This is a genomic window from Pseudomonas sp. 05N432 (assembly GCF_056396945.1).
Map to the genome: position 1 here is coordinate 1 of NZ_JBFTMM010000006.1, position 112829 is coordinate 112829.

Sequence of the window (112829 nt, forward strand, 5' to 3'; positions counted from 1 at the left end):
ACCGAAGAAGCTATGGGATCGACTCGGGCTGGTCTCAATACTGGATACGATAAACCGGCTTAATCGCATAACCTGAACCGCCGTATACGGAACCGTACGTACGGTGGTGTGAGAGGACGGCGGTTGTGAAGCCGCCTCCTACTCGATTGCGCCCAGTTGTGTCTTGCAGTGGGTGTTGTGTTAGAGCGCGTTGCGAGGCGGTCAATGGGACGGTGCCCGCAAAACTTTCATCTTGCTCCGTAGCGCCTATGATTTGTGTGGGTGGTCGAGCCCTCTGGTATCAGTCATTTTTCAACGTTTCATCAGTGGAAAACGGTCCCATGAAAACGATGTTTGGTAGCCTGATACGCAACATTGGCCTGATTTCCCTGGGCAGCGTGCTGATCGCCACTGCTGCTCTGGCCGAGGAGGCACCGGGTATGCGTATCGGCGTGCGCGGTGAAATCACCGGGGTGTCCGAAGAGGTCTTGAAGGTGCACGCCAACACGGGCGAGAACGTGGTCATCCAGTTGACCAAGGATACCCAGGTTCGCGCCGTAACCCCGGCCAACATCGAAGACATCAAGCCCGGCAGCTATATTGGCTCAGCGGCAATACCGCAAGACGATGGCACGCTCAAGGCACTGGAAGTGCATGTGTTTCCACCTGAAATGGCCGGAACCGGCGACGGCCACCGTCCGTTCGATCTGGTCAAGGGCAGTAGCATGACTAATGGCATCGTCGCGGATCTGGTGGTCAGCAATGGCCGAGTCCTGACTGTCAATTACAAGGGCGGCCGGCAGACCATCCTTGTGCCGGAAGATGTGCCGATCGTCAACCTGACACCGGCTGACCGCAGCCTGCTCAAAGTCGGGGTCAAGGTCGTGTTGTTCGCTACCCAAAGCGCTGACGGTACCCTGACGGCGCAATCGATTTCGGCCGGCAAGGATGGCGTGGCGCCGCCGATGTGAGTTACCGGCGGGTATGAAAAAGGCGACTACTGAGGTCGCCTTTTTCATTGCTGGTCCAGCGCTTACTGCCCGTTGTAAATCTGATCGAAAACCCCGCCATCGTTGAAGTGGGTTTTCTGCACACTGCGCCAGTCGCCGAAGGTTTTTTCTACCGACAGGAAGTCGACTTTCGGGAAACGGTCGGTGTACTTGGCCAAAACGGCCGGGTCACGCGGACGCAGGTAGTTGGCGGCGGCGATTTCCTGGCCTTCCGGGGACCACAGGTACTTCAGATATTCCTCGGCGGCAGCGCGGGTGCCTTTCTTGTCGACGACCTTGTCGACCACGCTCACCGGCGGCTCGGCTTCGGCGGAGACGCTTGGGTAGATGACTTCGAACTGGTCGCGGCCGAATTCACGGGCGATCATTTCCGCTTCGTTCTCGAAGGTCACCAGCACGTCGCCGATCTGGTTGGTCATGAAGGTGGTGGTGGCGGCGCGGCCGCCGGTGTCGAGTACCGGGGCTTGTTTGAACAGCTTGCCGACGAAGGCCTTGGCCTTGTTCTCGTCACCACCGTTTTTCAGCACGTAACCCCAGGCCGACAAATAGGTGTAGCGGCCGTTGCCCGAGGTTTTCGGGTTCGGCACGATCACTTGCACGCCGTCCTTGAGCAGGTCGGGCCAGTCTTTCAGGGCTTTCGGGTTGCCCTTGCGTACGATAAACACGGTGGCGGAAGTGAACGGCGCGCTGTGGTCCGGCAGGCGAGTTACCCAGTTGTCCGGGACCAGTTTGCCGTTGTCGACCAGGGCGTTGATATCGGTCGCCATGTTCATGGTAATGACGTCAGCCGGCAGGCCATCGATCACGGAACGGGCCTGTTTGCTGGAGCCGCCGAAGGACATCTGCAAGGTGATGTTTTCGTTGTGCTCGGCTTGCCAGTGTTTCTGGAAGGCAGTGTTGTAGTCCTTGTAGAAATCACGCATCACGTCATAGGACACGTTGAGCAGGGTCGGTGCGGCCTGGGCCACGTTGGCGAGGGTCAGGCCAGCGGCCAGAAGTGAGGCGGCAAAGATCTTTTTCACTGCACATTCCTTTTGTTCGAGATGAAGGCGATTTGCCGTCGACTATAGCCGGGGCCACATATCCCTTTAAAGATTAAAAAGCACTGTGCTTATTCTATTTTCTTGAACAGTGCGTTACCGCAGCGTGAGCAAAATGCCGCGCTGTGTTCATGCTGATTTTTGCGGCACACCGGGCAGTCATGTTGCAACTGTTCGCCGCGCATGGCGTTGGCCAGTTCGGCGGTAAAAATCCCGGTGGGGACAGCGATGATCGAGTAACCGGTGATCATCACCATCGCCGAGATAACCTGCCCAAGCGCAGTCCTGGGCACGATGTCGCCGTAGCCGACGGTGGTCAGGGTGACGATCGCCCAATAGATCCCTTTGGGAATGCTGGTAAAGCCATGCTCCGGGCCTTCGACTACATACATCAGTGTGCCGAACACCGTTACCAGCGTGCAGACGCTGAGCAGGAATACGATGATTTTCTGTTTGCTGCCCCGCAGGGCGTCGAGCAGGTAATGGGCCTGCTTCAGGTAGGGGAGCAGTTTGAGCACGCGAAAGATCCGCAGCATACGGATGATCCGGATGATCAGCAGGTACTGCGCGTCGCTGTAATACAGCGCAAGGATGCCTGGAACAATCGCCAGCAAATCCACCAGCCCGTAAAAACTGAAGGCGTAACGCAGCGGCCTGGGCGAGCAGTACAAGCGCAACATGTACTCGACCAGGAAGATCAGGGTAAAGCCCCACTCGATGTACGCCAGGGTGTTGGCGAAGTTCTGATGAACGTCATCAATGCTGTCAAGGATCACCACCACCAGGCTGGCAAGGATGATCAGCAGCAGCGTTTTATCGAAGCGCCGCCCGGCCACCGTGTCGGTATGGAAAATCATCACGTACAGGCGCTTGCGCCACGTGTCGTTGCTGTCCATTCAAATCGCCTTGGCCATAAATCAGCGCAGCCTAGGTTGATTCTCCGAGGTTTGGCAAGGCGCACCGTCTGTGGCTGCTTGGCGCAGCAGGCGAATACCCGAGCGCAGCAACCAGCAGGCGAGAATGAACGGCGCGGTCAAGGTCGCCAACCCCATGGCAGCGAACGCCGGTGTGAGGAGGATCGCCAGTGCGATGCCCAGCAGCGGCAGCCAGGGTTGGCGGGATTGTTGACTGAGGGCGAGGGCGGCCAGTGCCGGGTTGTAGCCATGCAGGCCGAGCAATGCGCCGGGAGTCTCGTTCAGCCACAAGGCGCAGAGCAGACCCGCGGCGGAACCCGTCAGTGCCCAGAGCGCGGCGCGGCGATTGGCAAGCAGCAACCCGGCGGCGATCAACACACCCGCCAGGGGATGGTCGAGGAAGATGACTTGGCCCAGGCCTTTGAACTCGGCGCCGAACAGGCTCAGGGCGTCGAGTTCCGGCAGTGGCGCAGGTGCCGAATGAGGCGCGGCAGCAACGCTCAGCAGTATCCAGCCCAACCCCACGAAAGGTGCGGTGTAGGCGGGCAGAAAATGCTGGTCGCGAGTGCGCTTGAGCCATTGCTGGGTGACGATCGCACTCAGTCCACCGCTGGCGAGGATCAGTGGCGGCAGCATGGCCGACCAACGAAATTGCAGGCTCAACAAGAGGCCGAGCAAGACGCCGTTGTAGCTGAAGAGCCCGGCTTGGCGATCAGCCTTGGCGTAGCCGCGACGTTGCGCGGTGAGCAAGCCGGCCACGCCACCCAGGAGGGCACCGCCGAATAACGTTGGAGCAGTAAACAGGATGGCCAACAGGCACAGCAGACCGCACAGCGGATGGCGCTGGAGGAAAATCTGACTGAAGCCGTTGAGCAGGGCAGTGGCCCAGTCGGGGCAGTGGGTGTTGAAGTGGTTGGCAGGCATGATGGGGGTCTGTGGTGTATCTGGGGAAACGTGTCGCCTGCATCGCGAGCAGGCTCGCTCCCACCCTGAATCTGCGTTCAGTCATTGGATCTGTGGCAACACAAAACCCATGTGGGAGCGAGCTTGCTCGCGATGAGGCCGGAACAGGCGCTAAATCAACGTCTCGATACGCAGGGAGTTAGTGGATCCCGGCTGACCGAAAGGCACGCCCGCAGTGATCAGCAACGTGTCGCCACGCTTGGCCATGCCTTGCGCCTGGGCGATTTCCAGCGCGGTGGAGCACACCTCGTCGACCTGCCGCAAACGGTCGTTGACCACCGAGTGGACGCCCCACGCTACGCTCAAGCGCCGCGCGGTTGAAAGGTTCGGCGTCAGGTTGAGGATCGGCACTGCTGGCCGCTCCCGCGCCGCACGCAAACTCGAACTGCCGGACTCGCTGTAGTTCACCAGCACCGCTACCGGCAGGATGTTGCTGATCCGGCGGATCGCGCAGCTGATGGCGTCCGAGGTCGTGGCTTCGGCTTTTGGCCGGCTGACATCCAGTTGCGCCTGGTAATCCGGACCGCTTTCAACCTGGCGGATGATCTTGCTCATCATCTGCACCGCTTCGAGCGGGTAATCGCCAGAAGCGGTTTCCGCCGACAGCATCACCGCGTCAGCCCCTTCGGCCACGGCGTTGGCGACGTCGGTGACTTCGGCACGGGTCGGCGCCGGGGAGAAGCGCATCGACTCAAGCATCTGGGTCGCCACCACCACCGGTTTGCCGAGCTGACGGCAGGTGCTGATGATGTCTTTCTGGATCTGCGGCACGCTCTCGGCCGGCACTTCCACACCCAGATCGCCACGGGCAACCATGATCGCGTCGCTCAGTTCGGCGATTTCGCGTAGTTGTTCAACGGCCGACGGCTTCTCGATTTTCGCCATCAAGAAGGCTTTGTTGCCGATCAGCGCGCGCGCTTCACGAATGTCTTCAGGGCGCTGCACAAATGACAGCGCGACCCAATCGACACCCAGCTCCAGACCGAAACTCAGGTCGCGACGATCCTTGGCGGTCAGCGGGCTGAGGTCGAGCACCGCTTGCGGCACGTTGACGCCTTTGCGGTCCGACAGCTCGCCGCCATTGAGCACCGTGGTGTCGATGGCATCGGCGTACTTGGTCACCACCCGCAAACGCAGTTTGCCGTCGTCCAGCAACAGGTCCATGCCGGGTTCCAGCGCGGCGATGATTTCCGGGTGCGGCAGGTTGACCCGACGCTCGTCACCCGGCGTGGTGTCGAGATCCAGGCGCAGGGCCTGACCGCGCACCAATTGCACCTTGCCCTCGGCAAATTGGCCGACCCGCAGCTTCGGACCTTGCAGGTCCATCAGAATGCCCAGCGGGTAATTGAGCTGGCGCTCGACTTCACGAATCCACTGGTAACGCTTGGCGTGGTCGGCGTGATCGCCGTGGCTGAAGTTCAGGCGAAAGATGTTTACGCCGGCTTCGACCAGCTCGCGGATGTCATCAATGCCGTCGGTCGCGGGGCCGAGGGTGGCGAGGATTTTGACCTTTTTGTCAGGCGTCATGTTCAGGGCTCTCGAGGATCAGGATGGCGCGGAAGTCGTTGACGTTGGTACGTGTCGGCTCGGTGACGATCAGCCCGTCGAGCGCGGCGAAATAGCCATAGCCATTGTTGTTGTCCAACTCGTCGCTGGCGCTCAAGCCCAGGGCGGCAGCGCGGGCGTAGCTGTCCGGGGTCATGATCGCGCCAGCGTTGTCTTCGGAGCCGTCGATGCCATCGGTATCACCGGCCAGCGCGTAGACGCCGGGCAGGCCTTTGAGGCTGTCGGTCAGGCTCAGCAGGAACTCGGCGTTGCGTCCGCCTCGACCATTGCCGCGGACGGTGACGGTGGTTTCGCCGCCGGAGAGAATCACGCAGGGCGCCGCCAACGGCTGACCGTGCAGCACCACTTGGCGCGCGATGCCGGCATGGACTTTCGCCACTTCGCGGGATTCGCCTTCCAGATCACCGAGGATCAACGGGCTGAAACCGGCCTGGCGGGCTTTCACCGCTGCCGCTTCCAGGGATTGCTGGGGGCGGGCGATCAACTGGAAATGGCTGCGAGCAAGGCTCGGATCATCCGGTTTTACGGTTTCCGATTCAGGGCTTTGCAACCAGCTGCGTACCGACGGCGGAACCTCGATGGCGTAGCGCTTGAGGATCGCCAGGGCTTCGGCCGAAGTGCTCGGATCGGCCACTGTCGGGCCGGAAGCGATCACGGTGGCGAGGTCGCCCGGGACATCGGAAATCGCGTAGGTGTAAACCGTCGCTGGCCAGCAGGCTTTACCGAGACGGCCGCCCTTGATCGCCGAGAGGTGCTTGCGCACGCAGTTCATCTCGCTGATGGTTGCGCCGGATTTGAGCAGGGCTTTGTTGATTGCCTGTTTGTCGGCCAGAGTGATGCCGGCTGCGGGCAAGGCCAGCAAAGCCGAACCACCGCCCGAGAGCAGGAAGATTACCCGGTCGTCTGCGCTCAGGTTACTGACCAGCTCCAGCACCCGTTTGGCCACGGCCAGACCGGCTGCATCAGGCACCGGGTGGGCGGCTTCGACCACTTCGATTTTTTCGCAAGGGGCGCCGTGACCATAGCGGGTGACCACCAGGCCAGACACTTCGCCCTGCCAGCAGCGCTCGACCACCTGGGCCATGGCTGCGGCGGCTTTGCCGGCACCAATGACGATCACCCGACCGCTGCGATCTTTCGGTAAATGGGCTTCGAGGACATGCTGCGGATGGGCCGCGTCGATGGCTGTGGCAAACAGCTCGCGCAGGAATTGTTGCGGATCGACCGACATGGCGGGCTCCCGGAATTCTTGTTATTTGGAGGGCAACTCGGTTCCCTGTGGGAGCGAGCCTGCTCGCGATTCAGGCACCACGGTGTTTCAGGCGTATCCGCGGTGACTTCATCGCGAGCAGGCTCGCTCCCACAGGTTTTGTGCTGGGTTTATTTATCGCGAATCGAGAAGTTCGCCATGTGTTCCAGACCCTTGATCAGCGCCGAGTGGTCCCAGTTGCTGCCGCCGAGGGCCGCGCAGGTGCTGAACACTTGCTGGGTGCCTGCGGTATTGGGCAGGTTGATGCCCAGCTCGCGCGCACCGGCCAGTGCCAGGTTGAGGTCCTTCTGATGCAGGCTGATGCGGAAGCCTGGATCGAAGGTGCCTTTGATCATGCGCTCGCCGTGTACTTCAAGGATCTTCGAGGAGGCGAAACCGCCCATCAACGCTTCACGGACCTTGGCGGGATCGGCACCGTTCTTCGAGGCGAACAGCAGCGCTTCGGCCACGGCCTGGATGTTCAGCGCCACGATGATCTGGTTCGCCACTTTGGCGGTTTGACCGTCGCCATTGCCGCCGACCAGGGTGATGTTCTTGCCCATGCTCTGGAACAGTGGCAGCGCACGTTCGAACGCATCGCTGTCGCCACCGACCATGATGCTCAGGGTCGCGGCCTTGGCGCCGACTTCACCACCGGACACCGGAGCGTCGAGGTATTGCGCGCCTTTGTCGTTGATCTTCGCCGCGAAGGCTTTGGTCGCGGTCGGCGAGATCGAACTCATGTCGATGACCACTTTACCTTTGCCAACACCGGCGGCGACGCCGTCGGCACGGAACAGCACGTCATCGACCTGCGGGGTATCCGGCACCATGATGATGATGAATTCGGCTTCCTGAGCGACTTCTTTCGGGCTCGCCAGGGCGACCGCCCCAGCGGCGACCAGGTCAGCCGGAGCAGGGTCGTGGTGCGCCGACAGGAACAGGCTGTGACCGGCTTTCTGCAGGTTCAACGCCATTGGGTGGCCCATGATGCCGGTGCCGATAAATCCGATTTTAGCCATGAGAAAATCCTCTTGTTTTTATTGCTGCTTCAAGCAAATTGGGGAGCGCTGCTTTATGTGGGAGCGAGCCTGCTCGCGATGTGGCCATAACATTCGACATCTCTGTAGCCTGTTACGCCGCTACTGCGAGCAGGCTCGCTCCCACAGGTTTCGCTTTAGATTGCGTTGTGGGTTTTCAACCAGCCAAGGCCCGCTTCCGTGGTGGTCAGCGGCTTGTATTCACAACCGATCCAGCCCTGGTAACCGATGCGGTCCAGGTGTTCGAACAGGAAGCGGTAGTTGATTTCACCGGTACCCGGCTCGTTGCGGCCCGGATTGTCGGCCAGTTGAATGTGGTTGATCTCTTCCAGGTGCGTGGCCATGGTGCGGGCCAGGTCACCCTCCATGATTTGCATGTGGTAGATGTCGTACTGCAGGAACAGGTTGGCACTGCCCACTTGTTCGCGAATCGACAGTGCCTGGGCGGTGTTGTTCAGGTAGAAGCCCGGGATGTCGCGGGTATTGATGGCTTCCATCACCAGTTTGATGCCCACCGCTTGCAGCTTGTCGGCGGCATATTTGAGGTTGGCGACAAAGGTCTTTTCCACGGTGGCGTCGTCGACGCCTTGTGGGCGGATACCGGCCAGGCAGTTGACTTGGGTGTTACCCAGGACCTGTGCATAAGCGATCGCCAGATCGACACCGGCACGGAACTCTTCCACGCGATCCGGATGGCAGGCGATCCCGCGTTCACCTTTGGCCCAGTCACCGGCCGGCAGGTTGAACAGCACTTGGGTCAGACCGTTGGCATCCAGTTGAGCCTTGATATCGGCGGAGCTGAAATCGTAAGGGAACAGGTATTCGACACCGCTGAAGCCGGCTTTGGCGGCCGCTTCGAAGCGGGCAAGAAAATCCTGCTCGGTAAACAGCATGGACAGGTTGGCTGCGAAACGCGGCATGGTGGTCTCCTGTAAAAAATATGTGCCTGTAGCAGCTGCCGAGGCACGAGGCTGCGTTGGGCTGCGAAGCGGCCCCCGACGGCGGTCCTGCGGACACGCAACGCAGCCTCGTGCCTCGGCAGCTGCTACAGGTGACAAGTCATTCTTAATCCAGCAACGAAATCGCCGTCGGTGCGTCGCTGCCGACCAGCGCCAGGTCTTCGAATTCGTTGACGGCGTTGATCTCGGTGCCCATGGAAATGTTGGTCACGCGCTCCAGGATAATCTCGACGATCACCGGAACCTTGAACTCCTCGATCAGCTCCTCGGCCTTGCGCAGGGCAGGGGCGATGCCCGCCGGTTCGAACACTCGCAACGCCTTGCAACCCAGGCCTTCGGCAACGGCTACGTGGTCCACCCCGTAACCATTGAGCTCCGGTGCGTTGAGATTGTCGAAGGACAATTGCACACAGTAGTCCATGTCGAAACCGCGCTGCGCCTGACGGATCAGACCCAGGTACGAGTTGTTCACCACAACGTGGATGTACGGCAGTTTGAACTGCGCGCCCACCGCCAGTTCTTCGATCATGAACTGGAAGTCATAGTCGCCCGAGAGTGCCACGACCTTGCGGCTCGGATCGGCCTTGACCACGCCCAGCGCTGCCGGAATGGTCCAGCCCAGAGGGCCGGCCTGACCGCAGTTGATCCAGTGACGCGGTTTGTAGACGTGCAGGAACTGCGCGCCGGCAATCTGCGACAGACCGATGGTGCTGACGTAGCAGGTGTCTTTGCCGAACACCTGGTTCATCTCTTCGTACACGCGCTGCGGTTTGACCGGCACGTTGTCGAAGTGAGTCTTGCGGTGCAGGCTGGCCTTGCGCTGCTGGCAGTCTTGCAGCCAGGCGCTGCGGTCCTTCAGTTTGCCGGCGGCTTTCCACTCGCGGGCCACTTCGATGAACATTTTCAGTGCCAGGCCGGCGTCGGAAACGATGCCCTGGTCCGGGGTGAACACGCGGCCGATCTGGGTCGGCTCGATGTCGACGTGGATGAATTTGCGGCCTTCGGTGTAGACGTCGACCGAACCGGTGTGACGGTTGGCCCAACGGTTACCCACACCCAGCACCACGTCGGACTTGAGCATCGTCGCGTTGCCGTAACGGTGCGAAGTCTGCAGGCCAACCATACCGACCATCAGCGGGTGATCGTCCGGGATCGTGCCCCAGCCCATCAGGGTCGGGATAACCGGAATACCGGTCAGCTCGGCGAATTCCACCAGCAGGTCGCTGGCATCGGCGTTGATGATGCCGCCGCCGGCTACCAGCAATGGACGTTCAGCCTGATCGAGCATGGCCAGGGCTTTCTCGACTTGCCTGCGGGTTGCCGCTGGCTTGGCCAGTGGCAGTGGTTCGTAGGCGTCGATGTCGAATTCGATYTCGGCCATCTGCACGTCGAACGGCAGGTCGATCAGTACCGGGCCTGGACGGCCGGAGCGCATTTCATAGAAGGCTTTCTGGAACGCGTAAGGCACCTGGCCCGGCTCCAGAACCGTGGTCGCCCACTTGGTCACCGGCTTGACGATGCTGGTGATGTCGACGGCCTGGAAGTCTTCCTTGTGCATACGGGCGCGGGGTGCCTGGCCGGTGATGCAAAGAATCGGGATCGAGTCGGCCGAGGCGCTGTAGAGCCCTGTGACCATGTCGGTACCGGCCGGGCCGGAGGTGCCGATGCACACGCCGATGTTGCCGGCCTTGGTGCGGGTGTAACCCTCAGCCATGTGCGAGGCGCCTTCAACGTGGCGAGCGAGGACGTGATCAATGCCGCCGACCTTTTGCAGAGCGGAGTACAGCGGGTTGATTGCAGCGCCCGGAATGCCAAAAGCGGTATCAACCCCTTCACGGCGCATCACCAGAACGGCGGCTTCGATTGCTCTCATTTTGCTCATGGTTTTGTGCCTCTTTACGTTTTGTAATTGTATACAAGTGGCTTTGCGCAGAGTGTATTCACGGCGGACGGCGCAGGTCAATCCATTTTCTCAAGCGGCTGTTTCATTCGTCGGAGGGCCATAAACACTGTGGCGTTTCGTCGCATGAGCCGAATTATGAGAATTATTGTATACAAAAAAATAATTCATTGTGTTCTATTTGTTGCATCGGGCTTCTCAACAAACAGAACCCCAAAGGCTTTCCCATAACAAGATAAGGACGGCACCATGAGCGCTTTAACCTTGAAAGTCGCAGTCAGCCTGACCAATCGGGCCATCGTTGCGGGGCGCAAGATCGCCGCGGCACCGCTGACCATTGCAGTACTCGATGCGGGTGGGCATTTGTTGAGCTTGCAACGCGAAGACGGCGCCAGCCTGCTTCGTCCGCAAATCGCTATCGGTAAAGCCTGGGGCGCGATCGCGCTGGGCAAGGGCTCGCGGCTATTGGCACTGGACGCGCAACAGCGCCCGGCGTTTATCGCGGCATTGAACAGCCTGGGGCAGGGCAGCGTGGTACCCGCACCGGGTGGGGTGCTGATTCGTGATCAGGACGGGGCTGTGCTGGGGGCCATCGGCATCAGTGGCGACACCTCGGACATCGACGAGCAATGTGCGATCAGCGCCATCGAAGACCAGGGGTTGCGGGCGGATGCGGGGGTGACGGCTTGATCTTCAGCGCCTGAACCATCGCCTTCGCGAGCAAGCCCGCTCTCACATTGGATCTCCTGTGTTGACAAATCCCCTGTGGGAGCGAGCCTGCTCGCGATGACTATCTACCAGACACATCCAGCTAAAGGTCTACCCTACCATCCGGCATTCACAGGTCTAGCCTTCTTCATGACTTGATCATGAAAGGGGCAAGGAAATGCCTGATTTACCCGCTTCACATCGCTTGCGCATTGGCCGGTATGCCGAGCCCAACCGAATTTACCTTCTGACTGCCAACACGCTTGGTAGAGAGCCTGTTTTCAACGACTTTGTCTTGGGTAGATTAGTTGTCGCACAGTTTCGCGCCGCGCAAGACCAAAGCTGTGCTAACTCATTGGCCTGGGTTGTCATGCCGGATCACTTTCATTGGTTGATCGAGTTGCAGCAGGGGTCGCTGAGTGGACTGATGCAAAGGACCAAATCATTGAGTACTAAAGCGGTGAACCTGTCCACCGGTCGTAAGGTCAGCCTTTGGCAGAAAGGCTTTCATGATCGTGCGCTGCGCCGCGAGGACGATCTCGTAAAGCTGGCTCGGTACATTGTGGCAAACCCACTGCGGGCAGGGTTGGTCGAGCGACTGGGCGATTATCCGCTGTGGGATGCTATCTGGGGTTGACCGAATATCGAGTTGCCCCCATCGCGAGCAGGCTCGCTCCCACAGGGGGCTTGTGAACACTACAGATCCAATGTGGGAGCGAGCCTGCTCGCGATGGGCGCGCTGCGGTCTACCTGTCCGGCTCGCAGCCCTTGAGCACCAACCGAATAATGGTCTGCGCCGCGGCTTCGTAGTCGCTTTCATCCAGCTTGGCCTTGCCGGTGACGGCGGAGATCTGCCAGTCGAAGTCGGCGTAGGTCTGGGTCGCGGCCCAGATGCTGAACATCAGGTGGTTGGGCTCGATCGGGGCGATCTGGCCGCGATCGATCCAGGTCTGGATGCAGTCGATGTTGTGCTTGGCTTGGGCGTTGAGCTGTTCGACCAGGTCGGCGCTCAGGTGCGGCGCACCGTGCATGATCTCGCTGGCAAACACCTTGGACGCGAACGGCAGGTCGCGGGAGATGCGAATCTTCGAACGAATGTAGCCGCTGAGTACTTCGCTCGGCACGCCGTCGGCGTTGAACGGCGTCGAGGCCTGGAGAATCGGCTCGATGATGCTTTCCAGGACCTCACGGTAGAGGTTTTCCTTGGATTTGAAGTAGTAATAGACGTTGGGCTTGGGCAACCCCGCCTTGGCCGCGATGTCACTGGTTTTGGTCGCAGCGAAGCCTTTGTCGGCAAACTCTTCACTGGCGGCACGCAGGATCAGTTCTTTGTTGCGCTCGCGGATAGTGCTCATAAACCAGGTGATTCCTTGCCGATACTGGCGGTTGCGCATGGTAGCACCGGCCTCGCGCAGCGCTCAAGAATGCCGCCTGCTGCGCCTCATCGTTTGCGCCTGTCTCAGGGCTGAACAAACGGCTGGATGGGCGAGTGAATGGCAGGCGCACCCCGCTAGAGTTCAAAGGAGCGATCAGGCCTTTTGGCCATTTCTTGTGTAAACGGCCCGGCATTCACTTCGCATCGTTGCGTTTGGTGTTTAGCTCGTTTGAGTGGGAGGTTGTGGGAAGGGGCAGGCGAGACAAATGTGCTTTGGTGATGGGGGCGGTGCTGCGCATGCGGTAACTTGAGGCGTCTCGCTTCTCACGCACCGAGCGCGTTATGCTCCGCGCACTTTTTTTGTGTAGGGAAGCCTGACCCATGGCTGGAAGCAGTTTGCTGGTGTTGATCGACGATATCGCCGCCGTACTCGACGACGTCGCGCTGATGACCAAGATGGCCGCGAAGAAAACCGCCGGCGTGCTCGGCGACGACTTGGCGCTCAACGCCCAGCAGGTATCCGGTGTCCGCGCCGAGCGGGAAATTCCGGTGGTCTGGGCCGTGGCCAAGGGCTCGTTTCGCAACAAACTGATCCTGGTGCCATCGGCGCTGGCGATCAGTGCATTCACTCCGTGGCTGGTCACGCCGTTGTTGATGGTCGGTGGGGCCTACTTGTGTTTCGAGGGCTTTGAAAAGCTTGCCCACTCGTTTTTGCACAGCAAGGCTGAAGATCAGGCGGAACACGCGCAGTTGGTCGAAGCTGTCGCTGATCCGGCGACAGATCTGGTGGCGTACGAACAGGACAAGATCAAAGGTGCGGTGCGCACCGACTTTATCCTTTCGGCTGAAATCATCGCCATCACCCTCGGCACCGTGGCCGGTGCAACGCTGATGCAGCAAGTGATCGTGGTGTCAGGCATTGCGATCGTCATGACCGCCGGCGTTTATGGCCTGGTGGCGGGTATCGTCAAACTCGATGACCTTGGCCTGTGGCTGACCCGCAAGCCCGGGCAAATGGCCAAAAGCATCGGCGGCGCGATCCTGCGCGCCGCGCCGTACATGATGAAAAGCCTCTCGGTGATCGGTACGGCGGCGATGTTCCTGGTCGGCGGCGGGATCCTGACCCATGGTGTACCGGTGGTGCATCACGCGATTGAAGGCGTCAGTCAGAGTGTCGGCGGTTTCTCATGGATTGTCCCGAGTTTGCTCAACGCGGCAGCAGGGATTATTGCGGGGGCGGTGGTGTTGGCGGGTGTGATGGCAGTGAGCAAAACCTGGAAAACGGTGAAAGGCTGAAGCCAGGACACATTCCAAAGGCAACAAATATCAAATGTGGGAGCGAGCCTGCTCGCGATAGCGATCTAACCGTCAACATCAATGTTGAGCGTACTGGCCTCATCGCGAGCAGGCTCGCTCCCACAGTGGATTTGTGGTGTTTGAGATACCTATGAAAAAGGCCATTCGATCCGCTCGAATGGCCTTTTTTGTTACCCGCTGAATGCCTTACTCGGCGATCTGCAACTTGCGCGCTTCGGTGTACACGTAACGCACCTTCTCGTACTCGAACGGCGAGTTCAGCTGGCCATAGCGGAAGTTGGTCTGATAGCGCTTGTCGATGCTGCGCAGAACCCAGATTTCCGGATGGTTTTCGCTGACTTTCGACACGTTCAGGTAGTTGATCGCCGACTCCGCCGTATAGTCGACCGCGAGGCCTGCGGTATCACGCAGGTTCGAGGGGCCGAGGATTGGCAGTACGAAGTAAGCGCCGCCCGGAACCCCGTAGAAGCCCAGCGTCTGGCCGAAGTCTTCGACCTGGCGCGGCAGGCCCATGGCGGTGGCCGGGTCCCACAGGCCGCCGATGCCGAGGGTCGTGTTGAGCAGCAGTCGCCCGGTGATGTCCAGCGAACGCTGGCCCTTGAACTGCAGCAGGCTGTTCACCAGATTGGGTACGTCACCCAGGTTGTTGAAGAAGTTGCTGACGCCCGTGCGCAGGAAGCTTGGGGTGATGTAGCGATAACCGTCGACCACCGGCAGGAACACCCATTGGTCGAACCGGTAGTTGAAGTGGTAGACCCGACGGTTCCACGACTCCAGCGGGTCATAGACACTCAGCGCATTCAGGGTCGAGCGTTCGAACTCACGCTGGTCCAGCCCCGGGTTGAACTTTAGTTTGGTCATCGGCTCGGTGAAGCCGTCCTGATCAACCACCGTCGTGGAGTTGGCCTTGCTGTTGTCGGCATGGGCATAGCCGACTGCGCTAAGCAGTGCAGCGAGCAGAAGGAGGTGTTTAGCCACGGAAGAACTCCAGCATGGCGTCGGCATTGACGCGGTAGTTGAGGTTGCCGCAATGGCCGCCGTGAGGATAAACCGTCAGGCGATTGCCGAAGGTTTTACGCAAGAAACCGAGGTCGCCCGGGCCGAGGATCACATCGTCAGCATTGTGCATCACGGCAATTTTCGGGCTGTCGTGCAGGTAGTCCTTGAGCGCGTAGAGGCTGACCTGGTCAATCAACTGCAAGATGCTGCCGCCATCGGTACGGGCACGCCACATCGGGATCACCTGCTCGGTGAGATAGCAGTCGAAATCACATTGCAGTGCACGCTTGAGGAATGGCTCGAGGCTGGTGCCTTCGGTGATCGGAAACTTGGGCGGGGTGATCAGGCCGCGTCGGTTGATCAGGTCCGAGGTGAAGGTGATGTCGGCGGCCGAAAAGCGGAACGAGGTGCCGATCAGCATGGCCATCTGTTCGTTGCTCAAGTGCTGTTTCGATTGCTGGAAGTCATAGACCAGCGCGTCGTTGAGGTCGATGTAGCCTTTTTGCTGGAAGTAGCGCGTCAGCTTGTTGAGCATCAGTTCATAGAACGTGGTGCTGTTGTTGATGCCCTTGACCTCGGTTTGTACCAGTTTGTCGAGGTTGGTGACAGAGGTGTAGAGGTTGACCGGAGGATTGAGCAGCAAGACTTTCTTGAAGTTGAAGCTGCGTCGGGTTTCATCCAGCTTGCTGACAAACGCCGCATCCAGTCCACCCAGGCTGTAGCCGGTGAGGTAGTAGTCGGTGATCGGCAGCTTCGGGTTTTGCGCACGAACCGCTTGCATCACGCGGTACATGTCCTCGGCGTCTTCCTTGGACACGCCCGGGGTGGCGAAGCGGGAAGCGGCGCTCATGAAGTCGAAACTGGTCGGTGAGGACAGCTGTACGACGTGATAACCGGCTTTGTAATAGAGCTTTTTCAGGTATTCGTTAATGCTGCTGTCGAAGCGTGCACCAGTGCCGGCAATCAGGAAAATCAACGGTGCGGCGTGATCCTGTGTGGCCATGCGATAGGTGAGCTTTTTCACTGGCCAGAAATTGTCTGGCAGGTCGAATTCGCGTTCCGGGCGCAGCTTCAGGGTGTGATCGGATTGATGGATCGCGTCATCGGACGGCAACTCGGGACGCAACTCCGGCGGGGTCGTGGCGATGGTCGCCTCGAACGGGTTGGTCAAGGGGTAGCCATAACTGACGGCGTCGATGTCTGCCGCCAGTGCGGACGCACTCAAAATAACGCCGCCTATCAAGGCAGCAAAGCGCAAGGAACGGAGCATGACTAAATCCCTTAGAGGAAGGTGCCTAGGGTCTGTACGAAAACTCGTCGAGCGGCGATCAGGCAAGGCAAAAACAGGCGAGGAAGCGGAGTTTAGGCCCCTAAATGAGCATTCCGAGCCTGTTTTTAACGCAGCCTGGTCGACGCGCAGACAGTTTCCGTACAGAGCCTAATGAGGTTCGCAGGCTATGACCACCGGTGTTGCGCCAAAGTGCCATGCGGCGGCACCAAAGAGGCTGAATTCGGATCAATAGCGGCTGAACGATACACTCTGCAGCGATTGTCTGAACAGATTTCTCATGGTCTCGCTTGCTTACGGCTGGCGGGCGATTAAGCTGGGCGCCGTTTTCGTTTATCGGAGTGCTTCATGTCCCGCCGTCTGCCCGTCATTATTTTGCTTATCGCCTTGCCGCTGTGGCTGGCCGCCAGTTATGGATTGCGTTATGTCCTGATGGAGGACGCCCAGTGGGTTGGTCTCTGTGTTGATGAGGCAAGCCGTTGGGAATGCCAGGCGCGCTCCACCCTTGGCCTGATGATTCACTTCAAGGTGATGGGCGGGGCTGCATTGGTGGCAGCAGTGTTGGGCTTTGTGGTGCCGGGACGGGCCGGCTGGTGGCTGGCGGTACTGGCGCTGGTGTTCGGGTTTCCGGCATTGGCGCTGTACAACACCAGCATTGCGGTATTTGCCGTAGTGATCGCGGGGCTGCGGTTGGTTCGGGCGCCACGCGCAGCCTGATAGACCGTCATCGCGAGCAGGCTCGCTCCCACATGGATTGCACAAAACCTGTGGGAGCGAGCCTGCTCGCGATAGCACCGATAGGTGCTCTATACAAATTAAATGTTGCGAACCCGCAAGCTGCGCCACAGCGCGGCAACCATCAGCAGACAAACCAGCGCCCAGCCCCAGGCTTGCTGGTTGAACAGGCCTTCACGGTACAGCTGCGGGGCAATGCTGGCGCCGATGATGAAGGTCAGCAGCGCGATTTCCCGGCGTGGTGCATTGACCGGACGAATCAGATAGACCAGCGCTGGCAGCAGCAGGGCGGCGCTTGGGAAGCTGCGATAGCGCGGTTCGAACACCAGCCCCAGCATCATCACAGCACATGCGAATCCGGCGGCAGCGAGCAGCCAGCCAGCGCGACGTTCCAGTGCATTGAAAGCGCGTTCACGCCAACCGGTTCTGGCGCTGAGGAACAACGCCGCATGGGCCAGCACCAGGAAGTTCAGGCCGGTCAGCAACGCAGCCCAGATCCACTCATCGGCAAAGCGGCTGGTGACGCGCGCCAGTTCACCCCAGGTGCCAATGGAGCACGCAGCGACTGCACCGAGCAGTGGCAGCATCAACGCTGCGCGAGTGCTGCGTACACGGCCGCCCAGCATCAGCGTACCGAGGAAGATCAGGCTGCCGACTGCCAGCCATTGCGACCAGAACGGCAGGTTGGTGACGGGGCCTGCCAGCACGCCCTTGTCCTGGCGGTTTGCATCGAACAGCCCCCAATAACCACCGACCGCACCTTCGCTGGCGCGTTTCCACGGTTGGTCAAAGGCTTCGATCAGGTTGTAGTGCCAGCCTTGTTGCTCGGCCATCGCCACAAAACCACGAATGAACTTGGCTTCATTGACTCGGCTCGGTACAGCGGTTTCCCGTTGACGGCCTTCACTCGGCCAGCCGGTTTCGCCGATCAGCACGTCCTTGGGCGCGAAGCGACTGCCGAAGATCTGCCGAACCTCGGCGACGTGCTGGAGGGCTGCGTCGATGTTGGACGGCTCATCTTCCCAGTACGGCAGCAAGTGGATGGTCAGGAAGTCCACCGCCGGGGCGACTTCAGGATGCTTGAGCCAGAACTCCCAGACGTCGGCGTAGGTCACCGGCTGTTTGACGTGGCTCTTGACGTGGTTGATCAGCTTGGCCAATTGCGCGCCGGTGACTTCCTTGCGCAGCAGGGTTTCGTTGCCTACGATCACTGAACTGACCACGTCCGGGTTGGCGTTGGCCTCGGCGATCAGCAGTTCGATTTCCTTGGCAGTGTCCACCGGGTTGCTGTTGACCCAGGCGCCGATCATCAGTTTCAGGCCATGTTTGCGCGCCAGGTCCGGCAGCGCTTCGAGACCGGTCATCGAATAGGTGCGAATGCACTCGAAGCGGGTTGCCAGCAGCGCGAGGTCGGCGTCCATGCGTTCAGGGCGCAGTTTGAACGGCTGATCGAATGGCGATTGGTCCTTGTCGAACGGTGTGTACGAGGCGCACTGCAATTTGTGCGTGGCGCTGGCCACGTCCGGCAGCACCACCGGTTGACCGAGCCCGTACCAGTAACCACCGAGGGCAAACAGGCCAAGCAGGCAGGCGAATAGATAAGCGAAGAAGGGGAAGCGCGAGGTGGCGGGCATGGTCAGGCCGTCTGGGAACAAAGCCGCGCATCTTACCTGCATTTGTCCCGTGCTTGGTGACCTGCATGGTTTTGACATGCAAAGTTCAGGCGGGATTCGCAGGGGCATTTTTGCAGGGTGCGATTACTGGCGTTCTGATGTCGTTTCTCGATGCCTTGAGGTCGCAGGCAGAGCAGGTCGCCGCAGGCGCGAGGTTGATTATCGACTCGTCAGTACTCCGCTGATGTTCGAACGGGTTTGCGGTGAGGCGTGATGGGGGCGCTGGGCACCATAACAATACATTGACGCTGCTCGGCATCCGTCGGGCGCAGCACTTTCGGGGAAGTAACGATGAAGATGCGACGACTCTTGGGCGCAGGTGCGGCTTTGGTGCTGGCGATCAGTTCTACTGTGGCCAGCGCCGAAGGCAAGGCAGTGACGATCGGTTATGTCGATGGCTGGTCGGACAGCGTCGCCACAACCAACGTGGCTGCGGAAGTGATCAAGCAAAAGCTCGGCTATGACGTGAAACTGCAAGCCGTGGCCACCGGGATCATGTGGCAGGGTGTGGCCACCGGCAAACTCGATGCAATGCTGTCAGCCTGGCTGCCAGTGACCCATGGCGAATACTGGGCGAAGAACAAGGATCAGGTCGTCKATTACGGCCCGAACTTCAAGGATGCGAAAATCGGTCTGATCGTGCCGGAGTACGTCAAGGCCAAGACCATCGAGGATCTTAAAACCGACGATAGCTTCAAAGGTCGTATCGTCGGCATTGACGCCGGTTCAGGCGTGATGCTCAAGACTGATCAGGCGATCAAGGATTACGGCCTGAGCAACTACACCCTCAAGGCCAGTTCCGGTGCCGGCATGATTGCCGAGCTGACCCGTGCCGAGAAGAAAAACGAATCCATCGCAGTCACCGGTTGGGTACCGCACTGGATGTTCGCCAAGTGGAAACTGCGCTTCCTGGAAGACCCAAAAGGCGTTTATGGCGCAGCTGAAACCGTAAACAGCATCGGTAGCAAGGAACTGGCAACCAAAGCGCCGGAAGTTGCGAAGTTCCTGAAGAACTTCCAGTGGGCGTCGAAAGACGAAATCGGCGAAGTCATGCTGGCTATCCAGGATGGTGCCAAACCTGAAGTGGCAGCGAAGGACTGGGTAGCCAAACACCCTGCGCGCGTCGCCGAATGGACTAAATAAACCCGGATAACGCTTCATCCCTGTGGGAGCGAGCTTGCTCGCGATGGCGGTGTAACAGTTGACAGATAGGTTGACTGATACGGCGCCATCGCGAGCAGGCTCGCTCCCACATTTATTTATATGCTGAAAATTGGCGAAATGGTCATGTCGTTCTAATACTAAGGTCGTCTGGAACCAGTTCCGCAGCCGCATAGAGTGGATACGTTCCAACTAAAATCTGTGCTGCGAGGATAAAAACAATGAACGACAGCATTTACCTCTCGATTCAAAACAGCCCGCGCTTCAAGGAGCTGGTTCGTAAACGAGAGCGGTTCGCCTGGATTCTCTCGGCGATCATGCTTGGGCTTTACTCGGGCTTCATCTTATTGATTGCTTATGGGCCGCATGTACTGGGGGCGAAAATCAGCCCTGAGTCATCGATTACCTGGGGCATACCGATTGGTGTAGGGCTGATTGTTTCGGCCTTCGTCCTGACGGCCATCTACGTACGACGCGCCAATGGCGAATTCGACGACCTGAACAATGCGATTCTCAAGGAGGCTCAGCAATGATCCGGCGTCTATTGGCAGCTTTAGGCATTACCGCCTTCGCACCGGCCGTTTGGGCGGCCGAGGCGCTTACCGGCGAAGTGCACAAACAACCGCTCAACGTGTCGGCGATCCTGATGTTCGTGGTGTTCGTCGGCGCAACGCTGTGCATCACCTACTGGGCTTCCCGGCGCACCAAGTCGGCAGCCGACTACTACGCGGCGGGCGGCCGGATCACCGGTTTGCAGAACGGCCTGGCGATTGCCGGTGACTACATGTCGGCGGCGTCCTTCCTGGGGATTTCCGCGCTGGTATTCGCGTCTGGCTACGATGGCCTGATCTACTCGATCGGCTTCCTGGTGGGCTGGCCGATCATTCTGTTCCTGATCGCCGAGCGCTTGCGTAACCTGGGTAAGTACACGTTTGCCGATGTGGCGTCCTACCGCCTGGGGCAAACCCAGATTCGCACCTTGTCAGCCTGTGGTTCGCTGGTGGTGGTGGCGTTCTACCTGATCGCGCAAATGGTCGGTGCCGGCAAGTTGATCCAGTTGCTGTTCGGGCTCGACTACTATGTCGCGGTGATTCTGGTGGGGATCCTGATGTGCCTTTATGTGTTGTTCGGCGGCATGCTGGCGACCACCTGGGTGCAGATCATCAAGGCCGTGCTGTTGTTGTCCGGCGCCTCGTTCATGGCGCTGATGGTGATGAAGTACGTCCACTTCGACTTCAATACGCTGTTCTCCGAGGCGGTCAAGGTTCACCCTAAAGGTGAAGCGATCATGAGCCCGGGCGGTCTGGTGAAAGACCCGATCTCGGCATTCTCCCTTGGCCTGGCGTTGATGTTCGGTACCGCTGGCCTGCCGCATATCCTGATGCGTTTCTTCACCGTGAGTGACGCTAAAGAAGCGCGCAAAAGCGTGCTGTATGCCACCGGCTTCATTGGTTACTTCTACATCCTGACGTTCATTATCGGCTTCGGTGCAATCCTGCTGGTCAGCACCAACCCAGCCTTCAAGGACGCTACGGGCGCGCTGGTGGGTGGCAACAACATGGCGGCGGTGCACCTGGCCAATGCGGTGGGCGGCAGTATCTTCCTCGGCTTCATCTCGGCAGTAGCCTTCGCCACCATTCTGGCGGTGGTTGCCGGTCTGACCCTGGCTGGAGCCACGGCGGTGTCGCACGACCTGTACGCCAGTGTGATCAAGAAGGGCAAGGCCAACGAGAAGGATGAGATCCGGGTTTCGAAAATCACCACCATCGCCTTGGGCGTGTTGGCGATTGTTCTGGGCATCCTGTTCGAAAGCCAGAACATCGCGTTCATGGTGGGCCTGGCGTTCTCGATCGCTGCCAGTTGCAACTTCCCGGTGCTTCTGCTTTCCATGTACTGGAAGAAGCTGACCACGCGCGGTGCAATGGTCGGCGGCTGGCTGGGGCTGGTCAGTGCGGTGGGCCTGATGGTGCTGGGTCCAACCATTTGGGTGCAGATCATGGGGCACGAGAAGGCGATCTTCCCGTATGAGTACCCGGCGCTGTTCTCGATGGCCATTGCCTTTGTCGGTATCTGGTTCTTCTCCATCACTGACAAGTCTGCGGCGGCTGACAATGAGCGGGCGCTGTTCTTCCCGCAATTCGTCCGTTCGCAGACCGGGTTGGGGGCGAGTGGGGCGGTGTCGCACTAACGTATAGGGCTGTATAAGCGTCTATATATAAGCAGCGTTAAACAGAAATGCCCCGGTCGAGAGATCGGGGCATTTTTTATGAGGAGTACGCTCTCCGTAGCAGCTGCCGAGCCCGCGAGGCTGCGTTCGGCTGCGTAGCGGCCGTAATCCCTACATGCACGATGCCCCTGAAGAAACGATGCGCCTGATTTGCGACTGCTACGCAGTCGAACGCAGCCTCGCGGGCTCGGCAGCTGCTACAGGGGGGGGGGGGGCGGCGGGGTAAACAAAAACGGCCTCTGCTCTTGTATCAGAGGCAGAGGCCGTTTCCGGTGCAGCTAAGACGTTATCGCAAGACAGGTCTTACTTGCGGTCTTCAAGCCGGGGGATGTCACGCGACTCGTAGCCGGTGTACAGCTGGCGCGGGCGGCCAATCTTGTACGGGCTGGAGAGCATTTCTTTCCAGTGGGAGATCCAGCCGACGGTCCGCGCCAGGGCGAAGATCACGGTGAACATGCTGGTTGGAATGCCGATCGCCTTGAGGATGATCCCCGAGTAGAAGTCGACGTTCGGGTATAGCGAGCGTTCGATGAAGTACGGGTCGGTCAGGGCGATCTCTTCCAGGCGCATGGCCAGTTCGAGTTGCGGATCGTTCTGGATACCCAATTCCTTGAGCACTTCGTCGCAGGTCTTTTTCATGACGGTGGCGCGTGGGTCGCGGTTTTTGTAAACCCGGTGACCGAAGCCCATCAGTTTGAACGGATCGTTCTTGTCCTTGGCCTTGGCGATGAACTTGTCGATGTTCGAGACATCGCCAATTTCGTCGAGCATGGTCAGCACTGCTTCGTTGGCGCCGCCGTGAGCCGGGCCCCAGAGTGCAGCGATACCGGCAGCGATACAGGCGAACGGGTTGGCACCCGACGAGCCTGCCAGGCGTACGGTGGAGGTCGATGCGTTCTGCTCGTGGTCGGCGTGGAGGATGAAGATCCGGTCCATGGCCTTGGCGAGTACCGGGCTGATCGGTTTGATCTCGCACGGGGTGTTGAACATCATGTGCAGGAAGTTTTCCGCGTACGACAGGTCGTTGCGCGGGTACATCATGGGTTGACCCATGGAGTACTTGTAAACCATCGCTGCCAGGGTTGGCATCTTGGCAACCAGGCGGATCGCGGAGATTTCGCGATGCTGCGGGTTATTGATGTCCAGGGAGTCGTGGTAGAACGCCGAAAGGGCGCCGACTACACCGCACATGACGGCCATTGGGTGGGCGTCGCGGCGGAAGCCGTTGAAGAAGGTCTTCAGTTGCTCATGAACCATGGTGTGGTTCTTGACGGTGCTGACGAACTGGGCCTTCTGTTCTGCGGTCGGCAATTCGCCGTTGAGCAGCAGGTAGCAGGTTTCCAGATAGTCCGACTTCTCGGCGAGTTGCTCGATCGGGTAGCCGCGGTGCAACAAAATGCCGTTGTCGCCGTCGATATAGGTAATTTTCGACTCGCAAGAGGCGGTCGACATGAAACCTGGGTCAAAAGTGAAACGGCCCGTGGCCGTCAGGCCCCGAACGTCGATTACATCGGGACCAACGGTGCCGGTTAAAATGGGCAGCTCGACGGGGGCTGCGCCCTCGATGATCAACTGCGCTTTTTTGTCAGCCATGTGGCCTCCTATTTATGCTTGAAATCATCAGACAGACCCCCCACGCAGGGCCCGCACCACTATAGTGAGATAAATTCGAATGTCAATTTGCCTAAAGTCTTGCTCCAGAAGGCTTTAACCGGACTTTTTCCTCGAAAATACCTGCCGTTTACGCCTTTTATCCCGCTTGCGCAATGAGCTATTAGGGGAAGGTGAACGCGTTGTCATTAGTAGCCTAACTGTCTATACTCGGCCACCGACCGCCAGGGGCTTTTGGGCCTGCTTTATTGGGGGTCGCATCCCTGGGTGGTGGTTACCTGACCAGTGCACTCCCCAACAACTTTGCCCTGATTGTTAGGGGCTCTTCAGTGTGAAAAAAAAGCCGTGAAAAGCCAACGACCTGTAAACCTAGACCTAAGGACCATCAAACTCCCCATCACCGGCGTTACGTCGTTTCTTCACCGTGTTTCCGGCATCATCCTCTTCCTGGGCCTTGGCATCATGCTGTATGCATTGAGCAAATCCCTGGGTTCCGAGGAAGGTTTTGCCGAGGTGAAGGCATGCTTGACCAGTCCGCTGGCCAAGTTCGTAGCATGGGGTCTTCTGTCCGCCTTGCTGTATCACATGGTGGCCGGTGTACGCCATCTGATCATGGACATGGGCATCGGTGAGACGCTGGAAGGCGGCAAGCTGGGCTCGAAAATTATCATCGCCGTTTCCGTGGTGTTGATCGTTCTGGCGGGAGTTTGGATATGGTAACCAGCGTTACGAACCTATCGCGTTCGGGCCTCTATGACTGGATGGCGCAGCGTGTGTCTGCGGTCGTTCTCGCGGCTTATTTCATTTTCCTGATCGGATACCTTGTTGCGCACCCTGGCCTTGGCTACGCCCAATGGCACTTGCTGTTCGCAAACAACTGGATGCGCATCTTCAGTCTACTGGCCCTGGTTGCCCTTGGCGCTCACGCCTGGGTCGGCATGTGGACCATCGCGACCGACTATCTGACGCCAATGGCGCTGGGCAAGTCCGCGACTGCAGTACGTTTCCTTTTCCAGGCAGTATGCGGCGTTGCGATGTTCGCTTACTTCGTCTGGGGTGTGCAGATTCTCTGGGGTATCTGATTCATGTCTAACTCAGTAAATACGCTTTCGTTCGACGCCATCATCATTGGCGGCGGCGGTGCCGGCATGCGCGCTGCGCTGCAGCTGGCACAAGGTGGTCACAAGACTGCCGTAGTTACCAAGGTTTTCCCGACTCGTTCGCACACCGTATCCGCGCAGGGTGGCATCACCTGCGCCATCGCGTCCGCGGATCCGAACGATGACTGGCGCTGGCACATGTACGATACCGTCAAGGGTTCCGACTACATCGGTGACCAGGACGCTATCGAATACATGTGTTCCGTAGGCCCGGAAGCGGTCTTCGAGCTCGAGCACATGGGCTTGCCGTTCTCCCGTACCGAACAGGGTCGCATCTATCAGCGTCCGTTCGGCGGTCAGTCGAAAGACTTCGGTAAAGGTGGCCAGGCTGCCCGTACGTGCGCCGCTGCCGACCGTACCGGTCACGCTCTGCTGCACACCCTGTACCAGGCCAACCTGAAGGCCGGCACTGTATTCCTCAACGAATACTACGGCGTCGACCTGGTGAAGAACGAAGACGGTGCCTTTGTCGGCATGATCGTCATCTGCATCGAGACCGGCGAAACCTCCTACGTCCGCGCTAATGCCACCGTTCTGGCGACTGGCGGTGCAGGTCGTATCTACTCGTCCACCACCAACGCCCTGATCAACACCGGTGACGGCGTCGGCATGGCTCTGCGTGCTGGCGTGCCGGTACAAGACATCGAAATGTGGCAGTTCCACCCGACCGGCATCGCCGGCGCCGGTGTACTGGTTACCGAAGGTTGCCGCGGTGAAGGCGGTTACCTGATCAACAAGCACGGCGAGCGTTTCATGGAGCGTTATGCTCCGAACGCCAAAGACCTTGCTGGTCGTGACGTGGTTGCTCGCTCGATGGTTAAAGAAATCATCGCCGGCAACGGTTGCGGTCCGGATGGCGACCACGTGATGCTGAAACTCGATCACCTCGGTGAAGAAGTTCTGCACAGCCGTCTGCCAGGCATCATGGAACTGTCCAAGACCTTCGCTCACGTCGATCCAGCCGTAGCGCCGATCCCGGTTGTTCCAACCTGCCACTATATGATGGGCGGCGTTGCCACCAACATTCATGGCCAGGCAATCACTCAGGACGCCGACGGCAAGGACCAGATCATTCCTGGCCTGTTCGCGGTAGGCGAAGTGGCGTGCGTATCGGTTCACGGTGCCAACCGTCTGGGCGGCAACTCGCTGCTCGACCTGGTGGTATTCGGCCGTGCCGCCGGCCTGTTCCTGGAGCAGACCCTGAAAGAAGGCGTCGACTACGCTCGCCCTCGCCAGTCCGACATCGACGCAGCCCTGGCGCGTCTCGATGGCCTGAACTCGCGTACCGAAGGCGAAGACGTCGCTACCCTGCGTAAAGAGCTGCAAAGCTGCATGCAGAACTACTTCGGTGTATTCCGTACCGGCGAATACATGCAGAAGGGTATTGCTCAGCTGGCTGATCTGCGTGGCCGTATCGCCAACGTCAAGATCAACGATAAGAGCCAGGCGTTCAACACTGCTCGTATCGAAGCGCTGGAACTGCAAAACCTGCTGGAAGTGGCCGAAGCTACTGCCATCGCAGCAGAAATCCGCAAAGAGTCCCGCGGCGCTCACGCCCGTGAAGACTACGAAGATCGCGACGACGAAAACTGGCTGTGCCACACCCTGTACTTCCCGGGTGAAAAGCGCGTTACCAAGCGTGCCGTGAACTTCTCGCCGAAGACTGTTCCGACTTTTGAACCTAAGATTCGGACTTATTAAGGGTGGCCGCCATGTTGCAAGTCAGTGTTTATCGCTACAACCCTGATCAGGACGCCGCGCCGTTCATGCAGGAATTCCAGGTCGACACCGGTGGTAAAGACCTGATGGTGCTGGACGTGCTGGCCCTGATCAAAGAGCAGGACGAAGGTTTCTCCTATCGTCGCTCTTGCCGTGAAGGTGTTTGCGGTTCCGACGGCATGAACATCAACGGCAAAAACGGTCTGGCCTGCGTCACGCCGCTGTCTGCCGTCGTCAAAGGTAACAAGTTGATCGTTCGTCCTCTGCCAGGTTTGCCGGTTATCCGTGACCTGGTCGTCGATATGAGCATCTTCTACAAGCAATACGAAAAGGTTAAGCCTTTCCTGCAGAACGACACGCCGGCTCCGGCCATCGAGCGTCTGCAGACTCCTGAAGAGCGTGAAAAGCTCGACGGTCTGTACGAGTGCATCCTGTGCGCTTGCTGCTCGACCTCTTGCCCGTCCTTCTGGTGGAACCCGGACAAGTTCCTGGGTCCAGCTGCTCTGCTGCAAGCTTATCGCTTCCTGGCAGACAGCCGTGATACCAAGACTTCCGAGCGTCTGGCTTCGCTGGATGACCCGTTCAGCGTATTCCGCTGCCGCGGGATCATGAACTGCGTCAACGTATGTCCGAAAGGCCTGAACCCGACTAAGGCCATCGGTCACATACGTAACATGCTGCTGCAAAGCGGCGTGTGATTCAGCTGTTGTACCCGTAGAACTGCTGTACCCGTAGAGGCTAAGGCGCGGGCTTCAACCCGCGTCTTGGCTATAACCAGAGTGGCAGCCCACAAGGCTGCGGCTCTTATTTTGAAGAAATGAGACAAGCAGGGGCATCCGGGCTGGTACCCGGACTATCAGCGTGATCCTAAGTGGCTTGTTTTGGTCGCTGCATTCGGACTTCTGCAAGCTTGCTCGGTGTCTTCGCCGATGGTGTTCCCCTAACCGAGGGTGACCAAGCATGCAAGAAAGCGTGATGCAGCGCATGTGGAACAGCGGCTATCTTTCAGGTGGTAACGCTGCCTATGTGGAAGAGCTTTATGAGCTCTACCTGCACGACCCTAACGCTGTGCCAGAAGAGTGGCGCACCAAATTTCAGACGTTGCCCGCTGACGGCAACGCTGCCACCGATGTATCGCACTCGACGATTCGCGATCATTTCGTGCTGCTGGCAAAGAACCAGCGCCGCGCCCAACCGGTTTCCGCCGGCAGCGTGAGCAGTGAGCACGAGAAGAAGCAAGTTGAAGTACTGCGACTGATCCAGGCCTACCGGATGCGTGGCCACCAGGCAGCCCAGCTTGACCCGCTGGGGCTGTGGCAGCGTCCTGCACCTGCAGACCTGTCGATCAATCATTACGGCTTGACCAATGCCGATCTTGATACGACCTTCCGTGCCGGCGACCTGTTCATCGGCAAAGAGGAAGCGAGCCTACGCGAAATTCACGAAGCGTTGCAGCAGACATATTGCCGCACCATCGGCGCTGAATTTACCCACATCGTCGATTCCGAGCAGCGCCAGTGGTTCCAGCAGCGTCTGGAAGGTGTGCGCGGTCGTCCGGTGTATTCGGCCGACATCAAGAGCCACCTGCTCGAGCGCGTCACCGCAGGCGAAGGTCTGGAAAAATACCTGGGTACCAAATACCCGGGCACCAAGCGTTTCGGCCTGGAAGGCGGCGAAAGCCTGATTCCGATGCTTGACGAGCTGATCCAGCGCTCCGGTTCCTACGGCACCAAGGAAATCGTTATCGGCATGGCCCACCGTGGCCGTCTGAACGTGCTGGTCAACACCTTCGGCAAGAACCCGCGAGAGCTGTTCGACGAGTTCGAAGGCAAGAAGAAGGTCGAGCTGGGTTCCGGTGACGTTAAATATCACCAGGGCTTCTCCTCCAACGTAATGACCACAGGCGGCGAAGTCCACCTGGCCATGGCGTTCAACCCGTCCCACCTGGAAATCGTTTCGCCAGTGGTCGAGGGTTCGGTCCGTGCCCGTCAGGATCGTCGTAACGATCCGACCGGTGAGAAAGTCCTGCCGATTTCCATCCACGGTGACGCGGCATTCGCCGGTCAGGGCGTGGTCATGGAAACCTTCCAGATGTCGCAGACTCGCGGCTTCCGGACGGGCGGTACTGTTCACATCGTGATCAACAACCAGGTTGGCTTCACCATCAGCAACCCGGAAGACTCGCGTTCCACCGAGTACGCCACCGACGTTGCGAAAATGATCCAGGCGCCGATCCTCCATGTGAATGGTGATGATCCGGAAGCCGTATTGTTCGTGACCCAGCTGGCTATCGACTACCGCATGCAGTTCAAGCGTGACGTGGTGATCGACCTGGTCTGCTACCGTCGTCGCGGCCACAACGAAGCGGACGAGCCAAGCGGCACCCAGCCTCTGATGTATCAGCAGATCACCAAGCAGCGCACCACGCGTGAGCTGTATGCCGATCGTCTGACCCAGAGCGGTGTGCTTGACGTTGCACGTGTTCAGGCGAAAGTCGACGAATACCGCAACGCGCTGGACAACGGCCTGCACGTAGTGAAAAGCCTGGTCAAGGAACCGAACAAAGAGCTGTTCGTCGACTGGCGTCCGTACCTGGGCCACGCCTGGACTGCGCGTCACGACACCACGTTCGATCTGAAGACCCTGCAAGAGCTGTCTGCCAAGCTGCTGGAAATCCCGGAAGGTTTCGTGGTTCAGCGCCAGGTTGCGAAGATCTACGAAGACCGTCAGAAAATGCAAGCCGGCGGCCTGCCGATCAACTGGGGTTACGCCGAAACCATGGCGTACGCGACCCTGGCGTTCGAAGGTCACCCGATTCGCATGACCGGCCAGGACATCGGCCGCGGTACGTTCTCGCACCGCCATGCGGTATTGCACAACCAGAAAGACGCGGGCACCTACATCCCGTTGCAACACCTGTACGAAGGCCAGCCACGTTTCGACCTGTACGATTCGTTCCTGTCCGAAGAAGCCGTACTGGCGTTCGAATACGGCTACTCCACCACCACGCCTGACGCGCTGGTGATCTGGGAAGCCCAGTTCGGCGACTTTGCCAACGGTGCCCAGGTGGTTATCGACCAGTTCATCACTAGCGGTGAGCACAAGTGGGGCCGTCTGTGCGGTCTGACCATGTTGCTGCCACACGGTTATGAAGGTCAGGGTCCGGAGCACTCTTCGGCTCGTCTGGAGCGTTACCTGCAGCTGTGCGCCGAGCACAACATTCAGGTGTGCATGCCGACTACGCCGGCCCAGATCTACCACTTGCTGCGTCGCCAGGTGATTCGTCCCCTGCGCAAACCACTGGTAGTGCTGACTCCGAAGTCGCTGCTGCGTCACAAGCTGGCCATCTCGACCCTGGAAGATCTGGCCGAAGGTTCGTTCCAGACCGTTATCCCGGAAATCGATGCGCATGATCCGAAAAAGGTCACTCGTCTCGTGCTGTGTAGCGGCAAGGTCTACTACGACCTGCTGGAAAAACGCCGTGCCGAAGGTCGTGATGACATCGCCATCGTGCGTCTTGAGCAGTTGTACCCATTCCCTGAGGACGACTTGATTGAAGTCCTGGCTCCTTATTCCAACCTCAAACACATCGTTTGGTGCCAGGAAGAGCCGATGAACCAGGGTGCCTGGTACTGCAGTCAGCATCACATGCGTCGCATCGTTGGCGGTCACAACAAGTCTCTCGTACTCGAGTACGCGGGCCGTGACGCTTCTGCTGCACCTGCATGTGGTTATGCATCGATGCACGCCGAACAGCAGGAAAAACTGCTGCAAGACGCCTTTACTGTTTAACGCCTTCGCGCACCTGAAACCGAATTTAAGGAACCACAGACAATGGCTATCGAGATCAAAGCCCCCACTTTCCCGGAATCGGTTGCCGATGGCACCGTTGCCACCTGGCACAAAAAACCGGGCGACGCGGTCAAGCGCGACGAACTGATCGTCGACATCGAAACCGATAAAGTCGTACTGGAAGTGTTGGCTACCGCTGATGGCGTTCTGGGCGCTATCGTCAAGAACGAAGGCGACACCGTTCTGTCCGACGAAGTCCTGGGCTCCATCGGAGAGGGCAGTGCTGTTGCCGCCGCTCCAGCCGCTGCTGCTGCTGCGCCTGCACAGGCTGCTGCTTTGTCCGTTGTTGGCGAAGATGATCCTGTTGCTGCACCAGCTGCTCGCAAGCTGGCTGAAGAAAGCGGCATCAACATCGCTTCCGTTGCCGGTACTGGCAAAGGCGGTCGTGTGACCAAGGAAGACGTGGTTGCAGCCGTTGCTGCCAAGAAAGCCGCTCCGGCTGCCGCGCCTGCCAAGGCCGCTGCCCCGGCTGCCGCTGCTCCTGTGTTCGCTGCTGGCGACCGCACCGAGAAGCGCGTGCCGATGACCCGCGTGCGTGCAACCGTGGCCAAGCGCCTGGTTGAAGCACAGTCGAACATGGCGATGCTGACGACCTTCAACGAAGTCGACATGACTGAAGTCATGGCCCTGCGTTCGAAGTACAAGGACCTGTTCGAGAAGTCCCACAACGGCGTGCGCCTGGGCTTCATGTCGTTCTTCGTGAAAGCGGCCACCGAAGCGCTGAAACGCTTCCCGGCTGTCAACGCTTCCATCGACGGCGGCGACATCGTCTACCACGGCTACGCTGACGTCGGCGTTGCTGTGTCCAGCGACCGTGGCCTGGTGGTGCCGGTTCTGCGTAACGCCGAACTGATGAGCCTGGCTGAAATCGAAGGCGGCATTGCCAACTTCGGCAAGAAGGCTCGCGACGGCAAGCTGACCATCGACGAAATGACTGGTGGCACGTTCACCATCACCAACGGTGGTACATTCGGCTCGATGATGTCGACCCCGATCGTCAACCCGCCGCAAGCGGCTATCCTGGGCATGCACAACATTCTGCAGCGTCCAATGGCGATCAACGGTCAGGTTGTTATCCGTCCGATGATGTACCTGGCTCTGTCCTACGATCACCGCTTGATCGACGGCAAAGAAGCTGTGACCTTCCTGGTTACCATCAAGAACCTGCTGGAAGACCCGGCTCGTCTGCTGCTGGATATCTGATTTCGTTGCACGGGCCGCTCAGCGATGAACGGCCCATCTGTAATGACCAGCTTCGTCCCACGACGGTCCCCTGAACGGGATCGTCCGGTTTGATTCGAGAAGGAATGACACATGACTCAGAAATTCGACGTGGTAGTGATTGGTGCGGGCCCTGGCGGCTACGTAGCTGCCATTAAAGCGGCGCAACTTGGCCTTTCGACTGCCTGCATCGAGAAATACACCGATAAAGAGGGCAAGCTGGCCCTCGGCGGTACTTGCCTGAACGTCGGCTGCATTCCGTCCAAGGCGCTGCTGGACAGCTCCTGGAAGTTTCACGAAGCTCAAGACGGCTTCGCGATCCACGGCATCAACCACGCTGGCGTGACCATGGACGTGCCAGCAATGGTCGGCCGCAAGGCTAACATCGTCAAAGGCCTGACCTCTGGCGTTGCCACCCTGTTCAAAGCCAACGGCGTGACCTCCCTGCAAGGCCACGGCAAACTGCTGGCCGGCAAGAAAGTCGAACTGACCAAGCCTGACGGCAGCGTCGAAATCATCGAAGCCGAGAACGTGATTCTCGCTTCGGGCTCGCGTCCGATCGACATTCCACCGGCTCCGGTTGACCAGAAAGTCATCGTCGATTCGACGGGCGCACTGGAATTCCAATCGGTTCCAAAACGTCTGGGCGTGATCGGCGCTGGCGTGATCGGCCTGGAACTGGGTTCGGTATGGTCCCGTCTGGGCGCTCAAGTGACTGTCCTGGAAGCCCTGGACACGTTCCTGATGGCTGCTGACACCGCCGTTTCCAAAGAAGCGCTGAAAACCCTGACCAAACAAGGTCTGGACATCAAGCTGGGCGCGCGCGTTACCGGTTCCAAAGTCAACGGCGAAGAAGTCGTGGTGACCTACACCGACGCCAACGGCGAACAGACCATCACCTTCGACAAGCTGATCGTAGCCGTTGGTCGCCGTCCAGTGACCACCGATCTGCTGGCTGCCGATAGCGGCGTGACCATCGACGAGCGTGGCTTCATCTTCGTTGACGACCAGTGCGCGACCAGCGTTCCGGGCGTTTATGCGATCGGTGACGTGGTTCGCGGCATGATGCTGGCGCACAAGGCCTCGGAAGAGGGCATCATGGTTGTCGAGCGCATCAAGGGCCATAAAGCCCAGATGAACTATGACCTGATCCCTTCGGTTATTTATACTCACCCGGAAATTGCATGGGTGGGTAAAACCGAGCAGGCCTTGAAAGCTGAAGGCGTTGAAGTTAACGTCGGCACTTTCCCGTTCGCAGCCTCTGGCCGTGCCATGGCAGCCAACGATACCGGCGGTTTCGTCAAAGTGATCGCCGATGCCAAGACTGACCGCGTATTGGGCGTCCACGTGATTGGCCCGAGCGCAGCAGAACTGGTACAGCAGGGCGCAATCGGCATGGAATTCGGCACTAGCGCCGAAGACCTGGGCATGATGGTTTTCTCCCATCCGACCCTGTCCGAAGCCTTGCACGAAGCAGCTCTGGCAGTGAATGGCGGCGCCATTCACATCGCCAACCGCAAGAAGCGTTAAGACAATAAGAAACCACGGCGGAATGGCCCGTCGTGAGCCTTGCCTGCAAGACTCACCGCGGAAAATCCGCTGGACGCAGTCTTGCGTAGCTGTACCGGGTATCCGGAAAGGCTACGCAAGCAGCAGTCACAGGTGGTGCGGCACTTGAATGAGTGCAGCACCGAATGCGCAGTACCTAACGAAGACGGTAATAAGCATGAATCTTCACGAGTATCAGGGTAAGCAGCTGTTCGCTGAGTACGGCCTGCCAGTATCGACCGGTTACGCGGTAGACACCCCGGAAGCAGCAGCAGAAGCTTGCGACAAAATCGGCGGCAGCGAGTGGGTTGTCAAAGCCCAGGTTCACGCAGGTGGTCGCGGTAAAGCGGGCGGCGTCAAGCTGGTTCGCAGCAAAGAAGACGCTAAAGCATTCGCTCAACAGTGGTTGGGCAAGCGTCTGGTGACTTACCAGACTGATGCCAATGGTCAGCCAGTCACCAAGATCCTGGTTGAATCGTGCACTGATATCGCTAAAGAGCTGTACCTGGGCGCTGTCGTTGACCGTTCGAGCCGTCGCATCGTGTTCATGGCTTCCACCGAAGGTGGCGTGGACATCGAGAAAATCGCTCACGACACCCCTGAGAAAATCCTCAAGGCCACTATCGATCCACTGGTTGGCGCTCAGCCATTCCAGGGTCGCGAGCTGGCATTCCAGCTGGGTCTGGAAGGCAAGCAAGTTGCTCAGTTCGCCAAGATCTTCGTAGGTCTGGCCAAGCTGTTCAAGGATCACGACCTGGCTCTGCTGGAAGTGAACCCGCTGGTGATCAAGGCTGACGGCGATCTGCACTGCCTGGACGCGAAGATCAACATCGACGCCAACGCCATGTACCGTCAGCCTAAGCTGAAGACTTTCCACGATCCGTCGCAAGACGATCCGCGCGAAGCGCACGCTGCCAAGTTCGAACTGAACTACGTAGCCCTGGAAGGCAACATCGGTTGCATGGTCAACGGTGCTGGCCTGGCCATGGGTACCATGGACATCGTCAACCTGCATGGCGGCAAACCAGCCAACTTCCTCGACGTGGGCGGTGGTGCTACCAAAGAACGCGTTACCGAAGCGTTCAAGATCATCCTGTCCGACACTAACGTCGCTGCAGTATTGGTCAACATCTTCGGCGGCATCGTTCGCTGCGACATGATTGCCGAAGGCATCATCGGCGCTGTGAAAGAAGTCGGCGTGAAAATCCCGGTTGTTGTTCGCCTTGAAGGCAACAACGCTGAGCTGGGCGCTAAAGTACTGGCAGAAAGCGGTTTGAACATCATCGCTGCTACCAGCCTGACCGACGCTGCTCAACAAGTCGTTAAAGCTGCGGAGGGCAAATAATGAGCGTCCTGATCAATAAAGACACCAAAGTTATCTGCCAGGGTATTACCGGTTCGCAAGGTAGTTTCCACACCCAGCAAGCCATCGAATACGGCACCAAGATGGTTGGCGGCGTAACTCCAGGCAAAGGCGGCACCGAACACCTGGGCCTGCCAGTGTTCAACACCGTGAAAGATGCTGTAGCTGCCACTGGCGCCACCGCCAGCGTGATCTACGTTCCAGCTCCTTTCTGCAAGGACTCGATCCTGGAAGCAGCATTCGGCGGCATCAAGCTGATCGTTTGCATCACTGAAGGCATTCCTACCCTGGACATGCTGGATGCCAAGGTCAAGTGCGACGAACTGGGCGTGATCCTGATCGGCCCTAACTGCCCAGGCGTGATCACTCCAGGCGAATGCAAGATCGGCATCATGCCAGGTCACATTCACTTGCCAGGCAAGGTCGGTATCGTTTCGCGTTCCGGCACCCTGACCTACGAAGCTGTCAAGCAGACTACTGACGCCGGTTTCGGTCAGTCGACTTGCGTCGGCATCGGTGGTGACCCGATCCCGGGTTCGAACTTCATCGACATCCTGAAGCTGTTCCAGGAAGACCCGAAGACCGAAGCGATCGTCATGATCGGTGAGATCGGCGGTTCGGCTGAAGAAGAAGCGGCTGCCTACATCAAGGCACACGTGACCAAGCCGGTTGTTTCCTACATCGCTGGTGTGACTGCTCCTCCGGGCAAGCGCATGGGCCATGCTGGCGCAATCATCTCTGGCGGCAAAGGCACTGCAGACGAGAAATTCGCTGCTCTGCAAGACGCAGGCGTTAAAACCGTGCGTTCGCTGGCAGACATCGGCAAGGCCCTGGCCGAGCTGACTGGCTGGGCAGTCAAGTAAGCCTCGCGCTTAGCTGACGCTCCACCAGACAAAGGCCACCTTCGGGTGGCCTTTGTCGTTTCTGACGTTTATGTGGGGGAGCGGTGAGGGCCTCATCGCGAGCAGGCTCACTCCCACAGGTTTTATGAGCACTGAGATTCAATGTGGGAGCGAGCCTGCTCGCGATGGCTTACTTACTGTCGACAACCATTTAGATGCAAAAACACGACATGGATATGTCGCGCATCGGATAGTTCGCCCTGTAATAGTGCGTTTGTCAGACAAATTCGTTACGCTAGCCGCCATTTTGCGTTTGCTGCCCACAAGGACGCTGCGCGCTAAACGGGTCAGTCCTATACGGACCGACAGCATTTCCCTCACCCATAAGGGAAATCCCTCTCTAAATTCCGATTCAGTAGTGTGGTATTTCCTTAATGAAAGTGTTGAAAGGCCAGGACATCCTGGCACTCGGCTTTATGACGTTTGCCCTGTTCGTCGGGGCGGGCAACATCATCTTCCCGCCTATCGTCGGTTTGCAGTCCGGGCCTAATGTCTGGATGGCGGCGCTGGGCTTTCTGATCACCGCCGTCGGTTTGCCGGTGATCACCGTCGTCGCACTGGCCAAGGTCGGTGGCGCCATGGACACCTTGAGCAGTCCGATCGGCAAAATCGCCGGTGGCGTGCTGGCGGCCGCGTGCTACCTCGCTGTGGGCCCGCTGTTCGCCACCCCGCGGACCGCGACCGTGTCCTTCGAAGTGGGCCTGGCGCCGCTGACCGGCGAAAGCCCGCTGGCGCTGCTGCTCTACAGCTCGGTTTACTTCCTGTTGGTATTTTTCATCTCGCTGTACCCGGGCCGTCTGCTGGACACCGTGGGCCGTTTCCTCGCGCCACTGAAGATCATCGCCCTGGCCGTGCTCGGCATCGCCGCGTTCGCCTTGCCGGCGGGTGACATCGGCACCGCCACACCTGAGTACGTTGCGGCACCGTTCTCCCAGGGGTTCATCAATGGTTACCTGACCATGGATACCCTTGGTGCTTTGGTGTTCGGCATCGTGATCGTCAACGCCATTCGTTCTCGCGGCGTCGAGTCGCCAGCCCTGATCACGCGTTACGCGATCATCGCCGGGCTGATTGCCGGTGTCGGTCTGGCGCTGGTGTACGTGAGTCTGTTCCGCCTGGGTTCGGGCAGCCATGAAGTGGCCGTCGGCGCTACCAACGGCGCAGCGGTATTGCACGCGTATGTGCAACACACTTTCGGTTCCCTGGGCAGCGGCTTCCTGGCGGTGCTGATTTCCCTGGCCTGCCTGGTGACGGCAGTCGGCCTGACCTGTGCTTGCGCCGAATACTTCAGTCGCGTGCTGCCACTGTCCTACAAGACACTGGTGATCATCCTGGCGGCGTTCTCGCTGCTGGTGTCCAACCTGGGCCTGACCAAGCTGATCGCGTTCTCGATCCCGGTACTGACTGCAATTTATCCACCTTGCATCGTTCTGGTGGCGCTGAGCTTCTGCAAGGATTTCTGGCTGGAGCAGGGGCGCATCGTTGGCCCGGTAATGCTGGTGTCGTTCCTGTTCGGCATGATTGACGCGCTCAAGGGCGCGGGTCTGGCGGACTGGATGCCAACTCAACTGGCACACTTGCCGCTGGCCGAGCAAGGTCTGGCATGGCTGGTGCCTTGCTTCTTTACCCTGGTGGTTGCATTTGCGTGCGACCGTTTGCTGGGCAAGCGCAGCGAAGCCCTGGCCTGACGCTTCAAGGCCCGCCACAAGCGGGCGTTGAGCAACAACAGAAATGCCCCGTATCAATCGATACGGGGCATTTTTATGGGCGAGTGAAAATCTAATGTGGGAGCGAGCTTGCTCGCGAAGAGGGCATAACATTCAATAGGCGTGCTGACTGAAAGTCCGCTATCGCGAGCAGGCTCGCTCCCACAGGTTTTTGGTATACCGCTCACACACCACAGGGATACGCATGTCGTTCATCCACACCAATCTGATCCACATTATTGCCGCGCTCTGGTTTGTCATCTGCTGGGGCGGTTACACCCGTTACGCTATCTGGAAGGGCCGCGATACCGCGTGCCTGGCCAGTGTGCTGCACCTTTACCGCGAAGACTGGATGCGCCGCATGCTGCTGCGTGACAACCGCATCGCTGACGCCAGTGTGGTGGGCAACCTGGAGCGTAACGCCTCGTTCTTTGCCTCGAGCACTTTGATCATCCTCGCGGGTATTCTCACGGTGCTGGGCTCCTCCGAGCGGGCGCTGTCGTTGCTGGCCGACATTCCGATGGTTCAACAGGCTTCCCAAGGCATGTCGGAAATCAAGCTGCTGTGCCTGGCGCTGGTGTTCGTCTACGCCTTCTTCACCTTCAGTTGGTGCATGCGCCAATACAACTTCGCGGCGATCCTGATCGGCTCGGCGCCGATGATCGGTGAGCGCCACGTGTCCGAGCAGGAGCGCAAGGCCTTCGCTTCGCGTGCCGCGCGGGTGATCTCGATGGCGGCCAACCAGTTCAACTTTGGCCTGCGTTCTTATTACTTCGGCATGACCATGCTCGCCTGGTTCGTCAGTCCGTGGCTGTTCATGTTGATGAGCGCGGGCGTGGTGCTGGTGTTGTATCGCCGGGAGTTTCATTCCGACGTGCTCGACGTAATGGTCTATACCCCTACAGAGGCGCCATTGCCTGAGGCGATCAAAGAGGTAGCCTGATGAGTATCCCGTTCTGGTGCGTGTTTATCAGTGCCTTGCTGATTTTTATCGCCCGCATACCGGTGGCCAAGGCCATGAAAGAGCAGGGTGGTTACAACAATCACCTGCCGCGCGCGCAACAAGTACAGCTCACAGGCTTCGGCGCTCGCGCACTGGCCGCGCATCAGAACAGTTTCGAGGCCTTCATGCTGTTTGCGGTCGGGGTGTTGATGGCGCACACCACGCAAACGGCGGGGTGGCTGGTTGACGTTCTGGCAGTCATCTTCGTGATTGCCCGGGTGATCTACTTGTTGTGCTACTGGGCAGACTTGGCCTGGCAACGAAGTCTGGTGTGGTTTGTCGGCCTGGTCTGTTCGTTTTTGCTGATGCTTAGTCCGACCCTGCGCACGGTGTTGCTCTAACACTTTAGCGGCGAACACAATAAAGCCCGCACTTGGCGGGCTTTATTTTTGCTGCACTAAAACCGATTAGTTGGTTTTAGGTGCGGCTTCTTCAGCAGCTGCTTTGCTCGAATCTACCTGAGCTTTGGCAGCATCGGCGGCTTCTTTCGCTGCGTCGTTCACTTTATCCTGAGCTTCGCCAATTTTCTGCTGGACTTGTTCAATTTTTTGGGTGGTTTCTTGAGCTTTGTCCTCGGGTTTTTTACCGCAGGCAGCGATGCCGAGGGAAGCGGTCAACATCAAGGCAATAGCTAAAGTCTTACGCATGGGGTGTTTCTCCTGGTGGAAAATATCTACTTGCCCTTTCGAACGCAGCACCATGGATTAAGTTCCATGTTTCCTACAGATATATAAGATTTATCTTGGTTGGAACTTTTTCTTAGTCCCTCAACTGCTATGCAACACCACTAAAAAGAGCCTTTATCGAATGATCGACAACCCCGTTTTCGAGCGTGCGACACGGTTTTTAACGGCGCTGAGGCATTGCCAGGTGCTCGGGTTACGGGTGCACAGCGCAAGTAATGACGGGCTGACAATCACGTTGCCGTATAGCCCGCAGATCGTCGGTAATCCGCAAACCGGTGTGATTCATGGCGGCGCCATCACCTCGTTGATGGACACCGCGTGCGGCATGGCAACGCTCTGCGTTTTGCCGGAGTTCGAGGTTTGCCCGACCCTGGATCTGCGTATCGACTACATGCACCCGGCCGAGCCGCATAAAGAGGTGCATGGTTTTGCCCAGTGCTACCGGGTGACGACTGATGTGATTTTCACGCGCGGGTTTGCTTACCAGGATGATCCGCAAAAGCCGATCGCCCATGTAGTCGGGACCTTCATGCGCATGGGCAAAGGCGTCAAAGGCACCAAGGGTTTTGGTGGTGTCATCAGTGGGGGGACGAAATGACGGATAATTTCAAAGAGCAATTGCAGCAGGCTCACGAGCGTGGGGACTACGCCACGCTGCTGCAACTGATCCCCTATGCCAAGCTGATTGGCGTCGAGTGCTCGCGGCTGGGCGATGAGCTGATTTTTCGTTTGCCGGCGAACAAGGACAATATTGGCAACCCTTTGCTGCCTGCGATTCATGGCGGGGTGATAGCCGGGTTCATGGAACTGGCGGCGGCCCTGCATTTGCTGATCTTTACCGGTTCCCCCGGTGTGCCGAAGATCATCGACTTCTCCCTCGATTATCTGCGTGCCGGGCAGTTTCGCGACACCTACGCCAAATGCCAGGTGTGCCGTCAGGGACGGCGGGTCGCCAACGTCGCGATAACTGCATGGCAGAGCACTCAAACCGAGCCGATTGCCACGGCGCGTGCCCATTTCAAAATTGAAGAAACGCCAAGCCCTTGAAATTCTGGGCTATGCCCCCAACTCTGATGACATCCCGCCGTCACCCCTTCAGGGTGCGGCCACTGCCATCCAATCGGAGTTTGATGACCATGAGCGTGGAAACTCAAAAGGAAACCCTGGGCTTCCAGACCGAGGTGAAGCAACTGCTGCACCTGATGATCCATTCGCTGTATTCCAACAAGGAAATTTTCCTTCGCGAACTGATCTCCAACGCCTCCGACGCTGTCGACAAATTACGTTTCGAAGCCCTGTCCAAGCCTGAGTGGCTGGAAGGTGGCGCTGAACTGAAAATCCGTGTGAGCTTCGACAAGGACGCGAAAACCGTCACCCTCGAAGACAACGGTATCGGCATGAGCCGTGACGATGTCGTGACCCACCTGGGCACCATCGCCAAATCCGGCACTGCCGATTTCATGAAGCACCTGTCTGGCGATCAGAAGAAAGACTCGCACCTCATCGGTCAGTTCGGCGTAGGTTTCTACTCCGCGTTCATCGTTGCCGATAAAGTCGACGTGTTCAGCCGCCGTGCCGGCCTCGCTGCCAGCGAAGGCGTGCACTGGTCGTCCAAGGGCGAAGGCGAATTTGACGTCGCCACCATCGACAAGGAAGACCGCGGTACGCGCATCGTCCTGCACCTGAAGCCCGCTGAAGACGAGTTCGCCGATGGCTGGCGTCTGCGCAACATCATCAAGAAGTACTCCGATCACATCGCGTTGCCGATCGAACTGCCGAAAGAAGTGGCAGCCGCCGAAGGCGAAGAGAAACCAGCCGTTGAATGGGAAACCGTCAACCGCGCCAGCGCTCTGTGGACCCGTCCGCGTACTGAAGTCAAAGACGAGGAATACCAGGAGTTCTACAAGCACATCGCTCACGATTTCGAGAACCCGCTGAGCTGGAGCCACAACAAGGTCGAAGGCAAGCTGGAGTACAACTCGCTGCTTTACGTACCGGCCCGTGCTCCGTTCGACCTGTATCAGCGTGAAGCGCCACGTGGCCTGAAGCTGTACGTGCAGCGCGTGTTCGTCATGGACCAGGCTGAGTCGTTCCTGCCGCTGTACCTGCGTTTCATCAAAGGTGTGGTCGACTCCAACGACCTGTCGCTGAACGTCTCGCGGGAAATCCTGCAGAAAGACCCGATCATCGACTCGATGAAGTCGGCGCTGACCAAGCGCGTTCTGGACATGCTGGAAAAACTGGCGAAGAACGAGCCTGAGCAATACAAGGGCTTCTGGAAAAACTTCGGCCAGGTCATGAAGGAAGGCCCGGCTGAAGATTTCGCCAACAAAGAGAAAATCGCTGGCTTGCTGCGTTTCGCCTCCACCCAGGGTGAAGAGGGCGAGCAAGTGGTCTCGCTGGCCGAATACCTGGCTCGCGCCAAGGAAGGTCAGGACAAGATCTACTACCTGACCGGTGAAACTTATGCACAGGTCAAGAACAGCCCGCACCTGGAAGTCTTCCGCAAGAAAGGCATCGAAGTGCTGCTGCTGACCGACCGTATCGACGAGTGGCTGATGAGCTACCTCAACGAATTCGACGGCAAGAGCTTTGTCGATGTGGCACGCGGTGACCTGGACCTGGGCAACCTGGACTCGGAAGAGGACAAGAAGGCCGCCGAAGAAGTCGCCAAGAGCAAAGAAGGCCTGGTTGAGCGGATCAAGACTGCGCTGGGTGAAACCGTCAGCGAAGTGCGGGTTTCCCACCGTCTGACCGATTCTCCGGCGATTCTGGCGATCGGTGAGCAGGACCTGGGCCTGCAAATGCGTCAGATCCTTGAAGCCAGCGGTCAGAAGGTTCCGGATTCCAAGCCGATCTTCGAATTCAACCCGGCTCACCCGCTGATCGAAAAACTCGACGGTGAGCAGAGCGAAGAGCGTTTTGGCGACCTGTCGCACATCCTCTTCGATCAGGCAGCCCTGGCTGCCGGCGATAGCTTGAAAGACCCGGCCGCCTATGTGCGCCGTCTGAACAAGCTGCTGGTTGAGCTGTCGGTTTAACCGAGTTGTAGAAAAACCCGCTTCGGCGGGTTTTTTCATTCTGGCGTTTCTTTACGGGAGTGAGTCATGAGCCAAGTTAGTGTGCGTTCCGTTGTCTATCAGGTTGAGGGTCAGTCTTACGAAGGTCGTCTGGCGTTCGATGCTGGCCACACAGGCCCGCGTCCGGGCTTGTTGATGGCGCCGAACTGGATGGGGGTCAGCGCCGGGGCCGAGAAGATTGCCCAGGAGGTTGCCGCCAAGGGGTATGTGGTGTTGATTGCCGACCTGTATGGGCAGGCGATTCGTCCGCAGAATGGCGACGAGGCGGGCGCGGCGATGATGCCGCTGAAGAATGATCGTGCGTTGTTGCGCAAGCGCATGCAGGCCGCATTCGCTGCCTTGCAGAGCCAGGGTGAAGCAGCGGTCGATACTTCGAAACTGGCAGCGTTCGGTTTCTGCTTCGGCGGTTGCTGTGCTCTGGAACTGGCCCGAAGCGGCGCGCCGCTCAAGGCTGCCGTGTCGTTCCACGGTACGCTGGACACACCGAACCCTGCTGATGCGAAAAATATCAAAGGCTCGGTGCTGGTGCTGCACGGTGCATCCGATCCATTGGTTGCGAAAGAGCAGTTGCCGGCCTTCGAAGCTGAAATGAACGCTGCGAGCGTGGATTGGCAGTTGCTCAGCTACGGCGGCGCGGTGCATTCCTTCACCGACCCGCACGCCAATGTGCCGGGCATGATGATGTACGACGCCAAGACCGCCAAGCGGGCCTTTGTGTCGATGCATAATTTGCTGGATGAAGTGTTCAACGGCTGAGTGCTGTTTCTAGCCCTGGCACTGTCGGTGTCAGGGCTGGCCTCATCGCGAGCAGACGGAACGCCGCCCGGCTGCTCCCACATTTGACCGAGACGTACACAAGATTAACGGTCGACACCATTCCAGTGTGGGAGCGAGCCTGCTCGCGATGGCGGTGTGACTAACACCGAAGATCTTAAGGGAGTTCGATCCGCTCGCTCTCGCCTGGCACGGTTGGCCAATCACCGGCCGCCCAGCGTCGGCGGGCTTCATCGATCACCGCGGGATCGCTGGCGACGAAGTTCCAGTTGATCCGCCGCGGCCCGTCCATGGGCGCGCCGCCAAACAGCATGGCGTGGCAGTCGCTTTCGGCGAACAGGTCCATTTCTTCCCCGGCAGGCAGCACCACCAGCGAGTGCGGTTCAATCGGCTCGCCATTGAGCTGGGCCTCACCGTCCAGCACGTACAGCGCGCGTTCTTCATGCTCGGTGGGGATCAGCAAGGTCGTCGCCGTTTTCAGCTCAAGCTCTGCGTACAACGTAGGGGAAAGCACCGGTACCGGTGACTCCAGGCAAAAGCCTTTGCCGGCAATCATCCTGATCTTCACCCCGAGGTTATCGCTGACCGGCAGGCTGGCGGCCGGGTGATGGCTGTAATGGCCGGGACCTTGTTCGTACTCTTTGGGGGAGGCCAGCCAGATTTGCAGGCCGTGCATCTTGAAATCGGTATCCCACAGCGCTTTCGGTGTGCGCTCGACGTGTGCAATCGCACTGCCTGCGGTCATCCAGCTGACGTCACCCGGTTTCACGATCTGGTCGGAGCCCAGACTGTCCTTGTGCTGGAGTTCGCCTTTGAACAGGTAGGTGAGGGTGGACAGGCCGATGTGCGGATGCTGGCGGATGTTCATGCCCTGGCCTGCCGGATAGCGGGTTTCAAGCATGTGATCGAAAAACACGAAAGGCCCGACGCTGCGGCATTGGGCCGACGGCAGCGGGCGCAGGATCGGTTGGCCTTCGACATCTTCGGTGCGTGGGCGAATCACGAGCGGACTGATCATGGTGCATTCCAGGCTGTACGAGTGATGCCGTCGAGCATAACCCGCACAGCCCGTGTTTGCCGCTATTGGCTGAAGGCGCCTTCAGACAGGTGAGTCTCGATGGTTACTTCGCTGGTGGTCATCAGCTTGTGCACCGGGCAGCGATCGGCCACGCGATGCAGCTCTTCACGCTGGGCGTTGGTGAGTACGCCTTTGAGGGTCAGTTTGACATGCAGGGCGTATTTGCCTTTCTGCTCCTGGCTGTTGTCGCGTTTGACCTCGACCGTGACGCCGGTCAGCGGGATTTCCTTCTTCTGTGCATAGAGCTTGAGGGTCAGTGCCTTGCAGGCGCCCAGCGCTGCGTCGAAGTAATCATGGGGCTCAGGTGCGGAACCTTCGCCGCCGGAGGTTTTGGGCACATCGGCGAAGAGTTGATGGTCGTCGATCTGGATGCTGTGACGAAAACCTTCGCTGGATTCGGTATTGACGGTAATGGTCATGACAAACCTCATGGGCAGTAATAAAGGGTGTGCGTCAGAAATAGACCTTGCAGTTATAGAGCATCTGGCGATTCAGGCGTTCCACTGGTTTATCGATCAGCCAAAAAAAACGCCCCGAACCAGTCGGGGCGTTTTCATGTGCAGCGAAGCAGCGGGGCTTACTTGCCCTGCCAGCGCTTCAGGACCAGGGTGGCGTTGGTGCCGCCGAAGCCGAAGCTGTTGCTCATCACGGTGTTGATGGTGGCGTCTTCGCGAGTCTTGGTCAGGATTGGCATGTCAGCCACTTCCGGGTCCAGTTCTTCGATGTTGGCAGAACCTGCCATGAAGTTGCCTTCCATCATCAGCATGCAGTAGATCGCTTCGTGAACGCCGGCAGCGCCCAGGGAGTGACCCGACAGGCTCTTGGTGGAGCTGATGGCCGGAGCCTTGTCGCCGAAGACTTCACGCACGCCTTTCATTTCCATCACGTCGCCGACCGGAGTCGAAGTGCCGTGGGTGTTCAGGTAGTCGATTGGCGTGTCGACGGTGGACATGGCCATCTGCATGCAGCGGATGGCGCCTTCGCCGCTTGGCGCGACCATGTCGTAGCCGTCGGAAGTCGCGCCGTAGCCAACGATTTCCGCGTAGATCTTCGCGCCACGGGCCAGAGCGTGTTCCAGCTCTTCGACCACGACCATGCCGCCACCGCCGGCGATGACAAAACCGTCACGCTTGGCGTCGTAGGCACGGGAGGCTTTTTCCGGTGTCTCGTTGTACTGGCTGGACAGTGCGCCCATGGCGTCGAACAGGAACGATTGGCTCCAATGCTCTTCTTCACCGCCACCGGCGAACACGACGTCCTGCTTGCCCATCTGGATCTGTTCCATGGCGTTACCGATGCAGTGAGCACTGGTGGCGCAGGCAGAAGCGATGGAGTAGTTCAGGCCCTTGATCTTGAATGGAGTGGCCAGGCAAGCGGAAACCGTGCTGCTCATGGTCCGCGTTACGCGGTATGGGCCGACGCGCTTGACGCCTTTTTCGCGCAGGATGTCCAGCGCTTCCATCTGGTTCAGGGTCGATGCGCCACCGGAACCGGCGATCAGGCCGGTGCGTGGGTTGGAAACCTGCTCTTCGGTCAGGCCGGAGTCAGCAATGGCGTCTTTCATGGCCAGGTAGGCGTAAGCCGCCGCGTGGCCGACGAAGCGATAGATCTTGCGATCGATCAACTCTTCGAGTGGCAGGTCGATGGAGCCGGAAACCTGGCTACGCAGACCCATTTCGGCATATTCCGGGTTGAACCGGATGCCAGGGCGGCTTGCACGCAGGTTAGCGGAGACGGTCTCTTTGTCATTGCCCAGGCACGAAACGATGCCCAGACCAGTGATAACGACGCGGCGCATGCGGATAACCCTTAGAAGTTGTCAGTGGATGTGAATACGCCGACCCGAAGGCCTTCGGCGGTGTAGATCTCGCGGCCGTCGACGGTGACCGAACCATCGGCGATGGCCAGGTTCAGCTTGCCCTTCAGGACGCGTTTGATCTGGATGTTATAGGTAACTTTTTTGGCGGTCGGCAGAACCTGGCCAAAGAATTTCACTTCGCCCGAACCCAGGGCGCGGCCGCGGCCCGGCAGGCCTTGCCAGCCGAGGAAGAAACCGACCAGCTGCCACATGGCGTCGAGGCCCAGGCAGCCCGGCATCACCGGGTCACCTTCGAAGTGGCAGGCGAAGAACCACAGGTCCGGAGTGATATCCAGCTCGGCGACCAATTCACCTTTGCCGTACTTGCCACCCTCTTCGCTGATATGAGTGATGCGATCCACCATCAGCATGTTCGGGGCGGGCAGTTGCGCGTTACCAGGGCCGAACAGCTCACCGCGACTGCAGCGCAGCAGGTCTTCCCGGGTAAAGGCGTTTTGTTTGGTCATGCGAGCTCCTCAATAGTCCCATGCGGCAGGTGGGGCGAATCTTCCCGGCCGATCGAAGCGTTCATGCTTCGAACCGGCAGCCTACTCATAGACTATTGCGTTGTGGTGAAAGTCACAGCACAAGGGACATGAATGTACACTTGTGCACTGAAATTATTTTTCAAGCCCGATTCCGAGCTGTCAAGGTGCCTAAGACTGCCGCACTTTCGCCTTTCACGCCAGTCGCAGATGGAGGATCACTCCCCACTACCGTACCCAACGTTGCAGAATTTGCTGCAGATCAGTGCGTTTGAAAGGTTTGGCCAGATAATCGTTCATCCCCGCCGACAGGCAGGCCTCGCGGTCACCCTGCAATGCGTTGGCGGTCAGGGCGATGATAGGCAGGTCGGTGCAGCCGGGCAGTTGACGGATCTGCCGGGTGGCTTCGTAACCATCGATGACCGGCAGCCGGCAATCCATCAGAATCGCCTCGAAAATCAGGCTCTCGGCACTGCGTACCGCCTGCGCACCGTCGGTGGCGACGCTGACAGTAAAGCCCAGACTGCGCAGCATTGCTTCGATGACGGTCTGATTCACCGGATTGTCTTCCACCAGCAGCACATTGCGCCCCTCGCCGTGGTCGTTGCCGGCAGGCGTGCGCGGTGCCAGGGCCGGTAGCGTCTGCCTGGACAACGCCAGGGGAATTTCCAGGGTGAATACCGAGCCTCGGCCTTCCTCGCTCTGGGCGCGCAGTGTGCCGCCCATCCGCTCGGCCAGCGTGCGCGCAATCGGCAGACCCAGGCCGGTGCCGCCGTAGCGCCGGGAGATCGAGCTGTCGGCTTGCTGGAAGGCGTTGAACATCAGCTCCAGGCTTTGCGCCGAAATACCAATCCCGCTGTCGCGCACGGTGCAGGTGAACCACAGCAATTCGTGGTCCAGCGATTGCCACTGCGGCTCGATCGTTACCCGGCCTTTCTCGGTGAACTTCAAGGCATTGCCGATCAGGTTGACCAGGATCTGCCGGATCCGCGTCGGGTCGCCTTGTACCTGCAAGGCTTGCATGTCGTCCGGGATCTGTAGCTCAAGACTCAGGCCGCGTTGCATCGCGCTGTGCTGGAAAGCCTGGGCGCAGCTGTTGATCAGCTCGGCGAGGTTGAACGGGATGTGCTCCAGCTCCAGGGCCGAGCGTTCGATGCGCGAGAAGTCGAGAATGTCGTTGATGACCTTGAGCAAGTGCTCGGTGGACTCCGAGGCCAGCGCGGCGTACTCGATCTGTTCCTCGGTCATGTCGGTGGTTTCGAGCAATTGCAGCATGCCCAGCACGCCATTCATCGGGGTGCGCAATTCATGGCTCATCATCGCCAGGAAGTCGGACTTGGCGCTGTTGGCCTTTTCCGCTTCTTCGCGGGTCTGGATCAGTTGCGCCATGGCCTGATGCTGCTCGCGGCTGGCGAGCTCAAGGCCATCGGCAAGATTGTTGATGTGGCGCGACAGGTCGCCCAGTTCGGCATCGTCGACGATCGGCAGCGGTGTTTTGTAGTTGCCTTGCTGTATCGCCTTCACCGCATTGCCCATGGCGCTGATGGGCTCCGACAGGCTGGCGGCCAGGCGCCGCGCCAGCAGAAAGGTAAAGAGCAGGGCGAACAGTGCGAGGATCGCGGCCTTGAGCAGGATCTCCTGTTGCCGCTGACTGAAGGCATCGTTGGACATGCCGACGACGACGCGTCCCAGATAGTCTTCGGAAGGGCCGATGGCGGGTGGCGGCCCCTGCAGGAAATCATCGCTGAGCCTGATCCGTTGCAAGCGCACCGGTGCTTGAAACACTTCGATCTGTTGTGAGCGTTGGCTGCTTTCCGAAGGCTGCTCGACGTGCACCAACACCTTGTTGGCGTTGTCCTGAACCTCGAGAAAACGCACGTGCGGCGTTGTCAGCGAGGCTTTCATCAGGCTTTCGAGCACCTCATTGTTGCCGGAGATCACCCCGTATTCGGTGGCCGGGGCCAGTTGATTGGCGATCAGTTGGCCGGTGTGGTTGAGCTCCTGGCGTAAATCCTGGATTCGCACGACGGTAAAGAAACTGATCAGCAGCAACGTCAGCAGCAGCGCCGGGCCTAGGCTGATGATCTGGGTGCGGGTATTGATGCCCCAATGGCGGCGCAGGTTCATGGGCGGTTTTCTCCTTCGGCCAACTGTGTTGCAACAGCCGTGGGGTCAATCTGTTCGATGCCTAAGGAACGAGCGACTTGCGGGTTACTTAATACCTTGAAGCGCTGCGGGTAGAGGGTGCGCGGCCAACTGGCCGGCGGACGATCAAGCAAGCTGTCAAGAATGGCCAGCCAATCGCCCTGATCGCTGTAGGTGCTGGCCAGGCTGCCGGCCTTGACGAACCCCGCGTTGGGGCCGATCAATGCAAGTTGTCGGCCATAGCTGCTGAGCAGCAGATTCTTGGCGGTTTTGGGGTTGTACACGTCAGGATCGTCAAGTCCCAACAGCACGTCGCTATTTTTCAGCAGCGCCTGCAATGGCCGGCTGTCATTGGTGTTGTCCCAACGTTCGGCGACGATCTCCAGCCCCAGCCGGTGCGCGGCATGGTGCAGCTCCTTGAGCAGAAATTCGCTGTTCGTCCCGTACAGCACGCCGACCCGTCGCACTTGCGGCAACAGGGCCTGAATCAGGCGAAGTTGGCGGCTCAGCGGTGGATCACTCCACAGCAGGCTAAGGTGCAGGGGCAGGGCATTACCCAGGCGCTGACTGGCTTGCAGGCGGCTGATGCGCAGCACCAGCGTCGCCGGTCCCTCGCTGTCTTGCAGGCGCCAGTCGAGGCTCGGCAGATCAAGCAAGATCAGCCGTGTCGCATCGGGTAGCCGGGACGGCGCGGGGAGGTCGGCAAGGCGTGCGAAGCGCACCGTGTCTTCCGGTCGCTGCTCGGCCAGGGCGCGGGTAAAGGCCTGCACGCCGGGACTGTCCTCGGCGCCGGTCAGCAACACGTCGGCAGCACGCACGGGCAAACTGCCCAGGCAGACAAGCAACAGTCCCCAAACCCAAGGCCGGCGGCTTCGGGGGGAGTGGGGGCGTGTCTGGCTGAGGCCCATGTCAGAACTCTAACTCGGCGCTGAAGTAGAGCACATGGCGCGAGTCATAGTTGTTGTCGATGAAGGTGGTCGGCTGGTTGTCGAGGCGTTGTTGCAGGATACCGGCCAGTTCGAGATTGGCCTTGCCCAGCGCAATGCGTTTGGCGATGCGCGTATCGACACGCTCGAAGCGGTAGCCATTCAGTGCGTCGTCACCATAGTAGAACAGTGCACTGTTCCAGCCATTGCCCCAATCGCGCAGCCAACCGGCGGAGCCGCTGTTGCGTGCGCTGAATTGTTCGTCCAGAGGATTACTGGCCCTGGCATCGACATAGGCGTAGGTCAGGCGCAGCCGATCGGCATCGCTGACACGCCAGTCAAACTGGGTTTCAGTGCCGCTGAAACGCGAGGCATTGCTGTTGCTGGCAATGTACTGGTTGTTGCGCAGCGGCTCGCTGATCATGTCGGTGATTTCGTCGTAGAACAGTTTCACGTCGACGTTCAGCCCAAGGTCAGCGAAGAAGCCGTTATACCCCAGTTCGCGCGAACGCATGTGTTCTTGAGCGAGGTTGCCGGGGCCACGGGTCTTGACGAAGTAACGGGCACTGGACTGACCGTAGGCACCGGGGCTGAGGTTGGTCACCTGATAGCTCCAGTTGACGTTGTTCTCGAACATGTCGGGTGAGCGGATGGCCTCCGAATACACCGCGCGCAGACCGTGGCGCGGGTTGATCAGGTAGTTGATTGCGACGCGCGGGGTGAGCGAGTCACCGACCAATTCGGTTTTTTCGTACATCGCACCGCCTTGCAGCAGCCAGTGCTCGCTGGCACGCCACTCCAGTTGGCCGAACAACCGCCAGATTGAGTCGTCGAGGGTGCCATTGAAGTACGTTTCGGAGTCGGCCCGGTCGTATCGATAGTTCATGCCGCTGACCAGACGCAGACTGTCGGAGAGGCTCAGGGTGTCCTGCAGTTCAAGGTCGTAGCGCGACTCGCGGGCGCTCTGGTCGATATCACCGCAGACGGTGCGGTTGGCGCCACCTTTCCATTGATCGAGCACCTGGTTGGCCAGTGCCTGCTCGACCGGCGTGCCGTGCGGTGCACCGGTGCCGGTATAGCTATCCATGTGCCGCGCCAGGCGCTCGGCATAGTTGGGGTTGAGCTGCCAGAGTTGGGTGAGCTGCGGGCTGAACGACACTTCGGCGTCGCACGCGCGCCAGACTTGCTGCCGATCCCACTGCTGCGCCGACCCCTGGACGTAAAGGCTGTGATCCGGGTTGAGCTCCAGGTTCCAGCGCAACGAACCGGCGTAATCCTTGGCGATCACGTCAGAGTTGTCACCAGCCGAAGTAATCCCGGAAAACACCGGACGGTAGGTATAAGGCCGCTGGTTGGTGCCGTCTTTGGCATTCAGTTGCCAATCGATGCTTTGCTGCTCGTTGAGCGTCTGGCTGACGGCCAGGTTGACGCGGTTCAAGCGGCGACTGTCGCGGTAGTCCGCTCCCAGGCGGTTCGAGTCGAAACCGTCGTCTTCCTGGCCGGACAGCGACAAGCGCAGGTCGCCGGTTTCCCAGCCGGTACCCTGGCTGGCGTACCAGTCGTTGATGCCGCRCTCACCGCGAGTGACTTTCAGCCGCGTGCCATGGCTGTTGACCGGTGCGCGGGTGATGATGTTGACCACTGCCATCAGCGCGTTGGCGCCATAGCTGACGGTGTTCGGGCCACGGAATACCTCGATGCGCTCGATGTCTTCCATGGCCACCGGAATGTCGCTCCAGTCCACCGTCGCCAGACCTGCGCGGTACACCGAACGGCCGTCGATCAACACTTGCATGCGTCGCGCTTCGCTGGCGTTGGTGCCGTGATAGTTCACCGCGGCCTGGTTGCCGCTGACGTTACCGACCATCATCCCCGGCACCAGCCGCAGCAATTCGCTGATGTCGCGGGCACCGCTGGCCTTGATCAGTTCGCTGTCGATCACCGTCATGCTCCCGGGCACGGCGGCCGGCGACTGTTTCAGTCGGGTGGCGGTCAGTACCTGGGGCAGCGCGGCGTTGTCGAGAAACAGATCATCGGCCAACAGCGGGTCAGAGAGCATCAGCGCCAGAACCAGCGAGGAGCGAAGGTGAGGAGGGCCAACAGACACGGTACAGCCTTGATCGCAGTTAATTGCCGCGCATGTTAACCGAGCTGTTTGAGTTTTCCAGTCACGATGCCGGCATTTTCTCAGGTTTTGCAGGTCTGCTTCCTACAAGTGCTGCTAATTGATGGAGGGGCTGGCCGACGCCAGACCGCCCCGTATAATGCGGCTATCGCCACTGGTATGGATTAACGGATTGCATATGACTGAACAGCGCCCGATTGCGGTCCTGGGAGGCGGAAGTTTTGGTACCGCCGTGGCTAATTTGTTGGCCGAGAACGGTCATCAGGTCCGGCAGTGGATGCGCGATCCTGAACAGGCCGAGGCCATTCGGGTCAACCGCGAGAATCCACGCTACCTCAAGGGCATCAAGGTTCACCCTGGGGTGGAGCCGGTCACCGACTTGCTTGCCACCCTCAATGAGTGCGACCTGTGTTTCGTCGCACTGCCTTCCAACGCCCTGCGTTCGGTGCTCGCACCCTATGCCGAGCGCCTGAGCGGCAAGTTGCTGGTAAGCCTGACCAAAGGCATCGAGGCCCACACCTTCAAGCTGATGAGCGAAATCCTTCAGGAAATCGCCCCACAAGCGCGCATCGGCGTGCTGTCCGGGCCGAACCTGGCCCGTGAAGTGGCCGAGCACGCGCTGACGGCCACAGTGGTCGCCAGTGAAGACGAAGAGCTCTGTCAGCGGGTCCAGGCGGCATTGCACGGTCGGACCTTTCGCGTGTACGCCAGTGCCGACCGTTATGGTGTGGAACTGGGCGGGGCACTGAAAAACGTCTACGCGATCATCGCCGGCATGGCGGTGGCGTTGGGCATGGGCGAAAACACCAAGAGCATGTTGATCACCCGGGCATTGGCGGAAATGACCCGCTTTGCGGTGAATCAGGGGGCCAACCCGATGACGTTCCTGGGGCTGGCCGGGGTGGGCGATTTGATCGTCACCTGTTCGTCACCGAAAAGCCGCAACTATCAGGTCGGTTTTGCCCTTGGCCAGGGCATGAGCCTGGAAGAGGCGGTGACGAGCCTTGGTGAAGTCGCCGAGGGCGTCAACACGCTGAAGGTGCTCAAGGCCAAGGCCCAGGAAGTCGGGGTTTACATGCCGTTGGTCGCCGGTTTGCATGCGATCCTGTTTGAAGGACGCACGCTCAATCAGGTTATTGAGCTGTTGATGCGCGGCGAGCCGAAAACCGATGTCGATTTTATCTCCACCAGCGGTTTCAACTGAGTCCCCCATTTACAGGGGCAGGGAGCGAGACATGAACGATCCAAAAGTAGCAGCCAAGTACGAATCCATCCTGCTGCGCGTGCTGTGGATGCTGGTGTATGTGCTGGTCTGGCAAGTCGCGCAATTGATCCTCGGCGCCGTGGTGCTGGTGCAGCTCATCTATCGGTTGATCTATGGGGCACCAAACGCCGGCCTGATGAATTTCGGTGACAGCCTCAGCCAGTTCCTGGCGCAGATCGGCCGCTTCGGCAGTTTCCACAGCGACCAGAAACCGTGGCCATTCGCCGATTGGCCGACTCCGCGTGCACCGGAAGGCGAAGCCCCGCACGCTGTACCACCCGCGCCACATCCGGCCCGTGATGAGGAGCCAAAGCTATGAAACTCTGGGTGTTGCGTCACGGTGAAGCCGAGTCTCACGCCCGTAGCGATGCTGAGCGGGAGTTGACTGCACATGGTCGTGAAGAAGTGCTGCGAAGTGCCGCGCAACTGATCGGCCAGCCGATTCAGGCGATTATTGCCAGCCCGTACATGCGGGCGCAGCAGACTGCGCAACTGGTGCGTGAGGTGCTGGGTTTTGAGCCGGAGATCCGCACCGAGACCTGGCTGGCGCCAGAAAGCAATCCGTTGACCGTCGTCGATCGGCTCGACACGGAGGATAACGTCCTGCTGGTCAGCCATAACCCGCTGGTGGGGAGCTTGATCGGCTACTTGCAGCACGGCCATTTGCGTGCACCGCAGCCGATGAGCACGGCCAGCCTGGCTGAGCTTGAAGCTGATTTGCCGTTGGCTGGGGGCATGACGCTCAATAGCGTCAAAAATCCGTAATCTGCGGAGGGCATGGATAATCTGTAGCAGCTGCCGAACGCAGGCTGCGCCAGCTGCTACGGGAATGCGTGCTCCTGGCTGGATTTTGTTTTGAAATAGCCAACCAAGCAACTGCTTGGTTGGCTACGCTTGCCGCCATACCGAACAAAAAGGAGCGCATCGCATGTCCGCCGCTTTTCGTTTGCCGCTGCAAGTGTTCTACGAGCGTGAAGCTCGCCATCCCCGCCAGCGTTTTCTGGTCCAGCCGATTGGCGGTGGTCAGGTCGAGACGCTGACCTGGGCCGACGTCGGCCATCAGGCGCGGTGCGCCGCTCACTGGCTACGCGCCCGGGAGCTGCCTCAAGGCAGCCACATTGCACTGATCTCGAAAAACTGCGCGCACTGGATCATTGCCGACCTGGCGATCTGGATGGCCGGGCATCTCTGCGTTCCGTTGTACCCCAACCTCACCGCCGATTCGGTGGCCCAGGTGCTCGAACACTCGGAGGCTGCGCTGGTGTTCATCGGCAAGCTGGATGATTGGCCAGGCATGTCCAGGGGCGTCAGCACCGATCTGCCGACCATCAGCCTGCCGTTGTGTCCCGCGGGTGACTTCGATTTCAGTTGGGCCGATCTGCAACACAGCTCACCGATTCAGGACGACCCAACGCCCGACGCCAACCAGTTGGCGACCATCATCTACACCTCCGGCACCACCGGCTTGCCCAAAGGGGTGATGCACAGTTTCGGTAACCTGGGTTTCGCCACCACTCACGGTACGCAGTTGTTTGGTCTCAATGAGTCGGACCGGTTGCTGTCGTACCTGCCGCTGTGCCACGTCGCCGAGCGGATGTTTGTCGAGCTGGCGTCAATCTATACCGGGCAAACGGTATTTTTTGCCGAAAGCCTCGACACGTTTCTCAGCGATTTGCAGCGTGCACGACCCACGGCGCTGTTCGGCGTGCCGCGCATCTGGAACAAATTCCAGATGGGCGTGTACAGCAAAATTCCGGCAAAACGCCTGGATTTCCTCCTTGGCTTACCGATCATCGGCAAGCGGGTCGGGCACAAGGTGCTCGCGGGTCTGGGGCTGGATGCCTTGCGCATTGCCTTGTCGGGCGCCGCGCCAGTGCCGCAAGCCTTGCTGCACTGGTACCAGCGCCTTGGGCTGGAGGTGCTTGAGGTCTACGGCATGACCGAAAACTGCGGTTATTCGCATATTTGCCTGTCGGGCCAGAATAAACCTGGCTGGATCGGCAAGCCGTGTCCGGGGGTGGAGGTGCGGATCGAGGACTCGGGCGAGGTGCTGGTGCACAGTGGTGCGACCATGCTCGGCTATTTCAAGGAGCCGCAGAAAACCGCCGAGACGATCACCGAGGACGGCTTTCTGCGCACCGGTGACAAGGGCGAGCAAGACGCCGAAGGCAACTTGCGCCTGACCGGGCGGCTCAAGGAAATCTTCAAGACCAGCAAGGGCAAGTACGTCGCACCGGCGCCGATTGAAAACCGTCTGGCGGTACATTCGCGCATCGAGCAGGTGTGCGTGGTCGGTGACGGCCTGAGTGCGCCACTTGGTCTGTGCGTACTCTCGGCAGTCGGCCTGCAAGATGCCGCCAGTGTGGCGCGCAATGCCTTGCAGTCGAGCCTGGAAAGCTTGCTCGACGAGGTTAACGGCGCCCTTGATAAACACGAACGCCTGCGCCAACTGGTGGTGGTCAGGGACAGTTGGGCGGTGGAAAACGGCTTTCTCACGCCGACACTGAAGATCAAGCGCAACGTGATCGAGGCCGTGTATGGCGCACGGTTTGAAGAATGGAGTGCACGCAGCGAAGCGGTGCTGTGGCAGGATTGACCCGAAATAAAACCAGAAGAGGATGTAGCGATGAGTCTGTGGCGTACCGTTCCCAACATTGAACAGTTGAACGCGATTCAGAAAAACACCATCGGCGAAGTGCTGGATATACGCTTCGAGGCGTTTGATGACGAGTCGCTGACCGCCAGCATGGTCATCGACCATCGCACCCACCAGCCCTACGGTTTGCTGCATGGCGGCGCCTCGGTGGTACTGGCCGAAACCGTTGGTTCCATGGCCAGCTTCCTGTGCATCGACGCCAGCAAATTCTATTGCGTGGGCCTGGAAATCAACGCCAACCACTTGCGCGGCTTGCGCAGCGGCCGGGTAACGGCGGTGGCCAAGCCGATCCACATCGGCCGCACCACGCACGTCTGGGATATTCGCTTGAGCAGTGATGAAGGCAAGGCCAGCTGTGTGTCGCGGTTGACCATGGCGGTGGTGCCGCTGGGTGAAACGCCGCCGGGGCGTTGAGGCCGATTTGGTCTGCGCCAAAAAGGGGCGTCTCAATGAGGCGACGGAGGTCGGCTGGAGTACGGCGTCGAAGATCGAGAACGCTGCCTCAGCTCGTACGAGCCGGCGCCGGGCAAGACGACCGACCCTCGTGGAGTCGCGGAAATATTCACGATGGAGTCGTTAGGTCTTATCGTGCTCATTTCTATGTTCTCGGTAGTGGGCTTATGTACGGCGAGGCCTTCGGTCACGGAGGTGGTAATGATGGCGCGTTGGTCACCGATGGCGGTGCCGAGCGCTCTTTTGATCATGTTTTTTGTTACAGGATCCAAGTCCATATATCCGGGAACCAGATTCACTACAGCTTGGTCGGCCAATAGACCTAGCGATGCGAAAGCGTGGCGAGTGGTGATGCCGGTTATGGCTTTAGGAATGTCAAAGGTAGGTTCTCCTCCTTTAGCCGGTTTGGTGGGGGTGTTGTAGATTCCGCGTACAAGTGATGCAGCGGCAGCGCTCGTCGCGGTCGCTGCGGAGCCGACGAGAATCGCTTCTAAACCTTTGCCTGCCTCACCCAATACAGCAGACATCAATTGTCCACCGGCATAGCCGAAGGCTCCACCAACGCTCGCCGCAGCAACGATACTCGTTCCTGCGGTCTTTACGCTGGGATAAGGAGTCGAAGGGTTGCTGGGACCAACATGGGACACGTATTGCGACGTCCCTTCGCGAACCGCTGACCCAAAGCCACTGGCGATTTGTGAAACAGCAGCGGTATTGACCCCCGGGGATGTGAAATGGCCGATCAATGAAGGCGCAGCCCCGATACTGGCACCAACAAGAATGCCGCTGACCTTTGTCGTAAGTATTCTTGCCCTGCTGTTCGTCGAAGAGGTGGACAGGGCTCGATTGGCTTCGGCATACCCGGTGACGCCCCCCGATATCCAGCCGGAAAGGGCTCCCATCGCAGTCAACAGGCTGCCGACTGGACTCATCGCGCCGATTGCCATAGTCGCGCCATATTGCAGTGTCGCAGAAACGAGAGCACTACCGCCTTCACGAACCAGTGTCGCTCCTGCCGCATATAGCGTGTCCACCCCGAAAAGCCCCTGAGTATCGACGAGCCTGATCGGGTTGCCGTGCACCATGGCATACAGATTCAACCCATCCGTAGCGCCCGCCGGATCAGCGCTCAACCAACGCTGTCGCCAAGGTAGGTAGTACCGGTGGCCGTAGTAACACAGTCCTGTTGCATCGCGCTCCTTGCCTGAGTAGCGAAAGGTCTTGTAGCTCGCCTCCACCTTGTCCCGCCCGGCCCACCAGCACGTTCCGCCATAGGGGTAATAACATTCCTGGCTGATGAGTTCGGCGTGGTCATCGAGCTCCATCGTGCTGGAGCCCAGGTGGTCGGTGAAGGTGTAACGGTGCTGGTTTTCGGGAATGTCCACTCGTTGGCCTTTTTTCCAGTGCAGCACCTGCACGGTACAGCGTCCGGCCTGCACGGTGATCACGTGCAGGGTTTCCTTGGGGCCTGTGCGAATCTCCAGGCCTGGCAGGTAGCGGGTTTCATGGGTATGGGTCAGCGTGCCGGTGTAAGCCGTGCGGATTTTCCACTGGCGTTGGCCGTTGCTGTCGTAAAGGTAGAGCTCGGCGTCGTTGGGCTCTTCTTCACGCTCCACCTGATCGACCTGGCGCAACTGGTTGCGCAGGTCCCATAGCAAGGGTTGGCCGGGTTGCAACGTGTTCAGGTTGCCATTGTCGTCGTAGCCGGCGCGAATCTCGTCTTCGTCGGGGCGTTTACCATCAGCGCTGTACGGCAGGCTACGGTTGTTGAGTGAAGCGACAGCGGTGTGTTCGGTGCGACTGTTGCTGTCGGCCGTGTGTTGCAGCCGTTCCAGATTGTTTGCGGGGTCGTAGTGAAAGGTTTGCTGGTAGTTTTCCAGTTGGCCGGGATCGGCGGGTGACTGAAAGACCGGTAAGTGCGGGCCGCTCGGAGCATTACGGGTTTGTCGGCCGCTGGCAAAGATCAATCGATGGAGGCTGTCGTACTCGTAGGTATTGATCGCGGCCACCCGCTCATTGCGGAAGTAGCGAATAGCCTGGGCAGCATCGCTGATGCTGCGAATATTGCCCACGGGATCGTAGTCATAAGTCAGGTCTTGCCGTGGTGCTTTTCCCAGGGCCCGGGCCTTGAGTTGCAAGAGTTTGCCGTCCTCGACTGCATAGGTCGCGCAAGACTTTACGCCATTGCCGGCAAGTTGCTGTTCAATCTGGCCGAAGGCGTTGTAGCGGATGGCGCTGACCAGCGTCTTCTCTTCGGCAGCACTGTCCAGTTTCAGGCGTACTTCTCGCAGTTCACCGGCGCGGGTCTGACTGAAGATTTGCCGGTTACCCCCGGCGTCGGTCTGTTCGCACGGTTCGCCAACGGCGTTGTAGCGTACGCGGGTGATAGCAGGTTCGAGCTCCAGCAAGGCGTCGCGTTCAGTTTCGACTTCGGGCCAATTCACTGGCGACTGCGGGTCAGCAATGAATTGTCGGGACTGCTCAAGAGGGGCACCCGCAAGGCTGAATTCAGTGAAGTGTTGTGTGCCGGCCGTGTCGTCAATGCGAATCAACCGACCGCAGCGGTTGTGGGCGGCGGTTTCTGCTGTGGCGTCGGCGTATGAAAAGCGTTCGGTACAGTGCTCTGTTTGACCTTGAGCCTGCTCGAAAATGGCGCTCGGTCGCAGCAGATCGTCATGGATCGCGCGGCTTTGATTACGTTTTTGGTCCCAGCCCTGCAACCGTTGCCCGGCTGCACCGAACAATCCCAGGCGCCATCCGGCGTCGCCGTTTTCGGACAGCAGCGCCGTGCCTGAGAGGCTGAACACCGTGGACTGATTGACGGCCTCGCCGGAGCCGCCTTCGAGCAACTGGAACAGACGTGGGTCACGGCTGTGGACGGCGCGCCCAGCTGTATCGTAGACCTGCTGAGTAATGTGTGACTCTGTCGTGTCGCCCGCCTTGCGCCGGTGATAGGCCACTGCCCGCACAGCCTTTGCACAAGGGTCGATCACAGCGATCGTCGGTGTGTTGGCGTGTGTCATGGACGATCCGTATCAACGACTATGGCGGCAGGTTCTTTTCGATCTAAACGGAGCCATTGTCAACTGTCAGAATTAACAGGTAGGCCCATAGCCTTGGCCTGACTGTCATCATTCCTGGCAGTTACGGTCATTGCTGTGGGCTTGTGTCTTACGGACAATCAACACCTGATTTCGTTTATGGACGCGCCGTTATGCCGCAGCAGATCTTTTTCGCCCATGCCAATGGCTTTCCTTCAGGCACCTACGGCAAGTTGTTTGCCGCGCTGGCGCCGGAGTACCAGGTCGCGCATCTGCAGCAGCACGCCCATGACCCGCGGTTCCCGGCCGACGATAACTGGCACAACCTGGTCGACGAGCTGATCCATCACCTGAAACAGCAACCCGAGCCGGTGTGGGGCGTTGGCCATTCCTTTGGTGGCGTCTTGCACCTGCACGCGGCCCTGCGTTGCCCGGAGCTGTATCGTGGCGTGGTGATGCTGGATTCACCGGTGCTGACCCGCCCCGATCAATGGGTTATCCGCGCCGCCAAGCGTTTTGGCTTTATCGACCGCTTGACCCCGGCCGGCCGCACGTTGGGGCGTCGCGAGGAGTTCGCCGACCTGGAGTCGGCGCGCAGCTATTTCGCCGGTAAAACCCTGTTTCGCGGTTTTGATCCGGACTGCCTCGATGCGTACCTGCAACACGGCTTGCACAAGGTTGGTGATCGCCTGCGCCTGCGCTTTGATCCGGCTACCGAGATCAGCATCTACCGTGGTGTTCCGCACACCAGTCCAGGCCGTCCTCGCCAGTTGAAAGTACCGCTGGCGGTGGTTCGTGGCCGGCAGAGCCGGGTGGTCATGCGCCATCACGCCAGCTTCGTCGGCCGCATGCCACAAGGCGAGTCGCTGACAATGCCCGGCGGCCACATGTTTCCCCTTGAACGCCCGCAAGACACCGCGACGTTACTAAAAAAACTGTTCAGCCGTTGGGATGGGCACAGCGAGCGGAGTTGCGCATGAACAGCGTCGAAGAAGTCCGCCTGAGCCTGCCGCACATCGAGTTGGCCGCGCACCTGTTCGGTCCTGAAGACGGTCTGCCGGTGATTGCCTTGCACGGCTGGCTTGACAATGCCAACAGCTTTGCGCGCCTGGTGCCGAAGCTTGAAGGCCTGCGCATTGTCGCGCTGGACATGGCCGGCCACGGGCATTCCGGGCATCGGCCATTGGGCGCCGGTTATGCGCTGTGGGATTACGCTCACGATGTGCTGCAAGTTGCGCAGCAGATGGGCTGGAAGCGGTTTGCGCTGCTGGGCCATTCCTTGGGCGCAATCGTTTCGGTGGTACTCGCCGGTGCCTTGCCCGAGCGCGTGACGCATCTGGCGCTGATCGACGGGGTGATTCCGCCCACCGCCGCTCACGACAACGCCGCCGAACGCATGGGCATGGCCCTGCAAGCGCAGCTGGATCTGCAAGAAAAACGCAAACCGGTCTACAACACCCTGGATCGCGCCATCGAAGCCCGTATGAAAGGCCTGGTCGCGGTCAGTCGTGAAGCCGCCGAGTTACTCGCTCAGCGGGGTTTGATGCCGGTGCCGGGCGGCTACACCTGGCGCACCGACAGTCGCCTGACGCTGGCGTCGCCACTGCGTCTGACCGATGAACAGGCGATGTCCTTCGTTCAGCGAATCAGTTGTCCTGCGCAATTGGTGGTTGCCGCTGACGGCATGCTCGCCAAACACCCGGAATTGCTGGAGCGTCTACCCTTTAGCCGTGAACAGCTGCCCGGCGGCCATCATTTGCACCTGAATGACGAGCCCGGCGCCGCCCTTGTTGCAGACTGTTTCAATCGGTTCTTCGCCGTTCCTTGACTTGCAGCGGGCAACTGTCGAGGCTGGGCGGGTTGAAAGGGGAGACAACCATGATAGATCTCTACACCGCTGCGACTCCGAATGGCCACAAGGTCTCTATCGTGCTCGAGGAACTCGGCTTGCCCTACACGGTGCATGTCCTGAGTTTCGACAAAAAGGAACAAAAGGCTCCAGCGTTTCTCAAGATCAATCCCAATGGCCGGATTCCGGCGATTGTCGATCGGGACAACGGTGATTTCGCCGTGTTCGAGTCTGGCGCGATTCTCATCTACCTGGCTGAGCTGAGCGGAAAACTGCTGCCCAAGGATCCGAAAGGGCGTTCGGTGGTGATCCAGTGGCTGATGTTCCAGATGGGCGGTATTGGCCCGATGCAGGGGCAGGCCAACGTGTTTTTCCGTTATTTCCCGGAGAAGCTTCAGGGCGCCATCGACCGCTATCAGCATGAAACCCGGCGTTTGTATGAAGTGCTGAACACGCGTCTGGAAACTGTCGAGTACCTGGCCGATGACTACAGCATTGCTGACATCGCCACTTACCCGTGGGTCCGTGGCCATGAGTGGTCTGGCGTTTCGGTAGACGGTTTACCCGCCTTGCAACGCTGGATGGCGGTGATGGAAGCTCGCCCGGCGGTGCAGCGTGGCTTGCAGATTCCGCCGCGTAACGACGACGCCAATGTCGTCAAAGGCGCTCAGGCCATGCTGATCCGATGAGAGTACCTTCAAGGTTGAACAGCATGCGCTTGATCTGTTGGTTGGGGATGGGGTGTTTCAGTTCGCTGGTGTTTGCCGCCGATGTACCGGGAAGTCACGATTTGCCGCTGGTGCCGCGTCTGGCCGATGCGCAGATCGTCGACTATCGCCCGCTTGCGGAGCTTGAACGGATCTATCCCATGGGCTCGATCCGCAAAATCAGCGGCCAATTGCGTTTCGATGGCCAGGTCAGTGCCCGTGGAAAAGTGACCTCGGTGACCTACGAGTTGCCGCCCGAGCATTCGTCCACCGAGGCCTTCACCGCCGCTCGCGAAGCCTTGCAGAAACAGGGGGCCGAACTGCTGTTCTGGTGCCAGGCCCGTGATTGCGGCGAAAGCAGCCTGTGGGCCAATCAAGTGTTCGGCAACGCCAAGCTCTACGGTGCCGACGATCAACAGGCTTACCTGCTGCTGCGACTCGCGGCACCGCAGGACAACTCGTTGTTGGCGCTTTACAGCATCACTCGGGGCAATCGAAAAGCCTATCTGCACGTCGAACAATTCGACGCCAGCACGCCATTGGGCGAGTTGTTGCCGACCTCGGCGACCCTGTTGCGTCAGCTCAAGGACACCGGCGTGCTGGACCTGCCGCGGCTGACGGGCGATCCGCAACCGGTGTGGCTGACATTGCTGTCGCGCGGCTTGAACCTCGATACGACTTTGCGCGTCAGTGTTTCCGGAGCCAACGCTGAAGCCTGGCGTCAGGCGCTGGTCGGGCAGGGCGTACGTGCGGCGCGGATGGAACTCGGCAACGTACCGGCAACCGGCCTGCACATCGAATTCCTGCGATAGTTTTTTCCTCGGCGAACGTGTCATTGGCCGTTCGCCTACTCTTTGTTGATTGACCTGGCTCGAGATTTTTCATGATCAATAACGATCGCCTGTTGGTGCAGATCCTGCTCCTGGTGTTGTTCGGTGCCAGTTTCTGGGTGATGGCGCCCTTTTGGTCGGCGCTGTTCTGGGGCGCGGTGCTGGCGTTCGCCAGTTGGCCGCTGATGCGTTTGTTGACCCGCTGGCTCAAGGGGCGCGAATCCCTTGCGGCGGCGTTGCTGACGCTGGGCTGGATGGTGCTGGTGGCGGTGCCGTTGGTGTGGCTCGGTTTTAACCTGGCCGATCATGTGCGTGATGCCACGGTGTTTCTCAAGGATGTACAAGTTGACGGCTTGCCGGCGGCACCGGTGTGGCTGGCCGGGATACCCTTGGTTGGCGAGCGGCTGGCTGGGCTCTGGAACAGCCTTGATCAGCAAGGCGCGGCGCTGTTGTTGGCGGTCAAACCCTATCTGGGGCAGGTCGGCAACTGGTTGCTGGCGCGCAGTGCACAGATCGGCGGAGGGATCCTCGAGCTGACCTTGAGCATCGTTTTCGTGTTCTTTTTCTATCGGGACGGCCCGCGCTTGGCGATGTTTGCTCACCGTTTGCTGGAGCGGCTGATCGGCGAGCGTGCCGGTTATTACATCGAGCTGGTCGCCGGAACGGTGCAGCGGGTGGTCAACGGGGTCATCGGCACCGCCGCCGCCCAGGCGGTCCTGGCGCTGATCGGCTTCCTGATTGCCGGTATTCCGGGCGCACTGGTGCTGAGTATCGTCACGTTCCTGCTCAGCCTGATTCCCATGGGCCCGCCGCTGGTGTGGATTCCGGCGACGGCCTGGCTGGCCTGGAAGGGCGAGTACGGCATGGCGGTGTTCCTCGGCATTTGGGGCACGTTCATCATCAGCGGCGTCGACAACGTACTCAAGCCCTACCTGATCAGCCGTGGCGGCAACTTGCCGTTGGTAATCGTGCTGCTTGGGGTGTTTGGCGGGTTGATCGCCTTTGGCTTTATCGGCTTGTTCATCGGTCCGACCTTGTTGGCCGTGGCGTACAGCCTGTTGACCGACTGGAGCAACAGTCAGGCGCGGGTTGAAGAAAGGCGTTGAAATACGGCGCAGGATTGCTCCCGTAGCAGCTGCCGAGCCTGCGAGGCTGCGTTCGGCTGCGAAGCAGTCGTGAATCAGTAAATCCTGCCTCCACTGTTAACCTGAAAAAACGTGGTGTCTGATTTTACGACTGCTTTGCAGCCGAACGCAGGCTGCGCCAGCTGCTACGGATCGCGTAGCGGCTTGACTTAGTGGCACCCTCTCGCCATAGGTTATGCGCTGATCAGCCTCAGGCCGCGGCGCTCAGGTTTTTGCTTGAGTTCAGGGTATTGGCCTGCGAGTACTGCTGATTCATGCTGACGATCAACTTGCTCAAGGCCTCGGCGACTGCGCCTTGATCGATGGTCCCGCTGTTCTGGCTGCTGCCCGTCTGTAGAGCCGTGAGCAGGGCCGCACCATTGTCGGTGCTGCTGGTGGACGAGGTTGCGGCCAGGGCGCTACTCAGTTCGCTGGTGCTGATGCTGCCATCACCATTCGTGTCGAGCTGGCCAAACAGGGACTGGCTGGACAGTTGCTGCGGCGGCTGAGGTGGGGTGAGGGCGGCAACCAGTTCGTCCTTGCTCACGCTCCCGTCGTTGTTCGTATCCAGCGCCGCAAACAGGCTCTTGTTGTCGGCGGTGCTGCCGGCTTTCGTCAGGCCATTGCTCAGCTCATCGCTGCTGATGCTGCCATTACTGTTGCTGTCCAGAAGACTGAGCATGCTGTCGGCCAGTTCGGTGCTGGGCGGCTGATCATTATGGGCTTGGCAGGACGATGGCGTCATGGCAGCCATTTCCTGGCTGCTCAGACCACCACTGTTATCGGAGTCCAGGCTGCTGAATTGCTGGCTCAGGCTGTTCAGTACGCGGCTGTCGCTTTTCTTCGCCAGGGCGCTGTTCAGCTCATCCTTGGAAACGGTTCCGTCGCCATCGGTGTCGAGCTTGGCGAACAACTCTTTCTGACGCTGCTGAAGTCGCGCGGTGTACGCCGCACTGGTGGCGCTGGTATAGCTGGAGTTACTGCTGACGCTGCCGATCATGGGCTCACTCCCTGGATGGATAAAACCGGTGAAGGCACCGGCCCATGCAGCCTCGGGGGAGCAGTTGTCGTGGGTATGTGGAATTTGTACGAATCAGCACACAGAGTCTGTCAGACCCGTGGCAGGCAGACCACGGCCGTCAGGCCGCCGCCCGGGGTTTCTTCCAGGCTTAATGCTCCGCCCAGCCGTTGAGCGGCTTCGCGGGCGATGGTCATGCCCAGTCCAATGCCGCCAGAGTTGCGGTTGCGTGAACCTTCCAGGCGAAAGAACGGCTCGAACACGGCTTCGCGTTTGTCGGCGTTGATCCCCGGGCCATGATCGATCACTCGAATGATCAACTGTTCACGGCTGTCTTCAAGGGTGATCAGTGCCTGGCCGGCGTACCGCAAGGCATTGTCCAGCAAGTTATTGATGCACGACCGCAGGGCCATCGGTTGAACCTGCAACGGTGCACAGTGCCCGCTGGCCTGCACGTCAGCGCCCTGGTCCTGGGCGTTTTCGCTGAGCGATTCGATCAGCGCCTGCACGTCCATCCACTGCAGGGCTTCGCTGGTACGTTGTTCGTGCAGGTAGCTGAGGGTCGCATCGAGCATGCGAATCATGTCGTCGAGGTCTTGCCGCATCTGCCCTTGCAGCTTGATGTCGTCGATCTGCTCCAGGCGCAACTTTAGCCGCGACAGTGGCGTACGCAGGTCATGGGAAACGGCGCCGAGCATTCGCGAACGCTGCTGCACCTGCTCACGGATACGCTTCTGCATCAGGTTGAAGGTGTGCGCCGCCTGCCGCGATTCTCGTGGACCGGACTCATCAAGCGGTGGGCTGTCGAGGTTTTCGCTGAGGCTCTCGGCGGCCGCGCTCAAGCGTTGAATTGGTCGTGAGAGCAGCTTTGCGCCGTACCAGGCGGCAATCACCAGCGAGATAAGCTGAAAGGTCAGCGGTACGACCGGGCCGCCAAACCAGGGACGCGGTGGCCTGTGTTTGAAGGGCTGCGGCGGTTGCCCGTTGAACCCGGCGGAAAACTCCGGCGGTGGAGGGGGCGGGGGATGGCCGTAATGGTGGAACCAGAAGAACGCCAGAAGGTGCGCCAGGATAATTGCCAGCAACAGCACGCCAAACAGGCGGCCGAACAGCGTATCGAAGCGCGCACGCATCAGCCGATGTCTCGGGCGTCGAACAGGTAGCCTTCGCCGCGAACGGTTTTGATCAACTGAGGTGATTTTGGATCGTCACCGAGCTTTTGCCGCAGGCGCGAGACCAGTAGATCGATACTGCGATCGAACGCTTCGATCGAGCGTCCACGGGCGGCGTCCAGTAATTGCTCGCGGCTGAGCACTCGTCGCGGGCGTTCGATGAATACCCAGAGCAAACGGAATTCGGCGTTCGACAGCGGCACTACCAGACCATCGACGGAGATCAACTGGCGGAGCACGCTGTTGAGGCGCCAGTTGTCGAAGCGAATGTTGGCGCGTTGTTCGGTACGGTCATCGCGTACGCGGCGCAGGATGGTTTGAATCCGTGCGACCAGCTCTCGTGGCTCGAACGGCTTGGCCATGTAATCGTCGGCCCCCAGTTCCAGGCCGATGATGCGGTCGGTGGGTTCGCAGCGGGCGGTGAGCATCAGGATCGGGATGTCCGATTCGGCGCGCAACCAGCGGCACAGCGACAGACCGTCTTCGCCGGGCAGCATCAGGTCCAGCACGACCACGTCGTAATGCTCCGCTTGCAGCGCCAGACGCATGGCGGCGCCGTCGGTAACGCCGCTGGCGAGGATGTTGAAACGGGCCAGGTAGTCGATCAGCAGTTCGCGGATTGGAACGTCGTCGTCAACGATCAGCGCGCGGGTGTTCCAGCGTTTGTCTTCGCCGGCTGCGGGGGCTTTTTGATCATCGTTCAGAGGAGCAGGGCTATTTTGCATGCGTACGTTCATCTGCCAGAGAGGCTGCCAACCACAAAAGATGGGCTGCGAGGTTGTGGCTTCAGCATAAGACGTCCGGCCGTGAGGCGGGAAGTGCTGTAGGAAGTCTTGCGGTTGCCGAGGGTAGCCTTGGGCGGTGTTGAGGGCGTGTCGTGAGTGTATCCGTTTCGACACAATTGCCGGGCGCGCGGGGTTTATCATCCGGCAACCGGCACTGTTGACGATGATTTACCGATCATCGGGTCCCGGACGGGCTCGCGTTCCGCTACAATGCGCGCCGATTTCGACTTGCCTGAGAGCCCACTCATGTCCGCCTGCCAGACTCCTATCATCGTCGCCCTGGATTTCCCTACCCGTGACGCCGCACTGAAGCTGGCCGACCAGTTGGACCCGAAGCTGTGCCGGGTCAAAGTCGGTAAGGAACTGTTCACCAGTTGCGCTTCGGAAATCGTCGGGACCTTGCGCGACAAGGGTTTCGAGGTGTTTCTCGACCTTAAATTCCATGACATTCCGAACACCACCGCGATGGCCGTCAAGGCAGCTGCGGAAATGGGCGTGTGGATGGTCAACGTGCATTGCTCCGGCGGCCTGCGCATGATGGCAGCCTGTCGCGAGGTGCTCGACCAGCGCAGCGGTCCAAAACCGCTGTTGATCGGCGTGACCGTGCTGACCAGCATGGAGCGTGAAGATCTGGCCGGGATTGGCCTGGACATCGAGCCACAGGAGCAGGTGTTGCGTCTGGCGGCACTGGCAGAAAAAGCCGGGATGGATGGCCTGGTGTGCTCGGCGCTGGAAGCCTCGGCGTTGAAGGCGGCGCATCCGTCGCTGCAACTGGTGACGCCGGGGATCCGCCCGGCGGGCAGTGCCCAGGACGATCAGCGTCGCATCCTGACACCGCGCCAGGCACTGGATGCCGGTTCCGACTATCTGGTGATTGGTCGTCCGATCAGCCAGGCAGCCGATCCGGCCAAGGCCCTGGCCGACGTCGTGGCCGAACTGGCCTGATCAAACACTGAAGATCCAAATGTGGGAGCGAGCCTGCTCGCGATGGGGCCATAACAGTCAGCATTGATGTTGAATGTCAGCCCGGCATCGCGAGCAGGCTCGCTCCCACATTGGTTTGCGTTAAACCTTCAGAACCAGCTTGCCAAAGTTCTCACCGCTGAACAGCTTCATCAGCGCTTCCGGGAATGTCTCCAGTCCTTCGACGATGTCTTCCTTGCTCTTGAGCTGCCCCTTGGCCATCCATCCGGCCATTTCCTGCCCGGCGGCGGCGAACTGCGCGGCGTAATCCATCACCACAAAGCCTTCCATCCGTGCACGGTTGACCAACAGCGATAGATAGTTGGCCGGGCCTTTGACCGCTTCCTTGTTGTTGTACTGGCTGATGGCGCCGCAGATCACCACGCGGGCCTTCATGTTCAGGCGGCTGAGCACGGCGTCGAGAATATCCCCGCCGACGTTATCGAAATACACGTCTACGCCTTTCGGGCATTCGCGCTTGAGGCCGGCAACCACGTCTTCGTGCTTATAGTCGATGGCGCCGTCGAAGCCCAATTCGTCAATCAGGAACCTGCACTTGTCCGCGCCGCCGGCGATGCCCACCACGCGGCAGCCTTTGATCTTGGCAATCTGCCCGGCAATGCTGCCCACCGCGCCGGCGGCACCCGACAGCACCACAGTCTCCCCGGCCTTCGGTGCACCGACATCGAGCAGCGCGAAGTAAGCGGTCATGCCGGTCATGCCCAGTGCTGACAAATAACGCGGCAATGGCGCCAGTTTCGGGTCGACCTTGTAGAAGCCTCGTGGCTCACCGAGGAAATAATCCTGCACGCCCAGCGCACCGTTGACGTAGTCGCCCACGGCAAAGCCCGGGTTGTTCGAGGCAATCACCTTGCCCACGCCGAGGGCGCGCATGACTTCGCCGATGCCCACGGGCGGAATGTAGGACTTGCCTTCGTTCATCCAGCCACGCATGGCCGGGTCCAGCGACAGGTACTCGTTCTTGACCAGGATCTGGCCCGCCGCCGGCTCGCCGACAGGGACTTGCTGATAGGTGAAGGTCTCGCGGGTCGCAGCTCCCACCGGGCGTTTGGCGAGCAGGAATTGGCGGTTGATCTGGGCAGTCATGGCGGGCACTCAAAGTTGAATGAAGTCTGATTGATAGACCCTCATGGCGCTTGTCGCAAGGTTTGCTGACTCAGCGAATACATCCCGATTCAATGGAGTGATAGTTGGGTGGGCTGATCCATCACTGCAACTCATAAGCAATCAACCGGCCCTCTGATAGTGCTGCCGCGTGACAGGGCAGGGTGCTTAGACTGCGAGAACGAGATCCCCCCACATCGTTCGAGGACATAACAATGAGCATGACGTTTTCCGGCCAGGTTGCGTTGGTGACAGGGGCTGCCGCCGGTATTGGCCGCGCGACCGCCCAGGCGTTTGCCGCCGAAGGCTTGAAAGTGGTGGTCGCGGACCTTGATGTGGCTGGCGGCGAAGGTACCGTCGAGCTGATTCGGGCTGCCGGTGGCGAAGCGGTTTTCGTGCAATGCAACGTGACCCTGGAAAGCGACGTGCAAAACCTGATGGCCAAAGCAGTAAGCACTTATGGCCGCGTCGACTACGCCTTCAACAATGCCGGGATCGAAATCGAAAAGGGCAAGCTCGCCGAAGGCACACTCGATGAGTTCGACGCGATCATGGGCGTCAACGTCAAAGGCGTCTGGTTGTGCATGAAGTACCAACTGCCGTTGATGCTGGCGCAAGGTGGCGGTGCGATCGTCAATACCGCTTCGGTGGCCGGGCTTGGCGCGGCGCCGAAGATGAGCATCTACGCGGCGTCCAAGCATGCGGTCATCGGCCTGACCAAATCGGCAGCCATCGAATATGCGAAGAAGAAAATCCGCGTGAATGCAGTCTGTCCGGCGGTTATCGATACGGACATGTTTCGCCGTGCCTATGAAGCCGATCCGAAGAAAGCCGATTTCGCCGCCGCCATGCACCCGGTGGGACGTATCGGCAAGGTCGAGGAAATTGCCAGTGCGGTGCTGTATCTGTGCAGCGATGGGGCGGCGTTCACCACCGGTCACTCGCTGGCGGTGGATGGCGGGGTGACGGCGTTCTGAGGGGTTGCCTGCGACGTAGCGTCGGGCATTGTGTTTCAAAGGGTTAGAGGAGGGTGTTTTAGCGGCGTTGTCGCACATTGTGATGACAGCGCCTGTGCTTAACTGGGTCCAGAAAAACAGTTGGAGTGGGTCTCTCATGGAATTGAGAATCGATCGACAGGCGCTGGTGCCTGTCGTGCAGCAAATTGTTGATGCCCTTGCTGGCTGGATTCGCCAAAGTGCCGTCGAGCCAGGAACGCGTTTGCCGTCCATTCGACAGCTGGCCCGGGAAAACCTGCTCAGTCAGTCCAGTGTCATCGAGGCCTATGAGCGCATGGTCGCCCAAGGCGTGCTGGCATCGCGTCATGGCTCGGGGTTTTTCGTTGCCGGGCCTTTGGGCGCGACACATCGTTGCGCTGACCCATCGGGCCCCGCGGCGGCTGACGCAAACAGTGTCGGAGTGGTCGACGACCCGCTGGGCATGTTGCCGCTGGGGCGAGGTGGTATGCCCGAAAGCTGGCGCGAGAGCGACGATCTCAGTTATGCCATTCGCCAGGTTTCGCGTACCGACATGGCCGGACTGTTCAATTACAGCCCTTCATACGGGTTGCCGGTCTTGCGCCAACAGATCCTCAAGCGCCTGCAACAGATGAGTATTGCCGTCGATGAGAACCAGGTTCTCACCACTACGGGGGCCACTCATGGGCTTGATCTGATCGTACGGGCGCTGCTCAAGCCGGGTGATTGCGTGGTGGTCGAAAGTCCGGGGTATTCGAATCTGTTCCAGCTGCTCAGGTTGCATGGCATCAGGTTGCTGGAAGTACCGCGGACCTCTCGCGGCCCCGACATCGAAGTACTCGAATCCTTGTTGAACGCGAACAATCCCCGTGCGTTGTTCATCAATAGCCTGTTCCACAATCCGACCGGCAGTAGCCTGGCACCCGCCGTTGCACAACGGATTCTGCAATTGGCCAAGCGTCATGAGTTAATCATCGTCGAGGATGACGTCTACGCTGACTTTCAGGGCAGTGCCGGCACCCGTCTGGCGGCAATGGACGCGTGTCAGAACGTGATCTATGTCGGCAGCTTTTCGAAAACCCTCAGCAGTTCGCTGCGGGTTGGTTATGTCGTGGCCAGTGCCGCAATCATTACGCGCCTGGCAGACATGAAGATGATTACCAGCCTGGGGGCTTCGCGGTTTTGCGAATCGGTGGTGAGCAATCTGTTGGCCAATGGCGCCTACCGCAAACTGGTACAGCGCCAGCGTCAGCGATTGAGGCGGGATTTGGCGGCGACATTGCTGGTGCTTGAGGACGCGGACTGGGAGGTGTTCGGCAAGCCTGCGGGCGGGTTGTACATTTGGGCCAGGCCACGAGAGCACGAACCGGCGCGGGTGCGCACGCTGGCTCACTCATTCGGTATCGTGCTGTCCTCGAGGACGGCCTTCAGCCCCAGTGGTGAAACCGGCGACTGGCTGCGCATCAATGTGGCCTATGCCAGCGATCCTCGGGCCCAGGCGTTTTTTCAGGCCTGCGCATTACCGGATCGACTTCAACCGTTCTGAAAACGACTCGCGCGTAGCTTTTTGCCATTATCGCGGCGCCAAAGGCTTGTGCTTGGGGGCACCCCATTGCGAATCTGCAACAACAGAAAATGGTCGTGTTGCCATTGAGTATGGGAAGGGGGTTACGAGCAATGATTTCGGCCGTGCAAGGACGTTTTGCCAACCTCGGTATGGCAAAAAAACTGGGTGTCGGTTTTATTCTGGTCCTGATGTTGACAGCCGTGGTGGCTGCTATCGGCGTCTGGTCCTTGCAAACCATCAGCCAGCGCTTCGACGGGCTCAAGCAGATGTCGTCGCTCAACAGTGGTTTGCTCAAGGTGCGTTTGCTTGAGCAGGAATACGCCTTGCACAGTGATCCGAAAACCGTCGATGCCTTGCACAAGGGTGTTGACGCGTTGGTCGCCCTCGCAACGCAACTCAAGGCACAGTCGGCGGCTAACGTCCCGATGATGAATGATGTCGAGCAGTCACTGGGGGCGTACCGCAAAGCCTTCGATGAGTTCGTCGAGCTGACCCAGTCCAAGGAACTGGCGCTGGAAATGGCCAGTTGGTCGGTGTCCAGCGTGGCCAATAACCTTGATGTGCTGCAGGGCGGCCTTGCCGACGATGGYGCTTATGCGCTCAAGGATACGCAAGGTAAGGAAGGCGCGGAGGTTATCGAGCAAGCCAACCAGGTCAGTCAGGTGTCGAGGCTGATGTTGCAGGCCATGAATGAGGCGCGAGTGCGCCTGGATCAAAGCCGCAAGGCCAGTGACGAAAGTGCCGAGCAAGGCAAGATTGAACAGGCCGACCAGGCATTGACCCAGGTTGAGGCATTGAAGAGCGCGGTCAAGGACTCGGGCTACCAGACAGTGCTCAACGAAGTGGCCGGGCATATTGCCAGTTTCAGCGAAAAACTTGCCGAGTACACAGGGCTGCTGACTCAGGAGAAAAAGGTCTATCAGCAGTTGCATGAGCGCGCCGCCGAAGTGGTGCAGCGGGTCGATCAGGCTTACACGGCCGAGGACCGGTCGATGCAGGCAGAGCTGAAGAAGAATTCGGCGCTGATCATTGCGTCCTCGGCGCTCGCGCTGCTGGTCGGGCTGATTGCCGCGTGGGTGATTACCCGCTTGATCGTTGCGCCACTGCGCAGTGTGATTCTGGTTGCCCAGAAAATTGCGGCGGGCGATCTGAGCGCGACCGTGCAGGTGACGCGGCGTGATGAAATCGGCCAGTTGATGCAGGCCATGCAGCAAATGGGCGCAGGGTTGAGCAGTATTGTCAGCGGCTTGCAGGCGGGTATCGAGCAGCTCGCAAATTCCGCGCAATCGCTCTCGGCGGTGACCGAGCAGACCAACCTGGAAGTCAGTAGCCAGAAGGAAGAAACCGAACAAGTCGCCACCGCGATGAATCAGATGACCGCGACCGTGCATGATGTTGCGCGCAATGCCGAGGAAGCGGCATTGGCGGCGCAGACCGCAGACGGCAAGGTCGAAACCGGTCAGCAGGTCGTGCGTCAGAGCATGCAGCGCATCGAGCAACTGGCTGACTCGGCGACGTCGGCCAGTTCCAGCATCGAAAGCCTCAGTGCGGAAATCCAGAACATTGGCACTGTCCTCAGCGTGATCAAGAGCGTCGCCGAGCAAACCAACCTGCTGGCACTCAATGCGGCCATCGAGGCCGCGCGAGCGGGTGAGCAGGGCAGGGGCTTTGCCGTGGTAGCCGATGAGGTCCGTGCCCTGGCCAAGCGTACCCAGCAATCCACAGAGGAAATCGAGCGTCTGGTGAGTGCCTTGCGTTCAGCTGCGCAGGCTTCGGTGCAGCAAATCCAGAGCAGCGGCGAGTTGGTCAAGCTTGCCGTCAGTGATGCGCTACAGACCGAGAGTGCGCTGGGCAGTATCGCTGCGGCGGTCTCGCTGATTCAGCAGATGAACCAGCAGATCGCTGCCGCGGCCGAACAACAGAGTTCGGTTGCCGAAGAGATCAATCGCAGCGTGACCAGCATCCGTGCCAGTGCCGATCAATCTTCAGTCGCCATGCAAGGCAATGCCGCGTCGAGTATCGAGCTGGCACAGTTGGGGGTTGAGCTGAAGGGGATGGTGGGGCATTTCAGGTTGTAAGCGTGTGTGGCGAGGGAGCTTGCTCCCGTCAGCGCGGTCCGCGCTCGGGTGCAGCAGTTGTACAGCGGTACTTGCGGTCTGACTGAACTGAGCGAAGGGGGAGGGTCGCTTCGCGACCCAGCGGGAGCAAGCTCCCTCGCCACGGGTGTTGTGCGGCTTTGCACATCACCACTATCAGTCGTAGATAGCTTTCTTCTTCCAGTCTGCGTCGGCTTCCACTTCCTTGAGGCCTTCGGTCAACTCGTTAACTTCGCCTTCCACCGGTGCAATGTTGGTCAGCACCATGGAGTTGGCGCGCGCCAGCAGTTTTTCCAGGTACTGCAACTGCTCGCTGTAAACCTGCGGGTCTTGTTGTTTACGCAAGTACTGCACGCCACGTTCGAACGCCAGGCGGGCTTGCCCGGGTTGTTCCTGCTGCAGTGCATGTTGACCGAGGTTGTTGAAGAACTCGATGTGCAGCAATACCAGGATGTGGCGAACTTCACGAATCCAGCGCTTGGCTTCGTTGGTTGGCAGGAAACCGTCCTGTGCTGCGCGAGTGATCTGGCCATGCAAGGCTTCAAGCAAAAAGCGTACGTCCTTGGCCTTGGCTTCAGTCTGGATCGGTGCCGGTGGGTTGTTGACCGGAATCGATTCACCTCGTGCGACCAGTGCACTCAGTTCCTCGATGCGGGCCTTGGCCGCCGAATTGGTTTTATCCAGATTAAGCAGGCGTTGGCACACGTTGAGCTCCAGTCGCGTCAGCAGCAGCTTGAGCGCCGGAGTCATCAGTTGGCCAGGGAAGGTCTCGGTGATTTCGCCACAGCGGCGCAGTCGATCATTGAGTTCGACCTTGGTGCGGGCCTTTTCCAGTTTATTGTTTTCCACCACATGGTTCATGTAGCCAATGGCGATCAATATTGCGATCCCGACTATTACTAGCAGGGTGATCATGAGTGGTGTCACCGTGAAGACCTCTTTATAGGGTTTGYATGCGAGTGTAGTGGCTAAGCCTGGGAGCGCATAGGGTGGCGCGACGAGTTGGATCGAGCTTTTGCGCTGCCTATATAGGTAATGTGTGGATGGGTGCACATTGCCATCATCTGCTGGAGGGGACTATAGCGCCTTGGCGAGTGACAGAATATAGGCGTCAAACCCCGGTCGGACGAAAACCCGGAATTGCCCCTTAAAGGGGGGCGAAGTCATTGATTTAAATAAATTTATAGTTGGGGGTTGACGACCCCTCAATCCATCCATAGAATGCGCGCCACTTACAGCGGAAAGCACACAGCGAAACGCGGTAGGGAGTGAATGTTGTACGTGTGTCCCCTTCGTCTAGTGGCCTAGGACACCGCCCTTTCACGGCGGTAACAGGGGTTCGAGTCCCCTAGGGGACGCCAATGCGGGAATAGCTCAGTTGGTAGAGCACGACCTTGCCAAGGTCGGGGTCGCGAGTTCGAGTCTCGTTTCCCGCTCCAATTTTAAACGGCTTTGCTTTCGGGCAGGGCTGAGTGAAACCAGAACCAAGTCTTCGGATGCGGGTCTGGACACCGAAACACACACCATGTGTTCCGGGTAGCGTGTCCCCTTCGTCTAGTGGCCTAGGACACCGCCCTTTCACGGCGGTAACAGGGGTTCGAGTCCCCTAGGGGACGCCATTGCGGGAATAGCTCAGTTGGTAGAGCACGACCTTGCCAAGGTCGGGGTCGCGAGTTCGAGTCTCGTTTCCCGCTCCATATTTAACGAAAACGCCGCTCACTGAGCGGCGTTTTTGTGTGCGCGTTATAAAAGTCCCTCAGCCTCCCAGGCTATGGATCAGGTTATCCAGCACTTCAGCGGTTGTTTCATCCAGCTCTGCAACTACCGACGCTCTAAGCTGCTGGTGCGCCAAGCGGTATTCGCTGGGTGTGCAGTTGGCGAAATGCTTGAAGGCCCGAGCGAAGTAGGAAGGGTCCTTGAAACCGGCTTCATAGCCGATGCTGGTGATAGGCATCTGGCTGTTGCCGAGCAATTCCTTCGCAAAACTCATGCGTTTGTTCAAGATGTAATCCATGAAGCCAAGGCCGTAGGCTTCCTTGAACAGGCGGCTGAAGCGAAAGGTCGTCATGCCGCAGCGTTTGGCCACATCCCTCTGATCGATGTTGTCCCGAAAGTGCTGATCGATGTACAGCAGCACATTGCTCAACGCCTGGTGTTTTTGGTGTTCCGGCGTCATCCGGATACTGCCCGGAAGGGTCGGGGAATGGTCGATCTGCAACGTCTTGCGTTGGTCGCGAACATTGCGGCGCAGCTCGTGCAACTGAACGACAGCCGTCAGGTAGCGATTCTTTTCGGCGGCTGAAAGGGGCAGCACCATGTATTCCCAGACACAGGAACGCATCGCCCATACGGCCAGCTCTTCGGAGTGCTGCACGGTGAACATGGTGATCGGAATGGTCGGGGCGGAGCGTTTGATCTCCAGCAGCATCCTCAGGCCGGGTGTGTCGGGGCGATCAAAATGGATGCAGATCATGTCGGCCTGCATCCCGCTGGAAAATGTGGAGCCTTTCGCCAGTTTGCAGTCGCAGGCGTGCTCGAACTGCGCCATGAGTTCTGGGGTGGACCGATCGTGGGTCCGATCGAACCAGAGTAGTGATGGTTTCCTGATCACGTTTGACGTCATGTGTTTGGCTCTGGCTTCCGAGGTTCTTCGTGCCTCTATCCGCTGAGTAGTATTGTCAATGTGATATCGCTTTGCAGACTAAATCCTGATAAGAAAACCCGAATTTAGTTCTATGCGCTCTATGGTTTGCCTGTCAGTCAGTGTCGGGCGGTTATTTATTGGCGCGTTGGCGGCGGATTTGCGATCAACCGTTCGTCGCTTGTGAATCATAGGCAATGGCCTTTGCCCGCCGTTCCTTGTTTAGAGCCTTTCCTTTCCCTTCTTTTCCTTCTGCGGACGCCAATTATCCAGTGATTGGTAGTGCCCGCAAAAAAGTCCTAGCGATGCGCAAAATCCTCCTAACCCCCTTGGGGATGCCCTGACTAAGGTAGCTACAAGCAGTGCAAAAAGTGCTGCTCCCCGGAAGAACAACATTCGAGTGAGGTGGGCAAAATGACTCTGCAAACTATCAAGGCTTCGGTACTGAAGTTCGCCAAAGATGAAGACGGTCTGACCATTGTGGAATACGCAGTGGCCGGTGGGCTGATTACGGTAGCTGTCGCCGCAATATTCACTCTTTTGGGCGGAGCAGTGAATACCAAGATCACGGCGCTGTGCAAGGCCGTCAACGGCAACGTGGCGTGCTAGTAACGACAACTCAAGGTGGGGGGGACGCAGCGAGTCCATGGAACAGCCGGTCGCTACTGTTTACCGGATAACTCAATGGACTTCGCGCTGTCCCTGCCAATGCACGTTCTAGTCTGTATGACTGTTGAAGTGAGGTGCACAAAATGACTCTGCAAACAATCAGAACTTCGATACGCAAGTTCGCTGAAGATGAAAATGGCCTGACCATTGTGGAATACGCAGTGGCGGGTGGGTTGATTACGGTGGCTGTTGCCGCGATTTTCACTCTGTTGGGCGGTGCAGTGACGACCAAGATCACGGCGCTGTGCGCTGCGGTCAACGGTGGTGCTTGCTGATAACAATAATTCCCGGTCGGGAGGCACGCCATGTCCACGGAACTGATGGTATCGACTGTTTTACTGATAGGACTTTTGGGCGTGGCGGTGGTGAGCGATCTGCTTCGCCACCGTATTCCCAACCTGCTGATTCTGTTGGGACTTGCCTTGGGATTGGTCGCTCAGACGTACTCAGGGGGAGTCAGCGGATTGGGAGACGGCCTGTTGGGCATCCTGATCTGTTTTGCACTGTTTCTGCCCATGTACGCCTCGGGTGGCATGGCCGCCGGTGACGTCAAGTTGATGGCCATGGTCGGCAGTTTTCTACCGTTCCATTACGCGTTGTGGGCTGCTTTATTCAGCCTGATCGCCGGTGGCGTGTGCGGTTTCCTGATAGTGCTGGTTCGCGGTCAATTATTACAGACCCTGGGGCGCTATTGGCTGATTTTGAGGGCGCAGTCTTATCTGGCGCCGACTTCAGACGAGGTGGCCAGCAAGCCTTTCCCTTATTCGATTGCCATTTTGCTTGGCACTTTAAACGCCGTTTACTGGCAACTCTTTGCCAGTGGGTTGGGAGGTTAGTCATGCACGTCATTGCCGAGAGTGATGCCTGCCACAATGAGCGAGAAGCGGTGCAGCGCCTGGCTCCCCAACCGTGCACTATCAGCGAGACGGGGCTGACGGACAGTTTTCTCGGCGAGTTGGTGTGCAAGCATTTGTATGACGCCGGCGTGCTGGACATGTCGCGGCTGGTAGAGCGCCTGGCGCTGACCGGCGCCGTGATGGAAGAGGTCCTGGCGTTTCTGCGCAAGGATGGTCGTGTCGAAGTGCTTGGGCAGATGGGCGCGCAAGTCGGGGGCGGGCAGCCGCTGCGTTATGGCCTGACCGAGCGCGGTCGCAGTGCTGCCCGCGATGCCCTGTCGCGTAGCGGCTATATCGGAGCGGCGCCGTTCCCGGTGAGTGCCTACCGCTCCCTGCTCAAGGTACAGACCATTCACCACGGACGTATCAGTGCGAATGATATGCGCACGGCGCTCAACGGCGTAGTGCTCACTGAGGGGATGCTCGATCAACTGGGTGTGGCGCTGAACTCCGGGCGAGCGATCATGATTTATGGCCCTGCGGGGACCGGCAAGACCTATGTCAGCAGTCGGCTGATCCGCCTGTTCGCCGAGGCCATCTGGGTGCCCCATGCCATTGTGATCAACGAGTCGGTGATCGAGATCTATGACCCGCAGGTACACCAGCGGCTGGATGATGGCAGTCCACAGAACAATTTGATGCTCAACGAAGGGATCGACCGTCGGCTGCTGTGCTGCAAACGCCCGATCGTCATCACCGGCGGCGAATTGAGCATGGAACAGCTGGACATTCGTTATGACCCCTTCACCCGTCAGTACCAGGCCGCCTTGCAGCTCAAGGCCAGCAATGGCCTGTTCATCATCGACGACATGGGGCGCCAGCGCATGCCGCCCGCCGAACTGCTGAATCGCTGGATCGTCCCGATGGAAGAGAAGCGCGATTTCCTCAACCTGGGCGGTGGGCGGCATTGCGAGCTGCCGTTCGATCTGATTCTGGTGTTTTCCACCAACCTCAATCCCCTGGAGTTGGCCGATGAGGCCTTCCTCCGTCGGATCGGCTACAAGCTGCAATTCGGCTACCTGAAGCCCGAAGAGTACGAACGGATCTGGCAGCAGGAGTCCGAGCGTTTGGGCATTCGTCATGACCCGCTGCTGGTGCGCTTTGCACTACAGAAACTTTACGCCGTCGAAGGCATGCCGTTGGTGCCTTGCCATCCCCGCGATCTCCTGAACATGGCGCTCGATCGCCAGCGTTACCTGGGCGGTTCCGGGCCACTGTCGCCGCAGGAGCTTGAATGGGCGTGGAGCAACTACTTCGTCCAGCTCGACTTTCTTTGAGTAGGAGATACAGATATGAGCTCTCGTACTGCAACGCTGATTGGTATTTCGTTGGTCATGGGCCTCGGCGCCGCATGGATGGCCAATTCCTGGCTGAGCGCACGGCTCAATGCCAGCCCGGATGATCACCTTCGAAGCGTGGTAGTCGCCACGGTCGAGATTCCTTTCGGGCAGATGGTCGAGGCCCAGCAGGTCACGACCGTGCGCATGCCCATGGATACGATCCCGGACGATGCCTTCGATTCCAGCGACAAGGCCGTGGGCAAGATCGCCACGTTCGACATCCTGCGCGGCGACATCGTGCGGGGGGCGCGCCTCAGTGAACACTTGGGTGGCAGCACCCTGGCCTCTTTGATTGCTCCCGACAAACGCGCCATTTCGGTACGGGTGGACGATGTGGTCGGGGTCGGCGGGTTCCTGTTGCCGGGTAACCGGGTCGATGTGCTGGCGACCAAGCACACCGATGGCAGCAGCAACAACGCCGTGTCGCGGACCATCCTCGAGAACTTGCGCGTGTTGGCGGTGGATCAGACCGCAGGCACCGACAAGACGCAGCCAGTGGTGGTGCGTGCCGTGACACTGGAAATGACCACCACCGAGGCGGAAGCCCTGGTCACCGCGCAGACCGAAGGGAAGTTGCAACTGGCCCTGCGCAACCCGCTGAACCTCACGAAAAAACCGACCCCCGCACCGGTAGCACCTGCTGCGCCTGTTACGCAGACCATTGCCATGGCCACCGAAACGGCGCCAAGACGCGTGGTACACCGTGGCGGCGGTAACGGCGGGGCTGTCACCGTTATTCGTGGCATTGAATCCCATGTAGTCAATGTGCGCTGACAAGGCGCAATGGGTACCCAGGTAGTGGCGGAGCCGATTCGGGTCCGTATCGGCAAATGAGGGCTTGATCATGAATTCTCGAATTCAACGGCCGTTTCCGGTAACGCCAAGGCGCCAGCGGGGATCGGTGACCGTACTGATGGTGATCGCGTTGGCGGCGATTACCATGATGGCGGCATTGGCGCTGGACGGCGGCCACATGCTGCTAAACAAGACCCGCCTGCAAAATGCAGTGGATGCCGCCGCCCTGAGCGGCGCCAAAACCCTGAGTCAGGTCACCGGCGGTACCAGCATTGCCAGCACAACGCGCACTGCCGCACTGAATACGCTGACACTGAATGCCAATGCCACGGGCAACGCCGAACTGGCGACAGCCATCGGTGGCAACGCAGGCGCTTTCGCAGTGGTGGAACTGGCCAACAACGTTTACGGACCGTTCTCCTACCCAGGGCCGGCGAATGCCACTTACGTTCGGGTAACGGTACCGAACTATAGCCTGACCGGTTTTTTCTGGAGCTTCATCCAGGCATTGGGCGGTGGCGGTCTGGGCAACAAGGCGGTGGCGGCAATGGCTACCGCCGGCCCCAGCCCCACCAGCCCCTGCGATCTCGCGCCACTGATGGTGTGTGGTAACCCGAGTCAATACAACCCGAGCGCCGGGGTGTTCTGGGGCTATCACTTTGGCGATTTACAGGATTTGAAGTCGGGCGCTGGCAGTACGTCCGCCATTGGCCCAGGTAACTTTCAGTTGCTCGATTTTGGTTCGGGTGGGAGTACGGTCAGGCAGGATATGGCCGGAGGCGGCTCGGTGTGCCGCAGCGTCGGGCAAAATGTCACGACCCAACCGGGCAACCAGGTCGGTCCGGTGTCCCAAGGTTTGAACACCCGCTTCGGCCAATACAGTGGAGGGCTCAAAGCCTCGGATTATCCGCCAGATATGATCGTTAGCTCCAGCACACCCGCGATCACCTGGAACAGCTCAAGCTCGCCGCCGCGGGCGGAGTACAAGGGCCAGCCCGTGACATCGAGCAACGGCAATCTCTCCGCCGGCAGTACGGCACTCTTGGACTACAACGACTGGGTTGCAAGTGTCGCCGCGTGTGTTGCCGGCTCGGGCAGTGGCTGCCAGAGCGGTGGGGTTTTTGAGCGACGGATGCTGAAAATCGTGATTGGCGACTGCTCCGGGAAAAATAATGGTGCCACTTCGATTCCAGTCCTGGGTTTTGGCTGCTATTTCGTGGTGCAGCCGGTCAGCAATGGTGGAACTACCTCGGAGATCTTCGGGCAGTTCGTCCAGGAGTGTGAAGGAGACAACGTGCCCGGCCCTAATCCTTCAGGTGATGCCGGCCCACGGATCATTCAGCTCTACAAAACCTATATCAATGGCAGCGGCACTCCGAGCACTGACTCGTAGGAGGCGTCATGAGACTTCACGCATTCAAAAAAACGCAGGGCCAGCAAGGCATGGCATTGGTGGAGTTCACCCTCGTCCTGCCGTTGATGCTGCTGCTGTTGCTGGCCCTCGGTGAGTTTGGTCGCATGCTCTTTCAGTACAACACCCTGTTACAGGCCAGTCGTGATGCCGGCCGTTACGTCGCCAGCCAGGCCTGGAACTCGACGCTCGGCGCTGTTGCGCTAAGCAGCACGCTGCAGACCCAGACGAAAAACGTCGCGGTCTATGGCGTGCCGGCCAACACCGGAACGCCTGTGGTGTCGGGGTTAACGACCGGCAACGTCGCGGTCTCCGCCGTGGGCACCGACCATGTGCAGGTCACCATCACCTATACCTTCTGCCCGGTGATTGGCGCGAGTACCTGTACCGGATCGATTACCGGGCTCTTTGCCAATCCGATTGCACTGAGCATTCCACTGGTCGCTACAACTGTCATGAGGGTTCTGTGATGAATCGCAAACACATGCGCGGCGTCTATGTGGTGGAGTTCGCCTTCATCGGCTTGCTGGTGTTCGTTCTGCTGTTCGGTGTGCTGGAAATGGGCCGCCTGTACTTCACGGTCAATGCCCTCGATGAATCCGCGCGGCGCGGTGCGCGCCTGGCGGCGGTGTGCAACATCAGCGATCCGGCTGTGTTGCAGCGGGCGATCTTCAATCCCGCGGGCAACACCGGCACCAGCCAGCTGATCACCAATCTGGGCACTGGCAACCTGACGCTGACTTACCTGGACGCGAACGGTGCGCTGGTGACCAACCCCACCGACACCGTTAGCGCCACCGGATTCCGTGCCATCCGTTATGTCCGGGTGAGCCTGCAAAGCTACGTATTCAATCTGTTTATCCCCGGGTTTGGCGTGCCCATTACGTTGCCCACCATCAGGGCAACCTTGCCACGCGAAAGCCTTGGGCATCATTCCGAGTCAGGGGAGGTCACCCCATGCTGAATATAAAGGAAACATCGTTAAGCACCGCGACGACCGGCAAGCCCGGGCTGCGATTGCTGATCAGCAGCCGTGATGCCACGGCACTGCGTGATCTGCAAAGCGTTTGCCAGCGGATGCCGAGCCTGGAAGTGAGCACGCGCCTGGTGAGTAATGGGCATGTCGACCCGCTTTATGGTCTGGAGCGGATGCCCGATCTGTTATTGGTGCGTGTCAGCCATCTGTGGCGTGAGGAGCTGGCGGCACTGTTACAGCATCCGGCCCATGAGCGTCCGCCGCTGCTGGTGTGTGGCCTGTTGAACGAGCAGGACGCCATGCGCCTGGCGATGCAGGCCGGCGCCCGTGATGTCTTGCCGGAACCGATAGCCGAGACAGAACTGGTTTCAGCCTTGAGTCGTCTGGTCACAGAGGTCCGGGTCAACAGTGGGGTAGAAGGGAAGCTGATTGCCGTGATGGGCGCCAAGGGCGGCTCCGGCAGTACCTTGCTGGCCTGCAACCTGGCTCACCAGCTTAGCGTCAAGGGCGGCAATACCCTGCTTTTGGACATGGACCTGCAATTTGGCAGCGTGACGCATTACCTCGATGTGGCGCAGTCGCACAGCCACCTGGAGGTGTTGCAGCAGGTCGAAGACATGGACAGCGTTGCGCTACGCGGTTTTTGCAGCCACTTCAGCCCGACCTTGCATGTGCTGGGTGGGCGGGCCGGTGAGTTGTGTCTGCCGCAGGATGCCCAGCCCGAGCAACTCGATGCCCTGTTGCAGTTGGCCCGCGCCAGCTATGACTGGGTGGTGGTCGACCTGCCACGGCAAATCGACCACCTCACAGGCTCCGTGCTGGAGCAGGCGGATCGGGTGTACGTCGTGGTGCAGCAGAGCGTCAGCCATCTACGCGATGCCAGCTCCCTGACGCGGATTCTTCGCGAAGACCTGGGCGTGCGCGGGGATCAATTGCAGGTGGTGGTCAACCGCTATGACAAGGCGGCGGCCATCAGCCTCAAGGATATCGGCGAGGCGCTACGCTGCGCGAACCTGTTGAAATTACCCAACGACTTCAACCTGGTCAGCCAGAGTCAGAACTCTGGTGTGCCGTTGGGGGTGCAAGCACCGCGGGCTCCGATCAGCGTCGCCGTACGCCAGATGTCCGAGGCGTTGGTCGGTAAGCAGATGACCGGGAACAAAGGCTTGTTCAAACGTGCCTTCAACCGTTTTTTCGGGGGATAACCCATGATCAGCGACTTTCGTAACCGCTTGCGCAAACAGTCCGGTAAACCCGCCGCATCGTTGCCTGGTCAGCCGGGTGACGACCTGCTGGACCCGGCCGAGGAATTGATGGCGTGGGAACATTCGGTTCCAGACGTTATTTACGAAACCCGGAGCCAGGTCACCCCGGTGGAGGCCGAGTGGCGGGAAAAAATCTACCAGCAGTTGCTCAAGGTCATGGACCTGTCCTTGCTCGATTCCCTTGAGCAGGCCGAGGCCACGCGGCAGATTCGCGAGATTTGCCAGCGCTTGCTGGATGAGCATTCAGCCCCCGTGAGTTCGGTCAGCCGTCAGTTGATCATCAAGCAGATCACCGATGAGGTGCTGGGCCTTGGCCCACTGGAGCCGTTACTGGCGGATCACACCGTGTCGGACATTCTGGTCAACGGCTTTGCCTCAGTGTATGTCGAACGTTTCGGCAAGCTGCAAAGGACCGATGTGCGATTTCGCGACGATCAGCATTTGCTGAACATCATCGATCGCATCGTTTCCAGTCTGGGGCGGCGCATCGATGAGTCCTCGCCGTTGGTGGACGCCCGACTCAAGGACGGTTCGCGGGTCAACGCGATTATTCCACCGCTGGCCATTGACGGACCGAGCGTGTCGATCCGCCGTTTTGCCGTGGACCTGCTCAATACCGATAGCCTGATCCAGGTGGGTACCTTGACCCCGGCCATTGCTCTGCTGCTCAAGGCGATTGTTCGCGGGCGCTTGAATGTGCTGATCTCCGGCGGTACCGGCAGCGGCAAAACCACCATGCTCAATGTGCTGTCCAGTTTCATTCCGCAAAACGAGCGGATCGTCACCATCGAAGACTCGGCCGAACTGCAACTGCAGCAGCCCCATGTGGTGCGCCTGGAAACCCGTCCATCGAACATCGAGGGGCGTGGCGAGGTGAGCCAGCGCGAATTGGTGCGCAACAGTTTGCGGATGCGCCCCGACCGCATTGTGATCGGCGAAGTCCGTGGCGCTGAAGCGCTGGACATGCTAACGGCGATGAACACCGGCCACGACGGTTCGCTGACCACGATCCACGCCAATACCGCGCGCGATGCATTGGGGCGAATCGAGAACATGGTGTCGATGACCGGTGCGACTTTCCCGATCAAGGCCATGCGTCAGCAAATCGCTTCGGCCATTGATGTGGTGATCCAGCTGGAACGTCAGGAAGACGGTAAGCGGCGCCTGGTCAGCGTGCAGGAGATCAACGGCATGGAAGGCGAGATCATCACCATGACCGAGATTTTCTCGTTTGCACGCAGCGGCATTGGCGAACACGGTGAAGTGCTTGGTGATTATCGGCCTAGCGGCATGATTCCGTCCTTTCGCGACGTATTGGCCAAGCGCGGCATCGAATTGCCACTGACCCTGTTCAGGCCTGAATGGATGGAGGCACGGCAGTCATGAACCATATATCCGGTGAGTTCATTCTGATCTTTCTCGGCATGGTGTTTATCGCCGTCTTCCTCCTGTCCCAGGGGGTGGTGGTACCGGTGTTCGGTGAGGCAGGCAAGATGCGCAAGCGCATTCGCGGCCGCCTGCATGTGCTGGAGAAAGCCAACAATCTACCCAACATGCAGACGGTATTGAGGCAGAAATACCTGACACGCTTGTCGCCACTGGAGGCCTGGCTTGAGCAACTGCCGTTTATGGCAAGCCTGACACAACTGATCGAGCAGTCCGGGCATGAATATCGGGCTTATCGGGTGTTGTTTCTCGGGATCGCCATGGGGGTTGGTGCAGGAGCCCTGGTCTTCTTGTTCTCGTCACTCTGGTGGATGGCGTTGGCGGTGGCCTTTGCGGTGGCTTGGCTGCCGCTGCTGAAAATCCTCCGTGACCGCAACAAACGCTTTGCCGAGTTTGAGGAGGGTTTGCCGGATGCGCTGGATGCCATGTGCCGGGCGTTGCGCGCCGGGCATCCATTCAACGAAACCCTGCGTTTGGTCGCCGAAGAGCACAAAGGGCCGGTGGCGCATGAGTTCGGTCTGACCTTCGCCGATATCAACTATGGCAATGATGTACGTCGGGCCATGCTCGGCCTGCTGGAGCGTATGCCGAGCATGACGGTGATGATGCTGGTGACCTCGATCCTCATCCATCGCGAGACCGGCGGTAATCTGACCGAAGTGCTGGAGCGTTTGAGTCGGTTGATCAGGGGGCGCTTTCGCTTCCAGCGCAAGATCAAGACTTTGTCGGCCGAAGGGCGGATGTCGGCCTGGGTGCTGGTGTCAATTCCCTTCGTGCTGGCGGCGGTGATCCTGATCACGACCCCCAGCTACCTGTCTGTGCTGACCAATGATCCGCTCGGTCACAAGCTGATCATCGGGGCGTTCTGCGCGATGTTGGTCGGGATTGTCTGGATCCGCAAAATCATCCGGATTCAGGTTTAAGCGGTATTCGCCACGTGGAGGTGCAGGTCATGGACTATTTGCTCGGGTTGTTGAGTCGGGTGACGGGTAATGAGGCGCTGGCGCGCCTGTTGTTCGTCAGTGCGATAGGGGTGAGTACGGTGCTCGCGGTCGCCACCGTGGTATTGCTGGTGTTGGGGCTTCAGGACCCGATGCAACGTCGCCTTGCGCTGATCAAGCGGGGGCATTACGGGAGTGCAGGGGGGCCAGACGCGCCGGGTAATCTGCAACTGTTGCTGGAGCGCGTCGGCCAGCGTTTTGGCTCCTCCGAAACCGCTCAGGCATCCGCAACCCAGCTGATGTTGATGCACGCAGGGTATCGCTCGTCTTCGGCGGTGCAGATGTACTGGGCAGTGCGCTTGTTGTTACCGCTGATATTGGTCGGCATTTCGCTACTGGTGTTGCCACTGATTCCTCGTGTTTCTCTGACCCTGGGCCTATTGCTGGTGCTCATGGCAGCCGCTGTCGGTTGGCTGTTGCCAGCGATGTATATCGGCAAGCGCAAACAGCTGCGTCAGGCCCGGCTGCGTGTCGCGTTTCCGGATGCCCTGGATCTGATGGTGGTCTGCGTGGAGTCGGGCCTGGCCTTGCCCACGACTATCGAACGGGTGGCAGAGGAGATGTCGGTCAGCCAGGTCGAGCTGGCAGAGGAACTGGCGCTGGTCAATGCGCAAATCCGTGCCGGCATCACCAGTACCGAGGCGCTCAAGCAACTGGCCGTGCGCACCGGGCTGGAAGACGTGCAAGGGTTGGTCAGCCTGTTGGGGCAGAGTATCCGCTTCGGTACCAGTGTGGCCGATACCCTGCGCATCTACGCCGATGAGTTTCGCGACCGGCGTACGCAGGCAGCCGAAGAGATGGGGGCGAAAATTGGTACCAAGTTGATATTCCCACTGATTTTCTGTCTGTGGCCGAGCTTCTTCCTGGTCGCTATTGGGCCGGCTCTGCTCGGGGTGCTCAAAACATTTGGGTGAGATAAGCGGGGGGGGCTGCCAAGCAGGATGGCGGCTCCTGTCGGAGCACAGGGTGGAGCAAATATAAAGTGGATCAGGCCCGGCGCCTGATCCACTTTTATCCTTTTATTCGTTTAACCACGCACGTTCCTGGCCCTGACGTTCTTGCCAGGTAACGTTGGTCTACGCCAGAGGATCGCCCACTGACGTGGCTCATTTGCCGCCGTTGCTCATGCTACCCGCTGCCTTCTGGTCAAAATGTTCAGGAATCGGGTGGGTGAAACTATCCAACCAGCGTTGCATGGAAAGGTCACGTTCGGTGGCCGAAACGCTCTGCAGTCGAGGGGACGCCACTACGCCGCGAATCTGTAGTTGCATCCATTGTTCCGTGCCTTGCTGCGGCACCGAAGAGGGCCCAGGCTCAATAGCCCAGGCGGTCGTGGACAGGCAAGCCATGCACACTATCAACAGCCTCTTGGTATTCATTTGCGACTCCTCGTCTTGTCTACTTGATCGCATTGGCTGAGGCATTGACTACCTCTGTCATGCCTTTACCCTCGGTAGCCACCACTTTTTTGGCCGGGGCCTTGAGTCTTTCCGCGCGAGCTTGAGCATCCGAGACTTGCTTGGGGCTCAGGCTGGCGCGGTTTGCGAGTTCGGCAGCCTGCTTCCAGTTGTCCTGATAGATCAGCAGCGTCACCAAATTGAGTGCCGCCAGCGAGTCTGACGGCTTGAGTTCCATGGCGGTCATAAACTGAAAGCGTGCCTCATTGGGCCGACGCTGGTTGAGGTAGACGACCCCCAGGTCATTACGGATTTTGTCGTCGGTGGGGGCCATCCTCATCGCACGTTCCAGGTGATCGACCGCGGCCGCATTATCATTTCTGGCCACGGCCAACTGGCCCAGACCGTGCTCGCCTTCAGCGGCCAGGCACGTGCCGAGCAGGCTCTTGTACAACGGTTCGGCCTCGTTACGGCCCAGCAGGCGCAGTACTCGAGCCTTGCGCAGGCGAACCTGCGGCAGGTCATCAGGCAGCCCTTCCAGATTCGCCAGGCTGGCATACAAACGGCTATCGTTGGTCATGTCGTCGGCCAGGTTCAGCGACAACTGCTGATCGGAGCTTGGGCTCGAGCAACTACTGGGTCGCGAAGACAGGCCATTTGTGGCACACCCTGCGAGCATCACCGTCGCCGCTATTGCCATGAGCGCTTTCATTGAGTGTCCTCTGGTTACAACACGTTGAACCAGGCTCATTGCGAGAGCCCCATGCGGCTGTCGAAATCACCGTTGTCGAGGAAGTACATGCGGTAGAAGTTCGGGTCGTAATTGCGCAGTTGCTCACCCGGCAATGACGGCAGTTTTGCGTTGACTGCCAACGGTTGAACCAGGTGCGGAGTAACGATCATCAACAGTTCGCGTTCTTCACGGTTGATGGAGTTATTGCGGAAGAACGCGCCGAGAATCGGGATATCGCCCAACCCCGGAAACTTGTTCACCTGGGAGCTGTTGCTGGTACTGATCAGGCCGCTGATGACGAAGCTTTCGCCATCGGCCAGGGAAATGCTGGTATCGGTACGGCGCACGGTAAATGCCGGGACCACGGTGCCGGCGATCTGGATGGCCTTGGTGAAGTCCAGCTCGCTGACCTCGGGTGCTACCTTCAGGGCAATGCGACCCTTGTCGATGATGGTCGGGGTCAGGGTCAGGCGGACACCGAACTCCTTGTATTCGATGGAGATGTTGTCGCTGCCTGAACTGGGCACCGGAATCGGCACTTCACCACCGGCCAGGAAGCTCGCACTTTGTCCGCTGAGTGCTACAAGGCTCGGCCGCGCCAGGGTATAGGCAAAGCCACTGCCTTCCAGCGCATTGATCATCCCCAGCACATTGCCGCCGCCAAAGCCGATATTGAACGTGTCGTTATTGAGCGGGATGTTTGGCGCCAGATTACCAATGTGGCCGGGGGTTACGGTCACCCCGGGTACAGAGCCTGGCGAGCCGAACAGAAAATTGCCGCTCTTGCCGAAGATCGACGTGCTGGCCTCTTTCAGTTTGGTGCGACTGACTTCGACGAAGCGAATATCGGTCTGCACCTGGCTCGGCAACAGCGGGTCTGCAGAAGGCACCGTCGACACGCTGGTCAGCGCTGCGGTGGCCTTGCCCTTGACGAACACCATGCTTTGGCGCGGTGTGGGCGAGCAGGCGGTCCAGACCATCAGGCTGGTGGCTCCGGGAGCTACACCCGTGAGGATAAAGGAGTTGCTGCTGCTGGTTTGCACGTCGGCAACCTTCGGGTCGCCCACTGCCAGTTGCTTGATCGGGACTGGCATACGCAACTCATCCTGAAGCCCTTGGCCGACCTCGAACACGGCGGGCAGACTGGCCAGTTGCGAGCAATTGTTCGCCGCGGCCTGAGCCGCATCCACACCAAGGCCCATCCACAACAGGCCATGGATAATTCGTTTGAAAGCGGGCACGGTACGATAGCTCATTAAGTGCATCCTCGCTGAATAGGCCATCTGCGGGCTAACCTGGTTACCCTGGATCGCTTCATGGCGCCCGGGCCGGCCCTCCACTTCACCAGACCACTAACCATTAATGGTCCTGGCAATATTGCTGGGTGCTGCGCGCTAACAGGTGCAATACGCGGGTCTGACTGACCTGCGCGCGACCTGCGCTAAAACTGTCGTTAGTGATCCAGATACCTGGTCTCGGGGCACATGAGGTTTTTTGCCAACCTTGTTTGGTTCGCACAGGCAACCGACCGGAGCGATATGCACAGGCTCGACAGCAACAGTGGCTATAAACAGTGCTGTCAGCCGACGTGGTTCCCCCAAAAAACAACTGGCAATCAGGCCACAAAGCAGAAAAACGCCAGCCAGGATCATAGTGAGGTATCTCCTTCTGCCAATTCGCTATCTGATCGCTGAACAAAACGTGGACAACTCAAAACCCTATGATTTGCTCTTTGCTTGAAGGTAGTTCAACCGAGGCAAAGCGCCATTGTTTAGAAGAAAAACTTCTGTGCAAATGTGGGTGCGCTGCTGTTTTTCGAGCTGTGCATTCACCCGCGAGCTGGCCCCGCGACGGGGTATTTCCACACGTAATGTGTCCTTTCAAATTGTTACCGGATGCACCAACACGGCGCAAAAACGTGGCTCCGGTAACATCCACGAAAGCGGCTCGGCCACCCTCAAGATTTTTTTGATCATTCCAAAAGCCCCGTTCCAGACGCCTTCCTGTTGCTTCAAAAGCTTTCTTCAGTTGCCATTCAGCGAGTTGGCTGGTTGATTGCATATGCTTGTATGTACAAGTAAGTGTGTGTGCGTAAGAGTCCTCGAAAAGTGTTGACGCACAAGATGGCTTCAAAGCACGTACTTGAGGTTCAGGTTCACAGCGTCACCCGCATTCCAGTAACAGCACCCATGCGCCACAAGCGCCCGTAGTGGTTTTAGGAATTGATAATAATGAAAAGAACATTGCTGACCCTTTCTGCTTTGACCTTGTGCATGGCCGCAGGCGTAGCCACGGCCAAAGAGTACAAAGAGCTGCGTTTTGGGGTTGACCCTTCCTACGCTCCGTTCGAGTCCAAAGCGGCTGACGGCAGCCTGGTGGGTTTCGACATCGATCTGGGTAACGCGATCTGCGCTGAGCTGAAGGTCAAGTGCAAATGGGTCGAGAGCGATTTCGACGGCACGATTCCAGGCCTGAAAGCCAACAAGTTCGACGGCGTGATCTCTTCCATGACCGTGACTCCGGCCCGTGAGAAAGTCATCGACTTCTCCAGCGAGCTGTTCTCCGGCCCGACCGCTCTGGTCTACAAGAAAGGCTCCAGCGTTTCTGACGTAGCCTCGCTCAAGGGTAAAAAAGTCGGCTACGAGCAAGGCACCATCCAGGAAGCCTACGCCAAGGCCGTACTGGACAAGGCCGGGGTAGAAACCAAGGCCTACGCCAACCAGGACCAGGTTTACGCGGACTTGATGTCCGGTCGCCTCGACGCCACGATCCAGGACATGCTGCAAGCCAAGCTGAGCTTTTTGAAGTCGCCGCAAGGGGCTGATTACGAGGTCAGCCAACCGATCGACAGCGAGTTGTTGCCCGCTAAAACGGCGGTGGGTATCGCCAAAGGCAACACCGAGCTCAAGGCCCTTCTCGATAAAGGCATCAAGGCGATCCACGATGACGGCACCTACGACTCGATCCAGAAGAAACACTTCGGTGATCTGAGTCTCTACAGCGGCAAGTAAGGCCCCGGTGCCCGTCCTCGGGACGGGCGCTTTTTTATCGCGATAGGTTCCTGAATTATGTTCGAAGCACTTTTGCAGACACTCGGGCTCTCCGGATTCAGCTTGAAGGGGTTCGGCCCTCTGTTGCTGGAAGGCTCCTGGATGACCGTCAAGTTATCGATACTGTCGCTGCTGTTGAGCGTTCTGCTCGGCCTGATCGGCGCCAGTGCCAAACTGTCCAGCGTCAAACTGTTGCGGATTCCGGCCCAGCTCTACACCACGCTGATTCGCGGGGTACCGGACCTGGTGCTGATGCTGCTGATTTTCTACAGCCTGCAAACCTGGTTGACCAGTTTCACCGAGGTGCTGGGCTGGGAATATATCGAGATCAATCCGTTCGCCGCCGGGATCATCACCCTGGGGTTCATCTACGGCGCGTATTTCACCGAGACCTTTCGCGGCGCGATCCTCGCTGTGCCCCGCGGGCAGATGGAAGCCGCCACGGCCTACGGCTTGAGCCGTGCCCAGCGCTTTCGCTTCGTGGTGTTCCCGCAAATGATGCGCTTCGCCCTGCCGGGCATCGGCAATAACTGGATGGTGATCCTCAAGGCCACCGCGCTGGTGTCGATCATCGGCCTGGCGGACCTGGTCAAGGCCGCTCAGGACGCCGGTAAAAGCTCCTATCAACTGTTCTTTTTTCTGGTGTTGGCGGCGCTGATCTACCTGGTGATCACCAGCGCGTCGAACTATGTCCTGCGCTGGCTCGAACGGCATTACGCGGCAGGTTCCCGGGAGGCTGTACGATGATCGAATTACTGCAGGACTACTGGAAGCCTTTTCTCTATAGCGACGGTTACCACATCACTGGCCTGGCCATGACCCTGTGGCTGCTCAGCGCCTCGATCTTCATCGGGTTCCTGGTGTCGGTTCCACTGTCGATTGCCCGGGTTTCCAACAAGCTTTACGTGCGCTGGCCGGTGCAGTTCTACACCTACCTGTTTCGCGGCACACCGCTGTATATCCAGTTGCTGATTTGCTACACCGGGATCTACAGCCTGGCTGCAGTCCGTGCGCAACCGCTGCTCGATGCGTTCTTTCGCGATGCGATGAACTGCACCATCTTAGCCTTTGCCCTGAACACCTGCGCCTACACCACGGAGATTTTCGCCGGGGCGATTCGCAGCATGAACCACGGTGAAGTCGAAGCCGCCAAAGCCTACGGTCTGACGGGTTGGAAGCTCTATGCCTACGTGATCATGCCGTCGGCCCTGCGTCGCTCGTTGCCGTACTACAGCAACGAAGTGATCCTCATGCTGCACTCGACCACCGTGGCCTTCACCGCCACCGTCCCGGACATTTTGAAAGTGGCACGGGACGCCAACTCGGCGACCTTTTTGACCTTTCAGTCGTTCGGCATTACCGCGCTGATCTACCTGTTGGTGACCTTTGCGCTGGTCGGACTGTTCCGCATTGCCGAACGTCGCTGGCTGGCTTTTCTGGGCCCGGCTCACTAGGACTTAGCGCTCTGTACGGCCGTTCATCAGGCCACGGGCTTTGTCGCCGCTTGCGACGTCTACGCAGCGGCGACCCATTTTCCCTTAGAGGATGCTTGCGCACATGTACAAATTGACTGTTGAAGAACTACACAAGAGCTACGGTAGCCACGAAGTGCTCAAGGGCGTTTCCCTGAAAGCCAAAACCGGTGACGTGATCAGCCTGATCGGCGCCAGCGGCTCGGGCAAAAGCACCTTTTTGCGCTGCATCAACTTTCTCGAAACGCCCAACGACGGCGCGATGAGCCTGGACGGCAAGCAGATTCGCATGGTCAAAGACCACCATGGCATGCACGTGGCCGACGATGCCGAGCTGCAACGACTGCGCACCCGTCTGGCGATGGTGTTCCAGCACTTCAACCTGTGGGGCCACATGACCGTGCTGGAAAACATCACCATGGCCCCGCGCCGGGTGTTGGGCGTCAGCAAGAAAGACGCTGAAGATCGCGCCCGGCGTTACCTGGACAAGGTCGGCCTGCCGGCCCGCGTGGCGGAGCAGTACCCGGCGTTCCTGTCGGGCGGCCAGCAGCAGCGGGTGGCGATTGCCCGCGCACTGGCGATGGAGCCGGAAGTCATGCTGTTCGACGAACCGACCTCGGCGTTGGACCCGGAGCTGGTGGGCGAAGTGCTCAAGGTAATCCAGGGCCTGGCCGAAGAAGGTCGGACCATGATCATGGTGACCCACGAAATGAGCTTCGCCCGCAAAGTGTCGAATCAGGTGCTGTTCCTGCATCAGGGGCGGGTAGAGGAAGAGGGCGCGCCTGAAGATGTGCTGGGTAATCCGAAGAGCGAACGGCTGAAGCAGTTCCTCAGTGGCAATCTGAAGTAAGCACCACCGGTATCTACGCGTCTATTTGCGCCAACTCTTGTAGCGGCTGTCGAGCCTGCGAGGCTGCGTTCGAGGACGAAGTCCTCGCAGGGCTAACACCCGCTACGGGGTGAGGGCGCGCCTATGAGCGGGCACGATTTACATCGACAGAATCAAGCGTCCGGCGAACAAAATCAGGATCACCCCCATGGTTCGCTCGAACCAGTGGCCCATACGCATGAACATCAGTCGCACCCGAGCGCTGGAAAAGAACAGCGCCACAATCACAAACCACACAGCGTTCACGAAGCACATCCACAGCCCATACAGCGCCTGAATCTGCAGCGGTGTCGAGACGCTGATGAGGGTGGTGAAAATTGCCAGGAAGAACAGCGTGGCCTTCGGATTGGTGGCGTTGGTCAGAAAACCCGTGGTGAATKCCTTGAACAGGGTCTGTTGTTCAGCAGGTTCCTCTGCAACCTTGTCGCCTTCAATCGTCGATTTGGGTTTGCTGCGCAGCAGGCTTACGCCGAGGTAAAGAATGTAGGCGCCACCCACGACCTTGGCCACGGTCAGCAGCCAGGGAGTGGTGTGCATCAGCGCGCCGACCCCAAGCAAGGTGTACAGCACGTGCACCGAAATGCCCGCGCCAATGCCGAGTGCGGTGCATATCCCGACCAGACGCCCAAAGCGCACGCTCTGGCGAATAGTCACTGCGAAATCAGGCCCCGGCGCAACGACGGCGAGAAAGTGGATCGTCGCCAGCGCAAGGAATTCGCCCAGGTAGTTCGAAAGCATTTCAACTCCAGAAAGTAAGGGGTGAGGCATTGCCGCGATAACCGACAAAAAACGACAGACTCAATCGCGGATCGGCCACACCCGGGGTCACCGAGTGCATACACCGCGAATTGAACATGATGAAGTCGCCAGGCTCGGGGCGAATTTCCAGTGCGGGAGGGCCGAGCAGGGCAGGGTCGATGCCATAACTGTCGCCGCGCATTTCGTCGAACTGGTCCGGCGAGATGTCGTGGTCCCACATCTGTAGCGCGCCACCTTCGGTTGGCATATTCAGGTAAACGTTGCAGGCAAATTGCGCCTCCAGGCTCTTGGCCTGAAAGCTGTCGGGGGCGTCCTTGGCGAAAATGTCGTGATGGGCGAGAAAGCACACCCCGGGTTTGACCACGCGGGACAGGCCGACGTACATCTTGCGGCCATAGAGATTTTCCAGGTGAGCACCGGCCGGCCATGACTCGTCGAGCATGCAGCGCAAGGTGTCGACAGGTGAGGAGTAGGGCGCGCAACGAGCCCGCAGTTCGGCGATGTTGGAGGTGGCTCGCTCGAAATAGTCTTCGATCAGCAGGGGCTGGTTTTCTGCTTCATAGAACGCCATGCCGATGCGGCCGATGCTGGGGGCGTTGATGTAGCCCTCGAAGCCGGGGGCGAGAATCTTGTCGCCAATCTGGATGGCGAGGGGCTCGGCGATAAAGCTCTTCAGCCGAATGGCGAGTACTTCTTCGTTGGCCAGCTTTTGTATGCACGTCTCATCGAGACGCTCGACGTCAAGCATCATGTCTTAGATCCATCTATCAGATTGTCGTCGAGCCCGCGAACGCAGGCTCCCCAGGCTTCACGCGATGGCGCGGTTCCGGTGCCGGAGCGACATCGCCGAAAGGTTCAGTCCACGTCGTAGCGAACTGAAAGCGTGCCCTTCTTCTGCGAGAGGGACGCGATTGTGACCTTGCCTAATTCCTGTAGGCGCCGTACATGAGTGCCGCCGCAGCCATAGGCGGGCAACTCGCCGAAACCGATTTCCCGCGCGCCTTCACGCAGCGAAGTCAGGCGTGGCAGGTCGTTGGCAATCCACTGTGCGAGGGCATTTTGCATAACCTCGGCGTCGAGCTCCTGCGACGTTTCCCCTGGCTGGAATGTAACCCGGCCTTCGCCCGGCCAGTGGTGCGCCTTGATCGGCGTCCAGCCCCGGGTTTCGGCGAAATGACCGATCAAGTGGCCGGCTGAATGCAAGCGGCTGTTGAGCTGGCGGCGCTCTTCGTCGACCTTGATCGAGGTCATTCCCGGTTTTACCGGTTGATCGACGTAGTGCACCACCCGATCCTGCTCCTGGACTACCCGCAGTACCTGGCTTTCGCCGATCCAGCCGGTATCACAAGGCTGGCCACCGCCCTGAGGGTGGAACAAGGTGGCGCGCAGCACCACGGCGAACTCGTTCTCGGAGGGCGTGCAATCCAGGACTTCCACATTGGCTTTGAGGTCATCACTATGGAAAAAGAGGCGAAGCGTCATATTCCATGCCCTTATTAAAGTTTCTATTTTTATTATATGAAGGCTGGAATTGCGTGATAATCCGTTCAAACATCAAAGGACTGTTGCGCTGTGAGCATAAATCTACCGCTGCCGTTGCTGGGTGAAATGGCGATTTTCGTCAAGGTTGTCGAGACGGGTAGCTTCTCGGAAGCTGCTCGACAGCTGGGCTCGTCGCCTTCGGCGGTGAGTCGCAGCATCTCGCGCCTGGAGAAGGCGCTGGCCACGCGGTTGTTGCAGCGGACCACGCGCAAGTTGCGTTTGAGCGATGGTGGCGAAGAGGTGTTCAAGCGCTGTCAGGAAATGGTCAGCGCCGCTCGGTCAGTGATGGAGATCAGTGGTCAGTTCACCCATGAAGCTGAAGGGCTGGTGCGGGTCAGCGTACCGAAGGCGGTGGGGCGATTCGTGATCCATCCGCATATGCCGGAGTTTCTGCGTCGTTATCCCAAAGTCGATGTAGAACTGCTGCTTGAGGACCGTGAGGTCGATTTGATCGACGATCATGTCGACCTGGCGATTCGCATTACTGATCGCCCACCAGCCGGCCTGGTCGGCCGGCAGTTATTGACCATCGATCATTTACTCTGCGCGACCCCGCAATACCTGGCTGAACACGGAACGCCGAGCCATCCCCATGACTTGCTCAATCACAGCTGTATCTATCTGGGCGAAACGCCAAGCGATGCACGCTGGAAGTTCAAGAAGGGTACCAAGGCAGTGACCGTCGGTGTCCGTGGCCGGTACGCCGCCAATCACACGGGCGTGCGGTTGGGGGCGGTTCTGCAGCATATCGGGATTGGCAGCTTGCCGTACTTCACGGCGCGTTATGCGCTTGAACAAGGGTTGATTGTGCAGGTCCTGCCGGATTGGACTTTTCTGGCGTCCTATCATGGCGGCGCCTGGCTACTGCATTCGCCGACGCGCTATTTACCACCCAAGCTTCGAGTGCTTATCGATTATCTGGTGGAGTGCCTGGAGAAGGAGCCGACGCTGGGCAAACCGGGAAAGTCGAGTGGTCCGGGCAAGGTCGCGGCGGCGTATGAGTTGCCGGAGAGTGACGGGGTGCTCTGAGGGCACTTTCGCGAGCAGGGGATTTGTGAACGACGAAGAACCAATGTGGGAGCGAGCCTGCTCGCGAAGGCGGCCTGACAGCCACCGCACCAGTGTCTGGTCTACCGTCATCGCGAGCAGGCTCGCTCCCACATTGAATAATCAATGCCACAAAAAAAGGCCCGGATGTTTAACCATGCGGGCCTTTTGCATTTTTGATCCGGGATCAGTGCTTGCTGTCCTGGTTCGACAGGGTCAGCAGTTGTTTTTCCTGATTCCAGTCGAACGGTTCGTCGTTCTGTTCAGCTTCGTAACGACGTTCTTCCAGTGCCTGATACAGAGCGATTTCATCATCAGGCATGTAATGCAGGCAGTCGCCGGCGAAATACCACAACAGGTCGCGGGGGACCAGGTGGGCAATTTGCGGATAACGGGTGATGACCTGACAAATAATGTCCTGCCCCAGGTATTGGCTTTCGATCGGATCGATTGGCAGCGACGCACGCAGTTCGTCGAAGCGCTCCAGGAACAAGGCATGACTTTCGTCTGGAACCTGCTCGGCTTCACCGACAGCGACCAGGATACTGCGCAGGAGGTCGAGCTGGACGAGAATTTGGTCGAGCATAACGGGAGTCCTCTAGATCAAAAGCAAAACGGGCGCCGGAGTATATAGCTCCAGCGCCCGCTTTTCATCATTGACCCGCCGGACGAGCCACCGCGTTAGCGGGTCTTGCCCTGCGCCAGTTCAAGTTGCTCCTTGGAAAAGTCATCGACGTCGATCACTTTGCGCCGTGCCGCCTCGGCCTCATGCAGGGTATGTGCTTCTGCGGCTTGCAGCACGCCGGCCTCCAGGGCAGCGTCGATGACGTGCTCCCCGGCACCCGGTTTGAACTGCCCGCTCTTGAGCGCAAAGTGCATTTTTTTCTGCAGCGGTTGTGCGGCGCTCAGTAAGTTGCAGGCATGTTGCAGGGCGCCAACCGGGTCATCGACCGATTGCGGCCGGTAACAGCCCCCCAGCAACTCTTCGAGCGTCGGATCGCCCTTGGCCCGGCCAATGACCGCTGCCACTTCGGCACCGAGTTTGTCCGACGGCCCTTTGTGACGGCGACCGAACGGGAACACGATCACTCGCATCAGGCAACCCAGCACCTTGCTCGGGAAGTTGCTCAGCAGTTCATCCAGCGCCCGTTCCGACTGGCCGAGACTCTCTTCCATGGCCCAGGTAAACAGCGGCGCCATGTGCTCCGGTGAGTCGAGGTCGTGGTAACGCTTGAGGGCGGCGGAAGCCAGGTACAGGTTACTCAGTACATCGCCGAGTCGGGCCGACAAACGTTCGCGACGTTTCAGTTCACCGCCCAGCAACATCATGCTCAGGTCTGCGAGCAGAGCGAATGCCGCGGCCTGACGGTTGAGGGCGCGGAAGTAGCCCTGGCTGAGTTTGTCTCCAGGTACTTGTTCGAAATGCCCGAAGCCGAGGTTCAGTACCAGGGTGCTGGCGGCGTTGCTCACGGCGAAACCGATGTGCTTGAGCAGCAGGCTGTCGAACTCCTTCAGTGCCTGGTCCTTGTCTTCACGGCTGGCGAGGGCCATTTCCTTGAGCACGAACGGATGGCAGCGGATCGCGCCTTGACCAAAGATCATCAGGTTGCGCGAAAGGATGTTCGCGCCTTCCACCGTGATGAAGATCGGTGCGCCTTGCCAGCTGCGCCCGAGGTAATTATTGGGCCCCATGATGATCGCCTTGCCACCGTGCACATCCATGGCGTGACTGATGCACTCGCGACCGCGTTCGGTGAGGTGATACTTGAGAATCGCCGAGAGCACCGAAGGTTTCTCGCCGAGATCCACCGCGTTGGCGGTGAGCATCCGCGCGGCGTCCATCATCCAGGCGTTGCCGCCGATACGTGCCAGCGCTTCCTGAATCCCTTCGAAGGCCGACAGCGGCACGTTGAATTGCTCGCGAACCTGCGCGTATTGACCGGTCACCAGGCTGGTGAACTTGGCCGCCCCGGTACCGACTGCCGGCAGCGAAATGGAACGCCCGACCGACAGGCAATTCATCAGCATCATCCAGCCTTTGCCGAGCATCTCCTGGCCGCCGATGAGGAAGTCCAACGGTACGAACACGTCCTTGCCGGAGTTCGGGCCGTTCATGAACGCGGCGCCGAGGGGCAGGTGGCGTCGACCGATGTCCACACCGGCAGTGTCGGTCGGGATCAACGCGAGGCTGATGCCAAGGTCTTCCTCGTCACCCAGCAGATGATCCGGGTCATAGGCCTTGAATGCCAGGCCGAGCAGAGTGGCAACCGGGCCCAGGGTGATGTAGCGTTTTTCCCAGTTCAGCCGAAGCCCCAGGGTTTCCTGGCCTTCCCATTCCCCTTTGCAGATCACCCCGGTGTCGGGCATGGCGCCCGCATCGGAGCCAGCGAGTGGGCCGGTCAGCGCGAAGCACGGGATGTCGTCGCCGCGTGCCAAGCGGGGCAGGTAATGGTTGCGTTGTTCATCGGTGCCGTAATGCAGCAACAGTTCGGCCGGGCCGAGGGAGTTGGGCACCATCACCGTCGATGCCAGGTCGCCGCTGCGGGTGGCCAGTTTCATCGCCACTTGCGAGTGGGCGTAGGCGGAAAATCCCTTGCCGCCGAACTCCTTGGGGATGATCAGGGCAAAAAAACCATTCTGCTTGATGTGCGCCCAGGCCTCGGCCGGCAGGTCCATCGCCTGGCCGATCTGCCAGTCGCTGACCATGGCGCAGAGCTCTTCGGTGGGGCCATCGATGAACGCCTGTTCTTCTTCGCTCAACTGCGCTTTGGGATAGGACAGCAGCTTGTTCCAGTCCGGACGCCCGCTGAACAGCTCGCCATCCCACCAGACGGTGCCGGCATCGATGGCATCGCGTTCGGTTTGCGACATCGGCGGCAGGGTTTTCTGGAACCAGTTGAACAGCGGGGCACTGAAGTATTTGCGTCGCAGGTCGGGCAGCAGCAGTGGCGCCGCGACGACGGCCAGCGCGATCCAGAAAATCAGCAGCAGCCAGCCTGGCGCATGGCTGAAGGCTCCCATCGCCAGCAGATAGATCGCCACGATACCCAGGGCGGGCAGGGGCGCGATGCGGCGGTGAGCCAGCCAGGCAATCCCGACCACCAGAACCAGTATCCACAACAGCAGCATATTCAATCCTCCGTGAAGCCAGGGTCAAAACCACCTTCAGAGCTTAGACGGCATCTGCAAAACGGGGTGGTCAGAGCGATGTGTTTGAAATCGTGGGAAACAGCGGTGAATTTCGTGAGTGATAGTGCTGACGGACGCTGTAAAAAAGCTCCGCTGAGCGTGCGACAAGCGCTGATGTTTGGCCGAAACGTCATTATCTCTGTGCCAGGTCTGCCGATAGACTCAGGGCTTCTCCAGGAGATTGTTCTCATGCACGAGTACCTGAGCCCCGGCCGCTTCATCGATAGTGACCACCCAGCGGTGGTGGAGTTCGCTGAACGGCACCGCGGCAACAGCCGTGAGCCGGTCGAGCAGGCGGTGAACCTGTATTACGCCGTGCGTGAAGCGGTGCGCTACAACCCCTACACCTTCAGCCGTGATCCCGCGACCTTGCGCGGCAGTTATGCACTGGCCACCGGCGAGAGCTACTGCGTGCCCAAAGCCACTTTGCTGGCCGGTTGCGCGCGGCACTGCGGGATCGCCGCGCGGATCGGTCTTGCGGATGTGCGCAATCACCTGTCGACCCCGCGCTTGATCGAGTTGCTCAAGAGTGACGTGTTCGCCATGCACGGTTACACCGAGTTGTATTTGCAGGGGCGCTGGGTCAAGGCCACACCGGCGTTCAACCAGAAGCTCTGTGAGCTGTTCGATGTACCGGCGCTGGAATTCGACGGGATCAATGACAGCATCTTCCACCCGTTCAATCGCCAGGGGCTGCAATCGATGGAGTATCTGGTCGACCATGGCCAGTTCGCCGATGTGCCCGAAGCGTTCTTCTTCGAGTACCTGGAAAAACTCTACCCGCATTTGTTCGGTGAGCAGTCGCCAGCCCTGTTGGGCGACATGCAGAGCGATTTGAGTCGCGGCTGATCCGGGGCGTAGACTGCCCCGGCATTCATCCATCGAGGAGCGGTCATGCTGAAGATCTGGGGTCGGAAAAATTCGTCGAATGTCAGAAAGGCACTGTGGTGCGCCGAAGAACTCGGGCTGAACTACGAAACGCAGGATGCGGGCGGGGCTTTTGGTGTGGTCGACACACCGGAATATCGCGCGATGAACCCTAATGGCCGCATTCCGGTGATTGAAGACGACGGTTTTGTGCTGTGGGAATCCAACGCCATCGTGCGTTACCTGGCTGCCCGTCACGCAGCGGGTTCGAACTGGTTCCCGGCCGACGTGCAGGCCCGGGCGAGTGCGGAAAAGTGGATGGACTGGACCACTTCGTCGTTTGCCGAACCTTTCCGCCAGGTGTTCTGGGGCGTATTGCGTACCCCGGCCGATCAGCAGGATTGGGTTGCGATCAACGCGGCGCAGAAAACCTGCGAGCAATTGCTGTCGATGGTTGATCAGGCATTGGCGCAAAAGCCGTATTTGTCCGGTGACGAGATCGGCGCGGGCGATATTCCGTTGGGCAGCTTTATCTATGCCTGGTTCGAGATGCCCATCGAGCGAGCGCCAATGCCTCATCTGCAAGCCTGGTATGCGCGCCTGAAGCAACGTCCGGCTTATCAAAAAGCCGTCATGACCGCGTTGACTTAATACTGACTATCAACACACTTGACTGTACTTGTGCGGCGTCGCCAAGCACCATTGCGTTTATGCGCCGCGGTTGCATGGGTCGCCGCCCGCTCTTGTTTATTCCTGACTTCCCTTCTTGGTGCGTAAATCCGATATGAGTTCTGCTCTGTCCATCCGGCAGCTAACCAAAACCTACGGCAACGGTTTCCAGGCCTTGAGTGGTATCGATCTGGATGTCGCCGAAGGTGACTTTTTTGCCTTGCTCGGCCCCAAYGGCGCCGGCAAATCCACGACCATCGGCATTCTCTCGACCCTGGTGAACAAGACCAGCGGAACGGTGAATATCTTTGGCCACGACCTGGACCGCGACCCGGCGGGGCTCAAGCGCTGCATCGGCGTGGTGCCGCAGGAATTCAACTTTAACCAGTTCGAAAAGACCTTCGATATTGTCGTGACCCAGGCCGGTTACTACGGTATCCCGCCCAAAATCGCCAAGGAACGCGCTGAGCAATACCTGACTCAGCTCGGCCTGTGGGACAAGCGCGATGTGCCGTCACGCTCACTGTCGGGCGGCATGAAGCGTCGACTGATGATTGCGCGTGCGCTGGTGCATGAACCGCGCCTGCTGATCCTCGACGAACCGACTGCCGGCGTGGACATCGAACTGCGTCGCTCGATGTGGACCTTCCTCACCGAGCTGAACCAGAAAGGCATCACCATCATCCTCACCACGCATTACCTGGAAGAGGCTGAGCAGTTGTGCCGCAACATCGGCATCATCGACCACGGCACCATCGTCGAAAACACCAGCATGCGTAACCTGCTCAGCCAGCTGCATGTCGAGACGTTCCTGCTGGACCTGAAGAACGACATGACGGTGGCGCCGCAGTTGATTGGCTATCCGACTCGTCTGGTCGATAGCCACACCCTGGAAGTCCAGGTCGACAAGGCCGTCGGCATCACCGCGTTGTTCGGTCAGTTGGCCGCGCAGCACATCGAAGTGCTGAGCCTGCGCAACAAAACCAATCGCCTTGAGGAGTTGTTCGTGTCTCTGGTGGAGAAAAATCTGGCGAAGGTGGCCGTATGAGTTCCGAACTGAAACCCAACCTCATTGCACTCAATACCATTGTTTACCGTGAGGTCCGGCGTTTTACCCGGATCTGGCCGCAGACCCTGCTGCCGCCGGCCATCACCATGGTTCTGTACTTTGTGATCTTCGGTAATCTGATTGGCCGGCAAATCGGTGATATGGGTGGCTTCACCTATATGGAATACATCGTGCCGGGCTTGATCATGATGTCGGTGATCACCAACGCCTACGGCAACGTGGTCTCGAGCTTTTTCGGCAGCAAATTCCAGCGCTCCATCGAAGAACTGATGGTTTCACCGGTTTCGCCGCACACCATTCTGATCGGCTACACCGTGGGCGGGGTGCTGCGTGGCCTGGCGGTGGGCGTGATCGTGACGCTGCTTTCGCTGTTCTTCACTCACCTGCAAGTTCACCATTTGGGGATTACCCTGCTGGTGGTGCTGCTGACGGCAACGATCTTTTCGCTGCTGGGGTTCATCAACGCGGTGTTTGCGCGCAACTTCGATGACATTTCGATTATCCCGACGTTCGTGCTGACGCCATTGACCTACCTGGGCGGGGTGTTCTATTCGATCAGCCTGCTGCCACCGTTCTGGCAGACCGTGTCGCTGGCCAACCCGGTGCTGCACATGGTCAACGCTTTCCGTTACGGCATCCTCGGCGTTTCGGACATCAAGATCAGCATCGCCATTACCTTCATGCTGGTAGCAACCGTCGTGCTGTACATCGGTTGCGCGCGGTTGCTGGTCAGCGGACGCGGGATGCGCACCTAACCTGCGGCAAACTCGATCCTTGTGGGAGCGAGCTTGCTCGCGAAGGCGTGATTGCCAGCACTGCAATAAATGCGTACTACACAAAAAAACGGCCTCCCGAGTGGACAATGCCAGTCAGTTAAGCGCAATCCATGTGGGAGCGAGCCTGCTCGCGATGACGGCATAACATTCAACATCAATGTTGACTGACCCACCGCTATCGTCGGAACGCCGCCCGGAGCCGGCTCGCTCCCACAGGTTTGTGCCTTAACTGACAGGAATTATCCCAAGTGGAGGCCTTTTTTATTGATGATCGTTCCCACGCGGGAACGATCAGCGTGTTGGCGTGCTACTGCGGTGAGTCCGGTGGATCGAGGTGATCCAGCGCCCGATTCACCGCCAACTCGGCCAGCGAAATCATCTGTTGAATCGCCAGCGCGGTATTGCGTTTGGGGCCTTCGAGCTCAAACGCCAGATCGCTGGCCATGACATTGACCGAGGCGAGGGTCTCGCAGGCGTGGGCCAGCAGGGTTTCGCTGTCGACGTCGGGGGCGATGACAAAAATGCAGCCGGGACGTCGGTCGGCTAACAATGTCTTGGTTTCCGGCAGCACCAGGTAATGGTCGAGCGCACGGTGCGCGGCGGCGTGGAGTTCTTTTGAGTTGAGGGAGGCGTAGGGAGAAACCGGATCGGTTTCGGGTGGATTTGGAGTTGGTTTGAACATTGTCGTAATTTCCTCTTTGGAGCTACCACCGATTCGCTGCTAAACGAAAGGGTGGCGGCTGTACGCAGGTTAGCAGACCGGGAGGAATCACGAAAAACCGGCGCACCCGAGGGTGCCCTGCGCACAGCCACCATAGAGTTCAGGGATGGAATACCTGAATTTCTGAAGTGCAGTGCACCTACGTGAAACCTCCGAGCTGCTAAACCCGATCGCTGATGGGCAGCGACAGGAGAACAATAGAAGCGAGGACCAAAGCGCACAAGCCGGCGGATTCTGGCGCAGGTGTAGGCCGTGACGCAAGGCGTTGTAGCCTCTGATGGGCGCTGTGTAGGCAAGCTTAAACACCCGTCGTAGCAGCTGCCGAGCCCGCGAGGCTGCGTTCGGTCTGGGCCGCATCCGGACGAAGCGGTCGTAAAATCAGGCAACACGTTCGTTCAGGAAAACCGCGTACGCCGGATTGGCGAGGACTGCGTCCTCGAACGCAGCCTCGCGGGCTCGGCAGCTGCTACGACGGGTGCGGTCCTGTAATTGGCTGTTTGATCGTTCTCATGCGCCGCAAAGGAATGCCTCTAGGGACGCGGAGCGTCACGGGCTCGACAGCTGCTACATCCGGCTTCGCCTGCGCCGCGTCCATTGCCGACCGACCCACCAGCGCCAGTAGGTCATGGTCAGGCAGTAGGCCAACGCGCCGAGCACCAGGCCAGTCACCACCGAGCCCAGCAGAAACGGTTGCCAAAGAGTCGACAGCTCACCGCTGATCCATTCCCAGGTCAGCTCATCCGGCAGGCTGCGGGCGGGGACATCCATCAGCCAGGCGCCGGTCTGATAGGTGCAGTAAAACACCACGGGCATGGTGATCGGGTTGGTCAGCCAGACCAGGCTCACCGCGATCGGAATATTGCCACGCACCCAAATGGCAAGCATTGCCGCCACCAGCATTTGCAACGGAATCGGTAGAAACGCGGCGAACACGCCGATGGCCATGGCGCGCGCAACCGAATGCCGATTGAGGTGCCAGAGGTTCGGGTCGTGCAGCAGCGTGCCGAGAAAGCGTAAGGATTTGTGTTCCCGGATGCTGGTCGGGTCTGGCATGTAACGTTTGAATAAGCGCCGGGGCATAAGGCTTCTCGGTCGGTTCAAGCGGCAAGTATGCCCGGATTCTACAGAGCGCCCGTTCAGACTTTGTGACAATTAATAAACGCGGACTTTGGTAACTCGGCTAATCCAAGAGAGGGGACTCTCAAGGACAGGCTAATGCGCACAGGGATGTTGGCGCTCGCGTTGGGTCTGTTGGCCTTGCGTTTTTTACCGGTGTTGCCACCGGTCTGGTTACTGCTGTTGCTGCCCGTACTGGCATTGATGCTGTTGCCATTTCGCACGTACCCACTGGCGTTTTTTCTGTTCGGTTTCAGCTGGGCCTGTGCCAGTGCGCACTGGGCTTTGGCAGATCGTTTGGCGCCGGACCTCGACGGGCAAACCCGCTGGGTCGAAGGACGAGTCGTCGGCTTGCCGCAGAACGCGCAAGGCGTGGTGCGTTTCGAGTTGGCCGATAGCGAGTCGCGGCGCACACGCTTGCCGGGTTTGATGCGGTTGGCCTGGTACGACGGTCCGACGGTCAACAGCGGTGAGCGCTGGCGACTGGCGGTGAAATTGAAGCGCCCCACAGGCCTCCTCAATCCGCAGGGCTTTGATTACGACGCCTGGCTGTTGGCACAACGCATCGGCGCCACGGGAAGCGTCAAGGACGGGCAGTTGCTCCGGCCTGCACAAGGGGCCTGGCGTGATGCTGTTCGCCAGCGTTTGCTGGCGGTCGATGCGCAAGGGCGCGAGGGGGCGTTGGCGGCGCTGGTGCTGGGCGACGGCTCTGGATTGAGCAGCGAAGACTGGCGCGTGTTGCAAGACACCGGCACTGTGCATTTGCTGGTGATTTCCGGGCAGCACATCGGTTTGCTGGCCGGAATGGTTTATCTACTGATTGCCGGGTTGGCGCGTTATGGATTGTGGCCGCAGAGGTTGCCCTGGTTGCCGTGGGCCTGCGGCATGGCCTTCGCGGCGGCGCTCGGCTATGGGTTGCTCGCCGGTTTCGAGGTGCCGGTGCGCCGAGCCTGCGTGATGATCGGTCTGGTGCTGTTATGGCGCCTGCGGTTTCGTCATCTGGGTGCCTGGTGGCCTTTGCTGCTGGCGTTGAATACGGTGTTGTTGCTTGAGCCGTTGGCCAGTTTGCAGCCGGGATTCTGGTTGTCATTTGCAGCGGTGGCGGTGCTGATCTTCACCTTCAGCGGCCGCTTGGGCGCCTGGCGCTGGTGGCAAACCTGGACGCGTGCGCAATGGCTGATCGCGATTGGCTTGTGCCCGTTGCTGCTGATACTCGGTTTGCCCATCAGCCTCAGTGGTCCGCTGACCAATCTGCTGGCGGTGCCCTGGATCAGTCTGGTGGTGCTGCCCCCGGCCTTGCTGGGGACATTGTTGCTGCCGCTGCCTTATGTCGGCGAAGGGCTGTTGTGGCTGGCCGGCGGTTTGCTTGACGTGCTGTTCAACGGTCTGGCGTTGGTGGCCGGGCGGATACCGGCATGGGTTGCCCCGGTAATTCCCCTTTGGGTCTGGGGGATAAGTGCGTTTGGCGCTTTTCTACTGTTGTTGCCCAAAGGCCTGCCCATGCGGTTGTTGGGCTGGCCGATGCTGCTGTTGATGGTGTTCCCGCCACTCAGAACCGTACCTGACGGCATGGCTGAAATCTGGCAACTGGACGTCGGCCAGGGCTTGGCCATAGTGGTTCGCACGCGTCATCACACGTTGCTCTATGACGCCGGTCCGCGTTTCGGTGATTTCGATTTGGGCGAGCGGGTGGTGTTGCCGTCGTTGCGCAAGCTCGGTGTGCGCAAGCTGGAGGTGATGCTGATCAGTCATGCCGATGCCGATCACGCCGGTGGCGCGCGCTCGGTCGCAAGCGGATTGCCGGTGGCGCAGGTGCTCAGCGGTGATCCCGAAGCCCTGCCGGCCGAGTTGTACGCGCAGGCCTGCGAGAGCGGGCAACGCTGGGAGTGGGACGGTGTGGGTTTTACGCTCTGGCAATGGTCCGGAGCGAGCGAAAGCAACCAGAAATCCTGCGTCCTGCAGATCGAAGCCAACGGCGAGCGTCTGTTGTTGACTGGCGACATCGACGCCCGGGCCGAGCAGGCGTTGCTGGAAAGTCCGCTGGCGGTCGCGACCGACTGGCTACAAGCGCCGCATCACGGCAGTCGCAGCTCATCGTCGATGGCCTTTCTCACGGCGTTGGCACCCAAGGCTGTGTTGATTTCTCGTGGGCACGACAATTCGTTCGGTCATCCGCATCCGCAAGTGATGGCGCGTTATCGCCGGTTGGGCATGCAGGTTTATGACAGCGCCGAGCAGGGCGCCTTGCGTTTGCGTCTGGGGGCGTTCGAGGCGCCCGAGTCACTGCGCCAGCAGCCACGTTTCTGGCGTGCACCGCCGTTTGTCAGCCAATAACCACCGGTCATCAGCGCGGCGCGCCATGCGACACACGGTCTGTGGCGTGTCGGGTCTCTCTGTCGAGTCTGTATGTTAAAGTGGCGCACTTTTTCGAGGGGACTGTCACTGTGTGGGAATTGGTCAAATCCGGCGGCTGGATGATGCTGCCGATCATTCTGAGTTCCATCGCGGCAATGGCGATCGTTGCCGAGCGTCTCTGGACCTTGCGCGCCAGCCGTGTGACCCCGGAGCATTTGCTCGGGCAGGTCTGGGTCTGGATCAAGGACAAGCAACTCAATAAGGAAAAACTCAAGGAACTGCGCGCCAACTCGCCGTTGGGTGAGATCCTTGCGGCGGGCCTGGCCAACTCCAAGCATGGTCGCGAGATCATGAAAGAGTGCATCGAAGAGGCCGCTGCCCGGGTGATCCACGAGCTGGAACGCTACATCAACGCGCTGGGCACCATCGCTGCCATGGCGCCGTTGCTCGGCCTGCTCGGCACGGTGCTGGGCATGATCGATATCTTCAGTTCGTTCATGAGCACCGGCATGACCACTAACGCTGCGGTGCTGGCCGGCGGTATTTCCAAAGCCTTGATCACCACGGCTTCGGGCCTGATCGTCGGTATCCCGTCGGTGTTCTTCCACCGGTTCCTGCAACGGCGCATCGATGAACTCGTCGTGGGCATGGAGCAGGAAGCCATCAAGCTGGTTGAAGTGGTGCAGGGCGACCGTGACGTCGATCTGGCTGAGGGCAAAGCGTGAAATTCCGCCGTAAGCAACGGGAGAACGTGGACATCAACCTCGTGTCGCTGATCGACGTGGTGTTTGTCCTGCTGCTGTTCTTCGTCGTGACCACCACCTTTACCCGGGAAACCCAGCTGCGCGTCGACCTGCCGGAAGCTGTCAGCGGGTCACCTGCCGAAGACCAGCAGGCCAAGCAACTGGACATCGCCATCAGCGCCGACGGCGTGTTTTCGGTCAACAACCAATTGTTGCCGAAGAACGATCTGGCCAGCCTGATCGACGCCTTGAAGACGGCGTCGAATGGCGACACCAACTCGCCGCTGTCGATCAGCGCCGATGGCAAAACCCAGCATCAGGCCGTCGTCACGGCGATGGATGCCGCGGGCAAGCTGGGTTTCACCCACTTGCGCATGACCACCGTTGAGGCGGCGCCGGCACCCTGATGGCCATGTCCGATCGTTTGCTCGCCGCCTGGTATGCCGGTCATCCGGCGCTGAAACTGTTGCAGCCACTGGAGTGGCTGTACCGGCGCGTGGTCACGGCCAAGCGTGAACGGTTTCTGGCCGGCCAAGGCGAGATCTACCAGCCGCCCGTGCCGCTGATCGTGGTCGGCAACATTACGGTGGGCGGTACCGGCAAGACGCCGTTGATCCTGTGGATGATCGACCACTGCCAGCGCAGTGGCCTGCGGGTGGGCGTGGTCAGTCGCGGTTATGGCGCCAAACCGCCGCAATTGCCCTGGCGGGTCGAAGGCGGGCAGAGCGCGGCCATCGCAGGTGACGAACCGCTGTTGATCGTCCAGCGCACCGGTGTGCCATTGATGATTGACCCCGATCGCAGTCGCGCCGTGCAGGCACTGCTGGCCGCCGAGCCGCTGGATCTGATCCTGTCTGACGATGGCATGCAGCATTACCGTCTGGCACGCGATCTTGAGCTGGTGTTGATCGATGCCGCACGCGGACTGGGCAATAAACGCTGCCTGCCGGCGGGCCCTCTGCGTGAGCCGGTCGAACGCCTGCAAAGCGTCGATGCGCTGCTCTACAACGGTGCCACGGCCGATCGCGACGACGGCTTTGCGTTCCAGCTGCAACCGACCGCGCTGGTCAACCTGCTGACGGGCGAACGGCGCTCGCTTGAGCATTTCCCCGCTGGCCAGGCCTTGCACGCGGTGGCCGGAATCGGTAATCCGCAACGTTTCTTCAACACCCTTGAAACGCTACACTGGCAGCCTGTTCCACATGCTTTTGCCGACCACGCCGAATACAGCGCGGCGGCTTTGAATTTCACGCCGTCACTGCCGTTGGTGATGACCGAGAAGGATGCGGTGAAATGCCGAACCTTCGCGGCCGCCGACTGGTGGTATCTGGCGGTCGATGCTGCGCCATCACCGGCCTTCGTGGCCTGGTTCGATACGCAGTTGATGCGGCTGTTGCCCGCGCGGCTTTTGCCTTAAAACGCTTTTTTCCAGGGAATGCTCATGGACACCAAATTGCTCGACATCCTCGCTTGCCCGATCTGCAAAGGTCCGCTCAAGCTCAGCGCCGATAAAACCGAGCTGATCAGCAAAGGCGCCGGTCTGGCCTATCCGATTCGTGATGGCATTCCGGTGATGCTCGAAAGCGAAGCGCGCACCCTGACGGCAGAAGAGCGTCTGGATAAATGAGCACTGCCTTCACCGTTGTGATTCCGTCGCGTTTTGCTTCCACCCGTCTGCCGGGCAAGCCTCTGCAAATGATTGCCGGCAAGCCGATGATCCAGCACGTTTGGGAACAGGCGAGCAAAAGCAGCGCGCAGCGGGTGGTGGTTGCCACGGACGATGCGCGCATTGTCGAGGCCTGCAAGGCGTTTGGCGCTGAAGTGGTGATGACCCGCGAGGACCACAACTCCGGCACCGATCGCCTGGCTGAAGTCGCTGCCCAACTGGGCCTGGCGCCGGACGCTATCGTGGTCAACGTGCAGGGCGACGAACCGTTGATTCCGCCGAGTGTGATCGATCAGGTTGCGGCCAACCTGGCGGCCCATACCGAAGCGCGCATGGCGACCCTCGCCGAGCCGATCGAAGACGTTGAAACCCTGTTCAACCCCAACGTGGTCAAGGTCGTCAGCGATCTGAATGGTCTGGCGCTGACGTTCAGCCGCGCCACGTTGCCGTGGGCGCGGGACGACTTCGCCAAGAGCCGCGAGCAATTGCCGGCTGGCGTTCCTTACCGTCGGCACATTGGCATCTATGCCTATCGCGCCGGTTTCCTGCATGACTTTGTCAGCTGGGGCCCGTGCTGGCTGGAAAACACCGAGTCTCTGGAGCAGCTGCGTGCCCTGTGGCACGGTGTGCGGATTCACGTTGCCGATGCACTGATTGCACCGCCACCGGGTGTCGACACGGCGGAAGACCTCGAACGCGTTCGTCGCCTGCTGGAGGCCTGATGCGGGTTCTGTTCGTCTGCCTGGGCAACATCTGCCGTTCACCCACGGCTGAAGGGGTGCTGCGACACAAACTGCGTGAAGCCGGTCTGGCCGATCAGGTCGAAGTGGCTTCTGCGGGCACCGGTGACTGGCATATCGGCAAGGCGCCGGACAAGCGCAGCCAGGCTGCCGCGCTGCGCCGTGGTTATGACCTGTCCGCGCAACGCGCCCAACAGGTCACGCGTGCCGACTTTTCCAGCTATGACCTGATCCTCGCCATGGACCATAGCAACCTGCGCAACCTCAAGGCGTTGCAACCGGCCAAGGGCAGGGCAGAGCTGGATTTATTCCTGCGCCGCTATGAGTCGAGCGTGGATGAAGTGCCGGATCCTTATTACGACGGCGATCAAGGTTTCGAGCAGGTGCTGGACCTGATCGAGCGTGCCAGTGATTTGCTGGTGATTGAATTGAAGGGACGCTTATGACTTTGCACCTGCAATCGCAGGTTTCGCTGAAGCCGTACAACACCTTTGGCGTGGACGTGCGCGCGCAATTATTTGCCGAAGCCCACAGTGATGCCGATGTGCGCGAGGCGCTGGCGTATTCGGCCGCGCACGCCATGCCGCTGCTGGTGATTGGCGGTGGCAGCAACCTGTTGCTGACCGCAGACATTGCCGCGCTGGTGTTGCGCATGGCCACCCGTGGTATCCGGGTGTTGAGCGACAACGGCAGTCAGGTGGTGATCGAAGCCGAGGCCGGCGAAAGCTGGCACCCGTTCGTTCAATGGACACTGGCGCAAGGCCTGTCGGGCCTTGAGAACCTCAGCCTGATCCCCGGCACCGTCGGTGCCGCGCCGATGCAGAACATCGGGGCCTATGGGGTCGAGATCAAGGATGTGTTCGCCGGTCTGACCGCGCTGGACCGCCAGACCGGCGAGCTGCGCGATTTCACGCTGGCCGAGTGCAACTTTGCCTACCGCGACAGCCTGTTCAAGCAGCAGGTCGGTCGCTGGCTGATCCTGCGGGTACGTTTCGCCCTGAACCGCGTCGAGCATCTGCATCTGGAATACGGCCCGGTTCGTCAGCGCCTGACCGAGCAGGGCATCGATCATCCCACCGCAACCGATGTCAGCCAGGCGATTTGCAGCATTCGCAATGAGAAGCTCCCTGACCCGGCGGTGCTCGGTAATGCCGGCAGCTTTTTCAAGAACCCGCTGGTATCGGCAGCTCTGGCGGCACAAATTCGCCTTGAGCATCCGGGCCTGGTCGGTTATCCACAAGCGGATGGCCGGGTGAAATTGGCGGCTGGCTGGTTGATCGAGCAGGCGGGCTGGAAAGGTTTTCGTGACGGCGACGCCGGCGTGCATCGTTTGCAGTCGCTGGTGCTGGTCAACTACGGCACGGCTACCGGGCTTGAGCTGCTTAACCTGGCACAGCGGATCCAGAGAGACATCGCCGAGCGCTTCAATGTCGAACTGGAGATGGAGCCGAATCAGTATTGAGCTACGCTTGATCGCTGAATCCAGAGCCCTGCACACCTTCCTTGGTTGCAGGGCTTTTTTGTTAATGCTGAGTTAACTTAGCCTGCTAACGATGCAATCATTTGCTCCATAACTCTACCTATATGCGGGCGTGCCCATGATTACCCTGAAGCTCAATGGTCAAGATCATCAACTCGACGTCACCGAGGACATGCCGCTGCTCTGGGCAATCCGTGATGTGGCCGGTTACAGCGGCACCAAATTCGGTTGTGGCATGGGCCTGTGTGGCGCCTGCACGATTCATATCGACGGCGCCCCGGCGCGCAGTTGCATCACGCCTATCGGTTCGGTGATCGGGCAGGATGTCAGCACCATCGACAACTTGCACAGCGATCCGGTTGGCCAGGTCGTCCAGCAAGCCTGGCTCGACACGGCAGTCGCCCAGTGCGGCTTTTGCCAGGGCGGACAGATCATGTCGGCCACGGCGTTGCTCAAGACCAACCCCAATCCCAGCGATGAACAGATCGAACAGGCGATGGTCGGCAATATCTGTCGCTGCGGCACGTACAACCGCATCAAGAGCGCTATCCGCCAGGCCTCCACTCATCTGCAGGAGCGCAAGGCATGAGCCAGCTACCGAATGATTTCGCGTTGAGTAATCTCAGCCGTCGTGGTTTTCTCAAAGGTGTGAGTGCGACCGGTGCGCTGGTGCTCGCCGCCAGTTGGGGCTGGCAGGACGCGTTCGCCGAAGAGAAGAAATTCGGTGCCGCCGGTATGCCCAACGGCTGGATCGATGATCCCAAGGTCTACGTGAGCATTGCCGCCGACGGCAGCGTGACGGTGGTCTGCAACCGTTCGGAAATGGGCCAGGGTGTGCGCACCAGCTTGAGCATGGTGGTCGCCGATGAGCTGGACGCCGATTGGGCAATGGTCAAAGTCCGGCAGGCGCCGGGTGATGAGGTGAGCTTCGGCAACCAGGACACCGACGGTTCGCGCAGCATGCGCCATTGGTACGAGCCGATGCGCCGTTGCGGTGCTGCTGCGCGGACCATGCTGGAACAAGCGGCGGCTGATCAGTGGAAAGTCCCGATTGGCGAATGCCGCGCGCAGTTACACAAAGTTATCCACCAGCCCTCCGGGCGTGAACTCGGCTACGGTGCGCTCGCCGTTGCTGCGGGG

Annotated in this window: 108 protein-coding genes, 4 tRNA genes and 2 pseudogenes (1 of these 114 running past the window's edge); 75 read left to right on the forward strand and 39 right to left on the reverse strand. The window is 59.4% G+C overall.

Going from position 1 to position 112829, the window contains the following annotated elements; all coding sequences use genetic code 11:
* A pseudogene (locus tag AC1DHT_RS07955) lies at window positions 1-76 on the forward strand (group II intron maturase-specific domain-containing protein); the annotation flags it as partial.
* A 244-nt stretch (window positions 77-320) separates the two neighbouring features.
* Entirely contained in the window at window positions 321-950 is a 630-nt protein-coding gene (locus tag AC1DHT_RS07960; protein WP_427547154.1) for a hypothetical protein, read from the forward strand.
* A 62-nt stretch (window positions 951-1012) separates the two neighbouring features.
* Here AC1DHT_RS07960 and AC1DHT_RS07965 read toward each other — a convergent pair whose 3' ends face one another.
* The 8 genes from AC1DHT_RS07965 to gcl form a co-directional block, all read right to left on the reverse strand.
* The gene (locus tag AC1DHT_RS07965; protein WP_427547151.1) at window positions 1013-2011 is read right to left on the reverse strand and encodes a sulfate ABC transporter substrate-binding protein; all 999 of its coding nucleotides are present in this window, start codon (window positions 2009-2011) and stop codon (window positions 1013-1015) included.
* A gap of 89 nt (window positions 2012-2100) precedes the next feature.
* Complete coding sequence (locus AC1DHT_RS07970; RefSeq protein WP_427547148.1) at window positions 2101-2925, reverse strand: ion transporter; 825 nt, start codon at window positions 2923-2925, stop codon at window positions 2101-2103.
* Between the two features lie 21 nt (window positions 2926-2946).
* Complete coding sequence (locus AC1DHT_RS07975; RefSeq protein WP_427547145.1) at window positions 2947-3867, reverse strand: urea transporter; 921 nt, start codon at window positions 3865-3867, stop codon at window positions 2947-2949.
* 150 nt (window positions 3868-4017) lie between these two features.
* Window positions 4018-5433 (reverse strand): pyruvate kinase, encoded by a 1416-nt coding sequence (gene pyk, locus AC1DHT_RS07980; RefSeq protein WP_427547142.1) that lies wholly within the window; start codon window positions 5431-5433, stop codon window positions 4018-4020.
* Window positions 5423-6703: a glycerate kinase type-2 family protein gene (locus AC1DHT_RS07985; protein WP_427547139.1), complete on the reverse strand. Its 1281-nt coding sequence runs from the start codon at window positions 6701-6703 to the stop codon at window positions 5423-5425. Before AC1DHT_RS07985 ends, pyk begins: the two co-directional genes overlap by 11 nt.
* 149 nt (window positions 6704-6852) lie before the next feature.
* A complete protein-coding gene (locus tag AC1DHT_RS07990) occupies window positions 6853-7743 on the reverse strand; it encodes a 2-hydroxy-3-oxopropionate reductase (RefSeq protein WP_427547137.1) in 891 nt (296 codons plus the stop codon).
* 155 nt (window positions 7744-7898) lie between these two features.
* Window positions 7899-8681 carry a hydroxypyruvate isomerase gene (hyi, locus tag AC1DHT_RS07995; RefSeq protein ID WP_054593439.1) on the reverse strand — a complete coding sequence of 261 codons (783 nt, stop codon included), beginning with the start codon at window positions 8679-8681 and terminating at the stop codon, window positions 7899-7901.
* 145 nt (window positions 8682-8826) lie between these two features.
* Window positions 8827-10602, reverse strand: a complete 1776-nt coding sequence (gcl, locus tag AC1DHT_RS08000) for a glyoxylate carboligase (protein ID WP_442114718.1) — start codon at window positions 10600-10602, stop codon at window positions 8827-8829.
* A gap of 267 nt (window positions 10603-10869) precedes the next feature.
* Between gcl and AC1DHT_RS08005 the strand changes: the two genes are divergently transcribed.
* Both AC1DHT_RS08005 and AC1DHT_RS08010 read left to right on the forward strand, forming a co-directional pair.
* Window positions 10870-11310 carry a GlcG/HbpS family heme-binding protein gene (locus AC1DHT_RS08005; RefSeq protein WP_427547047.1) on the forward strand — a complete coding sequence of 147 codons (441 nt, stop codon included), beginning with the start codon at window positions 10870-10872 and terminating at the stop codon, window positions 11308-11310.
* A 196-nt stretch (window positions 11311-11506) separates the two neighbouring features.
* Entirely contained in the window at window positions 11507-11965 is a 459-nt protein-coding gene (locus AC1DHT_RS08010) for an REP-associated tyrosine transposase (protein WP_427547049.1), read from the forward strand.
* A 109-nt stretch (window positions 11966-12074) separates the two neighbouring features.
* Here the strand turns inward: AC1DHT_RS08010 and AC1DHT_RS08015 are convergent, their stop codons facing one another.
* A complete protein-coding gene (locus tag AC1DHT_RS08015) occupies window positions 12075-12683 on the reverse strand; it encodes a TetR/AcrR family transcriptional regulator (protein WP_103319032.1) in 609 nt (202 codons plus the stop codon).
* 401 nt (window positions 12684-13084) lie between these two features.
* Between AC1DHT_RS08015 and AC1DHT_RS08020 the strand changes: the two genes are divergently transcribed.
* Window positions 13085-13999, forward strand: a complete 915-nt coding sequence (locus AC1DHT_RS08020) for a DUF808 domain-containing protein (RefSeq protein WP_427547052.1) — start codon at window positions 13085-13087, stop codon at window positions 13997-13999.
* Window positions 14000-14206: 207 nt separating this feature from the next.
* On the opposite strand, the gene AC1DHT_RS08025 is transcribed toward AC1DHT_RS08020, so the two are convergent.
* Together AC1DHT_RS08025 and AC1DHT_RS08030 are read right to left on the reverse strand one after the other, a co-directional pair.
* Window positions 14207-14998, reverse strand: coding sequence for an MlaA family lipoprotein (locus AC1DHT_RS08025; RefSeq protein ID WP_427547055.1), 792 nt, complete (start codon window positions 14996-14998; stop codon window positions 14207-14209).
* On the reverse strand, window positions 14991-16289 hold the full coding sequence (locus AC1DHT_RS08030; RefSeq protein ID WP_427547058.1) for an alpha/beta fold hydrolase family protein: 1299 nt from the start codon (window positions 16287-16289) through the stop codon (window positions 14991-14993). The genes AC1DHT_RS08025 and AC1DHT_RS08030 overlap by 8 nt, the downstream gene beginning before the upstream one ends.
* Before the next feature lie 366 nt (window positions 16290-16655).
* Here AC1DHT_RS08030 and AC1DHT_RS08035 point away from each other — a divergent pair, with 366 nt between their 5' ends.
* Complete coding sequence (locus AC1DHT_RS08035; protein WP_427547061.1) at window positions 16656-17024, forward strand: hypothetical protein; 369 nt, start codon at window positions 16656-16658, stop codon at window positions 17022-17024.
* A 98-nt stretch (window positions 17025-17122) separates the two neighbouring features.
* On the opposite strand, the gene AC1DHT_RS08040 is transcribed toward AC1DHT_RS08035, so the two are convergent.
* Window positions 17123-18718 carry a glycoside hydrolase family 17 protein gene (locus AC1DHT_RS08040; protein WP_427547064.1) on the reverse strand — a complete coding sequence of 532 codons (1596 nt, stop codon included), beginning with the start codon at window positions 18716-18718 and terminating at the stop codon, window positions 17123-17125.
* Window positions 18719-19006: 288 nt separating this feature from the next.
* Here AC1DHT_RS08040 and AC1DHT_RS08045 point away from each other — a divergent pair, with 288 nt between their 5' ends.
* From AC1DHT_RS08045 to AC1DHT_RS08055, 3 genes are all read left to right on the forward strand, one after another.
* Entirely contained in the window at window positions 19007-19858 is an 852-nt protein-coding gene (locus AC1DHT_RS08045) for a glycine betaine ABC transporter substrate-binding protein (protein ID WP_477761322.1), read from the forward strand.
* A gap of 239 nt (window positions 19859-20097) precedes the next feature.
* The gene (locus AC1DHT_RS08050) at window positions 20098-20409 is read left to right on the forward strand and encodes a DUF485 domain-containing protein (protein ID WP_123585369.1); all 312 of its coding nucleotides are present in this window, start codon (window positions 20098-20100) and stop codon (window positions 20407-20409) included.
* Window positions 20406-22064 carry a cation acetate symporter gene (locus tag AC1DHT_RS08055; protein WP_427547070.1) on the forward strand — a complete coding sequence of 553 codons (1659 nt, stop codon included), beginning with the start codon at window positions 20406-20408 and terminating at the stop codon, window positions 22062-22064. Before AC1DHT_RS08050 ends, AC1DHT_RS08055 begins: the two co-directional genes overlap by 4 nt.
* Before the next feature lie 342 nt (window positions 22065-22406).
* On the opposite strand, the gene gltA is transcribed toward AC1DHT_RS08055, so the two are convergent.
* Window positions 22407-23696, reverse strand: coding sequence for a citrate synthase (gene gltA, locus AC1DHT_RS08060; protein WP_427547073.1), 1290 nt, complete (start codon window positions 23694-23696; stop codon window positions 22407-22409).
* Window positions 23697-24059: 363 nt separating this feature from the next.
* Here gltA and sdhC point away from each other — a divergent pair, with 363 nt between their 5' ends.
* From sdhC to AC1DHT_RS08120, 12 genes are all read left to right on the forward strand, one after another.
* Complete coding sequence (sdhC, locus tag AC1DHT_RS08065; RefSeq protein ID WP_427534693.1) at window positions 24060-24434, forward strand: succinate dehydrogenase, cytochrome b556 subunit; 375 nt, start codon at window positions 24060-24062, stop codon at window positions 24432-24434.
* The gene (gene sdhD, locus AC1DHT_RS08070) at window positions 24428-24796 is read left to right on the forward strand and encodes a succinate dehydrogenase, hydrophobic membrane anchor protein (protein ID WP_019692323.1); all 369 of its coding nucleotides are present in this window, start codon (window positions 24428-24430) and stop codon (window positions 24794-24796) included. Before sdhC ends, sdhD begins: the two co-directional genes overlap by 7 nt.
* 3 nt (window positions 24797-24799) lie before the next feature.
* Window positions 24800-26575, forward strand: coding sequence for a succinate dehydrogenase flavoprotein subunit (sdhA, locus tag AC1DHT_RS08075; RefSeq protein WP_427547163.1), 1776 nt, complete (start codon window positions 24800-24802; stop codon window positions 26573-26575).
* A gap of 11 nt (window positions 26576-26586) precedes the next feature.
* Window positions 26587-27291 (forward strand): succinate dehydrogenase iron-sulfur subunit, encoded by a 705-nt coding sequence (locus AC1DHT_RS08080; RefSeq protein WP_019692321.1) that lies wholly within the window; start codon window positions 26587-26589, stop codon window positions 27289-27291.
* 262 nt (window positions 27292-27553) lie between these two features.
* Window positions 27554-30385, forward strand: coding sequence for a 2-oxoglutarate dehydrogenase E1 component (locus AC1DHT_RS08085; RefSeq protein ID WP_123585365.1), 2832 nt, complete (start codon window positions 27554-27556; stop codon window positions 30383-30385).
* Between the two features lie 42 nt (window positions 30386-30427).
* Window positions 30428-31648, forward strand: a complete 1221-nt coding sequence (gene odhB / locus AC1DHT_RS08090; protein ID WP_429540312.1) for a 2-oxoglutarate dehydrogenase complex dihydrolipoyllysine-residue succinyltransferase — start codon at window positions 30428-30430, stop codon at window positions 31646-31648.
* A 111-nt stretch (window positions 31649-31759) separates the two neighbouring features.
* Entirely contained in the window at window positions 31760-33196 is a 1437-nt protein-coding gene (lpdA, locus tag AC1DHT_RS08095) for a dihydrolipoyl dehydrogenase (RefSeq protein ID WP_019692318.1), read from the forward strand.
* 196 nt (window positions 33197-33392) lie between these two features.
* Complete coding sequence (sucC, locus tag AC1DHT_RS08100) at window positions 33393-34559, forward strand: ADP-forming succinate--CoA ligase subunit beta (RefSeq protein WP_007919879.1); 1167 nt, start codon at window positions 33393-33395, stop codon at window positions 34557-34559.
* A complete protein-coding gene (sucD, locus tag AC1DHT_RS08105) occupies window positions 34559-35440 on the forward strand; it encodes a succinate--CoA ligase subunit alpha (RefSeq protein ID WP_017127973.1) in 882 nt (293 codons plus the stop codon). Before sucC ends, sucD begins: the two co-directional genes overlap by 1 nt.
* 413 nt (window positions 35441-35853) lie before the next feature.
* Entirely contained in the window at window positions 35854-37167 is a 1314-nt protein-coding gene (gene brnQ / locus AC1DHT_RS08110) for a branched-chain amino acid transport system II carrier protein (RefSeq protein ID WP_427545760.1), read from the forward strand.
* Between the two features lie 223 nt (window positions 37168-37390).
* Window positions 37391-38128: a DUF599 domain-containing protein gene (locus AC1DHT_RS08115; protein ID WP_019692314.1), complete on the forward strand. Its 738-nt coding sequence runs from the start codon at window positions 37391-37393 to the stop codon at window positions 38126-38128.
* Entirely contained in the window at window positions 38128-38529 is a 402-nt protein-coding gene (locus tag AC1DHT_RS08120; RefSeq protein ID WP_427545757.1) for an MAPEG family protein, read from the forward strand. The genes AC1DHT_RS08115 and AC1DHT_RS08120 overlap by 1 nt, the downstream gene beginning before the upstream one ends.
* Window positions 38530-38595: 66 nt before the next feature.
* Here the strand turns inward: AC1DHT_RS08120 and AC1DHT_RS08125 are convergent, their stop codons facing one another.
* Window positions 38596-38835 (reverse strand): hypothetical protein, encoded by a 240-nt coding sequence (locus tag AC1DHT_RS08125; RefSeq protein ID WP_427545764.1) that lies wholly within the window; start codon window positions 38833-38835, stop codon window positions 38596-38598.
* A gap of 160 nt (window positions 38836-38995) precedes the next feature.
* Between AC1DHT_RS08125 and AC1DHT_RS08130 the strand changes: the two genes are divergently transcribed.
* The 4 genes from AC1DHT_RS08130 to AC1DHT_RS08145 all read left to right on the forward strand — a co-directional run bounded on the left by AC1DHT_RS08130 (window position 38996) and on the right by AC1DHT_RS08145 (window position 42710).
* Window positions 38996-39472 carry a PaaI family thioesterase gene (locus AC1DHT_RS08130; RefSeq protein WP_427545755.1) on the forward strand — a complete coding sequence of 159 codons (477 nt, stop codon included), beginning with the start codon at window positions 38996-38998 and terminating at the stop codon, window positions 39470-39472.
* Window positions 39469-39921, forward strand: a complete 453-nt coding sequence (locus tag AC1DHT_RS08135; protein ID WP_427534575.1) for a PaaI family thioesterase — start codon at window positions 39469-39471, stop codon at window positions 39919-39921. Before AC1DHT_RS08130 ends, AC1DHT_RS08135 begins: the two co-directional genes overlap by 4 nt.
* Window positions 39922-40010: 89 nt before the next feature.
* A complete protein-coding gene (gene htpG, locus AC1DHT_RS08140; protein ID WP_427545753.1) occupies window positions 40011-41915 on the forward strand; it encodes a molecular chaperone HtpG in 1905 nt (634 codons plus the stop codon).
* 66 nt (window positions 41916-41981) lie between these two features.
* Window positions 41982-42710, forward strand: coding sequence for a dienelactone hydrolase family protein (locus AC1DHT_RS08145; RefSeq protein ID WP_427545751.1), 729 nt, complete (start codon window positions 41982-41984; stop codon window positions 42708-42710).
* Between the two features lie 175 nt (window positions 42711-42885).
* On the opposite strand, the gene AC1DHT_RS08150 is transcribed toward AC1DHT_RS08145, so the two are convergent.
* The 7 genes from AC1DHT_RS08150 to AC1DHT_RS08180 form a co-directional block, all read right to left on the reverse strand.
* On the reverse strand, window positions 42886-43746 hold the full coding sequence (locus tag AC1DHT_RS08150) for a pirin family protein (RefSeq protein WP_427545749.1): 861 nt from the start codon (window positions 43744-43746) through the stop codon (window positions 42886-42888).
* A 62-nt stretch (window positions 43747-43808) separates the two neighbouring features.
* On the reverse strand, window positions 43809-44225 hold the full coding sequence (locus tag AC1DHT_RS08155; RefSeq protein WP_427534581.1) for an OsmC family protein: 417 nt from the start codon (window positions 44223-44225) through the stop codon (window positions 43809-43811).
* A 158-nt stretch (window positions 44226-44383) separates the two neighbouring features.
* Window positions 44384-45604 carry a beta-ketoacyl-ACP synthase I gene (gene fabB, locus AC1DHT_RS08160; protein ID WP_427545747.1) on the reverse strand — a complete coding sequence of 407 codons (1221 nt, stop codon included), beginning with the start codon at window positions 45602-45604 and terminating at the stop codon, window positions 44384-44386.
* A gap of 11 nt (window positions 45605-45615) precedes the next feature.
* Window positions 45616-46131, reverse strand: coding sequence for a 3-hydroxyacyl-[acyl-carrier-protein] dehydratase FabA (gene fabA, locus AC1DHT_RS08165; RefSeq protein ID WP_017127984.1), 516 nt, complete (start codon window positions 46129-46131; stop codon window positions 45616-45618).
* Window positions 46132-46377: 246 nt separating this feature from the next.
* The gene (locus AC1DHT_RS08170) at window positions 46378-48276 is read right to left on the reverse strand and encodes an ATP-binding protein (protein WP_427545745.1); all 1899 of its coding nucleotides are present in this window, start codon (window positions 48274-48276) and stop codon (window positions 46378-46380) included.
* Complete coding sequence (locus tag AC1DHT_RS08175; protein WP_427545743.1) at window positions 48273-49202, reverse strand: ABC transporter substrate-binding protein; 930 nt, start codon at window positions 49200-49202, stop codon at window positions 48273-48275. Before AC1DHT_RS08175 ends, AC1DHT_RS08170 begins: the two co-directional genes overlap by 4 nt.
* Window position 49203: 1 nt before the next feature.
* Window positions 49204-51327 (reverse strand): TonB-dependent receptor plug domain-containing protein, encoded by a 2124-nt coding sequence (locus tag AC1DHT_RS08180; RefSeq protein WP_477761323.1) that lies wholly within the window; start codon window positions 51325-51327, stop codon window positions 49204-49206.
* Between the two features lie 196 nt (window positions 51328-51523).
* Between AC1DHT_RS08180 and AC1DHT_RS08185 the strand changes: the two genes are divergently transcribed.
* From AC1DHT_RS08185 to AC1DHT_RS08205, 5 genes are all read left to right on the forward strand, one after another.
* Window positions 51524-52549 (forward strand): NAD(P)H-dependent glycerol-3-phosphate dehydrogenase, encoded by a 1026-nt coding sequence (locus AC1DHT_RS08185; RefSeq protein ID WP_427545739.1) that lies wholly within the window; start codon window positions 51524-51526, stop codon window positions 52547-52549.
* Between the two features lie 31 nt (window positions 52550-52580).
* Window positions 52581-52928: a DUF4389 domain-containing protein gene (locus AC1DHT_RS08190; protein WP_054593407.1), complete on the forward strand. Its 348-nt coding sequence runs from the start codon at window positions 52581-52583 to the stop codon at window positions 52926-52928.
* Window positions 52925-53374 carry a phosphohistidine phosphatase SixA gene (gene sixA / locus AC1DHT_RS08195; RefSeq protein ID WP_427545737.1) on the forward strand — a complete coding sequence of 150 codons (450 nt, stop codon included), beginning with the start codon at window positions 52925-52927 and terminating at the stop codon, window positions 53372-53374. Before AC1DHT_RS08190 ends, sixA begins: the two co-directional genes overlap by 4 nt.
* Before the next feature lie 163 nt (window positions 53375-53537).
* Window positions 53538-55205, forward strand: coding sequence for an AMP-binding protein (locus AC1DHT_RS08200; RefSeq protein ID WP_427545735.1), 1668 nt, complete (start codon window positions 53538-53540; stop codon window positions 55203-55205).
* Window positions 55206-55235: 30 nt separating this feature from the next.
* On the forward strand, window positions 55236-55679 hold the full coding sequence (locus AC1DHT_RS08205; RefSeq protein WP_427545733.1) for a hotdog fold thioesterase: 444 nt from the start codon (window positions 55236-55238) through the stop codon (window positions 55677-55679).
* 32 nt (window positions 55680-55711) lie between these two features.
* Here AC1DHT_RS08205 and AC1DHT_RS08210 read toward each other — a convergent pair whose 3' ends face one another.
* The gene (locus AC1DHT_RS08210) at window positions 55712-58741 is read right to left on the reverse strand and encodes an RHS repeat-associated core domain-containing protein (RefSeq protein ID WP_427545731.1); all 3030 of its coding nucleotides are present in this window, start codon (window positions 58739-58741) and stop codon (window positions 55712-55714) included.
* 191 nt (window positions 58742-58932) lie between these two features.
* On the opposite strand from AC1DHT_RS08210, the gene AC1DHT_RS08215 reads away from it, so the two are divergent.
* From AC1DHT_RS08215 to AC1DHT_RS08235, 5 genes are all read left to right on the forward strand, one after another.
* Window positions 58933-59739, forward strand: a complete 807-nt coding sequence (locus tag AC1DHT_RS08215; RefSeq protein WP_427545729.1) for an alpha/beta fold hydrolase — start codon at window positions 58933-58935, stop codon at window positions 59737-59739.
* Window positions 59736-60587: an alpha/beta hydrolase gene (locus AC1DHT_RS08220; RefSeq protein WP_427545727.1), complete on the forward strand. Its 852-nt coding sequence runs from the start codon at window positions 59736-59738 to the stop codon at window positions 60585-60587. The genes AC1DHT_RS08215 and AC1DHT_RS08220 overlap by 4 nt, the downstream gene beginning before the upstream one ends.
* Before the next feature lie 50 nt (window positions 60588-60637).
* Entirely contained in the window at window positions 60638-61297 is a 660-nt protein-coding gene (locus AC1DHT_RS08225; protein ID WP_427545725.1) for a glutathione S-transferase family protein, read from the forward strand.
* 23 nt (window positions 61298-61320) lie between these two features.
* Entirely contained in the window at window positions 61321-62127 is an 807-nt protein-coding gene (locus tag AC1DHT_RS08230; protein WP_427545723.1) for a DUF4892 domain-containing protein, read from the forward strand.
* Window positions 62128-62198: 71 nt separating this feature from the next.
* Window positions 62199-63251 (forward strand): AI-2E family transporter, encoded by a 1053-nt coding sequence (locus tag AC1DHT_RS08235; RefSeq protein WP_427545721.1) that lies wholly within the window; start codon window positions 62199-62201, stop codon window positions 63249-63251.
* Between the two features lie 229 nt (window positions 63252-63480).
* On the opposite strand, the gene xopAW is transcribed toward AC1DHT_RS08235, so the two are convergent.
* The 3 genes from xopAW to AC1DHT_RS08250 form a co-directional block, all read right to left on the reverse strand.
* Window positions 63481-64269: a XopAW family type III secretion system calcium-binding effector gene (xopAW, locus tag AC1DHT_RS08240; protein ID WP_427545719.1), complete on the reverse strand. Its 789-nt coding sequence runs from the start codon at window positions 64267-64269 to the stop codon at window positions 63481-63483.
* A gap of 110 nt (window positions 64270-64379) precedes the next feature.
* Window positions 64380-65420 carry a sensor histidine kinase gene (locus AC1DHT_RS08245; RefSeq protein ID WP_427545717.1) on the reverse strand — a complete coding sequence of 347 codons (1041 nt, stop codon included), beginning with the start codon at window positions 65418-65420 and terminating at the stop codon, window positions 64380-64382.
* Window positions 65420-66184: a response regulator gene (locus tag AC1DHT_RS08250; protein WP_054593397.1), complete on the reverse strand. Its 765-nt coding sequence runs from the start codon at window positions 66182-66184 to the stop codon at window positions 65420-65422. Before AC1DHT_RS08250 ends, AC1DHT_RS08245 begins: the two co-directional genes overlap by 1 nt.
* 306 nt (window positions 66185-66490) lie before the next feature.
* Between AC1DHT_RS08250 and pyrF the strand changes: the two genes are divergently transcribed.
* Complete coding sequence (gene pyrF, locus AC1DHT_RS08255) at window positions 66491-67189, forward strand: orotidine-5'-phosphate decarboxylase (RefSeq protein WP_162491267.1); 699 nt, start codon at window positions 66491-66493, stop codon at window positions 67187-67189.
* A gap of 120 nt (window positions 67190-67309) precedes the next feature.
* Here the strand turns inward: pyrF and AC1DHT_RS08260 are convergent, their stop codons facing one another.
* Window positions 67310-68314, reverse strand: coding sequence for an NADP-dependent oxidoreductase (locus AC1DHT_RS08260; protein ID WP_427545714.1), 1005 nt, complete (start codon window positions 68312-68314; stop codon window positions 67310-67312).
* Between the two features lie 233 nt (window positions 68315-68547).
* Here AC1DHT_RS08260 and AC1DHT_RS08265 point away from each other — a divergent pair, with 233 nt between their 5' ends.
* The 4 genes and pseudogenes from AC1DHT_RS08265 (at window position 68548) to AC1DHT_RS08280 (ending at window position 72951) form a co-directional block, all read left to right on the forward strand.
* Window positions 68548-69309 carry an SDR family oxidoreductase gene (locus AC1DHT_RS08265; protein WP_427545712.1) on the forward strand — a complete coding sequence of 254 codons (762 nt, stop codon included), beginning with the start codon at window positions 68548-68550 and terminating at the stop codon, window positions 69307-69309.
* Between the two features lie 136 nt (window positions 69310-69445).
* Window positions 69446-70852: an aminotransferase-like domain-containing protein gene (locus AC1DHT_RS08270; protein WP_427545710.1), complete on the forward strand. Its 1407-nt coding sequence runs from the start codon at window positions 69446-69448 to the stop codon at window positions 70850-70852.
* A gap of 209 nt (window positions 70853-71061) precedes the next feature.
* Window positions 71062-72090: pseudogene (locus tag AC1DHT_RS08275) on the forward strand (HAMP domain-containing protein); the annotation flags it as partial.
* Window positions 72088-72951 (forward strand): methyl-accepting chemotaxis protein, encoded by an 864-nt coding sequence (locus AC1DHT_RS08280; protein ID WP_427533975.1) that lies wholly within the window; start codon window positions 72088-72090, stop codon window positions 72949-72951. The pseudogene AC1DHT_RS08275 and the gene AC1DHT_RS08280, both read left to right, overlap by 3 nt.
* Before the next feature lie 174 nt (window positions 72952-73125).
* Here AC1DHT_RS08280 and AC1DHT_RS08285 read toward each other — a convergent pair whose 3' ends face one another.
* Complete coding sequence (locus AC1DHT_RS08285; RefSeq protein WP_427533974.1) at window positions 73126-73884, reverse strand: hypothetical protein; 759 nt, start codon at window positions 73882-73884, stop codon at window positions 73126-73128.
* A gap of 370 nt (window positions 73885-74254) precedes the next feature.
* Here AC1DHT_RS08285 and AC1DHT_RS08290 point away from each other — a divergent pair.
* The 4 genes from AC1DHT_RS08290 to AC1DHT_RS08305 all read left to right on the forward strand — a co-directional run bounded on the left by AC1DHT_RS08290 (window position 74255) and on the right by AC1DHT_RS08305 (window position 74666).
* A tRNA-Glu gene (locus tag AC1DHT_RS08290) sits at window positions 74255-74330 on the forward strand.
* Window positions 74331-74332: 2 nt separating this feature from the next.
* Window positions 74333-74408: transfer RNA gene (locus tag AC1DHT_RS08295), tRNA-Gly, on the forward strand.
* A 104-nt stretch (window positions 74409-74512) separates the two neighbouring features.
* Window positions 74513-74588, forward strand: a tRNA-Glu gene (locus tag AC1DHT_RS08300).
* A 2-nt stretch (window positions 74589-74590) separates the two neighbouring features.
* Window positions 74591-74666, forward strand: a tRNA-Gly gene (locus tag AC1DHT_RS08305).
* Between the two features lie 59 nt (window positions 74667-74725).
* Here the strand turns inward: AC1DHT_RS08305 and AC1DHT_RS08310 are convergent.
* On the reverse strand, window positions 74726-75592 hold the full coding sequence (locus AC1DHT_RS08310; RefSeq protein WP_427545235.1) for a response regulator transcription factor: 867 nt from the start codon (window positions 75590-75592) through the stop codon (window positions 74726-74728).
* 432 nt (window positions 75593-76024) lie between these two features.
* Here AC1DHT_RS08310 and AC1DHT_RS08315 point away from each other — a divergent pair, with 432 nt between their 5' ends.
* The 12 genes from AC1DHT_RS08315 (at window position 76025) to AC1DHT_RS08370 (ending at window position 86323) form a co-directional block, all read left to right on the forward strand.
* Window positions 76025-76219, forward strand: a complete 195-nt coding sequence (locus AC1DHT_RS08315; protein WP_427545237.1) for a Flp family type IVb pilin — start codon at window positions 76025-76027, stop codon at window positions 76217-76219.
* 143 nt (window positions 76220-76362) lie between these two features.
* Complete coding sequence (locus AC1DHT_RS08320; RefSeq protein WP_427545239.1) at window positions 76363-76554, forward strand: Flp family type IVb pilin; 192 nt, start codon at window positions 76363-76365, stop codon at window positions 76552-76554.
* Window positions 76555-76584: 30 nt separating this feature from the next.
* On the forward strand, window positions 76585-77115 hold the full coding sequence (locus AC1DHT_RS08325) for an A24 family peptidase (protein ID WP_427545241.1): 531 nt from the start codon (window positions 76585-76587) through the stop codon (window positions 77113-77115).
* A 2-nt stretch (window positions 77116-77117) separates the two neighbouring features.
* A complete protein-coding gene (locus AC1DHT_RS08330; RefSeq protein ID WP_427545243.1) occupies window positions 77118-78452 on the forward strand; it encodes an AAA family ATPase in 1335 nt (444 codons plus the stop codon).
* Window positions 78453-78467: 15 nt separating this feature from the next.
* Window positions 78468-79289, forward strand: coding sequence for a Flp pilus assembly protein CpaB (gene cpaB / locus AC1DHT_RS08335; protein ID WP_427545245.1), 822 nt, complete (start codon window positions 78468-78470; stop codon window positions 79287-79289).
* A gap of 67 nt (window positions 79290-79356) precedes the next feature.
* Entirely contained in the window at window positions 79357-80703 is a 1347-nt protein-coding gene (locus AC1DHT_RS08340; protein ID WP_427545298.1) for a pilus assembly protein TadG-related protein, read from the forward strand.
* Window positions 80704-80711: 8 nt separating this feature from the next.
* Window positions 80712-81191 (forward strand): TadE/TadG family type IV pilus assembly protein, encoded by a 480-nt coding sequence (locus tag AC1DHT_RS08345; RefSeq protein ID WP_427545247.1) that lies wholly within the window; start codon window positions 80712-80714, stop codon window positions 81189-81191.
* Window positions 81191-81685, forward strand: a complete 495-nt coding sequence (locus tag AC1DHT_RS08350) for a TadE/TadG family type IV pilus assembly protein (RefSeq protein WP_427545249.1) — start codon at window positions 81191-81193, stop codon at window positions 81683-81685. Before AC1DHT_RS08345 ends, AC1DHT_RS08350 begins: the two co-directional genes overlap by 1 nt.
* On the forward strand, window positions 81679-82902 hold the full coding sequence (locus AC1DHT_RS08355; RefSeq protein ID WP_427532540.1) for an AAA family ATPase: 1224 nt from the start codon (window positions 81679-81681) through the stop codon (window positions 82900-82902). The genes AC1DHT_RS08350 and AC1DHT_RS08355 overlap by 7 nt, the downstream gene beginning before the upstream one ends.
* Before the next feature lie 3 nt (window positions 82903-82905).
* Window positions 82906-84348: a TadA family conjugal transfer-associated ATPase gene (locus tag AC1DHT_RS08360; protein ID WP_427545251.1), complete on the forward strand. Its 1443-nt coding sequence runs from the start codon at window positions 82906-82908 to the stop codon at window positions 84346-84348.
* Window positions 84345-85331, forward strand: coding sequence for a type II secretion system F family protein (locus tag AC1DHT_RS08365; protein ID WP_427545253.1), 987 nt, complete (start codon window positions 84345-84347; stop codon window positions 85329-85331). The genes AC1DHT_RS08360 and AC1DHT_RS08365 overlap by 4 nt, the downstream gene beginning before the upstream one ends.
* A 29-nt stretch (window positions 85332-85360) precedes the next feature.
* Window positions 85361-86323, forward strand: a complete 963-nt coding sequence (locus tag AC1DHT_RS08370) for a type II secretion system F family protein (RefSeq protein ID WP_427545255.1) — start codon at window positions 85361-85363, stop codon at window positions 86321-86323.
* A 192-nt stretch (window positions 86324-86515) separates the two neighbouring features.
* Here the strand turns inward: AC1DHT_RS08370 and AC1DHT_RS08375 are convergent, their stop codons facing one another.
* The 4 genes from AC1DHT_RS08375 to AC1DHT_RS08390 all read right to left on the reverse strand — a co-directional run bounded on the left by AC1DHT_RS08375 (window position 86516) and on the right by AC1DHT_RS08390 (window position 89600).
* The gene (locus AC1DHT_RS08375; RefSeq protein WP_054593378.1) at window positions 86516-86788 is read right to left on the reverse strand and encodes a DUF3613 domain-containing protein; all 273 of its coding nucleotides are present in this window, start codon (window positions 86786-86788) and stop codon (window positions 86516-86518) included.
* A 19-nt stretch (window positions 86789-86807) separates the two neighbouring features.
* Window positions 86808-87518 carry a tetratricopeptide repeat protein gene (locus AC1DHT_RS08380; protein WP_427545257.1) on the reverse strand — a complete coding sequence of 237 codons (711 nt, stop codon included), beginning with the start codon at window positions 87516-87518 and terminating at the stop codon, window positions 86808-86810.
* Window positions 87519-87553: 35 nt separating this feature from the next.
* Window positions 87554-88795: a type II and III secretion system protein family protein gene (locus tag AC1DHT_RS08385; protein ID WP_427532549.1), complete on the reverse strand. Its 1242-nt coding sequence runs from the start codon at window positions 88793-88795 to the stop codon at window positions 87554-87556.
* Window positions 88796-89249: 454 nt separating this feature from the next.
* Window positions 89250-89600, reverse strand: a complete 351-nt coding sequence (locus AC1DHT_RS08390) for a hypothetical protein (RefSeq protein WP_427545259.1) — start codon at window positions 89598-89600, stop codon at window positions 89250-89252.
* Window positions 89601-89770: 170 nt separating this feature from the next.
* Between AC1DHT_RS08390 and AC1DHT_RS08395 the strand changes: the two genes are divergently transcribed.
* The 4 genes from AC1DHT_RS08395 (at window position 89771) to AC1DHT_RS08410 (ending at window position 92911) form a co-directional block, all read left to right on the forward strand.
* The gene (locus AC1DHT_RS08395) at window positions 89771-90550 is read left to right on the forward strand and encodes a transporter substrate-binding domain-containing protein (protein WP_054593375.1); all 780 of its coding nucleotides are present in this window, start codon (window positions 89771-89773) and stop codon (window positions 90548-90550) included.
* Between the two features lie 57 nt (window positions 90551-90607).
* On the forward strand, window positions 90608-91336 hold the full coding sequence (locus tag AC1DHT_RS08400; RefSeq protein ID WP_427532553.1) for an ABC transporter permease: 729 nt from the start codon (window positions 90608-90610) through the stop codon (window positions 91334-91336).
* Window positions 91333-92043 (forward strand): ABC transporter permease, encoded by a 711-nt coding sequence (locus AC1DHT_RS08405; protein ID WP_054593373.1) that lies wholly within the window; start codon window positions 91333-91335, stop codon window positions 92041-92043. Before AC1DHT_RS08400 ends, AC1DHT_RS08405 begins: the two co-directional genes overlap by 4 nt.
* 103 nt (window positions 92044-92146) lie before the next feature.
* Window positions 92147-92911 (forward strand): ABC transporter ATP-binding protein, encoded by a 765-nt coding sequence (locus tag AC1DHT_RS08410; RefSeq protein WP_103317702.1) that lies wholly within the window; start codon window positions 92147-92149, stop codon window positions 92909-92911.
* Window positions 92912-93049: 138 nt separating this feature from the next.
* On the opposite strand, the gene AC1DHT_RS08415 is transcribed toward AC1DHT_RS08410, so the two are convergent.
* From AC1DHT_RS08415 to AC1DHT_RS08425, 3 genes are all read right to left on the reverse strand, one after another.
* Window positions 93050-93688, reverse strand: coding sequence for a LysE family translocator (locus AC1DHT_RS08415; RefSeq protein ID WP_477761324.1), 639 nt, complete (start codon window positions 93686-93688; stop codon window positions 93050-93052).
* Window position 93689: 1 nt separating this feature from the next.
* Entirely contained in the window at window positions 93690-94460 is a 771-nt protein-coding gene (locus AC1DHT_RS08420) for a 2OG-Fe(II) oxygenase (protein WP_427545263.1), read from the reverse strand.
* A 104-nt stretch (window positions 94461-94564) separates the two neighbouring features.
* Complete coding sequence (locus AC1DHT_RS08425) at window positions 94565-95191, reverse strand: alanyl-tRNA editing protein (RefSeq protein WP_427532561.1); 627 nt, start codon at window positions 95189-95191, stop codon at window positions 94565-94567.
* A 90-nt stretch (window positions 95192-95281) separates the two neighbouring features.
* Between AC1DHT_RS08425 and AC1DHT_RS08430 the strand changes: the two genes are divergently transcribed.
* The gene (locus AC1DHT_RS08430) at window positions 95282-96280 is read left to right on the forward strand and encodes a LysR family transcriptional regulator (RefSeq protein WP_427545265.1); all 999 of its coding nucleotides are present in this window, start codon (window positions 95282-95284) and stop codon (window positions 96278-96280) included.
* A 205-nt stretch (window positions 96281-96485) separates the two neighbouring features.
* Here AC1DHT_RS08430 and AC1DHT_RS08435 read toward each other — a convergent pair whose 3' ends face one another.
* Entirely contained in the window at window positions 96486-96884 is a 399-nt protein-coding gene (locus AC1DHT_RS08435; RefSeq protein ID WP_427545267.1) for a PA2817 family protein, read from the reverse strand.
* A 95-nt stretch (window positions 96885-96979) separates the two neighbouring features.
* Window positions 96980-99427, reverse strand: coding sequence for an acyl-CoA dehydrogenase (locus AC1DHT_RS08440; protein ID WP_427545269.1), 2448 nt, complete (start codon window positions 99425-99427; stop codon window positions 96980-96982).
* A 249-nt stretch (window positions 99428-99676) separates the two neighbouring features.
* Between AC1DHT_RS08440 and AC1DHT_RS08445 the strand changes: the two genes are divergently transcribed.
* The 4 genes from AC1DHT_RS08445 (at window position 99677) to AC1DHT_RS08460 (ending at window position 102847) form a co-directional block, all read left to right on the forward strand.
* Window positions 99677-100336: a transglutaminase-like domain-containing protein gene (locus AC1DHT_RS08445; RefSeq protein ID WP_427545271.1), complete on the forward strand. Its 660-nt coding sequence runs from the start codon at window positions 99677-99679 to the stop codon at window positions 100334-100336.
* A gap of 45 nt (window positions 100337-100381) precedes the next feature.
* A complete protein-coding gene (locus AC1DHT_RS08450) occupies window positions 100382-101005 on the forward strand; it encodes a glutathione S-transferase family protein (RefSeq protein WP_427545273.1) in 624 nt (207 codons plus the stop codon).
* 133 nt (window positions 101006-101138) lie between these two features.
* Window positions 101139-102071, forward strand: a complete 933-nt coding sequence (locus AC1DHT_RS08455) for an ABC transporter ATP-binding protein (RefSeq protein WP_216743206.1) — start codon at window positions 101139-101141, stop codon at window positions 102069-102071.
* Window positions 102068-102847 carry an ABC transporter permease gene (locus AC1DHT_RS08460; protein ID WP_427545275.1) on the forward strand — a complete coding sequence of 260 codons (780 nt, stop codon included), beginning with the start codon at window positions 102068-102070 and terminating at the stop codon, window positions 102845-102847. Before AC1DHT_RS08455 ends, AC1DHT_RS08460 begins: the two co-directional genes overlap by 4 nt.
* Window positions 102848-103175: 328 nt before the next feature.
* On the opposite strand, the gene AC1DHT_RS08465 is transcribed toward AC1DHT_RS08460, so the two are convergent.
* Both AC1DHT_RS08465 and AC1DHT_RS08470 read right to left on the reverse strand, forming a co-directional pair.
* On the reverse strand, window positions 103176-103550 hold the full coding sequence (locus AC1DHT_RS08465; RefSeq protein WP_427545277.1) for a DUF6124 family protein: 375 nt from the start codon (window positions 103548-103550) through the stop codon (window positions 103176-103178).
* A gap of 603 nt (window positions 103551-104153) precedes the next feature.
* Entirely contained in the window at window positions 104154-104669 is a 516-nt protein-coding gene (locus tag AC1DHT_RS08470; RefSeq protein WP_427545279.1) for a DUF2062 domain-containing protein, read from the reverse strand.
* Window positions 104670-104804: 135 nt separating this feature from the next.
* On the opposite strand from AC1DHT_RS08470, the gene AC1DHT_RS08475 reads away from it, so the two are divergent.
* From AC1DHT_RS08475 to AC1DHT_RS08520, 10 genes are all read left to right on the forward strand, one after another.
* Window positions 104805-107039 carry a DNA internalization-related competence protein ComEC/Rec2 gene (locus AC1DHT_RS08475; RefSeq protein ID WP_427545281.1) on the forward strand — a complete coding sequence of 745 codons (2235 nt, stop codon included), beginning with the start codon at window positions 104805-104807 and terminating at the stop codon, window positions 107037-107039.
* Window positions 107040-107149: 110 nt separating this feature from the next.
* Window positions 107150-107785, forward strand: coding sequence for a MotA/TolQ/ExbB proton channel family protein (locus AC1DHT_RS08480; protein WP_019689340.1), 636 nt, complete (start codon window positions 107150-107152; stop codon window positions 107783-107785).
* On the forward strand, window positions 107782-108210 hold the full coding sequence (locus tag AC1DHT_RS08485; RefSeq protein ID WP_054593361.1) for an ExbD/TolR family protein: 429 nt from the start codon (window positions 107782-107784) through the stop codon (window positions 108208-108210). The genes AC1DHT_RS08480 and AC1DHT_RS08485 overlap by 4 nt, the downstream gene beginning before the upstream one ends.
* A complete protein-coding gene (gene lpxK, locus AC1DHT_RS08490; protein ID WP_427545282.1) occupies window positions 108210-109220 on the forward strand; it encodes a tetraacyldisaccharide 4'-kinase in 1011 nt (336 codons plus the stop codon). The genes AC1DHT_RS08485 and lpxK overlap by 1 nt, the downstream gene beginning before the upstream one ends.
* Before the next feature lie 24 nt (window positions 109221-109244).
* A complete protein-coding gene (locus AC1DHT_RS08495; protein WP_019689343.1) occupies window positions 109245-109430 on the forward strand; it encodes a Trm112 family protein in 186 nt (61 codons plus the stop codon).
* Window positions 109427-110191, forward strand: coding sequence for a 3-deoxy-manno-octulosonate cytidylyltransferase (gene kdsB / locus AC1DHT_RS08500; RefSeq protein WP_103317684.1), 765 nt, complete (start codon window positions 109427-109429; stop codon window positions 110189-110191). The genes AC1DHT_RS08495 and kdsB overlap by 4 nt, the downstream gene beginning before the upstream one ends.
* Window positions 110191-110655, forward strand: a complete 465-nt coding sequence (locus tag AC1DHT_RS08505; protein WP_054593358.1) for a low molecular weight protein-tyrosine-phosphatase — start codon at window positions 110191-110193, stop codon at window positions 110653-110655. Before kdsB ends, AC1DHT_RS08505 begins: the two co-directional genes overlap by 1 nt.
* Window positions 110652-111671 (forward strand): UDP-N-acetylmuramate dehydrogenase, encoded by a 1020-nt coding sequence (murB, locus tag AC1DHT_RS08510; protein WP_427545285.1) that lies wholly within the window; start codon window positions 110652-110654, stop codon window positions 111669-111671. The genes AC1DHT_RS08505 and murB overlap by 4 nt, the downstream gene beginning before the upstream one ends.
* A 136-nt stretch (window positions 111672-111807) precedes the next feature.
* Window positions 111808-112278 carry a (2Fe-2S)-binding protein gene (locus tag AC1DHT_RS08515; protein WP_427532587.1) on the forward strand — a complete coding sequence of 157 codons (471 nt, stop codon included), beginning with the start codon at window positions 111808-111810 and terminating at the stop codon, window positions 112276-112278.
* On the forward strand, window positions 112275-112829 hold the start of the coding sequence (locus AC1DHT_RS08520) for a xanthine dehydrogenase family protein molybdopterin-binding subunit (RefSeq protein WP_427545287.1). 1761 nt of this gene lie beyond the right edge of the window; only the first 555 of its 2316 coding nucleotides appear in the window; the start codon lies at window positions 112275-112277; the stop codon falls past the right edge of the window. Before AC1DHT_RS08515 ends, AC1DHT_RS08520 begins: the two co-directional genes overlap by 4 nt.

Coding starts and splice junctions, on each gene's coding strand:
- odhB (WP_429540312.1), top strand. CDS start 30,428: ATGGCTATCGAGATCAAAGCCCCCACTTTCCCGGAATCGGTTGCCGAT.
- sucC (WP_007919879.1), top strand. CDS start 33,393: ATGAATCTTCACGAGTATCAGGGTAAGCAGCTGTTCGCTGAGTACGGC.
- AC1DHT_RS08440 (WP_427545269.1), bottom strand. CDS start 99,427: ATGCTGCTGTTGTGGATACTGGTTCTGGTGGTCGGGATTGCCTGGCTG.
- AC1DHT_RS08030 (WP_427547058.1), bottom strand. CDS start 16,289: ATGCTCCGTTCCTTGCGCTTTGCTGCCTTGATAGGCGGCGTTATTTTG.
- AC1DHT_RS08320 (WP_427545239.1), top strand. CDS start 76,363: ATGACTCTGCAAACAATCAGAACTTCGATACGCAAGTTCGCTGAAGAT.
- AC1DHT_RS08150 (WP_427545749.1), bottom strand. CDS start 43,746: ATGATCAGTCCGCTCGTGATTCGCCCACGCACCGAAGATGTCGAAGGC.
- gltA (WP_427547073.1), bottom strand. CDS start 23,696: ATGGCTGACAAAAAAGCGCAGTTGATCATCGAGGGCGCAGCCCCCGTC.
- kdsB (WP_103317684.1), top strand. CDS start 109,427: ATGAGCACTGCCTTCACCGTTGTGATTCCGTCGCGTTTTGCTTCCACC.
- AC1DHT_RS08350 (WP_427545249.1), top strand. CDS start 81,191: ATGAATCGCAAACACATGCGCGGCGTCTATGTGGTGGAGTTCGCCTTC.
- AC1DHT_RS08315 (WP_427545237.1), top strand. CDS start 76,025: ATGACTCTGCAAACTATCAAGGCTTCGGTACTGAAGTTCGCCAAAGAT.
- AC1DHT_RS08020 (WP_427547052.1), top strand. CDS start 13,085: ATGGCTGGAAGCAGTTTGCTGGTGTTGATCGACGATATCGCCGCCGTA.
- AC1DHT_RS08050 (WP_123585369.1), top strand. CDS start 20,098: ATGAACGACAGCATTTACCTCTCGATTCAAAACAGCCCGCGCTTCAAG.
- AC1DHT_RS08210 (WP_427545731.1), bottom strand. CDS start 58,741: ATGACACACGCCAACACACCGACGATCGCTGTGATCGACCCTTGTGCA.
- brnQ (WP_427545760.1), top strand. CDS start 35,854: ATGAAAGTGTTGAAAGGCCAGGACATCCTGGCACTCGGCTTTATGACG.
- AC1DHT_RS08345 (WP_427545247.1), top strand. CDS start 80,712: ATGAGACTTCACGCATTCAAAAAAACGCAGGGCCAGCAAGGCATGGCA.
- htpG (WP_427545753.1), top strand. CDS start 40,011: ATGAGCGTGGAAACTCAAAAGGAAACCCTGGGCTTCCAGACCGAGGTG.
- hyi (WP_054593439.1), bottom strand. CDS start 8,681: ATGCCGCGTTTCGCAGCCAACCTGTCCATGCTGTTTACCGAGCAGGAT.
- fabA (WP_017127984.1), bottom strand. CDS start 46,131: ATGACCAAACAAAACGCCTTTACCCGGGAAGACCTGCTGCGCTGCAGT.
- AC1DHT_RS08220 (WP_427545727.1), top strand. CDS start 59,736: ATGAACAGCGTCGAAGAAGTCCGCCTGAGCCTGCCGCACATCGAGTTG.
- AC1DHT_RS08475 (WP_427545281.1), top strand. CDS start 104,805: ATGCGCACAGGGATGTTGGCGCTCGCGTTGGGTCTGTTGGCCTTGCGT.
- AC1DHT_RS08495 (WP_019689343.1), top strand. CDS start 109,245: ATGGACACCAAATTGCTCGACATCCTCGCTTGCCCGATCTGCAAAGGT.
- AC1DHT_RS08135 (WP_427534575.1), top strand. CDS start 39,469: ATGACGGATAATTTCAAAGAGCAATTGCAGCAGGCTCACGAGCGTGGG.
- AC1DHT_RS08385 (WP_427532549.1), bottom strand. CDS start 88,795: ATGAGCTATCGTACCGTGCCCGCTTTCAAACGAATTATCCATGGCCTG.
- AC1DHT_RS08055 (WP_427547070.1), top strand. CDS start 20,406: ATGATCCGGCGTCTATTGGCAGCTTTAGGCATTACCGCCTTCGCACCG.
- pyk (WP_427547142.1), bottom strand. CDS start 5,433: ATGACGCCTGACAAAAAGGTCAAAATCCTCGCCACCCTCGGCCCCGCG.
- AC1DHT_RS08080 (WP_019692321.1), top strand. CDS start 26,587: ATGTTGCAAGTCAGTGTTTATCGCTACAACCCTGATCAGGACGCCGCG.
- AC1DHT_RS08375 (WP_054593378.1), bottom strand. CDS start 86,788: ATGAATACCAAGAGGCTGTTGATAGTGTGCATGGCTTGCCTGTCCACG.
- pyrF (WP_162491267.1), top strand. CDS start 66,491: ATGTCCGCCTGCCAGACTCCTATCATCGTCGCCCTGGATTTCCCTACC.
- AC1DHT_RS08190 (WP_054593407.1), top strand. CDS start 52,581: ATGAACGATCCAAAAGTAGCAGCCAAGTACGAATCCATCCTGCTGCGC.
- AC1DHT_RS08235 (WP_427545721.1), top strand. CDS start 62,199: ATGATCAATAACGATCGCCTGTTGGTGCAGATCCTGCTCCTGGTGTTG.
- AC1DHT_RS08250 (WP_054593397.1), bottom strand. CDS start 66,184: ATGCAAAATAGCCCTGCTCCTCTGAACGATGATCAAAAAGCCCCCGCA.
- AC1DHT_RS08225 (WP_427545725.1), top strand. CDS start 60,638: ATGATAGATCTCTACACCGCTGCGACTCCGAATGGCCACAAGGTCTCT.
- AC1DHT_RS08390 (WP_427545259.1), bottom strand. CDS start 89,600: ATGCAATCAACCAGCCAACTCGCTGAATGGCAACTGAAGAAAGCTTTT.
- AC1DHT_RS08185 (WP_427545739.1), top strand. CDS start 51,524: ATGACTGAACAGCGCCCGATTGCGGTCCTGGGAGGCGGAAGTTTTGGT.
- AC1DHT_RS08120 (WP_427545757.1), top strand. CDS start 38,128: ATGAGTATCCCGTTCTGGTGCGTGTTTATCAGTGCCTTGCTGATTTTT.
- AC1DHT_RS08470 (WP_427545279.1), bottom strand. CDS start 104,669: ATGCCCCGGCGCTTATTCAAACGTTACATGCCAGACCCGACCAGCATC.
- AC1DHT_RS08170 (WP_427545745.1), bottom strand. CDS start 48,276: ATGAACCTGCGCCGCCATTGGGGCATCAATACCCGCACCCAGATCATC.
- AC1DHT_RS08330 (WP_427545243.1), top strand. CDS start 77,118: ATGCACGTCATTGCCGAGAGTGATGCCTGCCACAATGAGCGAGAAGCG.
- AC1DHT_RS08010 (WP_427547049.1), top strand. CDS start 11,507: ATGCCTGATTTACCCGCTTCACATCGCTTGCGCATTGGCCGGTATGCC.
- AC1DHT_RS08435 (WP_427545267.1), bottom strand. CDS start 96,884: ATGCTCGACCAAATTCTCGTCCAGCTCGACCTCCTGCGCAGTATCCTG.
- AC1DHT_RS08365 (WP_427545253.1), top strand. CDS start 84,345: ATGAACCATATATCCGGTGAGTTCATTCTGATCTTTCTCGGCATGGTG.
- AC1DHT_RS08005 (WP_427547047.1), top strand. CDS start 10,870: ATGAGCGCTTTAACCTTGAAAGTCGCAGTCAGCCTGACCAATCGGGCC.
- AC1DHT_RS08405 (WP_054593373.1), top strand. CDS start 91,333: ATGATCGAATTACTGCAGGACTACTGGAAGCCTTTTCTCTATAGCGAC.
- AC1DHT_RS08040 (WP_427547064.1), bottom strand. CDS start 18,718: ATGCAGGTAAGATGCGCGGCTTTGTTCCCAGACGGCCTGACCATGCCC.
- AC1DHT_RS08420 (WP_427545263.1), bottom strand. CDS start 94,460: ATGATGCTTGACGTCGAGCGTCTCGATGAGACGTGCATACAAAAGCTG.
- AC1DHT_RS08465 (WP_427545277.1), bottom strand. CDS start 103,550: ATGTTCAAACCAACTCCAAATCCACCCGAAACCGATCCGGTTTCTCCC.
- AC1DHT_RS08270 (WP_427545710.1), top strand. CDS start 69,446: ATGGAATTGAGAATCGATCGACAGGCGCTGGTGCCTGTCGTGCAGCAA.
- AC1DHT_RS08145 (WP_427545751.1), top strand. CDS start 41,982: ATGAGCCAAGTTAGTGTGCGTTCCGTTGTCTATCAGGTTGAGGGTCAG.
- sdhA (WP_427547163.1), top strand. CDS start 24,800: ATGTCTAACTCAGTAAATACGCTTTCGTTCGACGCCATCATCATTGGC.
- AC1DHT_RS08355 (WP_427532540.1), top strand. CDS start 81,679: ATGCTGAATATAAAGGAAACATCGTTAAGCACCGCGACGACCGGCAAG.
- AC1DHT_RS08085 (WP_123585365.1), top strand. CDS start 27,554: ATGCAAGAAAGCGTGATGCAGCGCATGTGGAACAGCGGCTATCTTTCA.
- AC1DHT_RS08285 (WP_427533974.1), bottom strand. CDS start 73,884: ATGATCACCCTGCTAGTAATAGTCGGGATCGCAATATTGATCGCCATT.
- AC1DHT_RS08370 (WP_427545255.1), top strand. CDS start 85,361: ATGGACTATTTGCTCGGGTTGTTGAGTCGGGTGACGGGTAATGAGGCG.
- AC1DHT_RS08115 (WP_019692314.1), top strand. CDS start 37,391: ATGTCGTTCATCCACACCAATCTGATCCACATTATTGCCGCGCTCTGG.
- AC1DHT_RS07960 (WP_427547154.1), top strand. CDS start 321: ATGAAAACGATGTTTGGTAGCCTGATACGCAACATTGGCCTGATTTCC.
- lpxK (WP_427545282.1), top strand. CDS start 108,210: ATGGCCATGTCCGATCGTTTGCTCGCCGCCTGGTATGCCGGTCATCCG.
- AC1DHT_RS08015 (WP_103319032.1), bottom strand. CDS start 12,683: ATGAGCACTATCCGCGAGCGCAACAAAGAACTGATCCTGCGTGCCGCC.
- sucD (WP_017127973.1), top strand. CDS start 34,559: ATGAGCGTCCTGATCAATAAAGACACCAAAGTTATCTGCCAGGGTATT.
- AC1DHT_RS08260 (WP_427545714.1), bottom strand. CDS start 68,314: ATGACTGCCCAGATCAACCGCCAATTCCTGCTCGCCAAACGCCCGGTG.
- AC1DHT_RS08265 (WP_427545712.1), top strand. CDS start 68,548: ATGAGCATGACGTTTTCCGGCCAGGTTGCGTTGGTGACAGGGGCTGCC.
- AC1DHT_RS08400 (WP_427532553.1), top strand. CDS start 90,608: ATGTTCGAAGCACTTTTGCAGACACTCGGGCTCTCCGGATTCAGCTTG.
- lpdA (WP_019692318.1), top strand. CDS start 31,760: ATGACTCAGAAATTCGACGTGGTAGTGATTGGTGCGGGCCCTGGCGGC.
- AC1DHT_RS08205 (WP_427545733.1), top strand. CDS start 55,236: ATGAGTCTGTGGCGTACCGTTCCCAACATTGAACAGTTGAACGCGATT.
- AC1DHT_RS08215 (WP_427545729.1), top strand. CDS start 58,933: ATGCCGCAGCAGATCTTTTTCGCCCATGCCAATGGCTTTCCTTCAGGC.
- AC1DHT_RS08425 (WP_427532561.1), bottom strand. CDS start 95,191: ATGACGCTTCGCCTCTTTTTCCATAGTGATGACCTCAAAGCCAATGTG.
- AC1DHT_RS08280 (WP_427533975.1), top strand. CDS start 72,088: ATGGGCGCAGGGTTGAGCAGTATTGTCAGCGGCTTGCAGGCGGGTATC.
- fabB (WP_427545747.1), bottom strand. CDS start 45,604: ATGCGCCGCGTCGTTATCACTGGTCTGGGCATCGTTTCGTGCCTGGGC.
- AC1DHT_RS08445 (WP_427545271.1), top strand. CDS start 99,677: ATGCACGAGTACCTGAGCCCCGGCCGCTTCATCGATAGTGACCACCCA.
- xopAW (WP_427545719.1), bottom strand. CDS start 64,269: ATGATCGGCAGCGTCAGCAGTAACTCCAGCTATACCAGCGCCACCAGT.
- AC1DHT_RS08130 (WP_427545755.1), top strand. CDS start 38,996: ATGATCGACAACCCCGTTTTCGAGCGTGCGACACGGTTTTTAACGGCG.
- AC1DHT_RS08380 (WP_427545257.1), bottom strand. CDS start 87,518: ATGAAAGCGCTCATGGCAATAGCGGCGACGGTGATGCTCGCAGGGTGT.
- AC1DHT_RS08410 (WP_103317702.1), top strand. CDS start 92,147: ATGTACAAATTGACTGTTGAAGAACTACACAAGAGCTACGGTAGCCAC.
- cpaB (WP_427545245.1), top strand. CDS start 78,468: ATGAGCTCTCGTACTGCAACGCTGATTGGTATTTCGTTGGTCATGGGC.
- AC1DHT_RS08035 (WP_427547061.1), top strand. CDS start 16,656: ATGTCCCGCCGTCTGCCCGTCATTATTTTGCTTATCGCCTTGCCGCTG.
- AC1DHT_RS08450 (WP_427545273.1), top strand. CDS start 100,382: ATGCTGAAGATCTGGGGTCGGAAAAATTCGTCGAATGTCAGAAAGGCA.
- AC1DHT_RS08230 (WP_427545723.1), top strand. CDS start 61,321: ATGCGCTTGATCTGTTGGTTGGGGATGGGGTGTTTCAGTTCGCTGGTG.
- AC1DHT_RS07975 (WP_427547145.1), bottom strand. CDS start 3,867: ATGCCTGCCAACCACTTCAACACCCACTGCCCCGACTGGGCCACTGCC.
- AC1DHT_RS07990 (WP_427547137.1), bottom strand. CDS start 7,743: ATGGCTAAAATCGGATTTATCGGCACCGGCATCATGGGCCACCCAATG.
- AC1DHT_RS08360 (WP_427545251.1), top strand. CDS start 82,906: ATGATCAGCGACTTTCGTAACCGCTTGCGCAAACAGTCCGGTAAACCC.
- AC1DHT_RS08200 (WP_427545735.1), top strand. CDS start 53,538: ATGTCCGCCGCTTTTCGTTTGCCGCTGCAAGTGTTCTACGAGCGTGAA.
- AC1DHT_RS08155 (WP_427534581.1), bottom strand. CDS start 44,225: ATGACCATTACCGTCAATACCGAATCCAGCGAAGGTTTTCGTCACAGC.
- AC1DHT_RS08310 (WP_427545235.1), bottom strand. CDS start 75,592: ATGACGTCAAACGTGATCAGGAAACCATCACTACTCTGGTTCGATCGG.
- AC1DHT_RS08395 (WP_054593375.1), top strand. CDS start 89,771: ATGAAAAGAACATTGCTGACCCTTTCTGCTTTGACCTTGTGCATGGCC.
- sixA (WP_427545737.1), top strand. CDS start 52,925: ATGAAACTCTGGGTGTTGCGTCACGGTGAAGCCGAGTCTCACGCCCGT.
- AC1DHT_RS07970 (WP_427547148.1), bottom strand. CDS start 2,925: ATGGACAGCAACGACACGTGGCGCAAGCGCCTGTACGTGATGATTTTC.
- murB (WP_427545285.1), top strand. CDS start 110,652: ATGACTTTGCACCTGCAATCGCAGGTTTCGCTGAAGCCGTACAACACC.
- AC1DHT_RS08515 (WP_427532587.1), top strand. CDS start 111,808: ATGATTACCCTGAAGCTCAATGGTCAAGATCATCAACTCGACGTCACC.
- AC1DHT_RS08460 (WP_427545275.1), top strand. CDS start 102,068: ATGAGTTCCGAACTGAAACCCAACCTCATTGCACTCAATACCATTGTT.
- AC1DHT_RS07985 (WP_427547139.1), bottom strand. CDS start 6,703: ATGTCGGTCGATCCGCAACAATTCCTGCGCGAGCTGTTTGCCACAGCC.
- AC1DHT_RS08325 (WP_427545241.1), top strand. CDS start 76,585: ATGTCCACGGAACTGATGGTATCGACTGTTTTACTGATAGGACTTTTG.
- sdhD (WP_019692323.1), top strand. CDS start 24,428: ATGGTAACCAGCGTTACGAACCTATCGCGTTCGGGCCTCTATGACTGG.
- AC1DHT_RS08175 (WP_427545743.1), bottom strand. CDS start 49,202: ATGGGCCTCAGCCAGACACGCCCCCACTCCCCCCGAAGCCGCCGGCCT.
- AC1DHT_RS08505 (WP_054593358.1), top strand. CDS start 110,191: ATGCGGGTTCTGTTCGTCTGCCTGGGCAACATCTGCCGTTCACCCACG.
- AC1DHT_RS08125 (WP_427545764.1), bottom strand. CDS start 38,835: ATGCGTAAGACTTTAGCTATTGCCTTGATGTTGACCGCTTCCCTCGGC.
- AC1DHT_RS08245 (WP_427545717.1), bottom strand. CDS start 65,420: ATGCGTGCGCGCTTCGATACGCTGTTCGGCCGCCTGTTTGGCGTGCTG.